The sequence below is a fragment of the Alteromonas sp. KS69 genome (assembly GCF_003989595.1).
GTDB classification, from domain to species: domain Bacteria; phylum Pseudomonadota; class Gammaproteobacteria; order Enterobacterales; family Alteromonadaceae; genus Alteromonas; species Alteromonas naphthalenivorans.
In genome coordinates this window covers 57,672-139,517 of sequence record NZ_PYHU01000015.1, presented here as the reverse complement: position 1 = coordinate 139,517, position 81,846 = coordinate 57,672, and the positions used below count along the sequence as shown (strand labels likewise).

At 44.1% G+C, this 81,846-nt stretch carries 65 protein-coding genes (1 of these 65 cut by a window edge); 38 read left to right on the top strand and 27 right to left on the bottom strand.

All coding sequences use genetic code 11. The features are described from left to right. The first annotated feature begins 691 nt into the window (after nucleotides 1-691). The 6 genes from C7Y69_RS12080 (at nucleotide 692) to C7Y69_RS12055 (ending at nucleotide 8,668) form a co-directional block, all read left to right on the top strand. On the top strand, nucleotides 692-2,059 hold the full coding sequence (locus C7Y69_RS12080) for an alkaline phosphatase PhoX (RefSeq protein ID WP_126872878.1): 1,368 nt from the start codon (nucleotides 692-694) through the stop codon (nucleotides 2,057-2,059). Nucleotides 2,060-2,642: 583 nt separating this feature from the next. Next, nucleotides 2,643-4,205: a catalase gene (locus C7Y69_RS12075; RefSeq protein ID WP_126872883.1), complete on the top strand. Its 1,563-nt coding sequence runs from the start codon at nucleotides 2,643-2,645 to the stop codon at nucleotides 4,203-4,205. 149 nt (nucleotides 4,206-4,354) lie between these two features. Continuing rightward, a complete protein-coding gene (locus C7Y69_RS12070; protein ID WP_013782554.1) occupies nucleotides 4,355-4,921 on the top strand; it encodes an ankyrin repeat domain-containing protein in 567 nt (188 codons plus the stop codon). A 226-nt stretch (nucleotides 4,922-5,147) separates the two neighbouring features. Next, nucleotides 5,148-6,227: a chemotaxis protein gene (locus C7Y69_RS12065; protein ID WP_126872877.1), complete on the top strand. Its 1,080-nt coding sequence runs from the start codon at nucleotides 5,148-5,150 to the stop codon at nucleotides 6,225-6,227. A gap of 18 nt (nucleotides 6,228-6,245) precedes the next feature. Next, a complete protein-coding gene (locus tag C7Y69_RS12060; RefSeq protein WP_063456778.1) occupies nucleotides 6,246-7,298 on the top strand; it encodes an aldo/keto reductase in 1,053 nt (350 codons plus the stop codon). A 218-nt stretch (nucleotides 7,299-7,516) separates the two neighbouring features. Further along, nucleotides 7,517-8,668, top strand: a complete 1,152-nt coding sequence (locus tag C7Y69_RS12055; protein ID WP_126872876.1) for a Na/Pi symporter — start codon at nucleotides 7,517-7,519, stop codon at nucleotides 8,666-8,668. A gap of 97 nt (nucleotides 8,669-8,765) precedes the next feature. On the opposite strand, the gene C7Y69_RS12050 is transcribed toward C7Y69_RS12055, so the two are convergent. Continuing rightward, the gene (locus C7Y69_RS12050; protein ID WP_126872875.1) at nucleotides 8,766-10,766 is read right to left on the bottom strand and encodes an alpha-amylase; all 2,001 of its coding nucleotides are present in this window, start codon (nucleotides 10,764-10,766) and stop codon (nucleotides 8,766-8,768) included. Nucleotides 10,767-10,922: 156 nt separating this feature from the next. Continuing rightward, nucleotides 10,923-12,089 (bottom strand): DcaP family trimeric outer membrane transporter, encoded by a 1,167-nt coding sequence (locus tag C7Y69_RS12045; RefSeq protein WP_126872874.1) that lies wholly within the window; start codon nucleotides 12,087-12,089, stop codon nucleotides 10,923-10,925. Between the two features lie 253 nt (nucleotides 12,090-12,342). On the opposite strand from C7Y69_RS12045, the gene acs reads away from it, so the two are divergent. Together acs and C7Y69_RS12035 are read left to right on the top strand one after the other, a co-directional pair. Further along, nucleotides 12,343-14,292, top strand: coding sequence for an acetate--CoA ligase (gene acs / locus C7Y69_RS12040; protein ID WP_126872873.1), 1,950 nt, complete (start codon nucleotides 12,343-12,345; stop codon nucleotides 14,290-14,292). Nucleotides 14,293-14,303: 11 nt separating this feature from the next. Further along, a complete protein-coding gene (locus tag C7Y69_RS12035; protein ID WP_013782560.1) occupies nucleotides 14,304-14,957 on the top strand; it encodes a response regulator transcription factor in 654 nt (217 codons plus the stop codon). Here C7Y69_RS12035 and C7Y69_RS12030 read toward each other — a convergent pair. From C7Y69_RS12030 to rimK, 4 genes are read right to left on the bottom strand one after another with little or no spacing between them, the layout of a single operon-like run. After that, nucleotides 14,941-15,912 (bottom strand): amino acid ABC transporter substrate-binding protein, encoded by a 972-nt coding sequence (locus tag C7Y69_RS12030; RefSeq protein ID WP_260563506.1) that lies wholly within the window; start codon nucleotides 15,910-15,912, stop codon nucleotides 14,941-14,943. The genes C7Y69_RS12035 and C7Y69_RS12030 overlap by 17 nt on opposite strands. Nucleotides 15,913-15,935: 23 nt before the next feature. After that, the gene (locus C7Y69_RS12025) at nucleotides 15,936-16,370 is read right to left on the bottom strand and encodes an ATP-dependent zinc protease (RefSeq protein ID WP_057795882.1); all 435 of its coding nucleotides are present in this window, start codon (nucleotides 16,368-16,370) and stop codon (nucleotides 15,936-15,938) included. 14 nt (nucleotides 16,371-16,384) lie between these two features. After that, nucleotides 16,385-17,407 (bottom strand): succinylglutamate desuccinylase/aspartoacylase family protein, encoded by a 1,023-nt coding sequence (locus tag C7Y69_RS12020; protein WP_126872881.1) that lies wholly within the window; start codon nucleotides 17,405-17,407, stop codon nucleotides 16,385-16,387. 6 nt (nucleotides 17,408-17,413) lie between these two features. Next, nucleotides 17,414-18,319 carry a 30S ribosomal protein S6--L-glutamate ligase gene (gene rimK, locus C7Y69_RS12015; protein ID WP_126872872.1) on the bottom strand — a complete coding sequence of 302 codons (906 nt, stop codon included), beginning with the start codon at nucleotides 18,317-18,319 and terminating at the stop codon, nucleotides 17,414-17,416. A 231-nt stretch (nucleotides 18,320-18,550) separates the two neighbouring features. Here rimK and C7Y69_RS12010 point away from each other — a divergent pair, with 231 nt between their 5' ends. Further along, nucleotides 18,551-19,189 carry a mechanosensitive ion channel family protein gene (locus C7Y69_RS12010; protein ID WP_126872871.1) on the top strand — a complete coding sequence of 213 codons (639 nt, stop codon included), beginning with the start codon at nucleotides 18,551-18,553 and terminating at the stop codon, nucleotides 19,187-19,189. On the opposite strand, the gene C7Y69_RS12005 is transcribed toward C7Y69_RS12010, so the two are convergent. Continuing rightward, nucleotides 19,186-22,638 carry a PAS domain-containing hybrid sensor histidine kinase/response regulator gene (locus C7Y69_RS12005; RefSeq protein WP_126872870.1) on the bottom strand — a complete coding sequence of 1,151 codons (3,453 nt, stop codon included), beginning with the start codon at nucleotides 22,636-22,638 and terminating at the stop codon, nucleotides 19,186-19,188. The genes C7Y69_RS12010 and C7Y69_RS12005 overlap by 4 nt on opposite strands. Before the next feature lie 257 nt (nucleotides 22,639-22,895). Between C7Y69_RS12005 and C7Y69_RS12000 the strand changes: the two genes are divergently transcribed. The 4 genes from C7Y69_RS12000 (at nucleotide 22,896) to C7Y69_RS11985 (ending at nucleotide 27,517) form a co-directional block, all read left to right on the top strand. Continuing rightward, nucleotides 22,896-23,162, top strand: coding sequence for a DUF4212 domain-containing protein (locus C7Y69_RS12000; RefSeq protein WP_013782567.1), 267 nt, complete (start codon nucleotides 22,896-22,898; stop codon nucleotides 23,160-23,162). 4 nt (nucleotides 23,163-23,166) lie between these two features. Continuing rightward, nucleotides 23,167-24,873 carry a sodium:solute symporter family protein gene (locus tag C7Y69_RS11995; protein ID WP_126872869.1) on the top strand — a complete coding sequence of 569 codons (1,707 nt, stop codon included), beginning with the start codon at nucleotides 23,167-23,169 and terminating at the stop codon, nucleotides 24,871-24,873. A 128-nt stretch (nucleotides 24,874-25,001) separates the two neighbouring features. Next, a complete protein-coding gene (locus C7Y69_RS11990; protein WP_126872868.1) occupies nucleotides 25,002-26,831 on the top strand; it encodes a DUF294 nucleotidyltransferase-like domain-containing protein in 1,830 nt (609 codons plus the stop codon). Nucleotides 26,832-26,833: 2 nt separating this feature from the next. Then, nucleotides 26,834-27,517, top strand: a complete 684-nt coding sequence (locus C7Y69_RS11985) for a 3'-5' exonuclease (RefSeq protein ID WP_013782570.1) — start codon at nucleotides 26,834-26,836, stop codon at nucleotides 27,515-27,517. Nucleotides 27,518-27,550: 33 nt separating this feature from the next. On the opposite strand, the gene C7Y69_RS11980 is transcribed toward C7Y69_RS11985, so the two are convergent. The 3 genes from C7Y69_RS11980 to C7Y69_RS11970 form a co-directional block, all read right to left on the bottom strand. After that, nucleotides 27,551-28,510 (bottom strand): diguanylate cyclase, encoded by a 960-nt coding sequence (locus C7Y69_RS11980; protein WP_126872867.1) that lies wholly within the window; start codon nucleotides 28,508-28,510, stop codon nucleotides 27,551-27,553. A gap of 120 nt (nucleotides 28,511-28,630) precedes the next feature. After that, nucleotides 28,631-29,047: an MAPEG family protein gene (locus tag C7Y69_RS11975; RefSeq protein ID WP_126872866.1), complete on the bottom strand. Its 417-nt coding sequence runs from the start codon at nucleotides 29,045-29,047 to the stop codon at nucleotides 28,631-28,633. A 146-nt stretch (nucleotides 29,048-29,193) separates the two neighbouring features. After that, nucleotides 29,194-29,700 carry a fasciclin domain-containing protein gene (locus C7Y69_RS11970; protein WP_013782573.1) on the bottom strand — a complete coding sequence of 169 codons (507 nt, stop codon included), beginning with the start codon at nucleotides 29,698-29,700 and terminating at the stop codon, nucleotides 29,194-29,196. Between the two features lie 188 nt (nucleotides 29,701-29,888). Between C7Y69_RS11970 and C7Y69_RS11965 the strand changes: the two genes are divergently transcribed. Then, complete coding sequence (locus C7Y69_RS11965; RefSeq protein WP_126872865.1) at nucleotides 29,889-31,058, top strand: tetratricopeptide repeat protein; 1,170 nt, start codon at nucleotides 29,889-29,891, stop codon at nucleotides 31,056-31,058. 123 nt (nucleotides 31,059-31,181) lie between these two features. Here C7Y69_RS11965 and C7Y69_RS11960 read toward each other — a convergent pair whose 3' ends face one another. The 5 genes from C7Y69_RS11960 to C7Y69_RS11940 form a co-directional block, all read right to left on the bottom strand. Then, complete coding sequence (locus tag C7Y69_RS11960; protein WP_013782575.1) at nucleotides 31,182-32,021, bottom strand: isopenicillin N synthase family dioxygenase; 840 nt, start codon at nucleotides 32,019-32,021, stop codon at nucleotides 31,182-31,184. Between the two features lie 184 nt (nucleotides 32,022-32,205). Next, complete coding sequence (locus C7Y69_RS11955; RefSeq protein ID WP_013782576.1) at nucleotides 32,206-33,417, bottom strand: NupC/NupG family nucleoside CNT transporter; 1,212 nt, start codon at nucleotides 33,415-33,417, stop codon at nucleotides 32,206-32,208. Nucleotides 33,418-33,429: 12 nt separating this feature from the next. Then, a complete protein-coding gene (gene udk, locus C7Y69_RS11950; protein WP_126872864.1) occupies nucleotides 33,430-34,053 on the bottom strand; it encodes a uridine kinase in 624 nt (207 codons plus the stop codon). 188 nt (nucleotides 34,054-34,241) lie between these two features. Continuing rightward, nucleotides 34,242-35,189, bottom strand: a complete 948-nt coding sequence (locus C7Y69_RS11945) for a hypothetical protein (RefSeq protein WP_126872863.1) — start codon at nucleotides 35,187-35,189, stop codon at nucleotides 34,242-34,244. After that, a complete protein-coding gene (locus tag C7Y69_RS11940) occupies nucleotides 35,182-36,042 on the bottom strand; it encodes a PhnD/SsuA/transferrin family substrate-binding protein (RefSeq protein ID WP_232363166.1) in 861 nt (286 codons plus the stop codon). The genes C7Y69_RS11945 and C7Y69_RS11940 overlap by 8 nt, the downstream gene beginning before the upstream one ends. A 435-nt stretch (nucleotides 36,043-36,477) precedes the next feature. Here C7Y69_RS11940 and C7Y69_RS11935 point away from each other — a divergent pair, with 435 nt between their 5' ends. Then, on the top strand, nucleotides 36,478-39,498 hold the full coding sequence (locus tag C7Y69_RS11935; protein ID WP_013782580.1) for a TonB-dependent receptor: 3,021 nt from the start codon (nucleotides 36,478-36,480) through the stop codon (nucleotides 39,496-39,498). A gap of 181 nt (nucleotides 39,499-39,679) precedes the next feature. Continuing rightward, nucleotides 39,680-40,363: a type 1 glutamine amidotransferase domain-containing protein gene (locus C7Y69_RS11930; protein ID WP_013782581.1), complete on the top strand. Its 684-nt coding sequence runs from the start codon at nucleotides 39,680-39,682 to the stop codon at nucleotides 40,361-40,363. Between the two features lie 176 nt (nucleotides 40,364-40,539). On the opposite strand, the gene C7Y69_RS11925 is transcribed toward C7Y69_RS11930, so the two are convergent. The 3 genes from C7Y69_RS11925 to argR form a co-directional block, all read right to left on the bottom strand. Continuing rightward, nucleotides 40,540-41,709 (bottom strand): TonB-dependent receptor domain-containing protein, encoded by a 1,170-nt coding sequence (locus C7Y69_RS11925; protein ID WP_126872862.1) that lies wholly within the window; start codon nucleotides 41,707-41,709, stop codon nucleotides 40,540-40,542. Next, complete coding sequence (locus tag C7Y69_RS11920; protein ID WP_126872861.1) at nucleotides 41,706-43,139, bottom strand: TonB-dependent receptor plug domain-containing protein; 1,434 nt, start codon at nucleotides 43,137-43,139, stop codon at nucleotides 41,706-41,708. The genes C7Y69_RS11925 and C7Y69_RS11920 overlap by 4 nt, the downstream gene beginning before the upstream one ends. Nucleotides 43,140-43,903: 764 nt before the next feature. After that, nucleotides 43,904-44,368, bottom strand: coding sequence for a transcriptional regulator ArgR (gene argR / locus C7Y69_RS11915; protein ID WP_013782583.1), 465 nt, complete (start codon nucleotides 44,366-44,368; stop codon nucleotides 43,904-43,906). Nucleotides 44,369-44,607: 239 nt separating this feature from the next. Here argR and mdh point away from each other — a divergent pair, with 239 nt between their 5' ends. Next, nucleotides 44,608-45,546: a malate dehydrogenase gene (gene mdh / locus C7Y69_RS11910; RefSeq protein ID WP_013782584.1), complete on the top strand. Its 939-nt coding sequence runs from the start codon at nucleotides 44,608-44,610 to the stop codon at nucleotides 45,544-45,546. A gap of 767 nt (nucleotides 45,547-46,313) precedes the next feature. Here mdh and C7Y69_RS11905 read toward each other — a convergent pair. Beyond that, nucleotides 46,314-47,114, bottom strand: a complete 801-nt coding sequence (locus tag C7Y69_RS11905; RefSeq protein ID WP_126872860.1) for a methionine sulfoxide reductase — start codon at nucleotides 47,112-47,114, stop codon at nucleotides 46,314-46,316. Between the two features lie 336 nt (nucleotides 47,115-47,450). Between C7Y69_RS11905 and katG the strand changes: the two genes are divergently transcribed. Then, nucleotides 47,451-49,640 (top strand): catalase/peroxidase HPI, encoded by a 2,190-nt coding sequence (katG, locus tag C7Y69_RS11900; protein WP_126872859.1) that lies wholly within the window; start codon nucleotides 47,451-47,453, stop codon nucleotides 49,638-49,640. Nucleotides 49,641-49,745: 105 nt separating this feature from the next. Here katG and ppc read toward each other — a convergent pair whose 3' ends face one another. Then, nucleotides 49,746-52,367: a phosphoenolpyruvate carboxylase gene (gene ppc, locus C7Y69_RS11895; protein WP_126872858.1), complete on the bottom strand. Its 2,622-nt coding sequence runs from the start codon at nucleotides 52,365-52,367 to the stop codon at nucleotides 49,746-49,748. Nucleotides 52,368-52,600: 233 nt separating this feature from the next. Here ppc and C7Y69_RS11890 point away from each other — a divergent pair, with 233 nt between their 5' ends. The 13 genes from C7Y69_RS11890 to C7Y69_RS11830 all read left to right on the top strand — a co-directional run bounded on the left by C7Y69_RS11890 (nucleotide 52,601) and on the right by C7Y69_RS11830 (nucleotide 65,238). Further along, entirely contained in the window at nucleotides 52,601-53,221 is a 621-nt protein-coding gene (locus C7Y69_RS11890; RefSeq protein WP_057789303.1) for an FKBP-type peptidyl-prolyl cis-trans isomerase, read from the top strand. A gap of 414 nt (nucleotides 53,222-53,635) precedes the next feature. Further along, nucleotides 53,636-54,814: an enoyl-ACP reductase FabV gene (gene fabV / locus C7Y69_RS11885; protein WP_013782589.1), complete on the top strand. Its 1,179-nt coding sequence runs from the start codon at nucleotides 53,636-53,638 to the stop codon at nucleotides 54,812-54,814. A gap of 475 nt (nucleotides 54,815-55,289) precedes the next feature. Further along, a complete protein-coding gene (locus C7Y69_RS11880; protein WP_126872880.1) occupies nucleotides 55,290-56,630 on the top strand; it encodes a Na(+)-translocating NADH-quinone reductase subunit A in 1,341 nt (446 codons plus the stop codon). A 2-nt stretch (nucleotides 56,631-56,632) separates the two neighbouring features. Then, nucleotides 56,633-57,835, top strand: coding sequence for an NADH:ubiquinone reductase (Na(+)-transporting) subunit B (locus C7Y69_RS11875; protein WP_126872857.1), 1,203 nt, complete (start codon nucleotides 56,633-56,635; stop codon nucleotides 57,833-57,835). Next, nucleotides 57,825-58,589 (top strand): Na(+)-translocating NADH-quinone reductase subunit C, encoded by a 765-nt coding sequence (locus C7Y69_RS11870; protein ID WP_126872856.1) that lies wholly within the window; start codon nucleotides 57,825-57,827, stop codon nucleotides 58,587-58,589. The genes C7Y69_RS11875 and C7Y69_RS11870 overlap by 11 nt, the downstream gene beginning before the upstream one ends. 10 nt (nucleotides 58,590-58,599) lie before the next feature. Continuing rightward, complete coding sequence (locus C7Y69_RS11865; protein WP_126872855.1) at nucleotides 58,600-59,232, top strand: NADH:ubiquinone reductase (Na(+)-transporting) subunit D; 633 nt, start codon at nucleotides 58,600-58,602, stop codon at nucleotides 59,230-59,232. 3 nt (nucleotides 59,233-59,235) lie between these two features. Then, a complete protein-coding gene (gene nqrE, locus C7Y69_RS11860) occupies nucleotides 59,236-59,844 on the top strand; it encodes an NADH:ubiquinone reductase (Na(+)-transporting) subunit E (RefSeq protein ID WP_013782594.1) in 609 nt (202 codons plus the stop codon). 20 nt (nucleotides 59,845-59,864) lie between these two features. After that, on the top strand, nucleotides 59,865-61,097 hold the full coding sequence (gene nqrF, locus C7Y69_RS11855) for an NADH:ubiquinone reductase (Na(+)-transporting) subunit F (RefSeq protein WP_126872854.1): 1,233 nt from the start codon (nucleotides 59,865-59,867) through the stop codon (nucleotides 61,095-61,097). 66 nt (nucleotides 61,098-61,163) lie between these two features. Then, a complete protein-coding gene (locus C7Y69_RS11850; protein WP_126872853.1) occupies nucleotides 61,164-62,195 on the top strand; it encodes an FAD:protein FMN transferase in 1,032 nt (343 codons plus the stop codon). 10 nt (nucleotides 62,196-62,205) lie between these two features. Then, nucleotides 62,206-62,439 carry a (Na+)-NQR maturation NqrM gene (nqrM, locus tag C7Y69_RS11845; RefSeq protein WP_126872852.1) on the top strand — a complete coding sequence of 78 codons (234 nt, stop codon included), beginning with the start codon at nucleotides 62,206-62,208 and terminating at the stop codon, nucleotides 62,437-62,439. Nucleotides 62,440-62,783: 344 nt separating this feature from the next. Continuing rightward, nucleotides 62,784-63,857 carry a DNA polymerase IV gene (gene dinB / locus C7Y69_RS11840; RefSeq protein ID WP_126872851.1) on the top strand — a complete coding sequence of 358 codons (1,074 nt, stop codon included), beginning with the start codon at nucleotides 62,784-62,786 and terminating at the stop codon, nucleotides 63,855-63,857. Between the two features lie 176 nt (nucleotides 63,858-64,033). Then, on the top strand, nucleotides 64,034-64,297 hold the full coding sequence (locus tag C7Y69_RS11835; RefSeq protein ID WP_126872850.1) for a DUF1653 domain-containing protein: 264 nt from the start codon (nucleotides 64,034-64,036) through the stop codon (nucleotides 64,295-64,297). A 65-nt stretch (nucleotides 64,298-64,362) separates the two neighbouring features. Beyond that, nucleotides 64,363-65,238 (top strand): MBL fold metallo-hydrolase, encoded by an 876-nt coding sequence (locus C7Y69_RS11830; protein WP_126872849.1) that lies wholly within the window; start codon nucleotides 64,363-64,365, stop codon nucleotides 65,236-65,238. Nucleotides 65,239-65,335: 97 nt separating this feature from the next. Here C7Y69_RS11830 and C7Y69_RS11825 read toward each other — a convergent pair whose 3' ends face one another. Next, nucleotides 65,336-66,262, bottom strand: coding sequence for a sterol desaturase family protein (locus C7Y69_RS11825; protein WP_126872848.1), 927 nt, complete (start codon nucleotides 66,260-66,262; stop codon nucleotides 65,336-65,338). Between the two features lie 78 nt (nucleotides 66,263-66,340). On the opposite strand from C7Y69_RS11825, the gene C7Y69_RS11820 reads away from it, so the two are divergent. After that, a complete protein-coding gene (locus C7Y69_RS11820) occupies nucleotides 66,341-67,012 on the top strand; it encodes a Crp/Fnr family transcriptional regulator (RefSeq protein ID WP_126872847.1) in 672 nt (223 codons plus the stop codon). Here the strand turns inward: C7Y69_RS11820 and C7Y69_RS11815 are convergent. Then, a complete protein-coding gene (locus C7Y69_RS11815) occupies nucleotides 67,001-67,534 on the bottom strand; it encodes an Lrp/AsnC family transcriptional regulator (protein WP_126872846.1) in 534 nt (177 codons plus the stop codon). The genes C7Y69_RS11820 and C7Y69_RS11815 overlap by 12 nt on opposite strands. 387 nt (nucleotides 67,535-67,921) lie before the next feature. On the opposite strand from C7Y69_RS11815, the gene C7Y69_RS11810 reads away from it, so the two are divergent. The 3 genes from C7Y69_RS11810 (at nucleotide 67,922) to C7Y69_RS11800 (ending at nucleotide 71,326) form a co-directional block, all read left to right on the top strand. Continuing rightward, nucleotides 67,922-69,277, top strand: a complete 1,356-nt coding sequence (locus tag C7Y69_RS11810) for a purine-cytosine permease family protein (RefSeq protein ID WP_126872845.1) — start codon at nucleotides 67,922-67,924, stop codon at nucleotides 69,275-69,277. Beyond that, on the top strand, nucleotides 69,274-70,401 hold the full coding sequence (locus C7Y69_RS11805) for a DUF917 domain-containing protein (protein WP_126872844.1): 1,128 nt from the start codon (nucleotides 69,274-69,276) through the stop codon (nucleotides 70,399-70,401). Before C7Y69_RS11810 ends, C7Y69_RS11805 begins: the two co-directional genes overlap by 4 nt. Before the next feature lie 91 nt (nucleotides 70,402-70,492). Further along, entirely contained in the window at nucleotides 70,493-71,326 is an 834-nt protein-coding gene (locus C7Y69_RS11800; RefSeq protein WP_126872843.1) for a class II glutamine amidotransferase, read from the top strand. Between the two features lie 34 nt (nucleotides 71,327-71,360). Here the strand turns inward: C7Y69_RS11800 and C7Y69_RS11795 are convergent, their stop codons facing one another. Next, nucleotides 71,361-72,299 (bottom strand): LysR family transcriptional regulator, encoded by a 939-nt coding sequence (locus C7Y69_RS11795; RefSeq protein ID WP_126872842.1) that lies wholly within the window; start codon nucleotides 72,297-72,299, stop codon nucleotides 71,361-71,363. Nucleotides 72,300-72,398: 99 nt separating this feature from the next. Here C7Y69_RS11795 and C7Y69_RS11790 point away from each other — a divergent pair, with 99 nt between their 5' ends. Beyond that, nucleotides 72,399-72,914 (top strand): lactoylglutathione lyase family protein, encoded by a 516-nt coding sequence (locus tag C7Y69_RS11790; RefSeq protein ID WP_013782605.1) that lies wholly within the window; start codon nucleotides 72,399-72,401, stop codon nucleotides 72,912-72,914. 171 nt (nucleotides 72,915-73,085) lie between these two features. Here the strand turns inward: C7Y69_RS11790 and C7Y69_RS11785 are convergent, their stop codons facing one another. The 3 genes from C7Y69_RS11785 to C7Y69_RS11775 are packed head-to-tail and all read right to left on the bottom strand — an operon-like array spanning nucleotide 73,086 to nucleotide 76,501. Continuing rightward, entirely contained in the window at nucleotides 73,086-73,727 is a 642-nt protein-coding gene (locus C7Y69_RS11785) for an MBL fold metallo-hydrolase (protein ID WP_126872841.1), read from the bottom strand. Nucleotides 73,728-73,748: 21 nt separating this feature from the next. Further along, complete coding sequence (locus C7Y69_RS11780) at nucleotides 73,749-75,485, bottom strand: amidohydrolase (protein ID WP_126872840.1); 1,737 nt, start codon at nucleotides 75,483-75,485, stop codon at nucleotides 73,749-73,751. Nucleotides 75,486-75,487: 2 nt separating this feature from the next. Next, nucleotides 75,488-76,501, bottom strand: coding sequence for a serine/threonine dehydratase (locus C7Y69_RS11775; protein WP_126872839.1), 1,014 nt, complete (start codon nucleotides 76,499-76,501; stop codon nucleotides 75,488-75,490). A gap of 157 nt (nucleotides 76,502-76,658) precedes the next feature. Between C7Y69_RS11775 and C7Y69_RS11770 the strand changes: the two genes are divergently transcribed. After that, nucleotides 76,659-79,631, top strand: coding sequence for a bifunctional diguanylate cyclase/phosphodiesterase (locus C7Y69_RS11770; RefSeq protein WP_126872838.1), 2,973 nt, complete (start codon nucleotides 76,659-76,661; stop codon nucleotides 79,629-79,631). 9 nt (nucleotides 79,632-79,640) lie between these two features. Further along, nucleotides 79,641-80,015: a PH domain-containing protein gene (locus C7Y69_RS11765; protein WP_013782610.1), complete on the top strand. Its 375-nt coding sequence runs from the start codon at nucleotides 79,641-79,643 to the stop codon at nucleotides 80,013-80,015. Between the two features lie 137 nt (nucleotides 80,016-80,152). On the opposite strand, the gene C7Y69_RS11760 is transcribed toward C7Y69_RS11765, so the two are convergent. After that, on the bottom strand, nucleotides 80,153-81,846 hold the 3' portion of the coding sequence (locus C7Y69_RS11760; protein WP_126872837.1) for a S9 family peptidase. Its footprint extends 514 nt past the window's final position; only the last 1,694 of its 2,208 coding nucleotides appear in the window; its start codon lies off the right edge, out of view; the stop codon is at nucleotides 80,153-80,155.

Sequence of the window (81,846 nt, the reverse complement as noted above, 5' to 3'; positions counted from 1 at the left end):
TCCGTGAAGGTGGCCGTACTGTAGGTGCTGGTGTTGTAGTAAATATTCTTTAATCTAAGCAAACCAAAGCATAAAAGAAAGGCGCTCATTTGAGCGCCTTTTTTGTGTCTGTAGGTTTAGTCGCCAGTAGAAGCCCATGTGAAACACGGCGTGAATCCATCCATGGAGCCTCCGCAGCAGCATCCATGCTGCTGAGGGTTTCACATGGGCTTCTACTGCCGCCTCTGACAACACAGCAGGCTGTTTATGGTAGGGTAAGGAAACTGCGTAAACCCATTCATGGGGCCTTCGCTACAGCATCCATGCTGTAGAGAGTTTCCGAGGCGCACAAAGCTCTCAAAACTCTATTTCACAATGAGAAGTTTGATATGAAGCCTAAGGTGTAGTCAAAAGCTGACTCATTTTAGTTATATCACTCTGAACCCATCCCTTATCTCTAGGTCTATTGCCATGTGATTTCACCAACAAAAGTAAATTTTGTTGTACTTTTCTTTAAATATCATCGACCGGTTTAACTGCAATGGGTTACTAGGGTAGCTATCTTCTATAAAAACATCGGTAATTGTCATAGAGAAAAGGTAACAAACGTTATAATGTAACAATAGTGTGTAATGATAGATGCAGGCAGTATTTGGTTTAATCGGGTACACGTAAATCAGGTGCGTAAGTATTAGTACAAAGAGTGATAATAATGATTAATAGAAGGCAGTTTTTTAAAGGGGCGGGTACCTTGGCATTTGCTGGGTTGGCATCAAGTGCGTTGGGTAAAGCGAATGCGGGTGTGTTAACGCCAACCACCAAAGGCTATGGGCCGCTTGTGCCTGATCCTAAGAAACTTCTCGATTTACCTCAGGGTTTTAGTTACCAGGTTATCTCTGAACTGGGTGATGCCATGAGCGATGGATTAAATGTGCCCGATAGAGCTGACGGCATGGGATGTTTCTCGCTAGGTAACAATAAGGTTGCCTTAGTACGTAATCACGAGTTACAGGCCGCTCACCTATCTATCCAGCCTGAATCTATTCAAACTCATACTACTGAGCTTGCTTATGATCATTTTGAAAATGGTGTCGCGCTGCCAGGAGGCACCACCACGCTGGTTTATAATCTCGATACCAAGGTTGTTGAAAAAGAGTTTGTTAGCTTAGTCGGTACTATTCGCAACTGTGCTGGCGGTATTACGCCTTGGGGAACGTGGTTAACATGCGAAGAATCGGTCGATAAACCTAACGGTGTTATTTCGAAAGAGCATGGCTATATCTTTGAAGTACCTGCTGATGCTGAGACGTTAGTAGAGGCTAAACCGCTTAAGGCTATGGGGCGGTTTAATCATGAAGCGGCTTGTGTCGACCCAGAAACGGGTATTGTTTATTTAACGGAAGACAGAGGCGATAGTTTGTTTTATCGCTTTATTCCTAGTGTTAAAGGCCAGCTGGATAAAGGCGGTAAGTTACAGGCTTTACGCATAAAAGGTGTGCCTCAGTTCGACTCTCGTAACTGGGATAAGGCGCGTATGAATCTAGGGGAATGGTTAAATGTAGATTGGGTCGATTTACATACGCCAGAAAGCCCTAATGATGACTTGCGTGTTCAAGGTTATAAGGCGGGCGCAACGTTGTTTGCTCGAGGTGAAGGGCTGCATTGGGGCAACAACGAGCTGTATTTTTGTTGCACCAATGGCGGAGCTAAGCAATTAGGTCAGATAATGCGTTATCAGCCACAAGGCGCTAAAGCCGACTCTGCTTCAAACTCTCAGGCTTCAGGTGGCAGATTACAATTATTCGTTGAAAGTGATGACGCTAACTTATTTAACTTCGGCGATAACCTGACTGTTAGCCCTAATGGCCATTTGATTGTATGCGAAGATCAGTACACTGAAATTGTAGATAATCACCTTCGCGGGGTTACACCAGAGGGGGATATTTATAACGTTGCCAAACTACACGCGCAAACCGAACTTGCTGGCGCGTGCTTCACTAACGACGGTAGTGTATTGTTCGTGAATATGTACTCTCCCAGTAAGACCTTGGCCATTACAGGCCCCTGGATGGCGCTTTAACTAGCCCCATGTTCAAGTAACTGATTATCGGTAATGTGCTTTATGTATGTGAAGTACATTACCTTTCTGTCTATCTTCCTACCTTTGCTTCTGCCTTAAACCCCTTTGTGTATTCTCTTATCTCCCATCGTTGTCACTCTGAAATAAGTATCAAAGATACTAACCTATTGGTGTTGAGTTAAAAATTGACTTGTTGATTAAACTATCGAACAAATCGCAAATTTTCCCAAGATCACCCAGTCTAAAATGCCAATCGAAAACCTCAATCATTTTTCTATTCTTTAGTCACATCTATAAATTCAATTAACTTAATCAGTTTATGTCATTTTAATAGTTTTCGTAGAACGGTAATAATCCTCGCATCTAACAAGGAGAGCTGTTGTGAGCACAATTCTAAGAAAACTTACACCGCACAAACTCGTTGCTAAACCAGCACAATCGGTTTGCAACTATGCAAATAACTATTATGGCGACCAAGTTTGTGTCGCTCAGAAAACCCCGACCAATAAAACTCGTTTTTCAGGAGCAGCATAAAATGAAGCGATTGTTTACCCGAAGTATAATAAGTTGTGTAACCGTAGGTATGTTAAGCATGGGCTTAAGTGCTCAAGCGGATACCCTTACTCGTCAAAATGGCGCACCAGTTGGAGACAACCAAAACTCGCAAACTGCTGGTCCTTGGGGCCCTGTGCTTTTACAAGATTCTCACTTAATTGAAAAGCTAGCGGCTTTCGACCGTGAGCGTATTCCAGAGCGAGTAGTTCACGCCCGTGGTGTTGGTATCCATGGTTACTATGAAAACTACGAAGACTTATCTGAAGATACAGTTGCTGCACCTTTCCAAGGTGAAGGTAAAAAGACCGAAGTATTCGTGCGCTTTTCATCAGTAGTACACGGACACCTTTCGCCTGAAACACTTCGTGATCCTCGTGGTTTCGCTGTGAAGTTTTACACTGAGCAAGGAAACTGGGATTTAGTCGGTAACAACTTCCCTGTGTTCTTTATCCGTGATGCAATTAAATTCCCAGATATGGTTCACGCATTTAAACCGTCTCCGGTAACTAACAAGCAAGATGCTAAGCGTGTATTCGACTTCTTCTCGCATGTTCCAGAGTCTACGCACACTCTAACCATGCTGTTTTCTGACTATGGTACGCCAGCAAGCTACCTAAATATGGATGGTTCAGGTGTTCACGCTTTCAAATTTGTTGATGATGAAGGCAACGTTAAATACGTGAAATTTACGTGGAAAGCGAACCAACCTATTAAGAACTTCACTGCTGAAGAAGCAATGAAACAGCAAGGTATGGATTTCCAGCCACACACCACTGACGTTTACACTCGCATTGGTGAGAAAGGCGAAACCGCTTCATGGGATTTGTATTTGCAAGAACTTGAGCCAGAGCAGTTAGATGATTTTGACTTCAACCCGTTAGATACCACAAAGATCTGGCCTGAGAAGTTAGTTGCTTCACGCAAAATTGGTCGCATGGTGTTAAACCGTGTACCTGACAACTTTTTTGAAGAAACTGAGCAAGCTGCATTTGCACCAAGTAATCTAATTCCAGGTATCGAGCCATCAGAAGACAGAATGCTACAAGGTCGTTTGTTCTCTTATGCTGATACCCAGCGCTACCGTTTAGGTGTTAACGCTTACCGTATTCCGGTAAACGCGCCTAAAAATGTTGAGATTAACAACCACGAGCAACATGGCCAGCTTCGTACTACATCAACTAACCGTGATGTTAACTATCAGCCTAGCCGTCGCTTAGATTTGAATGAAGATCCAGCATACCGTTACTCAAGCAAGCCGCTTGCAGGTATGACACAGCAAATTCCTTTCTACAAGGAACAGAACTTCAAACAAGCGGGTGAGTTCTACCGCAACCTTGATAAACAAGGTCGTAAGAACTTAATCAACAACATGGGTGGTGCATTAGCATCGGTACCTGAAGAAGAGATTCGCGTTATCATCAGTGCATTCATGTACAACGCTGATAAAGAATACGGTACCGGCGTTGCTAAGCTAGCTAAGGTTTCTATCTCGCAAGTACGTGCAGAAGCAAAAGCACTAATGGACGAGCAAGCAGCCCGCGCTGCTAAAGCGAAGAAAGTAGCGGAAAGCTTAACTGCCCTTATGCAATAAGTAACACCACTATCAACTCGCCCTACCTATTTAGGTAGGGCAGTTATAGTTATCAAAGACTTCGTTTGAACCACCTGTTTTACCTTGTAGCTTTTTTCATATCAACTACTCATATTTATCATTATTAAAGACGACATAGGAGACCCACAATGCACATCGTTAAACGCACACTTTTGGTTTTTACTTTAATGCTTAGCGTGAGTCTATGTCATGCGCAATCCAGTATTGATGAGCTGAAAGCGCACTATTTTGATGCCGCGCGTGAGGGCAACGTTGAATTGCTTCAAGCCTTTTATCAGGCCGGTCTTGATGGAAACGTAGCTGATGAAAAAGGTTATACCGCACTTATTCTAGCGGCTTACCATGGTCACAACGATGCGGTTAATTATTTACTTGGCAAGGAAAATATCAATGCCTGCCAGGAAGATAACAAAGGTAACACCGCACTAATGGGGGCTATTTTCAAAGGGCATTTGAGTGTGGCTAGAAAACTGATGTTTGCACAATGCAATATCGATGAAACTAACTCTCAAGGTCAAACGGCACTTATGTTCGCTAGTTTGTTCGATAGGCAGTCTTTAGTGAATGAGTTAATTGAGCAAGGCGCTAACCCGCAGCACAAAGACTTGGCAGGTAACTCAGTGGCCGATATTGCCTTATCGCAAGGCAATTATAAATTGGCGAAAACGCTGAACGAGTCAAACGTTAATCGGTGATACCTCTCGGTTTACATTATCAATGATAGAAATGGGGCGCTCGCCCCTTTTTCCATTAACACCTCAAAAACGTTTAGCTAAAATATTGAGTCTCCACTATAGATTGTCATTTTATTTAATTACTCTTATGCCTATTGAGCTAGATAGAGTGAATTGGTCTATCTTCAAGTAGTATGTCTAGTTCCCAGCGCGCAGTGTAAATGAAATACCTAAGGGGATCTCATGAATGAAGTTTGACTCTATAAAATCTAGGCTTGTACTAATGACACTGATTTGTGTTGTTGGAATGGGCATGCTGGTGGTCAGTCAGCATTATTTTACGCAGCGGCTCATTGAATTGAATCAGCAAAGGAATTTGTTGCTTCGCATGGGGCAAGATTTATTGCAAATGCGGCGCCACGAGAAAGACTTTTTGATGCGCCATCAGCAGGAGTACTTTCAGTTATTTATCGAGCGTTCTGAGAGTTTTAGCACTCGGCTTAATCAGCTTACGCCTTTAATTAGCGATTATGATATGCCCATGTCGCAGTTAGGGAATTTAGCCGAAGGCTTGGATGAATACCAACAACTTTTCCAGCAAGTCGTTGCGCTACAAACCAAGATAGGGCTTACCCCAACATCTGGCTTGCTAGGGCAAATGATTAATACTGAGGGGGAATTGCTCAGTCAGTCGTATTTTGATGTTGGGTCTAATACGCTCATTCAACTTGACGGCGCAAGGCTGGCCATTCGCGATTTTCAACTAACCCACAATAACTATTTCGCCACTCTTGCGGTTCAAAGTATAGAGCTACTGGCACAAGCGCGGAACGCGGGTAAATCTGAACAGGTAGACGAACTACTTAGCGTGTATAAAGAAGCCGTGGGGGCGCTTGCTATAGCCAATCAAACACTAGGTCTTACTCATAATGAGGGTTTGATCGGGCGTTTTCGGCGACAAGCTCACAATGTGGAACAACAGCTCACATTAATTGACAACGCTTTACAGCCTATTATTGAAAACCAAGAGCAAAAAGTAAAAATATACAGTATTAGTATTGCGGTGCTCACCTCAGTGCTTTTAATTTTAATTCTAGTAAAGAGCTTTGCCACGTTTCACCGGGCCTTCTCTAATTTCGTTATGTTCTTCTATCGGTGTAAGCGCCAATATCAGCGGATGGATCCGAGGAAACTCGGTTTTGCTGAGTTCAAATCGTTGGCTGAACTTGCCAATGAAATGGTAGAGTCTCGTCAAGCAATTGAAGAACGACTCGCTGTTGTGGAAGCAGAATTAGCACAAAAGCAGAGAAAACCAGAGACAAGTTGAAGGTAGGTGAACGTAGATATGCAATTTAACAAATTAGGCGGTAGCGACTTATCGGTATCGGATATTTGCCTTGGCACCATGACATGGGGCATTCAAAATACTCAGCAAGACGCCGATGAGCAACTCGCCATGGCAATTGAGCATGGTGTGAACTTCATCGATACCGCCGAAATGTACCCTGTACCGCCGAACGATAAAACTTATGGCGATACCGAACGGATTTTAGGTAACTGGCTGGCAAGAAATCAATCATCACGTGACTCGCTTGTTATAATGACAAAAGTTGCCGGAAGTGGCTTGAGTTATATAAGAGAAGGCGGGCCTATTACCGCCAGCGCCGTTGAGACGGCACTGAATGACTCGCTTAGCCGTTTAAATACCGACTACGTTGATGTCTACCAGTTACATTGGCCAAACCGCGTTACCCCGCATTTTGGAAAGCATTGGCCTGATCGCACAAACCCTACAAAAATCGATAAACAGCAAGAAATCGATGGCATGCGAGATATTTTAACCGGTATCAAAAAAGCGCTCGATGCTGGAAAAATTCGCCATTGGGGGCTATCTGATGACACCCCTTGGGGTATCCACACGTTTTTGACGCTGTGCAAAGAAATGAATATTCCTTTACCGGTCTCCATTCAAAACGAATTCAGTTTGCTGCATTTAAAAGATTGGCCGTACCTTATTGAAATGTGCGCGCTTGAGAACATTGCCTATCTACCGTGGTCGCCGCTTGCTACAGGTATGCTAAGTGGTAAGTACATGAACGGAGATAGACCCAAAGATTCTAGATGGACACTGGTTCAGCGCCAAGGGTTATTCAGAGACAAAGAGCCCGCTCGTGAAGCCACTGCTCGTTATGTTGAAATTGCCAAGCGAGCAAAGATTACTCCGTCGCAATTGGCTTTAGCATGGTGTAAACAAGTGCCAGGTGTTACTTCTACCATTATTGGCGCTACTACCACCAATCAGTTAGCTGAAAACTTATCTGCGTTTTCACTTAACCTTGATGAAAGCACACTGAAGCAAATAGGCGAGGTGGTTCGCCGTCACCCGTTAGGATATTAGGTATTAGCTATAAAAGGTGCAAACGTTAGAGCAAGAGTTTTTGATGTTGAGGGCCAAGTCATAACGACTTGGTGCCAACCTTAAACACAGACTGTCTTGCCCGAGAATTGCAGTAAGGTTTTAAATTGCGGTGATTTTATACTCTAGACTTTGGTCATTTATCTGTCACAACTTCGTCATAGTATGAATCCACTGTTATTTATTGACTGTCATTTTCTATGTCTCTATCAGATTCGCCTCTTGTTTGTGAAACCGAAACCCAGCATGGTAACTGGCGCCGTTGGCTACTGCTTATCGGCCTAGTGTATTTAATGTTGTTGGCCGTTAGCATGATAGGAAGCGGCTTCAAACTTGCCGCAGGCGATCAAGCTAAAACGCTGTTCACTTTTGCTAGTAACCCCATTATGGGGTTAATTATTGGCATGGTAGCTACCGCGCTCATTCAATCTTCAAGTACGGTGACTTCCATTATTGTTGGTATGGTAGCGGGTGGTTTACCTATCACCATTGCCGTGCCCATGATGATGGGAGCTAACATTGGCACCAGTATCACGAATACACTAGTTAGCCTTGGGCATGTCGCCAGAAAAGATGAATTTCAACGAGCATTTAACGCCGCCACTATTCACGATTTCTTTAACGTGATGTCAGTGTTTATATTCCTGCCTCTTGAAATGGCGTTTGGCATTCTAGAGCATACCAGCGCCTTTGTAGTGTCTATGCTAAATGCAGGTGGCACGATGGGGGTTGATGGTTTTAACCCTATTAAGGCGCTAACCCAACCTGCGCTTAATATCGTAACAGGCATGGTAAGCGGTTTACCTTCGGTATATCCGGGTATCGCCAAAATCATCCTTGGTATTGGACTTATTGTTACTTCAATTACTTACATGGGGAAAATTATGAAATCTCTCATGGTGGGTAAGGCAAAAGATATTTTGCACAAAAGTATCGGGAAGGGCCCTATTTCGGGAATTTCATCAGGTGCGCTAATGACAGTGTTAGTGCAGTCTTCCTCTACCACCACCTCGCTGGTGGTTCCTTTAGTAGGTAGTGGAATTTTAAAGGCAAAAGATATCTATCCGTTTACCCTTGGCGCGAATATTGGCACTTGTATTACTGCGCTAATCGCAGCACTGGGTGTGGTGGGGGTGAATGCAGGGGTTGCGTTACAAATTGCCATGGTACACCTACTGTATAACGTTTTTAGTGTGGTGCTAATTTACGGTACGCCTATGTTACGCGACATTCCGTTAGATTTGTCTTACAAGCTGTCGGTCATTGTGGCCGAGAAAAAGTTTTACGGGGTCGCTTATATTGGCGGGTTATTTTTCTGTATGCCGCTAGGTATTATTTTTATATCAGTGTAGGTATTTCCACCGCTGTTATAGCAGTAAGCTAAGGCAGGTACTTACTTTGCACCTGCCTTATGTCGTTTTAAAGTTTATAGCCTCAAAATGTGGAGTGCTAGAACGTTGTTATGTCGGCGCTACTTTGCCCAAATACAAACATATTGCGCTTCCCACATTGCGCCATATGGTTGCTAGAGGCATAAGGCGTACCGGACTGTGTTACGTCACTTTCCCATCCTTGTCCATTTTTAATATACGCTTTTAGTTCGAACCAACCGTTTACGGTTTTACTGCAATCCATTTGAACATCTAGCATCCAATAATGGTCTCCCCAAACGTTCAACGGGGTCTCTCCAAAGCCATCATTAGCCACGGTTTTCAAGTCGCCCCACGTTGCGGGCCAATTATTTGTAGTCCAATCAAGTGCGCTGCCTTGTGCTTCACTACTCTGGCTAGCTTCAACGCCGTACCAATCAAGGTAATTGTCGTTGGCTTTCCACGGTGCCGTTGTGGTATTGCGCATATTATTGTGGATGATGGGAATGGCACACGCGTAGTTACTCGTTGTACAAGAGCGTCCTAAATTAGATGCCGCATAAGCGTGATCTATTCCGCCTCGAATAAACATGTCTTGCCCACTTTCGGTGCTGGCTTGGACGAAAATAATAGTGCGCTGCCAATCTGCATCGGTTTCATCTGTAGTTAGCATTGCCCCTTGATGAATGGCAATGGCTTCCCATGAAGCAATGTTTACGGCAACAGATCCATTGGCCTCAACAGAAACTACATCTCCGCTACATTGGGTTTTGGCGGCATTAATGTTACCTGTTAATACATTGCAATATTGGCCTGGTGCCATGGAGGTGGTTAGCGTGGTACTCATGACATAGCTTTCTTTATTGATTGCTACAAACCCACTGTTAGCTCGACCGAAGGCGATTTGGTTGCCGCCATTGCTCCACCAGTCGGTTACAGCGAAATTATCTGAAGTGTGGTCTCTAAAATCAACGCCGCCTGAAATATACGACCAACGATGTTCACATTTCCAGTTATCACCAAAACATTCAAGTGTTCCATTGTTGTGCACGGACACTGAAGGGGCGCCTGCATCGGTGTCGCCGTGGAAGTCGTAACTTGACATAACTTTGGGGTAACCATATGGCCATGCCAGCATGAAGACATTCGCTAGGTCATACAAACGTCCATCTTCAAAGGTGATTACATTGCCGCCTCCACCATGGCCTCGTTGATTATCATGGTTATCAACAAAAACAACGGCTTTATAGCTAGGCATAAAACCCCAAGCTTCCCCGAAGTTACTTAGCCAAGCAAGTGAGCCATTACGAAATACGTTGCCAATTTCAACTGAGTATTTAAATTCTGTGACTAGGCCATTTGAGAAATATTCATCAGCGCCAATGGCCTCACCGCCTTGATCTATAACTTCTTGAAACACAAGTGGGGAGCCGTTGACCTGATTGATTATGCTGGATATATCTAGCGCTGGCATATGTTTGGAGGCATCTAGTCTAAAACCTGCTACCCCAATATTTACCAGATCATTAAGGTAGTTTGCTAGGGTACTTTGTACGTAACTAGACTCGGTTTTCAAATCGGCTAAACCGACTAGTTCACAGTTTTGAACTTGCCATCGGTCACCATAATCATCAACCGAGCAAGTGTCATGGAAATCTTGCGGCGAATATATTGGATAATTTTTATTCCCAAAAGTACTCCCGTTTGTACCCGTGCCTGACCCAGCGGCCATATGGTTAATTACTGCATCTACGTAGATACCTACACCCACAGCGTTGCAACGCTGCACCATATTGATAAAGTCTGCACGAGATCCACCGCGACTTTCTAAATCGTAGCTAACAGGCTGGTAGCGTGCCCACCACTGAGGAACAGTAATATGCTCATTTGGCGGAGAAACCTGCACGGCGGCAAAACCATTTTGGCTTAAATAGGTTTCACATTCAGTTGCTATATCCTGCCAATCCCATTCGAATAAGTGCACAAATGTGGAGGGCTGCGAATGCGCAATGGGGGAGGCTATACCACAGCCTAGTAGGGTGGCGACTGCACTGGAAGCCAACAATTTACGGTTAATCATTATAGTGTCCTAGTGGTGTTATTTAACGACATGGAGAAAACTTATTAGACACTAGGATGTAAATTAAATGTAAACAATGTGAATACGTATGCAGGTAGATAAGAATAAAAAGGGCGCCGAAAAAGGCGCCCGTAGTCATTACTGCTAAGTGGCAGATTAGAAAGCGTATTTCGCAGAAACCTGTAGACGGTTCATATCACCTTCCAAACCTTCTTCAATTTCGCGATGTGCAAACGCGTACTCTGCACCAAAGGTAAGGGCTTTGGTAGGCGAATACAGTAAGTTAGCACGTGCGCTGTAGCTGCTTTCTGTCACGCTAAGGCCGGTAAGAGTAGTGTCGTTATCAATATCTAATGCTGAAAACATGAAGCTGCTTCGCATTCTGTCGTTCCAAAGGTGACGATAGGCAATAGCGTAACCCGTTGAATCGATAGCCTCTAAATCGCCATCGGCGGTGATGACTGCGCCATTTGCGGCATTCAATGCGGAATATCTACCCATCCCTTGACCTGTATTCACCATAAAGCGAATATCATCGCCGCTCGACAACTTGTATTTTCCTGACAAGGCGACACCATAACTGGTTTCATCGGCGTCAATACCACTGCCATCATCATATGAAAGTTGACGTACCAGACCTGCTATTTTCACGTAGCCCCAGTCTTGTTTAGCGGTGTAGGCGGCGACAAAGTCAGGAACGGCGTTATCGTCAGCCACAATTCGGCTACCACCACCGTTGGGTGTTACCGTAGTTTCAGGATTCTCTAACGCCAATTGTAAACCGCCGTTGGTGTATCGCACCATGACTTGTCTACCGAATGTAATGCCGTCTGTCGTACCAATGAAATCAAGAGATTCTGGTAGGGAACCCACATCCATAAATGTGGTCCATGTTTGACCCACTAACCATTCTTTATACTGAATGTAGGCGTGGCGAACACGGGGTGTATAAGAGTTACTAATACGTTCATCACCACCGCTAGTGACGATAAAATCTAGTTCTAATACTCCTTTGATTTCGTCACCTTCCGCTGTTGGCGTGTTGGTGCTAAATCTAAAACGAGATTGACGAATATGTGCATCAAATTGGGTGCCTTCATCGCCGCCTGAAACCGGCGTTAGCGAGGGAATGTAAAAATCTCGACCAATACTACCGGAACCTAGCGTGCCCTCAGAGTAGTTGCTCACCATCGCGTCGGCTTTTATGTAGCCGGTGAATTTAACGCTGGTATCGCCTAAGTCAGCGGCGCTAACGAGTGTTACGTTAGACGCTGCAAGTGCTAACGATACGGCTAGCACTGAGTTTTTTATTATGGCTTTCATTATATTTGCCCTAAAGTGTGGTTAAATAAATGTAAATTCAAAGTTAACTTCTATAGATTTGCCGACCTTGGTGCAAATTGAAATAAGCTAATGGTCGCATACGACTATAGTCGTAATTGGTGAGTAGTCGAATTCCTAGGACTAAAGTCCCTAAACCGTAAGACCAAAGTCGCATTTTTACTTTATAGTCTAATCATTACAGTGTTTAGTATATGAAAGCATTTCACATTATTGATATTGGAGGCAATTTTTTATGACTGCCAGTAAGATTTTTTCTGTTCCTGACGCGATTAAAAGTAACACCCATTTAACGGATGCTCAGTACGCTGAGATGTATGCTAATTCTGTAGCACACCCTGAAGCATTTTGGGCTGAACATGCAAACTTACTTGAATGGTTTAAAAAGCCGACCAAAGTGAAAAACACCCATTTTGGTGACAATGATGTTTCCATAAAATGGTTTGAAGACGGCGAATTAAATGCCAGTTACAACTGTATCGACCGCCACCTAGCAGACAACGCAGATAAAGTGGCTATTCACTGGGAAGGTGACTCCCCTGAAGACAGTCAAGATATTACTTTTCAAGAAGTGCACGACGAAGTCTGTAAATTGGCTAACGCACTTAAATCCCTTGGCGTAACTAAAGGCGACAGAGTCGCTATCTATATGCCTATGGTCCCCGATGCTGCATACGCTATGTTGGCGTGCGCCCGTATTGGTGCTATTCACTCTGTTATTTTTGGGGGCTTCTCGCCGAACGCGATTGCCGATCGTATTAATGATAGCGATGCCAAGGTGGTTATTACGGCAGATGAAGGCCGCCGAGCGGGTCGCTCTGTACCTCTAAAAGCCAATGTAGATAAGGCCTTGTCAAAAGGTGCTTGCCCATCCATTACTCATGTCATCGTTAAGAAAGTAACAGGTGAAGATGAAGCGTGGAACGAAAGTCACGATGTATGGTGGGATGAGCTGGTGGCTGAGTGCGCCACAACGTGTGAGCCTGAAGTGATGAACGCGGAAGACCCGCTGTTTATTCTGTATACATCGGGTTCAACTGGCACGCCTAAGGGCGTAGTGCATACTACCGGTGGTTACTTGCTTTATACCGCCATGACCTTTAAATACGCCTTTGACTATCAAGAAAATGATATTTACTGGTGTACTGCCGATGTAGGCTGGATCACAGGGCACAGCTATATGGTATACGGCCCTATGATCAATGGCGCTTCTCAGGTGTTTTTTGAGGGCGTACCTACTTATCCTGATGTGCGTCGTATCGCGCAAGTAGTAGAGAAATACAAAGTAAACAGCCTTTACACGGCACCAACGGCTATTCGTGCATTGATGGCGCATGGTGATAAGCCAGCAGAAGGTTGCGACTTATCTTCGTTACGTTTACTCGGTACAGTTGGTGAACCGATTAATCCTGAAGCGTGGGAATGGTACCACCGTGTAATTGGCCAAAGCCGTTGTCCTATCATGGATACATGGTGGCAGACTGAAACTGGCGGCCATATGATAACGCCATTACCTGGTGCCACAGCACTTAAGCCTGGTTCTGCCACGCGGCCATTCTTTGGTATTCAGCCTGCGCTTTTCGATGCTGAAGGCAACGAACTTGAAGGCGCAGCCGAAGGTAACCTTGTGATTAAGGATAGCTGGCCAAGCCAAGCTAGAACTGTATATGGCGACCATCAGCGCTTTATCAGTACCTACTTTAGTGCTTACAAAGGTGTATACTTTACCGGTGATGGCGCAAGACGTGATGAAGATGGTTATTACTGGATTACTGGGCGCGTCGATGACGTGTTAAATGTATCCGGTCACCGTTTAGGTACTGCTGAAATTGAGAGCGCACTAGTGGCGCATCCAAAAGTAGCTGAAGCGGCTGTTGTGGGCTTCCCTCATGATATTAAAGGGCAGGGCATTTACGTCTATGTTACTCCAATTGACGGTGTTGCCGTTGATGATGCGCTAACCACAGAGCTTAAAAACTGGGTGAGACAAGAGCTTAGCCCCATTGCGACACCTGATAAAATACAGTGGTCGGCTGGCTTACCTAAAACCCGTTCAGGTAAAATTATGCGTCGTATTTTGCGTAAAATTGCTGCGAACGAACATGAGCAACTTGGTGATATATCTACATTGGCGGATCCGTCAGTTGTTGATACACTCATTGAGGAGCGATTAAATAAATCATAAAGGATAATGCAATGACAACCCTGTTAATTGCCGATGATCATCCGTTGTATCGGGATGCCTTAAGAGGCGCTTTGTCATTGTCTTTACCAGCGCTGACGCTATCAGAAGCTGGTGATTTAACATCGACAGTCGATATTCTCAATCGCGAGGATATCGACCTGTTGCTGCTTGATTTACATATGCCGGGCAGCAACGACCTTTTCGGGTTAATTCACATTCGTAAACTGTTTCCTGACGTACCTGTAGCTGTAGTGTCTGGCACGGAAGATACCCAACTTATATCAAAAATCATGAGTGCCGGGGCGCTGGGATTTATCCCTAAAACTGCCAGCTCTGGTGATATTGCTAATGCGGTACAAGCTATTTTAGATGGGGATGTATGGCTACCACCTAATTTAAGCGATAGTGTCGATGAGATTGATGAGGAGTTTTCTGAGCTTGCAGATAATGTAGCCTCACTAACACCGTCTCAATACAAAGTACTGTGCTTTATGCGAGATGGGTTACTTAACAAGCAAATTGGTTATAATTTGGATATTGCCGAAGCTACGGTAAAAGCCCACGTTACTGCTATTTTTAAAAAGCTTGGCATAAATAATCGTACTCAAGCGGTATTAATTGCATCTCAACTAGAGCTAGAGCCGCCCGCTACAAGTGATCATTAGTCTTTTCTAGCGGCACTTCAATCGGTTCAATAAGCAAATCGGATTCATAATAAGTAAGGTAATGCTTAAGCGCAGCCTTACTTTGTTCGCTTAACAAAGGGTTCTCAATTTCAATCTCAGTACGTCCACGCATCAGCGTCATGCTGTCCTGATAAACAGGCTGCGCCTTTAAGAATGCCTGAAATTCTCCAGATTCCAGCAAGACAGTAAGCCCTTCACTGATTCGGTTAGCCAAGGCCTCCTGATCTGATGCAACAAAGTAAAACAGAGGACTCTCATAAGACACCACCAGGTGTGGCTCAATTTTCAATGTGCTCTCAGGTTGCTTGTCCAATTCATGTTGTATTTCCATTACACTGCGCGGAAACATATCGGCAAAACCTTCAGCCACAATTCGAAAAGAGGCTTGATAAGTAGTTTCAAGCACGGGAATTTCATTGTAACGAAAAATACGGGTGTCAGGCCAGTCGTAGCCTTGCACCGCCCGCATTGATTTAAGGCTCTGAAGTGTTAATGGGTTATCGAAGCGATTATCATCGGCGCGAATAAGCATAATACGCTTGCCAAAAAATCCGCCCATGATAGGAATACGTATTGCTCGATGTTGTTTTTCTCTGTCGATAGAAGACACGCTCCACGTTACATCTAACATGTCGTGTTCTAAACTTCTTAATTGGCGCTCTTGCGCAATTTCCTGTTTACTGACGTGCAACTCAAAGGTGCCATACTTATCTTCTGTCACTTCCAGTGCTTTTGAAAGTAGGGTTTTGGCGTATGCGTAAACGGGATCTCGACCAGGATGAACATTAGGAAGGCGCAGTATTCTATGAGGCAATGCTGCTTTAGTGTTCTTTTCTAGGCTAGGTGAGTCAGTGACCTCGCCAGCTAAACCTAGTGAAGTGAATAAGCCACTTAGTAGTATAAAAGCTGACGAGAGTAATATTCGACTGATCATATGTCCTATCATTGTATCGACTATCAATCCTTCCCTGTAAGTAAAAAGTCGTGCTCAGGATCAACCAAAAAATGGCCGCTCATGGCCTCTCTGCCAAGTAACATAAGATACGTCATTTCAGAGCGGTCGGTTAGGGTTAATTGAATATCCCATTGCACACTATCCATTATTATAGGCGTTACTATCACATAACGCTTCTCTCTTGTGGCCGTTGAGCTTTTGACACGCTTTTTTGCTTCAACTTTTACTTCTCTTCTAACCACTCTATCAACATTATGAATATCAGGATGAATATCGAAGCGAATCCATAATTCATCGTCTACCTCAAACTCTTCAATATTATCTACATGCAATGAAGAGGTTGCTGCGCCGGTATCAACCCGAACATTTAAATCAGTGATGGTAAATGCGGGAAGGTCACATAATTCCACCGCACCCACTATTTTTTTATTTTTCATGTGTTCGCCTTCAATCAAGTATTATCCGTTTCACCTGGTAGCAGGTTGTCTTGCAATAACTCTACATGCTCTGCCACTGTATCGGGTTGTGAGAAATAGGCAATGTGATAGACCGCTTCTCCTTCTTGCGTCAGAGGTATGTTTTGTTTACCTACCACTACCCCCTCAGCGGGGCTTTCAATACTGGCCAAATATCCACCGAACGGATCAGCTATGGTCGCCAGTTTATCCCCTTTGTTCACGTGATCGCCCAACTGGGCTAAATGAGTAACAAAGCCACTTTCTGTAGCGCGTATCCAGCCACTCTGACGGGCAATAAATCGCTCAATACTGTGCCCCTTACTACGACTCTTATTCAACATACCCAAATGACGCATGGTATTAATAATACCGCGAAGTCCAGCGCGAATAGAGAACTCATCGTATCGCAAGGCTTGCCCTGCTTCATAGAGCAAAATTTTAACGCCACTCTCGCTGGCGGTTTCACGTAACGAACCTTCCCGCAGCTCAGCGTTTAATAATACGGGAACGCCAAACGCCTTTGCCATCTCTAGTACTTCAGGGTCGTCTAAGTCGGCGCGAATTTGCGGCAAATTACTACGGTGGATTGCGCCAGTGTGAAGGTCTATGCCTACATCGCACTTTTGCACAATTTCCTTTAAGAACAAGTTGGCTAGTCGGCCTGCAAGCGAACCTTTCTTACTGCCAGGAAAACTGCGATTTAGATCGCGGCGGTCAGGCAAATAGCGAGACTGGTTTAACACCCCGTACACGTTCACCATCGGCACCGCGATTAGGGTACCTCTTAACCGTTCAATGGCTCGTGAGCGAATGAGTCTGCCTACAATTTCGATACCATTGAGTTCATCACCATGGATAGCGGCGCTAACAAACATCGTCGGGCCAGGGCGTTTACCACGGGTAACATACACGGGAATGCTCATGTTTGTCGCGGTGTATAACGGGGGCATCTCCAGCTCAATTTTCACTGATTCGCCTGGCGCGATACTCTGCCCACCAATGACTAAATTATCCACTGCCACTTAGCCTTTACCTCGTGTTTTGGTTTTGTGCGGCTCTGCACTTTTTTCAATAAATTCAATGATCATACCGGCCACATCTTTATTAGTGGCTTTTTCAATGCCTTCTAAGCCTGGTGAAGAGTTTACTTCCATCACTACAGGCCCATTATTTGAACGCAAAATATCTACGCCACAGCAGTTCAAACCCATCGTTTTAGCAGCGTCTACGGCAGTTTTGCGTTCAGCTGGGCTTAGTCTTACTAAGCTGGCTTGACCGCCTCTATGAAGGTTAGAGCGAAACTCACCCGGTGCCGCTTGTCGTTTCATTGCGGCAACCACTTTACCGCCTACTACGAAGCATCGAATATCAGAGCCACCCGCTTCTTTAATAAACTCTTGCACTAGGATACTGGCATTTAACCCCATGAAGGCTTCAATAATTGATTCAGCCGCTTTATGGGTATCAGCCAATACCACACCAATACCTTGAGTCCCTTCAAGTAGTTTAATGACCACTGGCGCACCGCCCACGGTTTTTATCACGTCTTCTATCTTATCTGGGTGGTGGGCAAAGCCAGTTCGTGGCATGCCAATGCCTTTACGTGATAACAGTTGTAGAGAACGTAACTTGTCTCTAGAGCGGCTTATCGCCACAGACTCATTAACACTGTAAGTGCCCATCATTTCGAATTGGCGTACAACCGAAGTACCGTAAAAGGTAACAGAAGCGCCAATGCGAGGAATAACCGCATCGTAATAAGGAAGTCTTTTACCTTTGTAACGCACCGATGGACGAGAACTGGTGATATCCATATAGCAATGCATGGTATCGATAACATCTACTTCGTGACCGCGAGCACGTCCAGCCTCTACTAAGCGAGAAGTTGAATAGAGACGAGGGTTCCGGGATAAAATCGCTATGCGCATTGTAAATTGCCTGTGGTTATAAATTTTAAAAAAAGTGCTGCTTAATCATTAGCACCTTTTTGGGTGCATAGCCAGATTAGTCGGACTGCAGCGAATTGGCGCGCATCATAAAGCACCTTTTATTAATGGTCTTACGAATTATTATTGTGGTGGCGACAGTAATATCTGGATGAACTCAAAAACGTTACGCGATAGCATGGGGTAACATGAGGATATAATGAGTTTTTTACTATGGTGCAGTGGTGGCAAGAGGTATTGGTTTGGCTTACGAGCTACCAATCAAACCTTATTTGGAGTGGGTTGGTTTTACTGTTTTATTTGGCGGCTTCACGAAAAATTCTTCCCAAACTTGAAACCAATATTGAGAAAACCAAATTAAAGTCTACCAGCGCAATTAAGGGGTTATTTGCCGCACGAGTTATTGTGGCGACCGTATCGTTAGCCTTGCTGCTTCTAGCGTGGGGAATCGACTTCTCAGGTCTATTGGTATTATCAACCTCTATTATCACGGTAACAGGGGTAGCGCTTTTCGCCAGTTGGTCACTGATAAGCAATATTACCGCTTATTTCATACTGTTGACGAACGTTGCGTATCGCCGAGGAAATTTTATTCGTATCCTCGATGGCGATAATTTTATAGAGGGCTATATTGCCGACTTAGGGCCATTTAGTACTCGGCTGGTTACTTCTGAGCGCGAAACCCTCATGTACCCCAATAACCTAATTTTAACTCGTCCTGTGCTTATAAATCCTAAATCAGCGTGGGGCACCATGGGTAAAGTAACCCCAACAACCGCAGCGACTAAAACGGAAGAACAATCCGATAAACCGACGAAAAAGAGCCAGGTGAAAAGCGCCCCCCAAATTTAGTCGCTATCGGTATAGTGTGACTCGCGAATATGGCGAGTCATACTTTGTAATAGTGCCCTAAGTTTTGCGGGTTTTAGCGGCTTAGATAAATAGTTAACCCCTTGATCCTTACACTTAACCACTAAATCTTCATCCGGCGTGGCTGTGATAAGCGCAGCGGGTAATATGGCATCAAGCTGGTATCTAATTTTATCTATTAAGGCTAAGCCGTTTTGCGTTTCATCGTGGCTTAATTGATAGTCCATCAATAATATCTGAGGTGATGTTTGCTCAATCAGGGCAAGCGCTTCATCCCAAGACCCCGCCAACATCACCTTAACGCCCCAGCGTGCTAGCAGCGTTTGCATGGCATCTAGGTTCTCCCTTTGATCATCTACGCAAAGTACCTGTAAACCAGTAAAGGTGGTGTTTTTATGCTTAGTTGTCGTACTTATCGAAGAACCTGGCTGGGCTTTTGGCAGGGTGAAGGTAAAGCAGCTCCCTTTTTGCAGTGTTGACGATACGGTTATATCGCTACCCAACTGCTGGCTCAACCTACGCACCACGCCTAGCCCCAAGCCGATACCATGTTCAGCACTTTGATTAATGCGATAGAAATCACTAAAGATGTTATCTTTTTTATCTTCCGAAATGCCGATACCCGTGTCGTAAACACGAAAAGAAACGACTGACCCTACGGGTTTTATAACCAATACAACTTTGCCGCTTTGGGTGTATTTCACTGCATTTGACAGCAGGTTTTGCATAATTCGATATAAGTAAGTCTTGTCGGCCATTACCCAAAGTGGTTTAATCCATACCCGCAGTGAAAGGCCTTTTTCCCGTGCCCGCATTCTTATATCGTCAATAAGCGGGCTGAGAAGAGCCTGCACATCCACGGGCTCAATGTCTGGTTTCATTTCACCTTGGTCAAGGCGTGAAATATCTAAAAGCGTACCGATAAGGGCTTCACTTGAGGTCACGGAGTGATGCAGCTTTTGAATGATTTCATGCACACCATTCGATAGTTCTTGTTCCTCTAGTGCCGAGATATATAACTTGGCGGCATTAAGAGGCTGAAGTACATCATGGCTGGCAAGTGCCAGGAAGCGAGTTTTACTGGCATTCGCATCTTCAGCCGCCTTTCTAGCCCGTATAAGTTCAGTTTCTGCACCAGAGCGCCGCTCTATTTCAAGGCGTAGCTCGGCGTTAATAGTATGCACCTCTTCGGTTCGCCGCTTAATTCTGGCTTCTAAGTCGATGTTTGATTCTTCAAGAGCTTGTTGAATTTCAATATGATCGGTGATGTCATTAAAACTGGTTACAAAGCCTCCGCCAGGTAGGGGATTGCCTACCATTTCTATTACGCGGCCATCTTTTCGCTGCCGTTTAAATCGGTGCGGGGTACCAGAGCGCAAGTGTTCTAGGCGCTTTTCTACTTCCGCTTCTACGTCCAGTTTGCCAAATTCTCCTTGTGAAGCATTGAAGCGGATAAGTTTCTCTATGGGTATGCCTACAGCAAGAAAATCTTCAGGGTAGGTGTATAGCGCTGCGTATCGCTTATTCCAAGCCACTAAATTTAAATGTTTATCGACTACGCTAATGCCTTGATCCATGTTCTCCAGCGAGGTCAAAAGCGCAGTCATATTAAATTGCATAGCTTGCGTGGTGTCATCGAAAAAGTTAATCACTTCCGTGAAGTCCATTTTCTTGCCACGCAGTGCGCTGTCTAATAACACTTTGGCGCTGGATGCACCTATAACACCGCCTAGCGCACGCTCACAAAACGCAAGAAAGTCTTCATCGGGAGAAGCTTGGTGGTTCAGCGTGCAACTATTGTGATGCTGATATTGCTCAATAAGCTGTTCGCATCGACCTGTACCCATGAAGGTTGATAGTAGCGTGGTGAGGTCAGATACCGTCACATTGCTATTAGGACCTTTAATCACACTATTTTTAACCACAGCAGGAGACACAAAGGCCTCGGCTTGAATTCTGTCGATGAGCCGGTGCGGGGCGAACCAAGAGAAAATAATATACATCACGGTATTAGCGCCAAGGCTTATCATCGCGCCTTGGCTGATAAGTTCGTTGTTGGCAAATTGCGAGGTTTGTTTTCCTACGAGCGGAAATACCAACCACAGTACCCAAAGTATTATTCCCACTAACAAGCCTGCGTAAACACCATGGGCATGGGCACGTTTCCAATATAATCCACCGAGGATCGCCGGCATCAACTGGATGACTAATGAAAACGCAATAAGCCCAATTGAGTGTAGCGAGCGGCTACTGGTCATTTGTTGATGATATAAAAATGCCATAAGTAAAATGAAAGCAATAACAACGCGTCGGATAAGGCGTATCTGCGCAGAGAAATCTCTTTTTTGCGCAGAATTTCCTCGAAATGCTAAATAGCGGGGCAATATCACGTCATTGGTTAGCATGGTGCTTAAGGTTAGGGTTGCCACAATTATCATTGCAGTAGCAGCAGATAATCCGCCCACAAATACAATAACTTGTAGCAAGGCCGAGCCCGAGAACATGGCGAGTGACAGTACATAGGAGTCTGGCTCAACGCTGGCGCCGGCAAAAATAGCTTTACCCGCAATAGCTATAATGGGAATAACCGCAGAAATTATCGCGAGATAAAGTGGGAACAACCAACGGGCCGTTTTTAAGTGTGAAAGGCTCAGGTTATCAATGACCGCCACATGAAATTGGCGAGGTAGACATACAATGGCAGCCGCGGCCATGATGGTTTGAGCGATAAAGTTGAACGAGCTAAATTGAGAGAGTGCGGCTGTATTCACAAAGGTTTCAAGAAAAGGGCCTGTTTCGGTTTGTCGCCACGCGCTGTAGCCCACAAAAGCCACTAACACCAACGCCAGTAACTTAATCGTAGATTCAAAGGCGATAGCGAGCATTAACCCTCGGCGGTACTCAGTTACATCGGCATGTTTAGTGCCAAAATAGATCGCAAATACAGCAATAAACGTGGTGGCAGCAATCACGATAAAATTACTATTAGGCTGCTGGGTTAACAACTGAAAAGTAGAGCCAATCGCTTTTAACTGCAACGCAATATAGGGAATGGTAGCCAACAGTGCGATAACGGTCACTAGCAGAGCGACGGTTTGACGCTTCCCATAACGCGACGCGATAAAGTCAGAAATTGTGGTGATATGTTGCTTTTTACTCACCAGAGTTAGCTTATAAATAAATCGATACCCAAGCACATAGACCAATATTGGCCCTAACATAATGGGTAGGTAAATCCATGTGTCGCGACTGGCTTGTCCCACCATGCCGAAAAATGTCCACGCCGTGCAATATATGGCCAGTGCCAGCGAGTAGATGGCTGGATGCGAGGTTAACGCGCGGGCACGGGGCGAGTTCTTATCGCCCCAACTCGCCAAAGAAAAAAGCAAAAATAGATACAGTACCGCAAGCGTAACCCAACCGAACGTCATGAATTCCCTTTAACGTAAAGTTAACAAGTCTGTGTGCATTATAATCATTTCGACCATGGTCTACCTACGACCATGGTCTCATTTTGAATTTGAATAGTGAGGTCTAGAGTATACATCGTGCTCCTAAGTGCTTGACTTTTGCCGCTCTGAGGCCTGTTCGGTCTAAATGAAAAAGCTTGGCAATAATGTTAGCAAAGCTGGGCGTTAGGAAAATGTAAAAATAAAACAATTGATTAACCTGACATGAGGACGGAACAATGGCATTTAGAAATGATGACGACAAAAAAGCATATTGGAAGGAGAACTTGTCTCTCCTTGCCAAGCTTTTAATCGTTTGGTTTGCGGTGTCGTTTGGCGCCGGCATTTTGTTTGTCGATGTGCTAGACAATATCCACTTTTTTGGATTTAAACTGGGTTTCTGGTTTGCGCAACAAGGTTCCATTTATGTATTCGTCGCTCTAATTTTTGTTTATATGTCAAAGATGAAGGCGATGGATAAACGTTATGGCGTAAACGAGGAGTAATACCATGGACGTTCAACTACTAACATTTATTATTGTAGGCGCAACATTTGCGCTATATATCGCCATAGCTGTATGGGCTAGAGCGGGTTCTACTAACGACTTCTACGTTGCTGGTGGCGGTGTGCCTCCCGTGCTAAACGGTATGGCTACCGCTGCAGACTGGATGTCGGCAGCATCATTTATTTCAATGGCCGGCCTTATTTCCTTTATGGGATACGACGGCGCAGTTTACCTAATGGGATGGACTGGAGGCTATGTATTGCTTGCCTTGTGTCTAGCACCCTACCTACGTAAATTCGGTAAATTTACTGTACCGGATTTTATTGGCGACCGCTACTACTCCCAAACCGCGAGAACCGTTGCAGTTTTCTGTGCGATCTTTGTTTGCTTTACCTATGTGGCAGGGCAAATGCGAGGCGTAGGCGTAGTATTTAGTCGTTTCTTAGAAGTCGATATCGTGACGGGTGTAGTTATTGGCATGGTTATCGTGTTTTTCTACACGGTACTTGGTGGCATGAAAGGCATTACCTATACTCAAGTTGCGCAGTTTTGCGTAATGATTTTTGCTTATATTGTGCCTGCGGTATTTATCTCTATCATGGTAACTGGCCACATTCTTCCACAAACGGGGTTCGGCGCCACGCTCGCAGATGGGTCGGGGATGCATATACTGCAGAAACTCGACAGTCTGTCGGTGGAGCTCGGATTTCATGAATATACCTCCGGCTCGAAGAGTACCATCGATGTGTTCTTTATTACTTTTGCATTGATGGTAGGTACAGCTGGATTGCCTCACGTTATCGTTCGCTTCTTCACTGTACCGAAAGTACATGATGCGCGTAAGTCGGCAGGTTATGCATTAGCATTTATTGCTATTCTTTACACTACGGCACCGTCTCTTGCAGCTTTTGCTCGCGTAAATATGATTGAAACCATTAACGGGCCTGAACTAACTGGTACAAGTTACGAGCAAGCACCGTCGTGGATTAAAAACTGGGAGCAAACTGGGCTTATCGAGTTCAACGATAAGAACGGTGATGGGGTGATGTTTTACTCTGGTGATGAGCGCAACGAAATGAAAGTTGACCGTGACATCATGGTATTAGCTAACCCTGAGATAGCAAATTTACCAGCATGGGTCATTGCATTAGTGGCCGCTGGTGGCGTAGCTGCAGCACTGTCTACTTCCGCAGGCTTACTGCTTGTTATCTCTACATCGGTGTCTCATGATTTGTTGAAGCGTAACTTTGCGCCCAATATAACCGATAAGTCTGAGCTCTTTTATGCGCGACTGGCCGCAGGGGTAGCCATTGTTATTGCAGGTTACTTTGGGATTAATCCACCGGGCTTTGTGGCGCAGGTGGTCGCCTTCGCGTTCGGTCTGGCGGCATCCAGTTTCTTCCCTGCCATTATTATGGGTATCTTTAGCAAACGTATGAATGATAAAGGCGCTATTGCAGGCATGATTGCAGGTATTGCGTTCACTGCTGCCTATATCATTTACTTCAAGTTTGTTAATCCTGCGGCAAATGTACCTGAAAACTGGTGGTTTGGTATTTCGCCAGAGGGCATAGGTACGTTAGGTATGATAGTTAACTTCCTTGTTGCTTTTATCGTGTTTAAGTTTACCGATGAGGCGCCGGAAGAAATTCAAGAGTTAGTAGAAAGCATTCGCTATCCGAAAGGGGCGGGAGAGGCATCTGCACACTAACGGCTAGAAGTTAATTGTTAAAACCAAAAGCTGACGCTCAGTAATTAACTGAGCCTTTATTAAGCCAACCCGTTCAAAGAGGAAACTCTAAAAGCGGGTTGGTTTTTATCGTTTCAGGAGCATTGTGTATGACAGCTATTGCCCAGCAAGTCGCAGATTTTGTTGCTGCATCTGCGCCCTTTGATACGCTTGATGTGGATTCATTAACTGATTTACTTACCTCGGCAGAATTGCTTTACGTAACAAAAGAAAACCTAAAGACCTTAGTTGGACAATCTCGCCGAATTTATCTCATTCAAAGCGGCCAGTTTTCGGTAAGTACCGAGCAAGACGCCCCCCGTTATGTTAGTGAAGGGGACTACTTTGGCTTCCAGCGTGTTTTGGATGGTAGAGACTATCCAATGTCGGTGACGGTAGAGAGCCCAGGTCTAGTGTACAGCTTTGATGAAGCACCATTTAAAGCGCTTCTTCGTTTCGATAGCATTAATACTTTTTTTAATGGATTGCGACATGATGCACTACAAAATCAGGCTATAACAGAGTCAAAATCTATGTGGTTGTACAAACCACTTTGTGATTTAACAGAAAAAGCACCCATTGGCACCGATGTAAATACGCCCATTCAACAAGCGGCTCAACTGATGACCGATAACCGTGTGTCGTCTCTTCTCATTACTGAAGCAGGGCAGCTAGTGGGTATCGTTACCGATAGAGATTTACGTTCCCGAGTGGTTGCCGCCGGTGTTGCGCTGACGAACCCTGTTAGCAGTGTTATGACCTCGTCGCCAGCGAATGTTGCCAGTAACCTAACGTTATTTGACGCCATGGCGTTAATGACCGAAAAAAACATTCATCATCTGCCTATTTTAGATAAAGACAGTCATGAACCCGTGGGTATGGTGACGGCCAGTGATATTGTTCGCCATCAACGAGGCAGCGTTCTATTTATTATTGGCGAACTGTCGAAAGCGAGCAATTTGTACGAATTAACGCGTTTAGCGTGGCAGCTTCCACACTACTTTTCTGCACATGCTAAACACGCAGGCGATTATGATATTGCAGGTAAAGTGCTATCTCAGGCCACTGATATTATGACGCGAAAACTCATTGGCTTCTTTCAGCAAGAACATGGTAAAGCCGGCATGATGTTTTCGTGGCTAGTCTATGGCTCACAAGCGAGAGAAGATCAGACAATGGGATCGGATCAAGACAACGCGTTGCTATTAGCTAAATTGCCCACGCAAGCACAAGCCGATTACTTTGCCGCCATGGCTGACTATGTCTGCAAGGGATTAGCAAAATGTGGTATTAAGCTATGCAGTGGCAATATTATGGCGAGTAATCCCGAGCTGAGGTTAACGTTAGAGCAAGCGGTTGAACAAGCGCGGAAATGGGTAAATGCGCCTACCAAAGATGCCATTATGCACTTTAATATCTTTCTTGATGCACGCTGCGCCGCGGGTGATGTGGGCTTGTTTAAAACGCTACAACGTCAAAGAATGCCCCTGCTTAAACAAAGTTTATTTCTTGCGGCATTGTCCCGTCATGCAAATGAAGTCTCTGTACCTCTTTCTATGTTTCAAAAATTTACTTATGAGAAGGGAGGGAAGCTGAAAGATACGATCGATTTAAAAGTACGTGCGGTGGCACTGATCAACAATATTGCGCGTATTTATGCCCTAGCAGGAGGGATATCAGTACCTGGCACTCTCGCAAGGCTATCTCTGTTGCCCGAAAATTCTGAGCTTTCTACCAAAGATGCAGCGAATTTGCGGGATATTTGGATATTTTTAAATCGATTACGCTGGCGGCACCAACTTCAGCATAACGTGGCAGATAATAGTGTGTCAGTGTCGTCTTTATCTTCTATAGAAAAGCATCAACTAAAGGCATCGTTTCAAGCTATCGAAAGAGCCCAAAAAGCAATTATTATGAATTTTTCCGGTGGCATGGCATAGGTATGTTGCAATGGCTAAGTAACTGGTTATCTGGGCGCGGTCCATCATCATTCGATAGGTTCAAAAACGCGACCTTACAAGACACTACCCTTATGTCGATTGATTTAGAGCTGACCTCCTTAAACGCCAATGAGTCAGAAATTACCTCTTTTGGCTGGGTATGTGGGCGTAATAGTAGCATTGCTCTAGAAACTAGCGCTTATAGCGTTGTGAAAACCAAGGCGTCTTTAGGGCAAAGCCCCGTTATCCATGGACTTATTCAGGACAATATTGCAAAGGGCGAGAAAATAGAAGATGTGCTGACTAAATTTACCGCACAGTTACCCTCGAAGGTTTTAGTTATCCATAATGCGAATTTAGATTTGGCGGTGCTAGATGCGGTATTTAGGCGATTAAATTTACCGGCACAAGAGGTTTATTACATCGACACTTTACAACTTGCTTTGTATGAATTGAAAAAAGAGCACGAAGTCGTTCCCTCAAATAGTGCATCCCTAGGTGCATGCTTACTACGAGCTGGTTTACCGGCGGTGCCTCAACATAATGCCTTAGAAGATGCCATGGCAGCGCTACTCCTATGTTATGCACAGTTAGCGTCATTAGGGCTAACACAACAAAGTTGCTTGGCAGACTTATCACATACTAAAGCGCTTGGTAAGAAAACACTTGGGGTGGTTAAGCCTTAATAAATTACCCTAAACTAAGCATTACCATACCACTTAAATTTCCGGCTCCATAACATTGTGAGCCTTTTCCACGCTACTTACGACACAGTTTCTACCTTGCCCTTTTGCAGCATAGAGGCTTTTATCAGCTTGCAGCATAGTGAAGTCGATGGTTTTGTTGTCGTCTGGATTTTTAGTTGCTACCCCAGCGCTAATTGTCACTCTTGCAAGGTTTGAATCAGCGTGGGGAATGTTTAAATTAAACACAGTTTCCAAAAGTCGATTGGCGACTAATTTTGCGCCTTTTTTATCAGTGCTAGGTAGAATAACTAAAAACTCTTCACCGCCCACACGAACTAATTTGTCCATAGGACGCAACAAGCTATCGTTAATTGCCTTGCTAAGCCTCCATAAGCAGCTATCGCCTTCCATATGCCCATATCGGTCGTTGAACCGCTTAAAGTAATCAACATCGAAAAGTACAAGAGAAAGAGGGTTATGACTCCGCTTGCCATCTTTCATCAAGCGCGGAAGGTAGTCTTCTAAATAATGTCTATTATAGGCGCCTGTTAGCCTATCGATATAAATGAGATTTTCTAACAGATCATTTTTGAGCTTATGATTGAGGTGCGCTTTCACGCGATTTTGTAACGTGCATGCATTAATAGGTTTGGTCACAAAATCAACACAGCCAGAATTCCAGCATTTTGATTGGGCTTCGTCAGATGTTGTTGCGGTAACGAAGATAATTGGAATATCAGACTTGCTCGGGTTTTCACGCAAGGCTTTTGCAACTTGATGGCCATCCATGTCTGGCATATAAACATCCATCAAGATAAGATCAGGCGTATTTTCTTCACAGTAAGCAAGCGCTGCTGCACCGGAAGAAACAGATGTACAACTAACAAACTCATCAAGAAGCCCTTCTAAAATTATTCGAGAGCTTGCTTGATCATCTACAATTAATAAATGGCAGTCTGATAATGTTCGTTTATTTACTTGCTCAATAAACATGTTAGTCCTTTACCTACAATGCAGCTGTTTCCAACTATTTGTAAACCTTATACTCAGAGTAACGCGGCGAGTGAAAAAAATGCATTAAACATAAGTTTAATAATTAACATTTTCACTCATTTAGATTAACGATATAAAAAGAAGCACGTACAGTATTAGGTTAGTTACCAGCCCTATCATATAAAAATAGGTTCTCGGACTTGGATTACGCTCAGTCGCCATCGCATAATATAATGCCATATGAACAATTCTACATAAGCCATACACCCAAACTAAGATAGCCAGATAGAGAGGGGTAACACCAACAAACATACAAAGTATGGCTGGAATAATAAACTGGTTTACGTTCTCAAGTGAGTTGTGAAACGTTCTATGGCTTCTAAATACAAAACTGTCATGACTTAAGTCTTCTGCGACTTTTCCTGGTACATAAGAGGATTGTTTGCGATGCGCTACTGCTGCAACGATATTTTGAACTAATACCGTAAAAATGATTACCGCAAGCCCTGCGATAGCGTAGGTGTAAACAGTGAACATATCTTCTTCCTTGTAAGCTGATTAATGGGTATACGCGCTACAAGAAGGTAATGGATTATAAAAAAAGTTAGTGCTAATGATTTTTGACGGGGTGACATACATGGAAGGGGGGAAGTAGCGGAAACCCGCTACTTACTATGAATGGACTATAACGCTTTTTTAACTTCAGCAGGAAGCAGTACAGTATCGATAACGTGAATCACACCATTTGATGTTTTTACATCAGCTTTCGTTACTGTTGCATCATCAATCATCACTTTGCCCATGGCGGTAACCACCTTCACATCACTGCCTTCAACAGTAGTTGCACTGGTCAGTGACATAACATCTTCCGCCATGACTTTGCCGGATACTACATGGTAAGTAAGGACTTGTGTTAATAGCGCCTTATTTTCAGGCTTCAATAACATCTCTACGGTACCTTCAGGTAATTTAGAGAAGGCTTTGTTGGTAGGAGCGAATACCGTGAAAGGACCGTCACCTTTTAGTGTGTCTACTAGGTCGGCGGCTTTTACAGCAGTCACCAACGTTGAGAATGTTTCTTGACTAGCAGCAGTATCAACAATATCAGTTTTCTCGGACTCCATATGATGGCCAGCAAAAGCAGAAAGACTCATCAAACTCATCATTACCAATGGGATTAACTTACGCATAAAATTTTTCCTTAAATTGAGATAGAAAATTAATTGATGTTGCGCAGGTTGTTACGCTACCACCTCAATTTGGATGATTAAGTTTACGTAATGGGAAAAGTAGGAAGATATGAATATGTAAAAATAATGTTAAATTATTGGGTGCTGCGCTATACTTCGCCAAGGTGTTAATAGGGGAGGGCTGCATTATGTTACTTCGACATCTTATTACTGCACTACTCGTTTTTATCGGTTCAGCTATGCTAGGTTGTGCTAGCACTACGCCCGTTGTTGCCAAGAATCCTTATCCTGCATTACACGACCATCTATTTCCAAGTTATGCGTCTTTTCCAATTGAAACGGAAGAGGAGGTATTTGCACTAGAAGAAGATGCTCAGTTATTTGTCGATGAGGCTGTTTTTGAGTCGGGAGGAAAAACAACCAACGTAAAAGGTCTGATCTCGTCAATCTTTGACCATTCTGAAATGGGACTATTGTACCGTAGCAATGCGAACTCGGTTGCCAGTGAGACGTTTTATAATCGTTCTGCCAACTGCCTTTCTTTGTCTATCATGACTTACGCTATGGCTCAGCACGCAGGCTACGATGCCACATTCTATGAAGTAGATATACCCGAGTATTGGACAAGGCGTGACGGCTTCAGCTTTTTAAATGGTCACGTAAACTTAACTATTAATGTCCCGAAAGATCCATTAGTGACCAACATCGGACCAAGTAGTGCAGATGTTGATTTTGACCCACAAATGATCAGAACGCACTTTCCACGGGTGCCGGTTACCAAGCGCCTCGTGCTGTCTATGTTCTATAACAACAAAGGCGCCGATGCGCTAATTGCCAACAGTTATACGCGGGCATACAGCTACTTTAGGACTGCTGCAGTATTATCGCCAGAGTTACAACAAAGTTGGGTCAATTTAGGTGTGCTTTACCGTATGGTCGACGCATTTGAAGCCGCAGAGCAAAGTTATCAGTTTGCGTTAAATCTAGATGAGAACAATCTGACCGCGTGGGACAACTTGTCTATTTTGTATTACCACCAAGGGTTATTTGATAAATCAGCACAAATTAAAGCAAAGGTAGAAGCGCAACGAAAAGAAAATCCTTTTTATCATTTCATTCTTGGGGAGCAAGCTTTGGACGAAGGGGAGTTAGCAGATGCATTGGAACATTTCCAACGCGCGCTTCGCTTAGATAATACCAGACACGAAGTGTTTTTTGGGTTGGCTAAAGTGTATTACGAGATAGGAGATATCAGTAACGCTGAGCGTTACATCAAACGCGCAATTCAACTTGCACCCAATTCACAAGATGAGAACCGGTACATGAGTAAGCTTTCCACGATTGCTCTGAACTACTAATTAATAACGACTAACTACTTACAAAATGAGTAGTGACCACGTAAATGCGGCGAGCGTATCAATAAGTTACACCAACAAAAAAGCCACGTTAAAACGTGGCTTTTTTTAAGAGAATAGCGCTCTTTAGATAACACCTAGCTCTTTCAAACGCTCTTGCAGGTAAGTACCCGCAGTATGACGTTCTGAAAGCTTTACATCCGGACGAGGGTGTAAGAATAGTGGCAATGAAATACGCGACTTGGTCATGTCTGCGCCATCTGGATTCACAACACGGTGAGTCGTTGATGGGAAGTAGTGACCTGAAGCTTCTTGAAGCATATCGCCGATATTCACAATCAGGCTACCAAAATCGCAAGGTACGTCTAACCAACTGCCATCTTGCGCTTTTACTTGTAACCCTGGCTCGTTAGAAGCAGGAAGAATAGTAATAAGATTAATATCTTCGTGAGCCGCTGCGCGAATAGCATCTACTTCTTCTTCGCCACTTAATGGTGGATAGTGAAGTACACGTAGTAGCGTCTGATCTGAATCTTTGATCATGTCGCCTAACGGTTGGCTGTACTTATTGCTGACTTCTTCTGGAGAATGTTTCTCAATCCAGCCTAATAGTTCAGAAGCAAGCGTGTTAGCTTCTGAATAGTACTGCGACAGCAACGGACGAAGTTCGTCAGGACATTGTCCCCATGGGTAGTAATGGAAGTACTCTTTAATATCTTTTTTCGTGAAGCCTTTGGCTACCTCAGAAACGCTTTGAGGGAAGAATCCATCTTGCTTACCTTTGTTGTAAAGGTAGTCATTTTTTTCTTCGCTATCGAAAAATCCTTGCCAGCTATCGTATATGCCTTGCACGAGTGACTGTTGAATTGGGTGGTTTTTCAATACCCCAAAGCCCGTCTCTCGTAGTGACTTAACGAATTCTTCTTGGGCGTTTTCCGCCGTGTAATCAACAGCAACTAATTGCATAACATTATCCCGTTTATTTTGATTGCGGCATTATAAAGGTAGACGGGCCGCCAAAAAAGCTGTGGTAGTTGACTTAAATCAATCAACCTCATCTAAGATGCCTAATGTAATCAATGTAGACCATTTAGTCTACATTTGGGCGAAATCTTAGCCTAAAAATTAATCTAGTAATTAACCTTGTCGTTTAGCCAAGTGTTAAGTAAATGCCTGCGAGCGCTGCGCTCATCAAGTTTGATAACGTTGCTGCAATAACTGCTTTAAGGCCCAACTGAGCAATTTCTTTTCGGCGAGTAGGTGCCATAGCACCAATACCACCCATCAAAATAGCAATAGAGGACAAGTTCGCAAAACCGCAAAGTGCAAAAGTGACAATAGCTTGCGTTGATTCAGACAGGTTGGGTTGGTGCTCAAGGTAGTTAAGGTAAGCCACAAATTCGTTAACTACCATTTTCTGACCTATAAAGCTTCCTGCTATCTGTGCTTCTTCCCACGGAACACCAATTGCCCATGCTAAGGGTTGAAGTATGTAACCCATGATCCCTTCAAAGGTAACATTTTCATACCCTAATAACCCACCTGTCCAACCCACTAAGCCGTTGAACATGGCAATTAGGGCGATGAAGGCAAGTAGCATAGCGCCCACATTTAATGCGAGTGTCATCCCAGATGCTGCACCGCTAGCAGCCGCATCAAAGACGTTTGCGTAGCCAGTGTCTTCCGAATCTATTTCGCTTAAGCCGTCTTTAGGTTCTTCGGTTTCTGGCAAGATGATTTTTGCCATCAACATACCGCCAGGCGCTGCCATAAAGCTTGCTGCGAGTAAGTATTTTAAATCTACGCCCATACCCGCATAACCCGCCATGACTGAACCTGCAATAGAGGCTAGGCCACCTACCATCACGGCAAATAGCTCAGAACGCGTCATATGAGGTATGAAAGGGCGAACGACTAATGGGGCTTCGGTCTGCCCTACAAATATGTTTGCTGCCGCTGACATAGATTCAGGACGACTAGTTCTCAATACCTTTTGAAGGAAGCCACCAATCACTTTAATAATTAAGCCCATCACTTTTAAGTGATATAGCACAGCAATAAGTGATGAAAAGAAAACGATAACGGGCAACACATTAAAGGCGAATATAAATGCAATGGATTTATCGCCAATAGGACCAAAGAGAAAGTCAATTCCATCTTGACTGTAGGCAATGATGTTAGCAACAAACCCTGTTGCTGCTAACAGAACTTCTTTGCCTAGCTCAGAATACAGAACAAATGCGCCGATTAAAGCTTGCATAGCAAAGGCGCCACCGACAGTACGAAAACTAATGCTGCGTTTCGCCGACGAAAGCGCGAATGCAATACCTAAAAGGACTGCAATGCCCAGTAAACCCACCATAATATCAATCCTTTATAGAAGCGCTTGCTGTATGTGAGATTTGATCACATCTAGAGCAATTTGGTTTTTACCACCTTGTGTAACTACTACATCAGCAGTGAACCGGCTTGGCTCGATAAATTGGTGATACATCGGTTTTACAGTCTCTTCGTACTGTTTGGCAACTGACTCGATAGTGCGCCCACGCTCTTTAATATCTCGTATCATGCGGCGCATAAGACAAATATCGAGTGGGGTATCGACAAAGATTTTAACGTCATAAAGTGGCAGAAGATCTGCACGAGCAAGCAGCATAATTCCTTCAAGAATAATGACTGGCGCCGGGTTCAAACGTTCTGTGTCAGGCAGGCGAGTATGCGTTTTAAAGCAGTAATGAGGATAGTCAATAGGCTGACCTTCTCGCAGTGCCTGCAAATGCGCTTTAAGCAATTCATGCTCAAATGCATTGGGGTGGTCGTAGTTGTTTTTTTCTCGTGCTTCCATGGGCAAGTGGTCTTGAGCGCGATAATAGTGATCTTCGCGAAGCACTTGCACAGGCCTTCCTTGAGCAGAGAAGCCGTTAAACAAATTTTCGGTAAACAGTGACTTTCCAGAGCCTGAAGCTCCAGAAATGGCAATAATTAAAGGCGATTGCATAATTCTAGAAAGCTGATTTTATTGGAGCAAAGATACGCGTTTAGCCTCTACGAATCAATGTTATATTCATACCAGTTGGTCAAATGGATCGCTATTTGCTAGCCGAATCAATAACATTCGCTTAATTTGAGTGCGTTTTCATTCCTAAATTTATTTTCATGTCACTGTCATAATTGATTAAAAAGTAGCTAGTTTCCGATAATTTCTACATCGTCAGGGGATAAATGGGTAAGCGCATAAGAATGCTGTTTTGAACGAGAACCTTCACCCTGGGCACGTGGAGGGTAATAGCGTTCTTTTTCCTCAGGGTACAAGGTAAATACCTCATCAAGTGATGCTCTGATTTCGCTTAACGTTTTATCTAAGTTAGCGTTAAAGTCTGGCCTTTTACGTTTTGTGTGCCCTAATTCAATCAATCGTGCAAAGGCTTTATTCGCAAGCGCAATAAGTTCAATAGGAACATCTTTATGTGGGGGAAGAGGGTGTTCTGGGTTCTCTGTGCAATATTTAACGAGCGCTGTATAAAAGCAAAGAGGCTTGTTTTGCAATATAACAACGGTGTCATTTACGCTATTGCCCAACGTCTTATCGCGTAAATTAATAACAAGTTTGGGCTTAGGTGGGACAACTAATTCTTCACTGACAACGTGCTTAGCTTTTCGCTGTCTAGGGATAGCAAACGCAGGCGCAAGCAATACTGATATTACTAAAGCCCACCAACTAAACTTAAGGTTTTGATACATAGGGAGCGATTGCATGATTAGCGTAATTTTTTGCTCTGCGTTTTCGAATACAAAAGTATGGGATAAGCTATATTCAGGATAGGTTACATCAGCATTCACGCCTTGTATTGAGGCGACTCTAATCGGATAGTTGTCAGCGGCTAAATCTTCGTTAATAGTGTCGATATAGCGACCCACCGCGTAAGTATTTACGGGGGTATTTAGTGTTGCATTCCCAACATCAAGGAACGCACTGTCCAATATTATTCTTCTTTCTACGTTGTCTTTCGCATGATGACGAGCAAACTGAATACCTATAATCTGGCCAAACGTACTGATGATTTGAAGTGCCGCAAAGAGTATAAGTGCACAGATTAGGGTAAACGGGCGAACAGTTGACATCATATTACTCATCTTCACTACATCCATTCACGAGAACTAGGGTTTTGTAATAGGGACGTGCGTGAGAGTCGGCTATGTCTTTCACTACAGACTGCATGGCGCAGAGTAAATCGGTGTTTTGCATTTGCATCTTCAAAAACCATTGCATGCCGCTAACACTTTTTAGTAGAGGCGTTGCGTAGTTCTTAGACAAAATTTGCGCATCTTCTTCGGCCCAGTACGATGAAATAATATCGACTTCACCAGCAAGCAATGCTCTGCGCAGATCTTTGTGGGAATTGAAGTACACAATGTCCACGTTATTCTCAGTTAGCCCAAGGTTTTGAAGTATGGTTTTTGGAACTATATGTCCTGAGCGGCTGGAAGGGTAATCGAGCAGGCCAATTCGTTTGCCAAGCAAGTACTCTTTTTCAAGCAGGGGCTTTTCACGCTGAGATATAAAGAAAGCGCTGTAATTGGGGTGCGAGGCTATTAGGGTTAAACCATAAATTTGATCTGCACCGAAAGCATCGACTACATTACGTTTAATTAGCGCTAAATCGACCACTCCATGGTTTATATATCGAAAGGTATCATAGTCGCTTTGCCCGACGATGACCCTGACTTGGCCAAATTGTCTTTTAATGATTTTATTGTCGCATAAACGTTCTAACGCCATATTCGCGATAGACCCATCTGTGACATACACTGAAAAGGTATCTAAATTATTTTGTAACTCGGTTTGGCAGGTTAAAGTTCGACCAGTTTGAGGAGGTACCGGAATAAATTCTATTTTCTTTGAAAAATAGCCGGCACTACCGCAAACAAGTGCGGCAATAAGGAGTATGATCCACCTTCCGGTAGCAATAATTCTGACTATTGGCAAAAAAATAACCAAATGAGTTAGTGATTTATGTACTGATTTCATCAGCTAAGGTTATTTATTGCAATAGGTAAATTTATTTTAATTGGTTATGGCTATGAAAAATAAGCGTTTTTTACAAATCAGACTGAATTTTGTTAAACGCTGTTTATTAGTCCATGATATGTCATCAATATAAACCACAAGAACAAGTCAGACGACCTTGGTTTTGATAAGTAAAATAACTTGACCAAATGGTCAGGTGTGTGGTGCAAAAATTGCGATGAAATCACGTCACGGAATTGACGAAATATACAAAACTGTAATAAATATGACACGAAGGTCTATAACAATTTCATCCACTCAAAGAAGTCTTTTAGTCAATATCAGAGGTCGTAGAGGGGAATAAATTCCCTCTGCGCTAAAAAAAAAGAATTTTAAACAAAAAGGGAAACACACATGTACTCATCAGCTAAGCTCAGCCGCGTTGCTGCAGCAGTTGCACTAACAGTGGGTCTAACCACGACTGCAATGGCTCAAGTAACGTCTTCAGATATGAATGGCCAAATCGTCGGTCCAAACGGCAACCCTGCTGTTGGAACCGTAGTTAAAGTAACTCACGTACCAACTGGTGCGGTTAAATCAGTCACAGTAAATAGTGCTGGTACATTTAACCTTCGTGGTTTACGTGTAGGTGGTCCTTACACTGTTGAAATCGACTCAGATGAATTTGCAGATCAAACGATCAGCGATATTTACCTAGAGCTTGGTGAAGCGGCAACTATCCAAAGAACACTTGAATCTGCAGCTGATTACGAAAATATCGTAGTAACGGCTTCTCAAGTAGGTAGCTTGGCATTCGGTCAAACTGGCCCTTCAGCAAACTTTGATTTGGCAACACTTCAACAAGCGCCAGCGATTAACCGTGATATCACTGATATCGTTCGTATTGACCCTCGTATCTACGTAGATGAAGGCGGTAGCGGTGGTATCCAGTGTGTTGGTAAAAGCCCGCGTTTTAACAGTTTAACTGTTGATGGCGTTCGCATGAATGACCTTTTCGGTCTTAACTCGAACGGTTACCCTACAGAAAGAATGCCTTTCTCTTTTGACGCTATCGAAGGCGTATCAGTAGAAATTGCTCCTTTTGATGTAATCTACGGCGGTTTCTCTGCGTGTAACATCAGTGCGGTAAGTAAAACAGGTACAAACGAAGTTCACGGTTCAGCGTTCTACGACTATGGTAGCGACAGCCTACGTGGTGACTCTCTTGAAGGTGATGATATCAACCTTGGTAGTTACACTGAAAAACGTTACGGCTTCACAGTGGGTGCCCCACTAATCAAAGATAAGTTGTTTGTTTTTGCTGCTTACGAAAAACTAGAAGGCGCAAATACATTTGACCGTGGTGCTATCGGTTCTGGCGCAATTAATGAAGTAGCGCTTACACAAGCCCAGCTTGAACAAATTCAGTCTGTATCTCAGTCACTATATAACTTTGATGCCGGCACAACTCCTCTAAGCATGCCTAATGAAGATGAAAAGCTTCTTGTTAAGTTAGACTGGAACATCAACGAAAATCACCGTTTTGCGTTTACGTACAACTACAACGATGGTAACAACTTCTCAGAATCTGACGGCGACGCAGATGAGTTTGAACTATCTAGCCACATTTACGAGCGTGGCGCAGAGCTTCAATCGTTTGTTGGTGTACTTTACTCAGACTGGACAGACAAATTCTCGACTGAAATTCGTGTTTCTCGCACCGAGTTAGATAACCTACAGCGTTCTATGTACGGTGACGGCACTCCAGGCGGCAACGACTTTGGTGAAATCAAAATTGAGCTAGGTAATGACACAGATACTTCTGATGACGACCTAACCGTTTTCCTAGGTTCTGATGACAGCCGTCAAGCAAACGACCTAGATTGGGAAGCGCTTAGCCTAATGTTCCGTGGTAACTATTACTTCGACAACGGCCACGCGTTAACTTTCGGTTATGAGAGTGACAAACTAGATATCTACAACCTTTTCGTTCAGCATTCTGAAACCTCTATTACTTTTGAAAGCTTGGAAGATTTCACTAACGGAACAAATGCAGAAATCGAATACGGTTACGCTTATTCTGGTGAATTGTTAGACCGTGCTGCAGAGTGGGGTTACACGTCACACTCTACTTACGCACAAGATGAGTTCTACCTTACTGATGATTTGAAAGTGGTTGCTGGTTTACGTTATGACTGGATCACAACGTCAGACGAGCCTGTTGGAAACGCTGATTTCGTAGCTGGAAACGGTTATGACAACACAGCTAACCTAGACGGTCTTAGCTTACTACAACCACGTGTTGGCCTTAACTACACGGTAAGTGACTCAACTGAATTACGTGGTGGTGTTGGTTTATTCTCAGGTGGTAACCCGAACGTATGGATGACAAACAACTATCAAAATACTAACGTTATTGGTGGTGAAGTTGATGGTGAATACGCTGACTTATTCGACGGCAGCATTACATGGGTTAACACAGAAGACGGCGTAACAGCTGGCCCTGGTTACTCAGTACCTTCTGATTTAGACGAAGAAATGTCTTCTGGAGCAGGTAGTAACTTTGAAAGTAACAACCTAGATCCAGGCTTCGTAATGCCTCGCGAATGGAAAATCTCTGCGGGTATGACTCATATCAATGATGAAGACTACGTATTCAACTTAGATTTCCTTCTAAGCGTGACGCAGAAACAAGCCATGATTAAATATGTGGGTCTTGAGCGTGTAGGTACAACTGATGAAGGTTACCCTGATTATGATTCAGTAGGTTACGGTTCACTTGAACTGACCAACTCTGATGAAGATTCAGTGTCTTACTCACTAACAGCGACCATGAACAAGTCTTGGGACAACGGTTTTACTTTCACCGGTGGTTATAACTACAGCCACGCTGAAGATGTACAACCAATGACGAGTTCAGTCGCGTTCTCTAACTTCCAGTACAGAGCATTTACTGACATTAACGAAGAAGTATCTTCAGTGTCTGATTGGAATATCGAGCACCGTTTTACTGCTGACCTTCGTTACACAACTGAACTTATCGACGGTTACAGCACTATCTTCTCTGCTTATGCAGTAGCGCAGTCTGGTCGTCCGTTTAGTTACACCATCAGCGGTAACTCTGTATATGGCTACACGCCGTATCTTGAAGGTAACAACGTATTACCGATTGGCGCAGAGCGTAATGATGAAACTAGCCCTTGGTGGTTCAAAATGGATATCGCAGTTAGACAAAATATTCCTGCGTTCCGTGAAGATCACTCTGCTCAGGTTTACTTCGTTATGAATAACTTCACCAACTTCATCAACGATGAATGGGGTATTTTGGAAGAAGTTAACTTCAATACTGCTGCGCTAGGTACATCATCTCCTGAAAGTCGTCAGGGTGATGCATCACTTTGGGAAATGCGTGTAGGTATTGACTACCGCTTCTAAGCAACAGTTTAAAAACCAGTTGTAGTGTTAAATGCCACTTTCCAATTTTGGAAGTGGCATTTTTTTTATCTTGCAAATCAACTTCTCTTTATGTTTCTCATCGCATCGATTTTCTTTTTCTGATCTAACTATTGCCGCCATACGAACGAATAACTAAATGAATTGTTCACATGGAGAACTTATGTCTAAACATATATTAATGGTAATGACCTCACATGAATTGTTAGGTGATACAGGCAAGAAAACAGGAATGTGGCTGGAAGAGTTCGCTTCACCCTACTATGCGTTCAAAGATGCGGGGTATACCATCACCTTAGCTTCACCTATGGGCGGCCAAGTGCCAATCGACCCAAACAGCTTGGCAGATGATGCCATGACCGACGATGCTATCCGTTACACAAAAGATGAGGTTGCAAGAAGCGCAATGTCTTCAACTATTGTGTTGGAAGATGTTCGTGCAGATGAATTTGATGCCGTGTTCTATCCGGGCGGCCACGGTCCGTTATGGGACTTATCTGACAATACTCACTCCACAATGCTAATTGAAGATATGGTGAAAGCTCAGAAGCCTGTAGGCGCCGTTTGCCATGCTCCTATCGTACTTAAAGAAGTAAAACGCGCCGATGGTGAATTTTTTATTAACGGCAAAACCGTTACTGGCTTTTCAAATAGTGAAGAAGACGCAATGGGGTTAACCGACGTAGTGCCTTATTTAGTGGAAGACGCGCTTATCAGTAAGGGCGGTAAGTATGAAAGTACCGACGACTTTGGCGTTAAAGTGTGTGTTGACGGTCTGTTGGTAACCGGACAGAATCCAGCATCATCAGGCCCCGCGGCTGAAGCGCTTATTAAGGTACTTTCGTAGGGTACTTCAAGCACTTACACTACTCACTTAGCCCGTGTTGTCTAATTGACAGCTGGTATAACGGGTTTATAAAGCGTTAATGATTACGAAAGTAAGAAAACGCCGCTGACTGTGTTCTATCTCAAACAGATTAGAGATAGAACACAGGAAATGCGGCGTTTTTTATAAGTTAAATGTTAGAAGCTAGCTTGAACATTAAAACTCATTGTACGTCCTAGTGGATCATACAAAGAGTCATCATATCCGCGCCATTCCCCAGGTGCGTACTCTTCAAATTCATCGGTAATATTCGCAATTCCGGCAGAAACCTTCACATTATCGTTCACATGATATGAAACCGTCACATTATGTTTAAAATAATTGTCGGCGTAATCATAGTAATCGTAATAGGTTTCACCGTTGGCACCGATGAATAGCGTTCTCCAAGATGCCGTCCATTTATCGCCGTCGGTCCAATCTACCGTCAAGTTAGCGCGATTATCAGGATAGAACAATTCACCTGCCCACTCAGTACCTTCTTCTTCGTAACTAAATACATGGGAGTATTCAAGGTTGACACCAAAATCACCAATTTCAGTGGCCAGATCGTAGTTCGCGGTAATATCAAAACCGTTGGTCTTCACTTCTGAGTAGTTTGTGTAACCAGAGGTAATCGATGTAATTTTACCATCGCTATCACGAACGATACTGCTAGACGTACCATCTAAGTCAGCAGCAATTAGGTCATCTACGTCGATATCTTCGATTTTATTTTCGTAATCATATTGGTAGTAAGACACTTCGAGTGATAAATCATCAGTGACATCGTAAACCACACCAAGCGTAAGCGACTCAGAGTTTTCTGGGCTAAGGTCTGGGTTACCGCCGTAATAGGTTAGGTGTTGCTGACCTGATGAGCAGTAACTATCGTCGCTACCAGGGTTATCTAGTGTATCGCAGTAATAGGTATCGTATGCGCTTGGGAAGCCGTAAGAGATGGTCGCGAACATTTCACTCATTGTTGGTGTACGGAAAGCTTCTCCCCAGCTAGCACGAAGTAAAAGTGACTCAGTTGGGCGCCAGCTGATACCTAGCTTAGGTACGGTATCTGAGAACTCAGAGGTTGAAATACTTTCGCCTGTATCCCCTTCAAGCTCGTACCCGTCGTAACGAAGTGCAGCAGATACTTCCACTTCATGGGGTAGTTCGATAGCAAACTCAGTATAGTAAGACTGTCGCTCACGAGTCGCATACACGTCGTCACCGCCCGAACCGCCTGAAATAATACCCAAGCCCGATTCAGGGTCAGATATCTGCTCAAAATCAAGGTAAGAGTACTCAGCGCCGAAAACAGCACTCACTGTCATGAAGTTATTCGAGAAACTTCGCCAGAAATGCTGCCGTCAATAATGTCACGCATCTGTGTAGACTGGTAGGTGCCAGTGTGATCAGCGCTAGCCAATAGCTCAGCGTTATAAGCAGACCAGTCGTCGGTACTTAAACCTTGAACATTAAATAAATCCAACTGTTCAGTATCAATTAAATCTTGTACAACTGTGTCGTTAACTAAGTTGTAATTGAATACCTCTTCTTTTGCAGACGTGCGTTGGTAATAAACTTGCCAATCCCACTCATTGCCACCAATGTCGGTATAGCCTTCAAGGCCTGTCACCATTTCAAAGGTGGTTTTTTCTGTGGTGGTGTCTCGTGTTCCCAAACTAGACGTTCGGAAGTAAACAGAGCCATCTTGACCATAAGGGTTCATTGCGTTATCCGCATCGATGGTCAGCGAAGATGTAGATACTGGGGTAGCAGCATAACGAGTGTCTGTAGATGTCTGTAGTGCAGAGAAACGAGTAATAAGTTGCAAGTTCTCTGCTAACTCGTACTCGATTTTAGTCATTAAAGAGTTTTTCTCAGACGCGCCATAAAGCCAAGTGGTATTACCGTAGTAATAACCACAACGATCAGATTCAATCGATGTGTCAGCCACATCGCCACACAAATCTTCGTTATAAAGATACGAACTAGTATCTGTATCATAGAAATTGGCAACAGGGCTGTAGGTTGAATAGCTATCTAGTGCATTTTCGCCTGAAACCGCTACATCGCTGACTTCTTGAGTGTTTTCATGCTCCGCAATGAAAACGATACTACCTTTGTCATTGGTTACGCCGGCTGAAAAGTTATATTTGCTTGAGTTCCCGCCATCTGCTCCTGGATCTTCAAAGCTGTAGCCTACATTAACGCCATCGAACTGTTTCTTGGTAATAATATTAATTACGCCTGCAACGGCATCTGACCCGTAAATGGCCGATGCGCCATCGCGAAGAATTTCAATGCGCTCAACAATCGACATCGGGATCATCGACATATCAGAAGATGAACCACCATCGTATCCTAAACCTGGTAGACGACGACCGTCCATTAGTACCAAAGTAGCGCCAGCCCCCAGACCACGTAAATTTACTTCACTTGACGCAGATGCGCCGCTGCCGTAGCCAGATTGTCCGCGAAATGAACCGAAAGTGTTAATCGAAGAGTTACGTAATACTAGGGCAACCGATGTATCACCAGATAACGCGATAGATTCAGCAGTAATAACCGTAACGGGAGATACTGACTCTAAATCCACTCGTTTAATACGAGAGCCAGTAACTTGGATTTTTTCTACAGGTTCAGCTGAATTTTCGTCATCTGATTGTGCGAGGGCCATTGGTGCGGCAAACAGGCTAGCGGAACCCGCCAGTAATAGTCCGCGCTTCACCGCAGTGCTGAGTTTATTTGTGTCAAACATTTTAATTCCCCTTGTCGAAGGTGATTACAATTTGTAATTACATAGACGTTTATTAGTTTTTATTTTGAGCAGATGTTTTCTGTCGGGAGAATTAAGCACTTCGTCGTGCTATTTGGCAATTTACAAAGTGTATAATTTGTTCTATTTAGACCTAATTTACTTTATTTATACGCAGAGCGATGAAACCTTTACGGTTCTATACATTGGTAAAATAAATATTACTTTTTTCTCTCTTAATATTTATTTAAAGGTAACGCTGTATATTAATTAAAATAGAAATGAAGAAGTAATGTGAGGGGGTAAATAGTGTGTAGATATTGTGTATGAATTTTGTGGGTTTAGCGCAGAAAAGGCGCAGGTTTTGCGCAAATTCAGTATAGTTAAATCTGGCTTGAAGTAAAAGTGGGTGAGGGCGTTTCAGTACAGATTGAAAAGTGGAAGAAAGTTACTGTAATTACAATTAATGACAATGGTATTTTTGTGGGTTTTAGAATTTATACGTTGGTGAATAATAGGATGTTTTTAGTGGTGGTGATATTATTTAATTTTAAAGGTTGAGTTTAAATGTTGCTGTTTTTATCTAAGGATGGATTTTATAATTAATTTCTAGTTTTCAAATTCTTTACTTTTCTTTTCTTACTCTTTTCTGAGTCTGTGATAATTTAAATACACAGCTACCAAGTTGTTTTGTATCTCCCTGGTACAAATTCTTTACCGCCATCTTGTGATGGCGGTTTTTTTTGCTCAAAAATTAAGGCTGTGCCTTAGACATTCTCGAATAGGTCTTCCACACGTTGTCGTAACTCTTCAATAAGTGTCACGTCGGCAGGGGCGATAAAAATAGTGTCGTCGCCGGCTATGGTGCCAAGTACACCATCTTTTTTGCTTAATGAGTCAAGCAAGCGTGCAATGAGTTGCGCTGCACCTGGGCTGGTGCGAATAATCACCATCACATTATTATGCACAATGTCGAGAACAAGTTGCTTTAACGGGCTTTTAGCGGTAGGCATACCCAGTTCAGGCGGCAGGCAGTACACCATATCGCCACGGGCATTGCGGGTACGTACCGCGCCAAACTTACTTAGCATGCGGGAAATTTTAGATTGACTAATATTGTCATGACCTTGAGTTTTAAGGGCATCCACTATTTCACCCTGGGATCCATAGCTTTCCGCTTTTAAAATTTCTTTAAAGGCTTTAATCAGTTGCTCTTGTTTTGCGTTGGCCATAGCGTCCTGCACAGTAGTTAGCGGTAATAAGTTAAATGGTCATTAACGATTTATCATATATTGTGCCTTACAGGTGACCTTTGCGCAATTTAATTGCATAATCATGCATGATAGTGAATATCAACGTAAAAATGCCTTAAATGGCCGTATTAAGACCATCAGATGATTGAGTTTTCCCCCGCGTTGCATTAGTGTGACGTTCCGTTTAAATACGTGAGTAATCCCATAGGAGAAATGGTATGAAAGTAGCCGTGTTAGGTGCTGCCGGTGGTATTGGCCAAGCGCTGTCTTTGTTGTTAAAAACACAATTGCCAGCTGGTTCTGAGCTAGCGCTTTACGATGTAGCGCCAGTTGTTCCTGGTGTAGCTGTTGATTTGAGCCACATCCCAACTGCAGTAAAAGTAACCGGTCACGGTAAAGATGACCTAGCTGGTGCATTAACAGGTACAGACGTTGTTCTTATTCCTGCTGGTGTTCCGCGTAAGCCGGGCATGGATCGTTCAGACTTGTTCAACATTAATGCTGGTATTGTTAAGAACCTTATTGAAGGTGTTGCTGACAATTGTCCAGATGCTTGTGTTGGTATTATTACTAACCCAGTTAACACAACAGTGGCAATTGCTGCTGAAACGCTTAAAGCGAAAGGTGTTTATAACAAGAACAAATTGTTCGGTGTTACTACCCTTGACGTAATTCGCGCTGAGACTTTCGTTGCTGAGCTTAAAGACGTAGACGTTGCTTCTGTACACGTACCGGTAATCGGTGGTCACTCAGGCACAACTATCCTTCCTTTGCTTTCGCAAGTTGAAGGTGTTGAGTTCTCTGATGATGAAGTTTCAAGCCTAACGACTCGTATCCAAAATGCAGGTACTGAAGTTGTTGAAGCTAAAGCTGGCGGCGGTTCTGCAACCCTATCTATGGGTCAAGCAGCTGCACGTTTCTGCTTATCATTGGTTGCAGCAATGCAAGGTGAGAACGTGGTTGAATACACTTACGTTCAAACTGACGACAGCGACGATGCTGCATTCTTCGCTCACCCTGTTCGCCTTGGCGCAAACGGTGTTGAAGAAATCTTGCCATACGGCGAGCTAAGCGAATTTGAAGAAAAAGCGAAAAACGACATGCTTGAAGGCCTTCGTGGCGACATCAAGCTAGGCGTAGATTTCGTAACTGGCTAAGGATGTATTAGGCTCGGCATCCGATTTGAAATCAAATCGTAGCCACGCCGTAAATACATCCATGTAGGCTCCGCCACCGCATCCATGCGGTGGAGGGGCTACTATTTAATTTCAAACCGTATACCTACCAACACCTACTCATCGCACTCAGTAAAAAATTCTTTTTGTAAGACAGCATCCATGCTGCTGACAGTTTGTTACGACCTTACTAATCCTGCCTTTTTGTTTGTAGGCTCCGCTACTGCATCCTTGGCACGGGAGGGGCTACTATTTAATTCCAAACCGTATACCTACCAACACCTACTCATCGCACTCAGTAATAAATTCTTTTTGTAAGACAGCATCCATGCTGCTGACAGTTTGTTACGACCTTACTAATCCTGCCTTTTTGTTTGTAGGCTCCGCTACTGCATCCTTGGCACGGGAGGGGCTACTATTTAATTTCAAACCGTATACCTACCAACACCTACGCATCGCACGCAATAAAAAATCCTTTTTGTAAGACCGCATCCACGCTGCTGACAGTTTTTCACGACCTTACTAATCCTGCCGTTTTGTTTGTGGCCTCTGCAGAACAGCTCGGCCTAATAAATAGCTACTTCCTATAATAGCCATGCCGGATAACAACCAGCCGTAAATACTTCCCTGTAGGCTCCGCTACTGCATCCTTGGCAAGGGATGGGCTACAATCTAATTTCGAAACGAAATCGACACTGATTTCATACCCATGTGTACGCCGCTATTCTACTTGGGGCGCAGTATGGCGCTTAGTTGTGAATTCTATAGAGGGTAAACGTCATACTTTCTAGTGGTCTGTTTTTATAAACTGAATAAGCATAGCCGTTTAATACATTCGACGACCGAATGGTAAATAACAGTGAGTTGGCAAAAGTGGGATGTGATGTTTTAACGGTATAAACGCTTCCCTCTTTGAGAATATCTTCAGGGTTAAAGCTAGTCTGATTGGTATAGCTGCTACCATTTATAAATCGCACTAAGCGGCCTTCTTTGTTCGGGTAAATCTCAATACTTATGAGTTCATTTTTACCACTAATACGCATAATGCCTACCCACAAGCCAAATATATCGTCAGTAGCTGTGTTAGCTAACGCTTCTATTGAACCTCGGTACATATCGATAAAGTTGCGCACGGAAGATTGGTTCTTCTGCTTATCCAACTGATAGGTACTACTTAAGATAGGCTTATTGTTTTTATTGGTAGTCGATTCTAATACTTGGTAACCGGTGTCTATGTAGGGAGATAAAATTAAATGTTTAACATATCCATCTTCATAAGAAGGAAGTGTTATTTCGCAATTTAGCGTATTGCATTCAATATGGTCATTATCAAAGGGTAGGCGTCGGATATGGCGAAACGCATTGCCTATACCTGCTTCAAACAGGAAGTGTTCCCCGTTTTCATTTATCTGGAGTAATTTATAATTATAGTTAGACTCACTCACGCCTTCCCACAGCCCTGGGGGCAAAGTAAGCGGCTCTGATTGCGCTGTTACGGGCATTAGCGCAAAGTAAAAGGCAAGGAGCAAGCTTATAAATAGTCTGTACAAGTGAGACTTCCTTTCTTAGGGATTAACTCTAAATTCGATTGTTTATCCTACGATATGTCAGGAAAGTTTTACAAAAAAAAGAGACAAAAGTCCTAGAAAATTCATAATCATTGTCTACGCTTTCTTTAGTTAATTCTGCATGAGCGAGTTGACGGATAGATTTATAAGGCCTTGTTTTCTCAACGTAAGGTTTAATTTTTTCTAATCGTTAAACCTATTCGTCCACATCTAAAAAACTGACTGTCTTAACTACAACCGAATAATTAGAATAAAGCTATACCAATTAATAGTTTTAATTGATGAAATCCTTTGTCGAACACCGAAGAGGTACAGTAAATGAGTAATGCAAAGCTAGGCGATGTAAATGATTCAGAAAGAAAGTGTCCCGTTATGCACGGTGGCCTTACAGCGACCGGCAGCACTAATATGGATTGGTGGCCTGAAGCACTAAATCTAGATATTTTGCATCAGCACGATACCAAAACAAATCCGATGGGCGACGACTTTGATTATCGCGAAGCCGTAAAGTCACTTGATTTCGATGAATTGAAAAAAGACATGATAGCGCTGATGACTGACTCTCAGTCTTGGTGGCCGGCCGATTGGGGACACTATGGTGGCCTAATGATCAGAATGTCGTGGCACGCCGCAGGTTCTTATCGTATTGCAGATGGTCGTGGTGGAGCATCTACGGGTAACCAACGTTTTGCGCCGCTAAATTCATGGCCGGATAACGTTAACCTTGATAAAGCGCGCCGCTTATTGTGGCCAATCAAGAAGAAATATGGCAACAAGCTTAGCTGGGCTGATCTTCTAGTATTTGCTGGTACCGTTGCTTATGAAAGCATGGGGCTTAAGACTTACGGCTTTGCGTTTGGTCGGGAAGACATTTGGCATCCTGAAAAGGACACTTACTGGGGCGCTGAGAAAGAATGGCTAGCTCCTAGCGATGAGCGTTACGACGACGTTGAAACCCCAGACACAATGGAAAATCCATTAGCGGCAGTGCAAATGGGGCTTATATACGTTAACCCTGAAGGGGTGAATGGTAAACCTGATCCGCTTAAAACAGCGCTTCATGTAAGAGAAACTTTTGCCCGTATGGCCATGAACGACGAAGAAACCGTTGCGCTAGCTGCTGGTGGACACACTGTCGGAAAGTGCCATGGTAACGGCAGCGCAGAGCGTTTAGGGCCAGATCCTGAAGGTGCTGATATTGTTGAGCAAGGTCTAGGCTGGATGAACCACGAAACTCGTAGTATCGGCCGTGATACAGTTTCAAGCGGCATTGAAGGAGCGTGGACAACTCATCCAACACAATGGGATAACGGTTACTTCGAATTGCTACTTAACTACGACTGGGAATTGAAAAAATCACCAGCGGGCGCAGAGCAATGGGAACCTATCGACATTAAAGAGGAAGACAAGCCTGTTGATGTTGAAGACCCATCAAAACGTTATAACCCTATTATGTCTGATGCAGATATGGCCATGAAAATGGACCCAATCTACCGTGAGATTTCTGAGAAGTTTTACAACAACCCAGACTACTTCAGTGAAGTATTTGCTAAAGCGTGGTTTAAGTTAACCCACAGAGATTTAGGGCCTAAAGTTCGTTACATCGGGCCGGAAGTACCTGAAGAAACGTTAATTTGGCAAGATCCTGTACCTGCAGGTAGTACGTCCTACGATGTGGATGCATTGAAAGCCAGTATCGCTGCGTCGGACCTTACCGTAAGCGAAATGGTATCGACTGCATGGGACAGTGCTAGAACCTTCCGTGGTTCAGATTTACGTGGTGGTGCAAATGGTGCTCGCATTCAGTTAGCGCCTCAGAAAGACTGGGAAGCGAACGAACCGGAAAAACTAGCTAAGGTGTTGTCGGTATTAAAACCCCTTGCAGAGTCTGCCGGTGCTAGTCTAGCTGATACCATCGTATTGGCCGGTAATGTAGGTGTAGAAAAAGCGATTGAAGCAGCTGGTTTCAGTGTAGATGTTCCGTTCACTGCTGGACGCGGAGACGCTACAGACGAAATGACCGATGCTGATTCATTTGAACCACTAGAGCCTAAGGCAGATGGTTTTAGAAACTACTTGCCTAAAGATTATGTGGTTAAGCCTGAAGAGTTGCTGTTAGATAAGGCCCAGCTTTTAGGGTTGACGGCGGCAGAAATGACAGTGCTGGTAGGTGGTATGCGTGTCATAGGCACTAACTACGAAGGTACAAGTCACGGTGTTTTCACCGATAGTATAGGCTCACTTACAAACGATTTCTTTGTGAATATCACCGATATGAAGTACACATGGAAACCGACGAGTAGAAGTACTTACGGTATCGTAGACAGAGCTTCTGGCGAACAAGCGTTTTCGGCAACTCGTGTCGACTTGGTCTTCGGTTCGAACTCTATATTACGTTCTTACGCTGAGGTTTATGCGCAAGATGATAACAAAGAGAAGTTCGTTAAAGACTTTGTGAAAGCATGGACTAAAGTGATGAATGCCGATCGCTTTGAGTTGCAGGCTTAATAATCAGTTTGTAATGTAAACTCACTAAAAAGCCCGCTTTAAGCGGGCTTTTTTATTTTTGCTATTTGTTTGAATAGCATGATTATGTACCTATCAAGATAGGTATTAACCTGTATTACGCATGCCGGTTGCGATACCAGTAATAGTCACCATCATGGCACGCTCCAAATCATGATTATGTACATCATCGCCCGCTTTACGAATTCGATCTAGCAACTCGATTTGCAAATAATGAAGCGGCTGCAAATACGCAGCACGAATTTCCATTGATTCTTTCCCTAACGGATCAGCTTTCATGATGTCGTTTTCGCCAGTGAGTTCAAGCAATGAAGCAATACTCTCTTTTAGTTCCTCTCGAAGAGCTGCACCAAAATGCTTAAGCTCTTCTGGTACCAAGCGCTCATCGTAGGCTTCACTGATACGGGGGTCCGCTTTGTGAAATACCATGTCCAGCATAGATAGGCGTGAACGATAGAAAGGCCATTCAGCGAACATTTCGTTCACGACTTTTTCATTTTCGGCATTCTTCACGCTATCGATAGCGCGCATTACACCCAACCATGACGGCAAGACTAGACGAGTTTGCGCCCATGCAAATATCCAAGGGATTGCACGAAGACTTTCAATACCACCTTGTGGTTTACGCTTAGAAGGTCGGCTGCCTAGCGGTAACTTACCAAGCTCTTGTTCAGGTGTCGCCACGCGGAAGTAGGGTACAAAATCTTCGTCATGACGCACAGTAGCACGGTAGTTGTCACGACCTTGCCCAGCCATCGTGGTAATAAGTTCACGCCACTCTTCCTTTGGTGCTGGGGGTGGGAACAACATAGCTTCAATTATCGCGCTGGCATAAATACCTAAGCTACGTTTGGCCAGTTTAGGCATTCCAAACTTATAACGAATAGTTTCGCCTTGTTCAGTAACGCGGAATCCACCTTCCAATGAACCAGGAGGCTGCGAGTAAATCGCTGCGTGTGCAGGTAAACCACCTCGGCCAATAGTACCGCCACGACCGTGGAATAAAGTTAGCGAACAATTAAATTCTTCAGCAATAGCCACCAATGCTTCTTGAGATTGATACTGAGCCCAACCTGCCGCTAATGCGCCGGCATCTTTGGCTGAATCTGAATAACCAATCATCACGAACTGACGGCCTTTCACATAGCCACGATACCAGTCGATAGAAAGCAATTTGCGCATAACACTTGGCGAGTTGTTTAAATCGTCTAGCGTTTCAAATAAAGGTGCTACAGGCATCGGCCAATCAACACCGCTTTCTTTAAGCAGCAATTGAACCGCAAGTACGTCTGATGGCTCACTTGCCATCGAAATAATGTAAATACCAAAGCCGTGTTTACTATGTTTAGCAATGACTTTGCATGTCTCAAGTACTTCCTTCACATCGTCAGATGCGCCCCATTGTGCAGGGAATAGGGGGCGTTTCGAGCCAAGTTCACGTAGCAAGAAGGCTTGTTTATCTTCTTCGCTCCACTGAGAGTAATCACCCAGGCCAAGGTAGCGGGTCAGTTCGCTAAATACATCGGCGTGACGTTCTGAATCTTGGCGCACATCTAAGCGAAGTAAGTGGATACCGAACACATGTGCACGGCGAATGGAATCTAGCAATAAGCCTTTAGCGACTACGTCCATACCGCAGTCTATAAGTGACTGGTGGCAAAGCAATAGTGCTTCTAACAGTTCGTCGTTGCTTTCAATCCAGTTAGACGTATCTGGGTTTTTACCTGCTAAATAACTAGCAATACCATCTCGGGTAGCGATAAAACGGTCAAGCAAGGGGCGAAGTAGAGCGCGGTAAGGTTCGTTCGCATCACCTACTTTTTCGCGCAATGCGTCATTGCAGTCGTACATAGACAACTCAACTTGCAAGCGGTCTAAATCTAATGCGAAAAGTTTCGCGGCACGTTTACGCGCTAACAATAGTACTTGCTCGGTAACTTTTGAGGTTACAAATGGGTTACCGTCGCGGTCACCGCCCATCCAAGAACTAAATTGTACCGGCGAAGCATCTAGCGGAAGCGACACACTGTAATCTTCCTGTAGGCGGCCATCTAGCTCGCGCAAGAAATCAGGAACGGCTTCCCACAGTGAGTTTTCAATAACTGAAAATCCCCAGCGAGCTTCATCTACAGGGGTAGGGCGTACAGAGCGAATTTCTTCTGTATGCCAAGCCTGACTAATTAAATCAGCAACGCGGGTTTCAACTTTACTTCTGTCTGCGCCAGTTAGCGATTCTTGATGAACCTCTTGTAAGCAGTCAGCTAGTTCTTTGTGTTTATGGATAAGAGTACGACGGGTTACTTCAGTCGGGTGGGCCGTTAACACTAAATCGATGTTTAGCTTGCCCACAGCTTCTTGCACTTTATCAGCCGTGAGTTCGGCTTTATCTAGATGCTTAAACAGTGCATCAATAGACGCGTCAACGTTCATTGCGCTGTTATATTCTTGCTCTGCAATATTTCCAAGATTTAGAAACTGTGCGAAAGCACGACCTACCGTCAGCAAGTCGCTGTCGGTCATCGTTTTGAAAGTTTCTTTCAGTTCGTCACTGCAACTCGTGTCTCCCTGATAAGACGCTCGGCCGTCTTTTCGAATCTTCTCAATGCGATCAAGCCACTCTTGGCCTAATTGGTTTTTGATGGTTTCACCTAGCGTTTTGCCAAGGTATCTAACTGTATCTTTTAGTTCAGCATCGTAATGAGTGTGCATGCTATCCTCCCAATTATATGGCCTTCACCATACTAAGTACTTAACAAGTTGTAAAACCACTTTGCGTTATAATTTACAATATTTTGTTCCATTTGCACCCATCTATTTAATGCTCAAAGCAAGATAAATTCTGGTGTGCTACACTCTTGCACCGGAAAATGCAGAAACATATTCGTGAAACGCGGTTTGTTTGAAATTTGTACTGCATTTGTAATTTAATTTCAGGAGTTCTTGTGACTGATACATTCAACACAGTAGAAACCCAAGCAAGTTACGGCATTGGTTTTCAAATGGGTCAACAATTGCAATCTAACCCTTTCGAAGGTTTAGCGATTGATGCAGTAGTGACAGGGTTAAAAGATGCTTTCGCGGGTCAAGCTCCGCAGGTTGATAACGACGCACTACGTGATGCATTCGGCGAAATCCATAAGCGTATGCAAGCTGAGAAAGAAGAAGCAAGCAAAGCGGTTATCGAAGAAGGCGTTAAGTTCCTTGAAGAAAACGCAAAGCGTGAAGAAGTTCAAGTGACTGAGTCTGGCTTACAATACGAAGTATTGGCTGAAGGCGATGGCGAAACGCCAACTGCAGATAGCACGGTTCGTGTTCATTACCACGGCACACTTACTTCAGGTGACGTTTTTGACAGCTCTTACGATCGTGGTCAACCGGCTGAATTCCCAGTTGGCGGCGTGATCAGAGGCTGGACTGAAGCACTACAGCTTATGAAAGTTGGTGCTAAGCTGCGTTTATACGTACCACACGATCTTGCGTACGGTGAGCAAGGTGCTGGTGCAGCAATCGCACCATACAGCACGTTAATTTTTGATGTTGAATTGCTTGATATCTTAGGTTAATTCACTCAAAAAGGTGAGCTCTTGTGGGGGCTCACCTTTTTATTCATGTGTAGTCATGATTCGTTCCACTTTATATTTAACGCCACATTTCATACTTCACTTTCCTGTCTCTGCCTTTTCCTGTCTCTGCCTTACTTATTTTCAGTTCGTAATATAGTTTGAACTCTCGCTTTTTCATTTGCTTCTAGCGCAATAGTCGCTCATCATTTTTGTTTTCGTATACATTACATAGCGTTCCAAGATATTCTTTCGATATAGACTTTAAAAACCGCTTTCGAACTTCGCTACCCGTTTGTACATGTGTATCTTTTTGATGAATAGGGTGTTCGGTGCTTAGTTAGTGTCATCTGCTCCGAGTTGTTATAAGCCCTTGCACGTTTACAATAGGCGCACGCATAAAAAAGGAAAATGATTATGGTTATCAAGCCTAAAGTGAGAGGCTTTATCTGCACAAACGCACATCCTGTGGGTTGTGCAAAGTCAGTAGAACAACAAATTGCCTATATTGAAGAGAAAGGCAACTTAGGTGATGGCCCTAAAAACGTGCTAGTGATTGGTAGCTCAACCGGTTACGGATTGGCATCGCGTATTACTTCTGCATTTGGTTATGGTGCAAAAACCCTTGGCGTTTGCTTCGAAAAAGCGCCTTCAGAACGTAAAACTGGCACAGCAGGTTGGTACAATACTGCAGCCTTCCATCAGCAGGCAGCTAAAAAAGGGCTTTATGCTGAAACTATTAACGGTGATGCGTTTTCAGATGAAATTAAAGCGCAAACAATCGATAAGATTAAAGCCAATATGGGCAAGGTCGACCTTGTGATTTATAGCTTGGCATCACCGCGCAGAACCGATCCAGATACGGGCGTGGTCTATAAATCTACGCTTAAACCTGTGGGGCGTGAGTACACCACCAAAACGTACGATACCGACAAAGATAAAGTGCATGATGTTACGCTAGAGGCGGCAAATGACGACGAAATCTTAAACACCATTAAAGTCATGGGCGGAGAAGATTGGGAGCGCTGGATGGATCATCTAGCAGAGGCTGGCGTACTTGCTGAAGGTTGCAAGACCACGGCGTACACCTATATCGGCAAAGCACTAACGTGGCCCATCTATGGTCAAGCGACCATCGGAAAAGCAAAAGAAGACTTAGACAGAGCTGCCGCGGCTATCATTGGCAAAAATACCGAATTACTCGTTGAAGCGAATGTAAGTTCGTTGAAAGCCTTGGTCACACAAGCCAGTTCTGCCATTCCGGTTATGCCGCTTTATATCTCGTTAATGCAGGAAGTGATGAAGCGCGACGGGACCCATGAGGGCTGTATTGAACAAATACATGGGTTGTTCTCAACTTGCCTATTTGGTGATACACCCACATTAGATGAGGCAAACCGCTATCGCATGGACGGCATTGAAACCAATGACGTTACGCAAGCTAAAATTCAAGCCTTGTGGGACAAAGTGACCCAAGAGAACTTTCATGAACTAAGCGATTACGCTGGTTATCACCACGAATTCTTAAAACTGTTTGGTTTTGATGTTGAAGGTGTTGATTACGAACAGGATATTGACCCGCTCGTGAAATGGTAGAGGTTTACTATACTTAAATAAGCCTAATATTGAGTAGAGCCGTCGAATAGACGGCTTTTTCGTTGTTTACTTACCACTTAAACGTAAATGGGGTTTACATTAAATTATAGAAAAGTTGCTCTTTATCTATGATTTGCGTGGCACAAACCGCTCGGTTAATGCTAAAATCCCGAAATTAAGTAGGGGTCTATTCTACTTCTACTCAACAACAGCGTTAATTGCAGTAATACAACAACAAAAATAAGTGTAAATTTTCACTGTTGGTCTATAAAAGAAAAGGCGTATAACGTCGCTTATACATTTGGAATGTAAGTTACGGCTTCATAACAGGCTGACCGTAACAGTAAGTAAATTCCGTCAATCTAAATATTAAAGGTGTTCTACACCTTAACAATAGTACGCTTTTGCATGCTGATAAGCAGGATTGTCTGCGGTCATGCAAAAGAGTATTTCTATTAGAGTAGTGCGATTACATATGATAAAAATCAAGAAAGGTCTCGACCTCCCAATAGAGGGAGCGCCGAAGCAGGAGATCGCTGAAGGGTCTGCTGTTTCACGCGTTGCCATTCTGGGAGAAGAATATGTGGGTATGCGTCCTACCATGCACGTCCAAGTTGGCGATGTAGTGAAAAAAGGCCAGATGCTTTTTGAAGACAAAAAGAATCCTGGCGTTAAGTTCACTGCTCCAGCTGCGGGCGAAGTGGTAGAGGTAAACCGTGGTGCAAGGCGTGTTTTGCAATCAGTAGTCGTTAAGGTTAATGGCAGTGATGCTGTTAGCTTTGATAAAATTGCTGCAGACAAAATCGCCAGTACTGAGCGGGAGCAACTCCAATCAATCCTTGTTGAGTCAGGTATGTGGACAGCGTTACGTACGCGTCCATTTAGCAAATCTCCAGCCCTTGACTCGGTACCAAATTCAATCTTTGTTACAGCAATGGACACCAATCCGCTAGCCGCGGATCCAGCGGTGATTATTGCTGAGCGCAACGATGACTTCGTAAACGGCTTAAAAGCGTTAACGCAGTTAAGTGGCGGCAAAGTTTACGTTTGTAAAGCTGCAGGCTCATCAGTAGCCACTGGCGATGCCGCAGTAGACGTAGAAGAATTCGGTGGACCACACCCAGCTGGCTTAGCAGGTACACATATCCATTATTTGGATTCTGCTGGTTTGAATAAAACGGTTTGGCACATTAGCTACCAAGATGTAATGGCCTTTGGCGCATTGCTTACCACGGGTGAGCTAGATGCCCGTCGTGTTGTTGCTATTGGTGGTCCATCTGCTAAAAACCCTCGCCTAGTTCGTACCACTATCGGTGCTGATTTAGAAGAGTTGCTAGCAAACGAACAACAAGACGGTGACGTACGTGTGGTTTCAGGTTCCGTATTAAACGGCGTAACCGCACAAGGTGTTCACGGCTTCCTAGGTCGTTTCCACACCCAAGTATCACTGCTTAAAGAAGGTCGCGAGAAGAAATTCCTTGGTTGGATCACGCCTGGTTCAGACAAGCATTCCGTCACGCGCGCTTATCTTGGTCACTTAGGTGGCAGCAAGAAATTTGATATGACAACAACAACCAATGGCTCTGAGCGCTCGATGGTGCCAATTGGTAATTACGAACGCGTTATGCCCCTAGATATCATCCCTACGCTTTTGCTTAGAGATCTGATTTCTGGTGATTGTGACAGTGCTCAGACATTGGGTTGTTTAGAGTTGGACGAAGAAGATTTGGCATTGTGTACCTATGTATGCCCTGGCAAATACAACTACGGCCCGATTTTACGCGACTGTTTGACCACGATTGAGAAAGAGGGTTAGTCATGGGTTTAAAAGCGTATTTAGAAAAGATTGAACCGAACTTTGAGCCAGGTGGAAAGCACGAAAAATGGTATGCACTGTATGAAGCAGCGGCAACTATTTTCTATACTCCTGGTAAAGTAAACAAAGCTAACACGCACGTGCGTGACAGCATCGACCTTAAACGCATCATGATTTTGGTGTGGTTAGCAACATTTCCAGCAATGTTCTTCGGTATGTACAACATTGGTTTCCAAGCGCAAGAAGCTATTGCTGCTGGTGCCGGTACACTGCCTGATACATGGCAAGCAGGATTATTCACTGCCTTAGGTGGAGACTTAGCGAATTCTGGTTTGCTAGGCCTGTTCTTCTACGGTGCCTGTTTCTGGTTACCTATCTATGCAGTTACCTTTATTGTTGGTGGCTTCTGGGAAGTACTATTTGCTTCGGTACGTAAGCACGAAGTTAACGAAGGTTTCTTCGTTACCTCGGTACTTTTCGCATTAACGTTACCGGCAACTATTCCGCTTTGGCAGGTTGCATTAGGTATTACCTTTGGTGTGGTTATCGCTAAAGAAGTCTTCGGTGGAACTGGCCGTAACTTCCTTAACCCTGCATTGTCTGGTCGCGCGTTCTTATACTTCGCCTATCCTGCACAAATCTCTGGTGACCAAGTTTGGGTTGCTGCTGATGGGTACTCAGGTGCAACATCATTAAGCCAAGCGGCTTCAGGCGCGCTTGATTACGCCAACATGGACCTTTGGTTTGATAGCTTCTTCGGAACTATCGCAGGTTCTGCGGGTGAAGTTTCGGCATTAGCTATCTTAATTGGTGGCTTGTTCATTATGTACATGCGTATTGCAAGCTGGCGAATTGTTGCTGGTGTAGCAATTGGGGTAGCCGTGTTTGCCACCTTGCTGAATATGATTGGTAGTGATACCAACTACATGTTTGCTATGCCTGCACATTGGCACTTTGTTATTGGTGGTCTTGCCTTTGGTATGTTCTTTATGGCCACAGACCCTGTGTCTGCATCGTTTACCAACCAAGGTAAGTGGGCATACGGTATTTTCATCGGCTTTATGACAGTACTTGTACGTGTGCTAAACCCAGCCTTCCCAGAAGGTGTAATGTTGGCCATTCTTTTTGCCAACCTTTGGGCGCCACTGTTCGACTATTTCGTCGCACAAAGTAATATCAAGCGGAGGGTAGCTCGTGTCGGCTAAAAAAGAATCTTTAGGAAAAACGATTGGCGTTGTAGTTGCCGTTTGTCTTGTGTGTTCAATTGTTGTATCTGGCGCAGCTGTAGGCTTGCGCTCATTACAACAAACTAATGCGTCGCTTGATAAAAAGAGCAACATTTTGAACGCAGCAGGGCTTTACGAAGCAGGCATGACAGGTAAAACAATCGAAAGTACATATAGCGAAAAGATTGAATCTCGCTATGTTGATTTGGAAAGCGGTGAGTTTGTAGAAGCACCAGAACCAGATTACGATATGTATAAAGCCGCTAAGCAAACTGAGTACAGCACAAAAGTGACTAGCAGCAACGTTGGCTTCCAACGTCGCCCTAATGTTGCCAGTGTTTATTTGGTACGTGACGAAGCTGGCGATGTATCTCGCATTATCTTACCCGTTCACGGTAGTGGTTTGTGGGATCTTATGTACGGTTTTCTTGCCCTTGACGCCGATGGCGAAACAGTTCGTGAGTTGATTTACTATCAACAAAAAGAAACACCAGGACTTGGTGGCGAAGTGCAAAACCCAGCGTGGCAGGACAAATGGGATGGAAAGAAACTATTTGAAGATGGCGAAGTGGCTATCCGCGTAGTTAAAAATGCAAACCCAAGCAATCCACACACTATTGATGCGCTTTCAGGTGCTACCCTAACCAGTAAAGGTGTTGAAAACACGATTCAATACTGGGTAGGCGAGCAAGGCTTCGGCCAGTTCCTGAAGACTCAGGCATGGCGTTCATAAGGGGAGTCTCATGGCAGATACTAAAGAAATGAAAAAGGCCCTCTTTGGGCCAATTATGGACAACAACCCTATCGCCTTACAGGTTCTGGGTATTTGTTCAGCACTGGCTATTACCACTAAGCTAGAAACAGCCTTGGTAATGTCTTTAGCGCTAACCACGGTTGTAGCGTTTTCGAACTTGTTTATTTCAATGATTCGTAACCAGATACCATCAAGCGTTCGTATTATCATCCAAATGACTATCATCGCGTCGTTGGTAATCGTAGTTGACCAAATATTGAAGGCTTATTCGTACGAAATTTCGAAGCAGCTGTCGGTATTCGTTGGTTTGATTATTACTAACTGTATCGTAATGGGTCGTGCTGAAGCCTATGCAATGAAGAGCCCACCTCTGATGAGCTTTTTAGATGGTATTGGTAACGGTTTAGGTTACTCATTTGTACTTATTGTTATTGGTACAATTAAAGAGCTATTCGGTTTCGGTACTATTCTGAACTTCGAAATTCTTCCACTAGTTCAAAACGGTGGTTGGTATCAGGGTAATGGTTTGTTAATCCTACCATTTAGCTCATTCTTCTTAATCGGCGGTATGATTTGGGTTATCCGTACCCTTCGTCCCGAGCAAGTAGAGCCTAAGGAGTAAGTCATGGAACATTATTTGTCGTTATTTGTTCGCTCAATTTTTGTTGAGAACATGGCGTTATCACTTTTCTTAGGTATGTGTACCTTCTTGGCGGTATCGAAGAAAGTTAAAACTGCTATGGGTCTTGGTGTTGCGGTAATCGTAGTACTGGGTATTTCTGTACCGGTTAACCAAATCATTTATGTGAACATCCTTGCACCAGGTGCACTAGCTTGGGCTGGTTTCCCTGATGCAGATTTAAGCTTCCTGAATTTCTTAACCTTTATCGGCGTTATCGCGGCATTGGTTCAAATTTTGGAAATGAGCTTAGATAAGTTTTTCCCTGCGCTTTATAACGCGCTTGGTATTTTCCTTCCGCTAATTACGGTTAACTGCGCTATCTTCGGTGGTGTGGCATTCGCGGTACAACGTGAATACAACTTGACCGAAAGTGTCGTTTACGGCGTAGGAAGTGGTATGGGTTGGGCAATCGCAATTGTGCTTTTGGCCGCTGTACGTGAAAAGCTTAAATATGCCGATATGCCTGATGGTATTCGTGGTCTGGGCTCTGTGTTCATGATTGCGGGTCTTATGGCACTTGGCTTCCAGTCATTCACTGGTATTCAGCTGTAATCGAGCTCGGGAGCATATAAATGAATCAAGTAGAAATTTTCCTAGGCGTCGGCATGTTTATTGCCATTGTATTGGCGCTAGTATTTATCATCATGTTTGCTAAGTCGAAGCTGGTACCTAGCGGTGATGTAACTATCACCATTAATGGTGACCCAGACAAAGCAATTAAAACTGAGCCAGGCGGCAAGCTTCTTGGCGCACTAGCAGATGCAGGATACTTCGTATCTTCAGCATGTGGTGGCGGTGGTTCATGTGGTCAGTGCCGTGTAGACGTGCATTCAGGTGGTGGTGAAATTCTTCCAACTGAACTTGATCACATCACTAAAGGTGAAGCCCGTGAAGGCTGTCGTTTGTCATGTCAGGTTGCGATTAAGCAAGACATGGAAATCGAACTTGAAGAGTCAGTATTTGGTGTTAAAAAGTGGGATTGTGAAGTTATTTCTAACGACAACAAAGCCACCTTCATCAAAGAACTTAAGCTTCAAATTCCTAACGGTGAAAGCGTACCTTTCCGTGCTGGTGGTTACATTCAAATTGAAGCCCCTGCGCATCATGTTAAGTACAAAGAGTTTGAAATCCCTGATGAGTATCGTGGTGATTGGGAACGCTTTGGTTTCTTCGATATCGAATCTAAGGTAGATGAAGAAACTATTCGTGCTTACTCAATGGCTAACTACCCAGAAGAAGAAGGCATTATTATGTTGAACGTGCGTATTGCTACGCCGCCACCTAATAACCTAAGTCTACCTGCTGGTAAAATGTCATCGTACATCTGGAGCCTTAAAGAAGGCGACAAAGCCACTATTTCTGGTCCATTCGGTGAATTCTTTGCAAAAGAAACTGAAAACGAAATGGTATTCGTCGGTGGTGGAGCTGGTATGGCGCCAATGCGTTCTCATATCTTCGACCAACTTCGTCGCTTAAAAACAGATCGTAAGATGAGCTTCTGGTACGGTGCACGTTCACTTCGTGAAATGTTCTATACAGAAGACTTCGATGAGTTAGCTGCAGAAAACGATAACTTCAAATGGCATGTAGCCCTTTCAGATCCTCAGCCTGAGGACAACTGGGAAGGTTATACTGGGTTCATTCACCAAGTTCTTCTTGAGAACTATTTGAAAGACCACCCTGCGCCAGAAGATTGTGAGTTCTACATGTGTGGACCACCTATGATGAACGCAGCCGTTATCAACATGTTGAAAGAACTAGGTGTTGAAGACGAAAATATAATGCTTGATGACTTCGGTGGTTAATCCGAAATCCATTAGGTAAGAAAGGGGGCGAGAGCCCCCTTTTTGTTTAGTTAAAGGACCATAAACGTGATTCGATTTTTTGCACGTATAGCGTTAGCTATTATCGCTATCAGTATTCTAATGATAGCAAGTTGCAGCGACAAACCGCTTGCAGTAGCGCATCTGCAAGGCCAAACCATGGGCACGACTTATAATGTTAAGTATGTGCTTGCGGAAGGTGAAAAAGAAGTTGAAGGCTTGCAGGAAGAGATTGATGCAAAGCTAGTTAATATTAATAAATTGATGTCTACCTACGACACAACATCTGAGTTATCTCGATTTAACCAATATCGTTATTCTGATAACTTCGAGGTGTCTAAAGAGACACTAACGGTAGTTAACGAAGCACTCCGGTTGGCTCGTTTGAGTGACGGCGTGCTAGATGTTACGGTAGGCCCCTTGGTCAATTTGTGGGGGTTCGGTCCGAATAAACGCCCTGAAAAAGTGCCAACCCAAGCCGATATCGATGCAGTACGAGATTATGTAGGCTATGAGAAATTATCTACAACGCCAACCGGTCTTATGAAGGCAAATCCTATGCTTTACGTTGATTTATCAACGATTGCTAAAGGTTATGGTGTTGATGAAGTGGCAGCGATTTTAGATGCTCATCACTTACAACATTACCTTGTAGAGATTGGCGGTGAAATGCGGGTTAAAGGCGAACGCGGCGATGGCAGTGAATGGCTAATTGCGATTGAAAAGCCGGTCACGACAGAACGCGCGGTCCAAAAAGTGGTGTCTATTGGTACTAATGCTATAGCGACTTCGGGCGATTACCGTAACTATTACGAAGAAGACGGTAAACGCTACTCTCATTTGATTGATCCGAATACCGGCTCGCCGATAACCCATGATTTGGTATCGGTTACGGTGGTAAACCCATCTTCAATGATTGCTGATGGCTTAGCCACAGCGTTCAATGTAATGGGGTGGCAACGAGCAATCGACCTTGCAGAGCAAGAACAACTTGCTGTATTCCTCATTCGTCGCACGGCAGACGGATTTGAAGAGTATGCCACGCCAGAATTTGATAAACTGGTAGAAGTAAATAATTAAGGAGTAGGCTATGTCTACGTTTATTTTAGCATTCGGTTTCTTCCTCACTATGGTACTCGCCATGGCTGTTGGCTACGTGGTGCAGCGCAAAACTATCTCAGGTAGTTGCGGTGGATTAGGCGCATTAGGTATCGCGAAAGCATGTGATTGCCCAGAGCCTTGCGACCGCAAAAAGTCTCGTATGGAAAAAGAAGAAGCGAGAGAAAAGAAATTGAATGAATGGAAACAGAATCAGATCCTTTAATCTGATGGTGTAGTTAACCTGGTGATGTCAGTAGGCGCTAATAAATAGAGCCTTTCATACCACGGACTTGCAAGATATTGAAATCCACTACACTGCAATAACCGTTCATAGATAAAAGCGCGATAGGCGGTAAGCTTACCGCGCTTTTTTATCTAAAACGATACGCCCATTTTGCCCGTTCATTCATAGTTAGCGCTAAGTAGTTACTTACTATCATCGTATATAGTGGTAAGCGTTACTGATATGTTCTAGAATACTGTTTTTACATACAGCTTTTTTTAAAGGCTTGTATACTAGAGCTAGCTACTTAGGGGCGGCTTAGGGGCAGTTTGGGAGCATACACCATGCGAAAAATCATCCATGTAGATATGGACTGCTTTTATGCTGCGGTTGAAATGCGTGACAACCCTGCGTTACGTAATATCCCTATTGCCATTGGTGGAAGCTCACAGCATCGAGGGGTTATCTCTACCTGTAATTATCCTGCCCGTAAATATGGTGTTCGCTCCGCCATGGCTACCGCTTACGCATTCAAGCTTTGCCCAAATCTTACCTTAGTGAAAGGGCGTATGGAGGCGTATGTAAAAGAGTCCCAACGAATTCGCGAAATATTTGCCGACTATACCGATTTAATCGAACCACTTTCGTTAGACGAAGCCTACCTCGATGTGACCAATAGCCAATATTGCGGTGGCAGTGCCACGTTAATAGCTGAAGAAATTAGAAGTCGAATTGAGTCAGAGCTGGGGTTAACCGCCTCGGCGGGCGTTGCACCCTGTAAGTTCGTAGCAAAAGTGGCCAGTGATGAGAATAAGCCTAATGGTATTTGTGTCATTACCCCGGATAAATTAGATCGTTTTGTAAGGGCTATGCCTCTTAAAAAAATTCCCGGGGTAGGTAAGGTAACAATGCAAAAGCTACAACGATTAGGCTTAGCTACCTGTAACGATGTGCGCAGTTACCCGTTTGAGCGCATACAAAAAGAATTAGGTAAATTTGGTGCGGTATTATGGGAGCGTGCTCACGGTATTGATGATCGAGAACTGTCAGTATCGAGAGAACGTAAGTCTATAGGCGTAGAGCGCACGCTAAGCAACGATATTCACTCATTGGAAGAATGTCGCGACTTTATGCCTCATTTACTAGAAAAGCTTCAGGAACGCATACAGGCGCATGAAAAGCGCACAGGCAAGTCTATTCGTATTCGTACTCAAGGGGTGAAACTTAAATTTCAAGACTTCCAGCTAACCACGGTTGAGCATCGATGCCCTTCGTTAAATGCGCATTACTTTGATACCCTACTACAAGAAGCTTACGAGCGTGCTAAAGGCCGTGGTATACGCTTAGTTGGTCTGCACATTGGTCTTGGTGAGGCACAAACCATACATCAACTCCCTTTACCCCTAGAGGGTGAGTAGATAGGTGATTAGAAAGGTGAGTAGTAAAGTGCGAGATAGGTGAGTACCTAGATGAGTAGATAGCCGAGTAGATTAGTGAATAACTTCAAAATTGAGCAACCTTATCAGACGCTTTATGAACAGAGTCCGACTTCTACCGTATTCAAATTAACAAAAAGTAAAAAGCAGGAGCCATCATGACTACCCCAAAACCTAAAAACCAAGAGCTCAAAACCCCAGGTCGCTACCGCCATTATAAAGGCAGTGATTACGACGTTTATGAAGTAGCGACACATTCAGAAGACGAGTCTTCCTTAGTGGTATATCGCCCATGTTATGGCGAAAAAGCCCTGTGGGTGCGCCCATTGAGTATGTTTGAAGAAGAGGTGCTGGTAGAAGGTAAGTCTGTCCCTCGATTTGCTTATATTGGTGAGATCCCAAACGGCGAAAAAATGATCTGAACCGCAAACTAGGTCATAGTGTATTTAAATCTATTCAATAATAAGCACTCTTTTAGGGAACCCTGATGACGCACAAATTTACCCGAACTTTTCTACTTGCTGCAAGTTTAGTCTCGACTACCTTCATTCCAGCCGCTTTTTCGCAAGACCGCTTCGAAAAGGTTGAAATAGAGGCAACAGCACTTAAAGGCTCGGTGCATATGTTAACGGGGATGGGCGGTAATATCGGCGTTTCTGCCGGTGACGATGGCATTCTAATTATTGACGATCAATTCGCCCCTTTAGCTGAAAAAATTGCGACGGCACTCGGCGAGCTTGGTAGCGATAAACCAAAGTATGTAATTAACACTCATTACCACGGCGACCATACAGGCTCGAACGCGTTCTTCCACAGCCACAAAGGCGCGACTATTCTCGCCCACGATAACGTGCGCGTTCGATTAGCCAACGATGAAAAAGTATCGCCAGATGCGCTGCCCGCTATCACTTATGAAAACGGCATTAAGTTACATTTTAACGGTGAAACCATTCACATTATGCATCTTGAATCAGGGCACACCGATGGCGATAGCATAGTATGGTTTGAACAGCCGGATATCATGCACACGGGGGATTTATTTTTTAATGGGTTATTCCCATTCATCGACTTAAATTCTGGCGGTAGTGTTGAAGGTTACATTGATTCAGTAAAGCAAGTGTTGGCGAAAATAGATGACGATACTGTGCTCATTCCTGGTCATGGTGAACTTAGCAACAAAGCTGAGTACACGACCTTTCTTGCCATGATTGAAGAAACTTTTGCCTTTGTAAAAGCGCAGAAAGCAAAAGGCATGAGCCTTGAAGCAATTACTGAAACAGGGCTCGATAGTAAATGGGACAAGTGGGCATGGAGCTTCATTTCTGAAGAGAAATGGATTGCAACACTTTACGAAGAAGCTTAAGTAAGCCTGTAAGTGAGCATCTACCCAAAGCTCCCGAGGAAGCACAAATAAAAACCGTAAGGAGCAGTTGTAATACTGCTCCTACATCAGCCCCTTTTCATATGGCTGGGTCAGGTTTATTCACCGTAGGTTCTGATATCAATTCTCCCTCGGAATCTGCTTTGCCACTAGGGCTAGATGACGGTTTGATAGTCGTTTCCTCAGCTGAGTTGTTAGCCAATTTAGGTTTTCGCGGGGTTTTGTATAGCGGCCATACAAGTTGCTCTACCCAATTAGCGTAAAACATCCCTTCAATACCATATTGAGCTGGGTATTTTCGCGTAATTTTGGCAGTTCCAAACAACACGTCCCAGAAAAATAATAGATTTCCGTAATTACCTTTATAGTTAGTTACGCCATCATCCGCTTTTAAGCCATGATGGGCACTGTGAGTAGATGGCGTGGATATTGTCCTTTCAAGAACCCAAGCAAGCTTGTTAAAAAACGGCGTTTGGTACAAAAATCTGTCCCATTTCCATTCGGCATGCGCACCGGTAATCACACCTAGCTTAACCACAAGATAGAACGCATAGGTCCAGCCTAACCCTAAATAGATGAGCGCGCCTGAAAACCACAGCGATGGCATCAACAGGTAATAGAACACATTATTGCGATAGATAATGCGCACGCTCATGTACTTTCCGTTGTGATGTGCACGGTGCAAGTTGTACAGGAAACGTGTGGAGTGAGACAGGCGGTGCCACCAATACTGCATCATGTCATCAAATATTAGTAGCAGTGCAATATGAAGAAAAATAGATGAGTTGCTTAATGCTCCTTGATACTGAGGTACAACTAACAGCATCAATGCACCTGCGCTAAACAGCACTAATGGCTGCGTAATGACAAATAGTACTAGAGTGCCAATGAGTTCGACTTTTCCATCATCGCTTACTTCTGCGCTTTTCTTAAAAAGCTTACCTTGCTTTGCTTCCAGTAACGCAAATAATAGAAAAATTCCGATGATCGCAATTTGATAGTTCATAATTAACTCCACTTATTGCAGTTAAATTAACACCCCATTAACATGGTAAATATATAGAACTATAGATTTGGTGAAAAATTGTCGTATGTAAAAGCACTCAATCAGGTTGTAATGGAAGAGTCACTACTTTCGTTATGCAATCAATTTGGTACGCCAACTGAATACGAAAATGGCGCTATGATCCACAATCGCGGGGATTTAAAACCTGGGCTGTCCATCGTATTGGCTGGGCAAGTGAAGGTGGGCAATTATGGCGTGGACGGTAACTATCAACTCACCACAGTAATGGAGCGGGGCGACACCTTTGGCGAATTCACCCTATATGCTTCGTTGGCCAGAACCCATCATGCGCAAGCAATGTCCGACTGCAATGTGCTGCAAATTAATGAAAGCCGCTTTCGGAAACTTGAGGTTGCGCATCCTGAAGTTGGCGTATTTTTAACGCGGAATCTTGCCATAAAGCTTCACGCTACCCTAGAGCGGTTAGATGACATTTTACGCTTACCTACTCATGTACAGTTGGCGAAATTAATTTATCAAACCAGTGCGGCTCAGCACACTACTGCTGTAAGGCTTAGGCAAAGCGATTATGCTGAGCGATTAGGCGTAACTGTGCTAACCGCGCATAAGGCCCTGAATAAATTAGTATCGCTTTCACTAATTCGTAAGCAGTATGGAAAAGTAGAGATCGTTAATGAGGCAGCAATGTCTGAGTGGCTTAACGATAATACGTCTTTGCTACCTGTCTGATGCAGATTCACCCATAGAAATTTTCGCTTTATCCAACCATTTTAATTGCGCCAGCGGATAGCCCAAAAAGAATTTTTCTCTTGATAAAATAATCCGATTTTCAATGCGCTTAATACCAAGGTCTTCTCTGTCACTTAACGATGTACAAGCTTCGTTAAGTTTGGCGATATTCGCAAAACAACTGAACGACACATAATCCACTTTTCCTGTAATTTGCATGCAATCCATGAACTCTGGTATTTCTTGAATAGCAGCAATGAAGCGCCGTTTAAAAGGGGCACTATTGTCATGTAAGGTAAATTCAACATAGGCGAAAACATGTTCGCACATGGCTTCAATATTCACGTCAGCGTGAAAGGTGCGAAAGTAGCCAGCTTCTTTTAATGCTTTTACCCGCTGAAAGCAGGCGCTAGGGGAAAGGTTAACTCGGCCTGCCAATTCCACGTTGGTAAGGTCTGCTTGCAAATGCAATATGGCCAATATCTTTTGGTTGTAGCTGTCTAAATGAATAATCTTTTTCATAAGGTAGTTTCTGTTAGCTTAAATTCATGTATCGCTACATATAGGACTGTCTTTCGCGCTGAAAAGCTTTTCTGCTGGGGTCTTCATAGGAGTCAGATAGAAGATAAAGTATCTTGCTAGCGTGAAATAATATTTTTTAAAATGGCAATAAGTTCGTAATAAGCGTTAAATTCGCTAGTCAGACTATCAAAATTTATTAATTAACAAAATATTATTTTGTGGAAAGTTTGCACAATAGTATTGGGAATTAAAATTGGGCGTGTATAGCGACTTTTATCGCGCTAAATGTATGCGTTATTTTTACGTCAGTGAATAAATTCAAACGATAATTGCTGGAATGCGTTAGTCATTTCGCAATTTGTCGACCTTAACAGGGATAACAAAAATATGACGTCTGAAAATACAACAGATACTAATGACTACGCCCTGGAGCCTGTGCCTGAAAGTGCGCAAACAAGTGGCGTCGCGGTAGGTATGATAAACGGGGCATTGGCCTTTGCGGTTCCTGGGCTGATCACAGGGATAGAAATAGGCGAAGCGTTGGGCTTTTGGGAAAGTCTTGCTGCTTTTCTGGTAGGTGGCTTAATTTTAGCTTTCTTTGGGGCGGTTACCGCGCTGGTAGGGCATGCTAACCGGCTAACATCGTTTTTAACCATACGCCATGTGTTTGGGGTATGGGGCGCAAAGCTTGTGTCTTTTTGTTTCGTACTATCATTATTAGGCTGGTACGGCGTTAATCTTGACTTATTCGCGCTAGCCACCAACGGTTTACTGGTCGATTACTTGGGTATTACTTTTAACACCAGTGCTATCGAGTGGGGCGTTAGTGCTGTCATTGTTGTTACTACCTTGTACGGCTTTCAGCGCATGGAAAAATTATCCACTTGGCTGGTACCTATTATGGGAATGGTTACGCTATTCCTATTAATAAAAAGCGCGATGGCGATAGAGACCTCAGGTGGCTTGGCGTCCGTCGAGCCCACGATGGGGTTTGGTACGGCGGTGTCGGCGGTGGTAGGAAGCTTTATTGTGTCTATCGTGTTGCTGCCCGACTTAGCCCGCTTTTGTCGAACAAAACGAGATGCATGGTCGGCGTCTTTCATTCCCTTTTTTCTATTAAGCACGTTTGTCTACATTGCTGCTTCGTTAGCCGCAAATGTATTCGGTAGTGACGATATTCTTGCCCTGATGGTAAAGGTTGGGCTGGGGCTAGCCGCCTTTGTATTGCTTATTTGTTCCAGCTGGCTCACCAATGTACTGAATTTATACAGTGCCTCATTGGGGGCTGCGGCAGTCATTAATGGTGGCAAACAAAAATTACTGATTATTGCGATGGGTGTGATGGGAGCCGTGGCGTCATCACTTAATTTGCTTGATAGTTTTTCTGAATTCCTTTTCTCTTTGTCTATCATGTTTACCCCTGTTGCGGCTATCTACTGCGCTGATTTTTTTATTCTTCGACGACAAGCTGTGTACCGGGCGGGTGACTTTATTCCTGCGTTTAACATTTGCGCCATAGCCGCGTGGATAACCGGTATCCTGTTTAGCTTTACCAGCGCTGAAACAGGGCTTTTTATCACCCCTATTGAAGCCATAGACGCCTTAATTATTTCGTTAGCCAGCTACCTTATTTTAACCCGCGCAATGCGAGTTCTTACTAATAAGAGCGCCGTAAAGAACAGTACCGATAGCACTGCACCCGCAACCGCAACCAAAGACACCACCGAAAGAGAAAACCTATGAAAGAACTAAGCTTTCAAGATATGAAAGACATTTTGCTAGGCTGTACTGTGCTAGGCACCGGGGGCGGTGGTGAAATGAGTGAAGGCCTAGCATTAATTAACGAAGTGATAGAGAAGGGATTACCACTTCGGCTTGTAGGACTAGATGAAGCCCCCGACGATGAATGGATTTGCACGCCTTATTTGCTCGGCGCCCTCGATTTAACGGCCAAAGAGGCCGACGAATACAAAGCCTTACCCAGAAATGCTGAGCCAGCTATATGCGCCGCGTATAGCCGCATAGAGTCTTATTTTGATAGAAAGTTTTATGGCACGGTATGCTGTGAAATGGGCGGTTCTAATACAGCTGTGGCATTTTATACCGCAGCGTTAAATGGTGGCGTGGTGATTGACGGTGATCCCGCTGGGCGGGCTGTACCTGAAATAACCCACTCAACCTATTATCTAAACGGACTGGATGCCGCGCCTGTTATTGCCGCCAACAGCTTTTGCGAAACCTTCGTGTGTGAAGGGTTGCATGATGACCAAAGAGCCGAGCATGTTATGCGTGCACTTTGCCAAGTTAGCGCCAACGACATAGCGGCTATCGACCACGCTATGCCAGTAAAAGACATTCGGCATGCCCTTATTGGTGGAACTATTTCAAAAGCGTGGGCGCTAGGTAAAGCGGTATCGGCAGCCAAAGAGGAAGGTGCGGATATTGCCAAAGTGATTGCAGATGTTGGCAATGGCTTTGTTGCCTTTAGAGGCAAAGTGACAGCCTTTGAATTTGATACCATAGGTGGCTTTTCTGTCGGAACCGTTGATTTAGCTGGCGCAGACGATGATGAAGGGAATGACGCAGGACATACCTACAAGTTAGGAGTTAAGAACGAAAACCTAATCAGCTACTACGATGGTGAAGTGGATGTGACTATTCCAGATCTCATTTGTGTAATTGATGAGAATACTGGTGAGCCAGTGACCAATCCGCATTATGAAATTGGCCAATCGTTAGCGGTTATTATTTTGCCTGCGCCTGATGCATTTTTAACCCCAAAGGGCTTAGCTACCTTTGGTCCAGCGTATGTTGGTGTAGATGCGCCTTATCGCCCAGCTAGCTTGCAAAACAGACACAATAAATAGGTGTAAATTAGACGTATTGCGCGTTGCTTAGCGCGCCAAGCTTGTTTATGCTCAAGCCTGTTATTATTAACGTTCTAAAAAAGGGTACATCGTGTGTGAACTGCTTGGCATGAGTGCCAATACGCCAACTGATTTGTGTTTTAGCTTTACTGGCCTCACCCGACGTGGTGGCGAGACAGGCCCGCACAAAGATGGCTGGGGCATGGCATTTTATGAAGGCAAGGGCATTCGCCTTTTTCACGATCCAGAGCCCTGTGCTACGTCTCAAATTGCAGAGTTTGTATCTCACCTGCCGATTAAAAGCGAAACGGCTATTTGTCATATTCGCCAAGCTAATGTAGGCAATATAAACCTTGCTAACACCCACCCTTTCACCCGTGAAATGTGGGGTAAGTATTGGGTGTTTGCCCACAATGGGCAGCTGCCTAACTTTGTACCTCGTGAAGGCATGTATGAAGCCGTTGGGGATACCGACAGCGAAGCCATGTTCTGCGACTTAATGAATCAGGTGCGCGAGAACTTGCCTCGTGATGCGATGCCGCAACAATTGGCCGATACACTGGTGGATATCGCAAAAGGCTACGCAGAGCAGGGCGTATTCAATTGTTTATTAAGCAATGGCGACTGGTTGTTTTCATTTTGTAGCACCAAAATGGCGAGCATTACCCGCCGTGCCCCGTTTGGCCCAGCTTGCCTCAGCGACGTGGAGGTAGAGATTGATTTTGCTGCAGAAACCACACCCAACGATGTGGTGAGTATCATTGCCACTGCGCCACTAACTCATGACGAACAATGGGATATTTACGAGCGTGGTGAATGGAAGCTATGGCAGCAGGGCGAGGTGATTGCCAGCGGTAAAGTGGATGTTCCTGTACACAAATCTGAAGTGGCCATGACAAGCCCGAGCCCTGAATTGAGCGCGTAACAAGCAAGTTGAGCTAACATCGCTTTTTGCTGACTTAACTGCTTTCAAGCGCTTGTACAATCAACGACTGAATTTTTTGATAGCGTAGTGGCAACGAACGGTGGGGCGTTTTCACAAAGTAAAGAGGTTCGGCAACATCGTTTGTGGCGGGGTATATCGTTAAACTTTCAGTGGCGTTGGTAAAGCTATCAAGTACTTTAATGGGCAGTACGGTAAAGCCCAGCCCTTTGCTTACGGGTAATAAAATTTGAGACAGCTGATTAATGTAACCACGCTTTGGCAACCGACTAGGATCTAATTGCATTAGGGCCTGCTCGCCCGAGTGGCTAAAGTAAAGTTTTAGATAGTGCATGGCGTCGGGGTGGTTAATTAACCCAAGCGATAGCAAGATATCGGCAATGTCTTTTTCTTGGCTACTTGCAGTATTATCAGCACTATTCGTACTTAAATTACCAAGAGCACCTTTGGGCAATATAAGCCCCAAAGATTCGCTACCGATTTTTTCAGACGAAAACATCTCTTCATCAGGTTGTTGCGTGACGATGCCTAATTCTAGAGTAGACGCGTGAATGCTATTGAGGATGGTTCGGTTGGGCGCAACTTCTAAATGTATACTCAAACTCGGATGGGCAACCTGTAGCTCAACAAGTACAGGGTACAAACGCTGAGCCAACGCACCCGAGCAACCAATTACACACTTTCCTTCGTAGGGCGCATCAAACTTTAAGCTTTCTATGAGTGCCTGTTCATGCTTACTCAAGCTTTGCGCATAGTCGTAAACTCGTTGACCTTGTTCAGTTAGCTCTACACCTTTACCTAGGCGAATGACTAACTCACAGCCACAGGCTTCTTCCAACTTTTTTATGTGTTGGCTCACACCGGGCTGCGTCATAAATCGTTGTTCTGCGGTACGGGTAAAATTCCCCGTTTCTACTAGCACTTTGAACGTATCAAGCCACTGTGGATTTAGCATGGTATAAATTTAAATTATGGATTTAAGAATTAATCATAATTTCTAGTGTTTGCTTTGTCTAGTTAATATACGTGCATACTTTACATCGAGGAGATAAAGATGACTGAAGCAGTTAACACCCCTTATCCACGTACGTTTTCACACATTGGTATTTCGGTTCCAGACCTTGATGCCGCAGTTAAATTTTATACTGAAGTACTAGGCTGGTACTTAATTATGAAGCCCACTGAGATTGTTGAAGATGATTCAGCAATTGGCGAGATGTGTACCGACGTATTTGGTGCAGGTTGGGATAAGTTCCGTATTGCGCACCTTTCAACGGGCGACCGTGTGGGTGTAGAAATCTTCGAATTTAAAAATCAGGAAAACCCTGAAAATAACTTCGAATACTGGAAAACTGGCGTGTTCCATTTCTGTGTTCAAGATCCTGATGTTGAAGGCTTGGCAGAGAAAATTGTAGAAGCTGGTGGTAAGAAACGCATGAAAGCCCCGCGTTACTACTACCCAGGCGAAAAGCCTTACCGCATGATTTACATGGAAGACCCGTTTGGCAACATTCTAGAAATCTATAGCCACAGCTATGAACTTCATTACGCCAGCGGTGCCTACCAATAGGTAAAGAGTAATAGGAAAGGGCAATAGGTAAAGGCAATAGGTAAAGGCAATAGGAAAGGAAGCAGGCATCAATGTCTATAACGTTAGACATTGATAATAGTAAGAGGCGAGTGGATTACTCGCCTTTTTTAATGGACGGGAAAGCTACCCTATTGGCACTTCTATAAGCACTTAACCCCATTGCCCCGCAACATAAGGGTTGCTGGCTTTTTCTTTTGCTACCGTGGTAGTAGGGCCATGACCAGGGTAAATCACCATATCGTCAGGCAGCGTTAAAATATTCGCGTTTATTGAATCGAGTAGCTGTTGATGATTTCCCTGAGGGAAATCAGTGCGCCCAATCGAACCTGCAAAAATCACATCACCTACAATAACCTTGTTACTCGTTCGCTCCACCAGAACCACATGGCCAGGGGTATGTCCCGGACAGTGCAATACCTCAAGCGTTAGCTCGCCAACTGAAATGGTATCTTTGTCATTTAACCATTGGTTAGGCACAAAGGGCGTGGCAGGTGGAAAGCCAAACATTTGGCTTTGCTGCATAAGGGCATCTAGCCAAAACTTGTCCCCCAGATGTGGCCCTATTATCGGCACATCGTAATGCTTAGCCAGTTCGACGGTGCCACCTACATGGTCTAAATGACCGTGGGTAAGAATGATTTTTTCAATAGTGACCTGATTATCCGACGCCGCGCCGATAAGTTTCTGTATATCTCCGCCAGGGTCAACAAATGCCCCCTGTTTACTACCTGCGTCCCAAATAAGCGAACAGTTTTGAGCAAATGGCGTAACCGGTATAATAACAATTTCCAATGTGCTGCCTCCCAACAACGGCTATTTCGAAAACACTTTTTTGCCTGCTATGTAGGTAGCATGCACTTGGGTTTTCCAAATATCTTTTTTATCAATGGTGAAGATATCTTGATCAACCAGAATAAAATCAGCCCATTTGCCCGGTGTAAGGGTGCCAAGTGTATCTTCCATATGTCCCGCGTAAGCGGCATCTAATGTAAAGCCTTTAAAGGCTTGCTCAATAGTAAGCGCTTCGTGTGCATACCAGCCTTTCACCGGTTGATTGTCTCTGTCTTGACGGGTTACCGCAGCGTGCAAACCATAAAATGGGTTTGCCAATTCGACAGGAAAATCTGAGCCTAATGGCAAAGGAATGCCTGATTCAAGTAAAGTTTGCCACGCATAAGCACCTTCCATTCTGTCTTTTCCGATACGATCTTCAGCCATATTTTTATCGCTGGTGGCATGTGTTGGTTGCATGGATGGCAATACATCTAACTCGGCAAAACGAGCGAGATCTTCAGGCGCGATAACTTGCGCATGTTCTATTCGGTTACGTAATTCACTACCGCCAATAGCAGCAAATGTTTTTTCAAATTCATTAAGCGCAACATGATTCGCTTTGTCGCCAATAGCGTGGTAATTCAATTGAAACCCGGCACCGATGACCGATGTAAATAACGGCGTCATGTCCTCAGGCTGAGTGAGTAATAAACCATGCTGGTGGGGAGCGTCAGAGTAGGGAGCTAATAAGGCTGCGCCTCTACTGCCAAGGGCACCGTCACCGTAAGCTTTGACTGAACGAATGTACAAATAATCGTTAGCGTCCCGTATTGGCCCTTTTCCAAGTAGTTTACTTAAGTCAGGGTCAGTGGCGCTTATCATGGCGTATATTCGAATGGGTAATTCAGCTTGAACTGCTTGTTTAATATAGAAGTCGTACACACCACGGCCGACGCCCGCATCATGCATCGACGTAATACCATTTGATAGTAAGTGCTTACCTGCAGCATCGAGTTGGCGTTTGTAAACCGCATTGCTCTGTGTTGGTAAATAGGGTTCGACTAATGCCATGGCATTGTCAATCAATACCCCAGTCGGCTCGCCGTTGGCATCTTTTACAATTTCACCGCCAACTGGCGTGGGGGTGTCTTTGGTAATACCCGCCAAGGTGAGGGTTTTGGTATTAGCCCAACCCGCATGGCCATCTACACGAGTTAGCCATACCGGCCGGTCGGACACTTTTTTATCTAAATCAGCACTGGTGGGAAAGGCTCTATCAGACCATAATTCTTGGTTCCACCCTCGGCCAGTAATCCATGGTTGCGTGCTATTTGCTAGTGCATATTTTGCTACGTTATCAGCGGCATTGGCAGCACTGGTACTTTCACGTAAATCAACTTCAAGTAGGTTGGCACCTAAGCCCAATAAATGCCCGTGCGCATCTATAAGCCCCGGCAACATTACGCGGCCCTTACCATCAATGGTGTTGGTAATATTTAACGTTTGAGCAGTGCTCTCATCTGGTTTTATATCGAGAGAAAGCACTTTGCCTTCGTCGATAAGAATCGATGTGAACGATACTAACTTAGTATCATCATTCAGCGTGTAACCTTTTACGTTGGTAAAAAGTGTTGCTGCACACGCGACACCCGATAGTGTGGCTATAGCAAGTGCGCCACTGAATTTAAGAATGAAACGTTTTATGGTGCGGTTGTTACTTTGATTAGGGGTAACTCCACTTACTCTTTCTGTCGTATTAACGTGCATTTTTGGCATGCTTATTCTTCCATGTTAATAATAGGGGGTTGTAGTAAAAAGTCGCGCTGCCAAATTTCGGCCATAGAGGCTTGGCTTATATTGCCGCCAGATAGCATAACCAAAGCGGTCTGCCCTGGTGGCGTGTTAGCAGCCCATGCCGCAACTGCTGCCATACTCATGGCACAGGTGGGCTCTATATGAAGTTTTAATAGGTGCTGTAGCCATTGCGTCCAATAAGCTATTTGTAATTCGTCTACCTCGTAAAAATCATCAAGCGCTTGTAATAGCGGAAAGGTCACATTGCCAACTGAGGGCGTTGCTGCGCCGTCGGCAAGGGTTACCGGCGGAGCATCAAGCGCAACTATTTCGCCTTGCTGCAATGACTGAGATGCATCGTTGGCAGCCAGTGGTTCAGCCCCAATCACTAACGCATCGGGTTGTAACGCACGGGCCGCAAGCAATGTGCCTGATAACAAGCCGCCACCGCCACAAGGGGCAAAGATAGCATCTACCTTTCCTGTATCTTCGAGGGCTTCCATGGCCGCGGTGCCTTGACCTGCTACTATGTCTGGATGGTTGAAAGGTGGGATCCACACAGTCCCTTCTTCTTCGGCTGCATTGGCCACGGCGATATCTGCTTCTTGGCGGGTGGGGAACAACTTAAGTGTTGCCCCATAACTTTCAGTGGCCGCTGCTTTAATAGGAGAAATGGTTTCACTAGCAAAAATAGTCGCAGGAATGCCATATTTTGCGGCCGCATAAGACACGGCTTGGGCGTGATTGCCTGAACTATTTGCCACCACTTTTTTAGGCAGTTCACCACGTTCATCTAAGTGCGATAAGAAATTCATTGCACCACGCAGCTTAAACGCCCCTATAGTTTGCAAGCATTCGGCTTTAAACAGAATGCGATGTCCCATCCACTTATTTAACAGGCTCGACTCCATAATGGGTGTGCGCTTTACGTGATTTTTAATTCTGTCATACGCTTGAGTTATGGCCGAGTAGGACAGTTCCGTTTCACTAGGGTGCATGAGTAACGCCTTGTATCTGCATTAGAAACACGTTTATTTAAACGTAGTCATCAATAAGTAAAGGTATACCCTACCATTTAAATACAAAAAGGCTAATTCATAAAATATTCATATTCGCGGTTTATAGTCCCAGCCTCTCGAATGAGAGGTAATTGTAATGCAATCAAGAGTTACCCACCGAATTTACGGACTCCCCTTAGTGCTGTTCGTGTTTCTTTCCATACTTTTTGTCTCAGCGGGTGTCTATCTCGACAAAGAAGACAAACGGGTGCGGATTTCAAAAGCCCAGTCAGTTGCGGAACAGGTAAAAATTAGCTTGGAAGTATTCTCTACCGAACGCATCCAAGCCGTTCACAATTTAATGCGTAACTGGCCAACCTTTGCGCCCAACCAGGTAGATTGGTTTAATGCGCAAGCAATGTCGTTGATGGGGATGCAGCGCGGCTATAGTTCGCTAACATTTGCTGATCAAAACGGCGTTATTCAATGGGTTGCTACGCCCTCCCATGGAATGAAAACCCGCTTATCGAACGAACTTATCGGTCAGCCACTCGCGTCGGTAGGGCTAACTATTCCCGCTCTGGCTGAATCGTTGGCGAGCACATTGGTACATTCGTCAGCAACGGGTCACTACCATATTGTTGTTGGACGCTCTATTAGCCCTCAAGAACTTAATCACGGGTACTTATTGGCGGGCTTTGATGCGCAAACTATTTTGGGCGTTATGCTAGGCGAGCTAGAAGGTCCTCAGTTTAATTTTGCGCTTCGAGACTCGGGGCACACCCTGTTTAGCAATGGGGAGTTGGTTAATGATGGAACCGTTATTACTACTGAGCCTTTCTCATTTATAGGTCGTCAGTTTTCGCTGTCTATGCAGACCGAAGTGGGGCGTTATAGTGCTGGTGTATTAGTTGCGGTAATAGGGCTTTTCATGTCGGCATTGGCCAGCTGGATTTTTCATAAGCAAATGAAAGGTGCGGTGCGCCTATCGATTAGTCAAAAGCGCTACCTTACGGCAAGTGAGGCCTCATTAGATGCGTTAGTTATTTATCGGCCTACCGGCAGTGATTATGAGTTAGTTGAAGCGAATCGCTATAGTCGCTTTCTATTTCGTGGAGCATGCTCAGAGTTAGGCGCTAAAACACTGAAAGACCAGTTAGCGTTTCTAGGTAAAGCCGAACTGTTCAACTGTATCAAGAAGGTGGCAACAAACAACACGCCCTTTGAAGAGTATATCTCTATCGAGGGAGGCAAGGTTGCGCCTGAATGGCTGAAGGTACAAGTGGTTAAAGCAGGGGATAACATTGCTTTAACCGCAAGAGATGTCACAGAAAGATTCAAAGCTCAGCAAGCGCTCAAGCAGAGTGAAGAGCGTTATCGTAGGCTGGTAGATGGCATGCACAGGCACTTCGTTTATACCAAAACCGCTGACCATAAGTTTATCTATGTGAGTGCTGGAATTAGCACTATTTTAGGGTTTACCCCAGATTATTTCATCGAAAAAGAGTCTCGACTGGTAAGGAAAATACCTGATGAGACTTTCGATATACGAATGAAATCGGGGCAGGGGGTAAAACCTGCGCCTTATCTGGTTCACTACTGCAGTTCTGATAGTACAGAGTTGGTGCTAGAGTTTTCAGATACCCCTATATTAGATGAATCTGGAGCGCTTATTGCGGTAGAAGGTATAGCTAGAGATGTGACAAAAGAGCAAGAGTTACAAGCTGAAGTGGCGTATCAAGCTAACCACGACCAATTAACGGGTCTACTCAACCGCTATGCTTTCGATAAGCAACTACGTGAAATTTTAGAGGCCAATGCGGCTAATATACCTGCTATTAACGCAGAAATAGACCGAGATAACGTCACTGCCATATACCCTTCACTCATCTCGGCTGATACTACTAACCCTGGCGTAATGTGCTTTATTGACATGGACAGGTTTAAGTTGGTGAACGACAGCTGTGGTCACCCCGCTGGCGATAAGTTACTTCAAGAAGTGTCTACTATATTTCGGCAGCACATTAGCGACAAAGATTTACTTGCCCGAATAGGTGGCGATGAGTTTTGTATTATTTATCACGAACAGCCTCTCGATAAGGTAAAGATTAAGCTCGATAAGCTGTTAAAGGCTATCTCTACATACCGGTTTATGTATGAAGATAAGTTATTTTTCGTTGGGGCGAGCATTGGTGTCATTGAAATAAATCCTCAAGAGCATAATGCGGCAGAACTTATTAAGGCTGCTGATAATGCGTGCTATAAGGCCAAGCATTTAGGAAGAAATAGATACTTTGTCTATCACGCTCAAGATGCTCAGCTAGGCATGGATAGCAGCGAAAATGACGTATTACACACCCTGCACAAAGCGCTGCAGTTCGATGGATTTGAATTATATAGCCAAGCCATTATGCCGCTTAATGGCATAACTGAAGACGATAACCGCGGCCTTGAACACTATGAAATTTTGCTACGGTTAACCGGAAGTGATGGCACACTTATTAGTCCAGGTTTATTTATTCCCCTTGCCGAGCGTCATGGCTTGATGAACAAAGTAGACTACTGGGTAGTAGACAATACATTAAAGACATTAGAGGCTAATCCGCTGCATGTAGACAATGTGGCTAAAGTGGCGATAAATTTGTCAGGAATTACCCTTGGTGATGAAATCACCTTAATGAAAATTACCCAGCGGCTTCAAGGCACCTCAGTACCGTTAGAAAAAATTTGCTTTGAAATCACAGAAACCACAGCAGTGACTAACTTAAGTGCGGCTAAACACTTTATTTCTACTCTTCGGGAAATAGGATGTAGCTTTGCGCTTGACGATTTTGGTGCGGGTATGTCGTCGTTCACTTACCTTAAAAACTTGGATGTTGATTACGTCAAGATTGACGGGTCCTTCGTTCGAAATATTGTTCACGATCCGATTGATCATGCTACAGTTACCGCGATAAATAACATTGCTCACAGTATGGGTAAGCAAACGGTGGCGGAGTTTGTGGTAGATACCGCAACGGCAAATGTACTAAAGGCATTACAGGTAGACTATGGTCAAGGTTTTGCCTTAGACAAGCCTAAGCCCCTTGCTCATCGTGTACAGTGGCTTACAAAACTCGTGTCTGTTTAGGAGAATAAAATGGGCTTATTTGACACCTTGCTAGGTAACGCTAGTGAAACCAGTGCTGAAGCGGTAAATGAAGAACTTTCCCCCATATTGGCAGAAAATGAAACCGTCACCGCAGCATTTAAACTAGTAAGAGATTTAAGCGTATTTACTAATAAGCGTTTAATTCTTATTGATAAGCAAGGACTAACGGGCAGAAAGGTTAATTACCATTCTATTCCTTATAAGTCGATTACCCAGTTTGTGGTAGAAACGGCAGGTCACTTCGATACCGATGCAGAACTAAAAATATGGTTATCAGGTAAAAGTGACGCTATTGAAATTGAGTTAAGTAAAGCATCTGCGCAAGATGTACAAAAGAATCTTGCCAATCAGATGTTTGCTTAATTCTATATTTATGAACGGCTGGTGTTTCACAGCGGTTTGAAATAGTGAAAGTGAAGTATAAATAAAAACGGCGGTGCTTTTAAAAGCCCCGCCGTTTTTTTATTTACCGTTTTTCTCAACGCCTAAAATTAAACACCTTATTGCTCAGGCGTTAAATTTCTGTCGAAGAAGTTAGTAATGGTTTTGTACAAGTGAATACCCGTTTGCTTACCACGAATGCTGTGCTTCTTACCTGGGTAATCCATGGTTTCAAATGGAATTGCCAAATCTTGAAGGTGTTTGTATAGCATAGTAGAGTGAGTAAACAACACGTTATCATCAGCCATTCCATGATAAATAAGTAAGTCACCTTTTAAGTCTTTCGCGTAAGGGAAGACGGAAGAGGCTGTGTATGCATCATCATCGGTTTTAGGGTTGCCCATATAGCGTTCGGTGTAATGCGTATCGTACAAGCGCCAGTCGGTAACTGGAGCACCAGACACACCTGCTTGGAAGTAGTCGCCCGCTTTAAACATGGTCATTAGCGTCATGTAACCGCCATAACTGTGGCCATGAACACCAATACGCTTAGCATCGACATAAGGTAGGGTTCGCAAGAACTCAACACCAGCCACTTGGTCGTCAACTTCGACAAAGCCCATTTTCTTGTAGATAGGATCTTCAAATGCCTTTCCACGGTAGTTAGAGCCTCTGTTATCAAGGGTAAACACCACATAGCCTTTATCTACCCAATGCTGCATCAGTAACCCACGATTACCTGCCCAGCTATTCGTCACAACTTGCGCGTGTGGGCCACCGTAAAGATACACAATAACAGGGTGTTTCTTCTCAAGGTTTTCAGGTTTGTAAATACGGTACTTTAAGATGGCGCCGTCTTTGGTGGTAATGTCGCCAAATTCAGGTTTAGTCCACGTGTCCATGTAGGGATATAGCGGGTGGCCTTCTTCAACCTTATTTTCTTCAAGCCATGTAATACGCTTGCCAGAAGCATCATTTAAACTCACTTGGGCAGGTGAGTTAATGGTAGAGAAACGGTCGATAAAAATGGAGGCATCTTTACTGAACGACACACTGTGATAAGCGCCTTCGTTGGTAATACGTGAAATATCGCCACCGTTTAAGGATACCGAATAGGCGTGGCTTTCAAGCGGTGTATCTTTACGGCCCGCGAAGTAAATTCGATTGCTCTTGGCATCAACCGCTTCAATGTTATCAACTACCCAATCGCCTTGAGTTAACTGACGTACTAACTTGCCGTTGTTCTCGTAAAGGTAAAGGTGCTTGAAGCCATCTCGCTCAGAGGCCCAAATAAACTGGTCTGAGTCAGACAAAAAGTATAAATCGTTATGTAAGTTAACCCATGTGTTACTGGTTTCGCTTAACAACACTTCCTGCTTTTCTGTTGGAACGTTATACGCTCGCAGCTCAAGAGTCTGTTGGTCGCGAGTTTGCCATTGGTAGGTAAAGGTTTCACTGTTAGGCATCCATTTACCGCGGGCAAGGTATATGTCTTTGTCTTCGCCTAAGTCTACCCATCTACGTGCACCGTTATTGATGTTTTGAATAGCAAGCTCAACAAGTACATTGTTGGTGCCTGCTTTTGGGTATTTTTGTTCAATGGTTTTAATGTCGTTGGCATAAATTTCTGAACGAGAAATGACATCTACAGGGCTTTCATCTACTTTGGTAAATGCAATAAAGCTTTCATCAGGTGACCACCAGTAACCAGTCATTCTGCCCATTTCTTCTTGAGCAACGAATTCGGCCATACCAAATTTAATGTTACCGCCGCCTTCTTTTGTGATGGCGGTTTCTTTGCCCGACTCAATAT

Coding starts and splice junctions, on each gene's coding strand:
- C7Y69_RS12080 (WP_126872878.1), top strand. CDS start 692: ATGATTAATAGAAGGCAGTTTTTTAAAGGGGCGGGTACCTTGGCATTT.
- C7Y69_RS12075 (WP_126872883.1), top strand. CDS start 2,643: ATGTTAAGCATGGGCTTAAGTGCTCAAGCGGATACCCTTACTCGTCAA.
- C7Y69_RS12070 (WP_013782554.1), top strand. CDS start 4,355: ATGCACATCGTTAAACGCACACTTTTGGTTTTTACTTTAATGCTTAGC.
- C7Y69_RS12065 (WP_126872877.1), top strand. CDS start 5,148: ATGAAGTTTGACTCTATAAAATCTAGGCTTGTACTAATGACACTGATT.
- C7Y69_RS12060 (WP_063456778.1), top strand. CDS start 6,246: ATGCAATTTAACAAATTAGGCGGTAGCGACTTATCGGTATCGGATATT.
- C7Y69_RS12055 (WP_126872876.1), top strand. CDS start 7,517: ATGTCTCTATCAGATTCGCCTCTTGTTTGTGAAACCGAAACCCAGCAT.
- C7Y69_RS12050 (WP_126872875.1), bottom strand. CDS start 10,766: ATGATTAACCGTAAATTGTTGGCTTCCAGTGCAGTCGCCACCCTACTA.
- C7Y69_RS12045 (WP_126872874.1), bottom strand. CDS start 12,089: ATGAAAGCCATAATAAAAAACTCAGTGCTAGCCGTATCGTTAGCACTT.
- acs (WP_126872873.1), top strand. CDS start 12,343: ATGACTGCCAGTAAGATTTTTTCTGTTCCTGACGCGATTAAAAGTAAC.
- C7Y69_RS12035 (WP_013782560.1), top strand. CDS start 14,304: ATGACAACCCTGTTAATTGCCGATGATCATCCGTTGTATCGGGATGCC.
- C7Y69_RS12030 (WP_260563506.1), bottom strand. CDS start 15,912: ATGATCAGTCGAATATTACTCTCGTCAGCTTTTATACTACTAAGTGGC.
- C7Y69_RS12025 (WP_057795882.1), bottom strand. CDS start 16,370: ATGAAAAATAAAAAAATAGTGGGTGCGGTGGAATTATGTGACCTTCCC.
- rimK (WP_126872872.1), bottom strand. CDS start 18,319: ATGCGCATAGCGATTTTATCCCGGAACCCTCGTCTCTATTCAACTTCT.
- C7Y69_RS12010 (WP_126872871.1), top strand. CDS start 18,551: ATGGTGCAGTGGTGGCAAGAGGTATTGGTTTGGCTTACGAGCTACCAA.
- C7Y69_RS12005 (WP_126872870.1), bottom strand. CDS start 22,638: ATGACGTTCGGTTGGGTTACGCTTGCGGTACTGTATCTATTTTTGCTT.
- C7Y69_RS12000 (WP_013782567.1), top strand. CDS start 22,896: ATGGCATTTAGAAATGATGACGACAAAAAAGCATATTGGAAGGAGAAC.
- C7Y69_RS11995 (WP_126872869.1), top strand. CDS start 23,167: ATGGACGTTCAACTACTAACATTTATTATTGTAGGCGCAACATTTGCG.
- C7Y69_RS11990 (WP_126872868.1), top strand. CDS start 25,002: ATGACAGCTATTGCCCAGCAAGTCGCAGATTTTGTTGCTGCATCTGCG.
- C7Y69_RS11985 (WP_013782570.1), top strand. CDS start 26,834: ATGTTGCAATGGCTAAGTAACTGGTTATCTGGGCGCGGTCCATCATCA.
- C7Y69_RS11980 (WP_126872867.1), bottom strand. CDS start 28,510: ATGTTTATTGAGCAAGTAAATAAACGAACATTATCAGACTGCCATTTA.
- C7Y69_RS11975 (WP_126872866.1), bottom strand. CDS start 29,047: ATGTTCACTGTTTACACCTACGCTATCGCAGGGCTTGCGGTAATCATT.
- C7Y69_RS11970 (WP_013782573.1), bottom strand. CDS start 29,700: ATGCGTAAGTTAATCCCATTGGTAATGATGAGTTTGATGAGTCTTTCT.
- C7Y69_RS11965 (WP_126872865.1), top strand. CDS start 29,889: ATGTTACTTCGACATCTTATTACTGCACTACTCGTTTTTATCGGTTCA.
- C7Y69_RS11960 (WP_013782575.1), bottom strand. CDS start 32,021: ATGCAATTAGTTGCTGTTGATTACACGGCGGAAAACGCCCAAGAAGAA.
- C7Y69_RS11955 (WP_013782576.1), bottom strand. CDS start 33,417: ATGGTGGGTTTACTGGGCATTGCAGTCCTTTTAGGTATTGCATTCGCG.
- udk (WP_126872864.1), bottom strand. CDS start 34,053: ATGCAATCGCCTTTAATTATTGCCATTTCTGGAGCTTCAGGCTCTGGA.
- C7Y69_RS11945 (WP_126872863.1), bottom strand. CDS start 35,189: ATGAGTAATATGATGTCAACTGTTCGCCCGTTTACCCTAATCTGTGCA.
- C7Y69_RS11935 (WP_013782580.1), top strand. CDS start 36,478: ATGTACTCATCAGCTAAGCTCAGCCGCGTTGCTGCAGCAGTTGCACTA.
- C7Y69_RS11930 (WP_013782581.1), top strand. CDS start 39,680: ATGTCTAAACATATATTAATGGTAATGACCTCACATGAATTGTTAGGT.
- C7Y69_RS11925 (WP_126872862.1), bottom strand. CDS start 41,709: ATGACAGTGAGTGCTGTTTTCGGCGCTGAGTACTCTTACCTTGATTTT.
- C7Y69_RS11920 (WP_126872861.1), bottom strand. CDS start 43,139: ATGTTTGACACAAATAAACTCAGCACTGCGGTGAAGCGCGGACTATTA.
- argR (WP_013782583.1), bottom strand. CDS start 44,368: ATGGCCAACGCAAAACAAGAGCAACTGATTAAAGCCTTTAAAGAAATT.
- mdh (WP_013782584.1), top strand. CDS start 44,608: ATGAAAGTAGCCGTGTTAGGTGCTGCCGGTGGTATTGGCCAAGCGCTG.
- katG (WP_126872859.1), top strand. CDS start 47,451: ATGAGTAATGCAAAGCTAGGCGATGTAAATGATTCAGAAAGAAAGTGT.
- ppc (WP_126872858.1), bottom strand. CDS start 52,367: ATGCACACTCATTACGATGCTGAACTAAAAGATACAGTTAGATACCTT.
- fabV (WP_013782589.1), top strand. CDS start 53,636: ATGGTTATCAAGCCTAAAGTGAGAGGCTTTATCTGCACAAACGCACAT.
- C7Y69_RS11880 (WP_126872880.1), top strand. CDS start 55,290: ATGATAAAAATCAAGAAAGGTCTCGACCTCCCAATAGAGGGAGCGCCG.
- C7Y69_RS11875 (WP_126872857.1), top strand. CDS start 56,633: ATGGGTTTAAAAGCGTATTTAGAAAAGATTGAACCGAACTTTGAGCCA.
- C7Y69_RS11865 (WP_126872855.1), top strand. CDS start 58,600: ATGGCAGATACTAAAGAAATGAAAAAGGCCCTCTTTGGGCCAATTATG.
- nqrE (WP_013782594.1), top strand. CDS start 59,236: ATGGAACATTATTTGTCGTTATTTGTTCGCTCAATTTTTGTTGAGAAC.
- nqrF (WP_126872854.1), top strand. CDS start 59,865: ATGAATCAAGTAGAAATTTTCCTAGGCGTCGGCATGTTTATTGCCATT.
- nqrM (WP_126872852.1), top strand. CDS start 62,206: ATGTCTACGTTTATTTTAGCATTCGGTTTCTTCCTCACTATGGTACTC.
- dinB (WP_126872851.1), top strand. CDS start 62,784: ATGCGAAAAATCATCCATGTAGATATGGACTGCTTTTATGCTGCGGTT.
- C7Y69_RS11835 (WP_126872850.1), top strand. CDS start 64,034: ATGACTACCCCAAAACCTAAAAACCAAGAGCTCAAAACCCCAGGTCGC.
- C7Y69_RS11830 (WP_126872849.1), top strand. CDS start 64,363: ATGACGCACAAATTTACCCGAACTTTTCTACTTGCTGCAAGTTTAGTC.
- C7Y69_RS11825 (WP_126872848.1), bottom strand. CDS start 66,262: ATGAACTATCAAATTGCGATCATCGGAATTTTTCTATTATTTGCGTTA.
- C7Y69_RS11815 (WP_126872846.1), bottom strand. CDS start 67,534: ATGAAAAAGATTATTCATTTAGACAGCTACAACCAAAAGATATTGGCC.
- C7Y69_RS11810 (WP_126872845.1), top strand. CDS start 67,922: ATGACGTCTGAAAATACAACAGATACTAATGACTACGCCCTGGAGCCT.
- C7Y69_RS11805 (WP_126872844.1), top strand. CDS start 69,274: ATGAAAGAACTAAGCTTTCAAGATATGAAAGACATTTTGCTAGGCTGT.
- C7Y69_RS11795 (WP_126872842.1), bottom strand. CDS start 72,299: ATGCTAAATCCACAGTGGCTTGATACGTTCAAAGTGCTAGTAGAAACG.
- C7Y69_RS11790 (WP_013782605.1), top strand. CDS start 72,399: ATGACTGAAGCAGTTAACACCCCTTATCCACGTACGTTTTCACACATT.
- C7Y69_RS11780 (WP_126872840.1), bottom strand. CDS start 75,485: ATGCCAAAAATGCACGTTAATACGACAGAAAGAGTAAGTGGAGTTACC.
- C7Y69_RS11775 (WP_126872839.1), bottom strand. CDS start 76,501: ATGCACCCTAGTGAAACGGAACTGTCCTACTCGGCCATAACTCAAGCG.
- C7Y69_RS11770 (WP_126872838.1), top strand. CDS start 76,659: ATGCAATCAAGAGTTACCCACCGAATTTACGGACTCCCCTTAGTGCTG.
- C7Y69_RS11765 (WP_013782610.1), top strand. CDS start 79,641: ATGGGCTTATTTGACACCTTGCTAGGTAACGCTAGTGAAACCAGTGCT.